We start from the raw sequence: 114,471 nt of genomic DNA, 5'->3' as shown, positions 1-114,471 counted from the left end.
CCGCGCCCGCGGCCGCGTGCGATCTCATCCCGTTGCTCGACGAGATGCGGCTCATCAAGGACGATCACGAACTGGCCATCATGCGCCGGGCCGGGCAGATTTCCGCCCAGGCGCATCGCCGCGCCATGGCCGCGTGCCATCCGGGCGTGCGCGAGTACGAACTCGAAGCCGAACTGCTCTACACATTCCGCAAGTTCGGCGCGCAGGCGCCGGCTTACACGTCGATCGTCGCGGCCGGCGCGAACGCCTGCGTGCTGCACTACCCAGCCGGCAACGCGATTGCTCAGGACGGCGACCTGATCCTGATCGACGCGGCCTGCGAACTCGACGGCTACGCCTCCGACATCACCCGCACCTTCCCCGCGAGCGGCCGCTTCACGCCAGCGCAGCGCGAGCTGTACGACATCGTGCTGGCCGCGCAGCAGGCCGCGATTGACGCCACCCGCGCCGGCGCCACCTTCGACGACCCGCACCAGGCCGCCGTGCGCGTGCTGTCGCAGGGCTTGCTCGACACCGGCATCATCGAGCGCGCGAAATTCGCCACGGTCGACGACGTAATCGCCGAACGTGCCTACGCGCCCTTCTATATGCACCGCACGGGCCACTGGCTCGGCATGGACGTGCACGACGTCGGCGACTACCGCGAACGCGGCGCGCCGCGCGACGAAGCGGGCGCGCTGCCGTGGCGCACGCTGCAGGCGTCGATGACGCTGACCATCGAGCCCGGCCTGTATATCCGGCCGACCGAAGGCGTGCCCGAGCGCTACTGGAACATCGGCATCCGCATCGAGGACGACGCGATTGTCACGCCGACCGGTTGCGAACTGATGACGCGCGACGTGCCGGTCGCCGCCGACGAGATCGAGGCGCTGATGCAGGAAGCCCGCGCGGCCCACGAAGCAGCGCAGTAACTCGCAAGGAAGTAACACGTAATGAACGACGTTTCCCAGTCGACGGTGATCCTGAAGCCCGCCAAGGCCGGCCAACCCTTCGATTTCGACGTGACGATTGTCGGCGCCGGTCCGGTCGGGCTGGCGCTGGCCGGCTGGCTGGCGCGCCGCAGCGCGACGCGGGCGCTGAAGATCGCGCTCGTCGACGCGCGCGAGCCGGAAGATTCGATCGCCGATCCGCGCGCCATCGCCGTGTCTCATGGCAGCCGGATGATCCTGGAACCGCTGCGCTGGCCTGCCGACGCCACCGCGATCCACCGCATTCACGTCTCGCAGCGCGGCCACTTCGGCCGCACGCTGATCGATCACGGCGAGCACGGATTGCCGGCACTCGGCTACGTGCTGCGCTACGGCTCGATCGTGCATGGCCTCGCCGAGGCGGTGCACGCGACTTCGGTGCACTGGTTCCGCTCCACCTCCGCCGCGGCGCCGACGCAGGAACTCGACGGCGTCACGCTGCCGATCGAAACCGCGGGCGTCACGCGTCAGTTGCGCACACGCATTCTGGTGAATGCCGAAGGCGGCTTGTTCGGTGATCAGAAGTCGTCAGGTCGAGTGGCGGGCAAACGCGCCGCCAAAGGCGCCAGCACGAGTGCGGACAGGCAAGTCGGCCATGGTGCCGACGATGACAACGTCCGCAGCCAAGCCGCCGACAGCGCGACGAAAAGCGCTGATCGGCAAGCCGGCCGGGACGGCGAGGCCGCACGGCGCGCCGGCGGAGGCGTCGCCGAAACCGGCACGCGCGACTATGGACAGACCGCACTCGTCGGCACGGTGACTGTATCCGCACCGCAACCGCACGTGGCGTGGGAGCGCTTCACGTCGCAAGGCCCGATCGCATTGCTGCCGATGGGCGGCGTGCGCGGCGCCGACTACGCGCTGGTCTGGTGCTGCGCGCCCGAGGAAGCCGCGCGCCGCGCGCAACTTTCCGACGAAGACTTCCTGCGCGAACTCGGCGCCGCGTTCGGCGACCGCATGGGCCGCTTTACGCACATCAAGGGACGCGCGTCGTTCCCGTTGGGACTGAACGCCGTGGAAACGCTGGTGAATGGCCACGTCGTCGCGATCGGCAACGCGGCGCAGACGCTGCATCCGGTGGCGGGTCAGGGCCTGAACCTGGGTCTGCGCGACGCCCACGCGCTCGCCGACGCCTTGTCGGCGGAAGGTCCGACCCCGCTCGCGCTAGCCACTTTCGCGCAACGCCGCGCGCTCGACCGGCGCATGACGATCGGCGCCACCGACACGCTCGCACGCCTTTTCACCATCGACTTCGCGCCGCTCGCGATCATGCGCGGCCTCGCCCTCACCGCGCTCGAATTCCTGCCGCCGGTGAAAACCGCGCTGGCACGGCAAATGATGTTCGGACAGCGCCGCTAGGCGCGCCGCCCGCTCGCGCCGCACGGACTTTTTGCCTCACGCGAAAGGTGCCTCGCGAGCAGCGCCGGTTCTATGAATCGGCGCACTTTCATAGAAGATTTAATGGGTTACGACAGGCACATGTCGGGTGCCGGCTATCCGTTAACGCTAAAATAGCGGTTTTCTCTCGCATTTCGCCAACGCTCCGATTGACAGAAATTGACCAATCGGCCGCGCGCGCGTCCACCGCGTCCCACGTTATGCCTACTCTCGGCTCCCACAATCTGCGTAATAACCTGTTCGTCGCGCCCATGGCCGGCGTGACCGACCGGCCGTTCCGGCAACTGTGCAAACGGCTGGGCGCGGGCTATGCGGTGTCGGAAATGGTCGCCTCGAACGCGCAGTTGTGGAAAAGCGAGAAGACCATGCGCCGCGCCAATCACGCGGGCGAGGTCGAGCCGATCGCCGTGCAGATCGCCGGCGCCGATCCGGCCATGATGGCCGAAGCGGCCCGCTACAACGTGGCGAACGGCGCGCAGATCATCGACATCAACATGGGCTGCCCGGCCAAGAAGGTGTGCAACGTGGCGGCGGGTTCAGCCCTGTTGCAGAACGAGCCGCTGGTGCAGCGCATCGTCGAGGCGGTGGTGGGCGCGGTCGGCGTCGGGCCCGACGCGGTGCCCGTCACGCTGAAGATCCGCACGGGCTGGGATCGCGAGAACAAGAATGCGCTGAACGTCGCGCGTCTGGCCGAATCGGCCGGCATTTCGATGCTGACCGTGCACGGCCGCACGCGCGCCGACCTGTATCACGGCGACGCCGAATACGAGACCATCGCCGCGGTGAAAGCGGCGGTGCGCATTCCGGTGGTCGCCAACGGCGACATTACGTCGCCGCAAAAAGCACGCGAGGTGTTGGCCGCCACCGGCGCCGACGCCATCATGATCGGCCGCGCGGCGCAGGGGCGCCCGTGGCTGTTCCGCGAGATCGAGCATTTCCTGCAAACGGGCGAGTTGCTGCCGCCGCCGCGCATCGACGAAATCCAGCAGGTGATGAACGAGCATCTGGAAGACCACTACGCTTTCTACGGCGAATTTACGGGTGTCCGCACTGCGCGTAAGCACATCGGCTGGTACACTCGCGGCCTTTCTGGCGCCAACGTGTTCCGGCATCGCATGAATACGCTGGACACCGCGCGCGAACAACTCCTCGCCGTCAACGAGTTCTTCGACGCACAAAAGGCGATCTCCGACCGCCTCGTCTACGTCGACGAAACGCTCAACAATAACGGCGAGCCGGACCATACCGACCGACTAGCAGCATGAGCAAGAACAATATCGAACAATCTGTCCGCGACAGCCTGGGGATGTATTTCCAGGATCTCGACGGCTCCAATCCGCACGACGTCTACGACATGGTGATTTCCTGCGTAGAAAAACCTCTGCTCGAAGTGGTGCTCGAGCAGGCCGGCGGCAATCAGTCGCTGGCCGCCGAGTATCTCGGCATCAACCGCAATACGCTGCGCAAGAAGCTGCAACAGCACGGTTTGCTGTAACCCGTTGTAATTCGTTGTAGTTTCAGGCGCCCTGCCACGTTTCCCTTCGGCTTTTCGTCTTCATCATGATCAAGCAAGCGCTCATCTCTGTTTCCGACAAGTCCGGCATCGTCGACTTCGCCAAGTCGCTGTCGGACCTCGGCGTCAAGATCCTGTCGACCGGCGGCACCGCGAAACTGCTCGCGGACGCGGGTCTCTCCGTCACCGAAGTCGCCGATTACACGGGCTTCCCGGAAATGCTGGACGGGCGCGTGAAAACGCTGCATCCGAAGGTGCACGGCGGCATTCTCGCGCGCCGCGACCTGCCGGAACACATGGCGGCGCTTGAAAAGCACGACATTCCGACCATCGATCTGCTGGTCGTGAATCTGTACCCGTTCGTGCAGACCGTGTCGAAGGAAGAATGCTCGCTGGAAGACGCGATCGAGAACATCGACATCGGCGGGCCGACCATGCTGCGTTCGGCCGCGAAGAATCATCGCGACGTGACGGTGGTGGTCGATCCGGCCGACTACGCGGTCGTACTCGACGAAATGCGCGCGAACAGCAATGCCGTGTCGTACAAGACGAACTTCCGCCTCGCCACCAAGGTGTTCGCGCACACCGCGCAATACGACGGCGCGATCACGAACTACCTGACGAGCCTGACCGACGAACTGCAGCACGCGTCGCGCAACGCTTATCCGGCGACGTTCAACCTGGCATTCGACAAGGTGCAGGATCTGCGCTACGGCGAAAACCCGCATCAGAGCGCCGCGTTCTACCGCGATCTGAGCGTGCCGGCCGGCGCACTGGCGAACTACAACCAGTTGCAAGGCAAGGAACTGTCGTACAACAACATCGCGGATTCCGATGCGGCGTGGGAATGCGTGAAAACCTTCGACGTGCCGGCCTGCGTGATCGTCAAGCACGCGAATCCGTGCGGCGTGGCAGTCGGGGCGGACGCCAACGAAGCGTACGCGAAGGCGTTCCAGACCGACCCGACCTCGGCGTTCGGCGGCATCATCGCGTTCAACCGCGAAGTGGACGAAGCAGCGGCGCAAGCCGTGGCCAAGCAGTTCGTTGAAGTGCTGATCGCGCCGTCGTTCAGCGCCGAAGCGCGCAAGGTGTTCGCGGCGAAGCAGAATGTGCGTCTGCTGGAAATCGCGCTGGGCGAAGGCCACAACGCGTTTGATCTGAAGCGCGTGGGCGGCGGCCTGCTGGTGCAGTCGCTCGACTCGAAGAACGTGCAGCCGCGCGAATTGCGCGTGGTCACGAAGCGTCATCCGACGCCGAAGGAAATGAACGATCTGCTGTTCGCGTGGCGCGTGGCGAAGTACGTGAAGTCGAACGCCATCGTGTTCTGCGGCAACGGCATGACGCTCGGCGTAGGCGCGGGTCAGATGAGTCGCGTGGACTCGGCGCGCATCGCCAGCATCAAGGCGCAGAATGCCGGTTTGACGCTGGCCGGTTCGGCGGTGGCGTCGGACGCGTTCTTCCCGTTCCGCGACGGCCTCGACGTGGTAGTGGCGGCAGGCGCGACTTGCGTGATTCAGCCGGGCGGTTCGATGCGCGATGATGAAGTGGTCAGCGCGGCGGATGAGCACAATATCGCGATGGTGCTGACTGGGGTGCGGCACTTCCGGCATTGATTTGGGGTTTAGGTTTCAATAGCGGCGTCGGTTTCCTGGTGAAACCGGGTTGCTGGTGAGATTTTGAGATTTACAGAAACGGCCTGGCGGAATTTTCCGTCGGGCCGTTTTCTTTGGTGCGGCGTGTGTTCCGCGTGTGCCGTTCGTGCCGTTCGTGCCGTTCGTGCCAGCTGTGCAGCTTGTGCCGGTCGTGCCGTGCCCACGCCACTCTTTACGCCCCGCTCAGTCGTCCGGTTCCTTTCTCGCGTAGCCACCGCTCACGTCCGCGTGCTGGCTGATATAAGTGCTGAGCCCCTGCCCACGTCGCGCAAGACGCTTGAGCGCGGCGACGTGTCGCGCGCCGACGCTCGCCTCGGTGTACCAGTACACCACGCCGTGCCTGAAGCGGACCGCGACGAAGTCGTCACCGATTTCATAAGCCTCGACGCCTGAGTCGCCGCTGAGATTCCGATAGCGCTCCATGTGCGTATGCCTCCTTGCAGCAAACTCAGCAGTTTTTATTCCGCTGACAGCGCCGCGCGCCGACCGCCACGCGGCGCGTGTGTTGTAGTATCGCAAGCACCTGGTTTTTACCGCATTTGCGGCACCTCATGAGAATTCTCGGCATCGACCCCGGCCTGCGCGTGACCGGCTTCGGCGTGATCGACCAAAGCGGCCACACGCTCAGCTATGTCGCGAGCGGCGTCATCAAAACCGCCGACGCCGATCTGCCGTCGCGCCTCGGCACCATCTTCGAAGGCATCTCCACGTTGATCCGCCAGCATTCGCCTGATCAGTCGGCGATTGAAAAAGTGTTCGTCAACGTCAACCCGCAATCCACCTTGCTGCTCGGCCAGGCACGCGGGGCGGCAATTTGCGGACTGGTCGCGGGCGGCGTGCCGGTCGCCGAATATACAGCCCTGCAATTGAAGCAAGCCGTGGTGGGTTACGGCCGCGCAACCAAGGAGCAGATGCAGCAGATGGTGGTGCGCCTGCTCAATCTCTCCGGCGTACCCAGCACCGACGCCGCCGACGCGCTCGGTATGGCGATCTGCCACGCGCACGGCGGCACGACGCTGAGTACGTTGGGCGGCATCGCGCCTTCGCTGGCGAAGAAGGGGCTGCGCGTGAGGCGCGGACGGTTGGTCGGATAGCGTGGCAAACGCGGCCCGCTGGCCGCCTTTGTGCCGCGCATGCGTGGCTCACGGCTCACGGCTCACGGCTCACGGCTCACGGCTCACGGCTCACGGCTCACGCAAGATGGTATGCAACGGCGCAGCCGCCTCAATCAATTCCGACTAGCCAGCGCAAGCCGGCAGGCCAATCCCGCGAACACCGTCCCCAGCAGATACTGCGGCAGCCGCGACGGCCGCTGCCCCGCCGATAGCTTGCGGCTCAGCTTGCTCGCCATCAGGATCACCGCGCCGTTCACGCAGAAGCCGATCAGGTTCAACACGGTGGCCAGCACCATGATCTGCAACGCGACCGACCCCGCTTCGGGCCGCACGAATTGCGGAAACAGCGCGAGCACGAACAGCGCGACTTTCGGATTCAGCAGATTGGTGAAGAGGCCCTGGCGGAAAATGCGGCCAACCGGATAACGGCTCATCGACGCATTCGGCGCGAGCACCGTGCCCTGCGCGCGGAATGTTTTCCAGGCGAGATAGAGCAGATACGCGGCGCCGGCGAAACGCACCACATCGTATGCCATGGGCACGGCCAGAAAGAGCTGCGACAACCCGAACGCCGCGGCCAACGCATGACAATACGTGCCGACCAGAATGCCCGCCAGCGACGCAAAGCCCGCGGAACGCCCCTGGCTCACACTGCGCGAGGCAATCAGCAACATGTCGGGGCCGGGCGTGGCGGTCAACGCGAGACACGCGCCGGCAAACAGCGCGAGAGTGGTCAGGCTCAGCATGAAAGCTCCTTCTGGGTGAGTGGGATGAGAACCCGCCAAAAGGGATCTCAGTCTATGGGGCGGCCTCGCGCGGGTCAACCGCGATTACGCGTAACTCGCGGGCCACTCGTCACTCATTTGCTGCGCTACACTCGCCCTTTCTCTCAGGATTGAATTCGCCATGATCGGTCGCATTGCCGGCGTTCTGCTGGAAAAAAACCCGCCGCATCTGCTCGTCGACTGCAACGGCGTCGGTTACGAAGTCGATGTGCCGATGAGCACGTTCTACAACCTGCCCTCCACCGGCGAACGCGTCGTGTTGCTCACGCAGATGATCGTGCGTGAAGACGCGCACCTGCTATACGGCTTCGGCACCGCCGAGGAACGCTCGACCTTCCGCGAACTGCTGAAAATTTCCGGCATCGGCGCGCGCATGGCGTTGGCGGTGCTGTCGGGCATGAGCGTGCACGAACTCGCGCAGACCGTCACGATGCAGGACGCGGCGCGTTTGACGCGCGTGCCGGGCATCGGCAAGAAGACGGCGGAGCGCCTGCTCCTCGAATTGAAGGGCAAGATCGGCGCCGATCTGGGCGCGATGGCGGGCGCGGCGTCGGCATCCGACCACGCCTCCGACATCCTGAACGCACTGCTCGCATTGGGTTACTCCGAAAAAGAAGCGTTGGCCGCCGTCAAAAACGTGCCGGCCGGAACCGGCGTTTCCGAGGGCATCAAGCTCGCGTTGAAGGCGCTGTCCAAGGGCTGACGCTCGCCCCTCGTTTCGACGTGCATGCGATGGCTGAAGCTTCGCACACGGCTGCGAGCCGCGCACCCTGGCCATTCGGCCGAGTTTCGCGGCGGGCGGCTCGCGGTACAATGAACGCATGATCGAAACCGACAAACTCGCCGCCGAGCGCATCATCGCGGCCACGCCCGTCTCGCCGAACGAAGAAGCGTTCGAGCGCGCGTTGCGTCCGCGCCAGCTCGAAGAATATGTCGGGCAGGAAAAAGTGCGCGGCCAGCTGGAAATCTTTATCGAGGCCGCCAAGCGCCGTTCCGAATCGCTCGACCATGTCTTGCTGTTCGGGCCGCCAGGCCTCGGCAAGACCACGCTCGCGCACATCATCGCGCGGGAAATGGGTGTCAATCTGCGGCAAACGTCCGGACCGGTGCTTGAGCGCGCCGGCGACCTCGCCGCGCTGCTCACCAATCTCGAAGCCAACGACGTGCTGTTCATCGACGAAATTCACCGGCTCTCGCCGGTCGTCGAAGAAATTCTGTACCCGGCGTTGGAGGATTATCAGATCGACATCATGATCGGCGAAGGTCCGGCCGCGCGTAGCGTGAAGCTGGACCTGCAACCGTTCACGCTGGTCGGCGCGACCACGCGCGCGGGCATGCTGACCAACCCGTTACGCGACCGCTTCGGCATCGTCGCGCGGCTCGAGTTTTATAACGCCGAGGAACTGGCGCGCATCGTCACGCGTTCGGCGTCGCTGCTCCATGCGCAGATCCATCCAGACGGCGCGTTCGAGATCGCCAAGCGCGCGCGCGGCACGCCGCGGATCGCGAACCGCTTGCTGCGGCGCGTGCGCGACTTCGCCGAAGTGAAGGCCGACGGCAACATCACCGCGCAAGTGGCCGACGCCGCGCTCAAGATGCTCGACGTGGATGCGGTCGGCTTCGACCTGATGGACCGCAAGCTGCTCGAGGCGATCCTGCACAAGTTCGACGGCGGCCCGGTCGGCGTCGACAATCTGGCCGCGGCGATCGGCGAAGAACGCGACACGATTGAAGACGTGCTCGAGCCTTATTTGATCCAGCAAGGCTTCCTGCAACGCACGCCGCGCGGCCGCGTCGCCACGATGCTGACGTACCGGCATTTCGGCCTCGCCGCGCCCGACTCGTCGAGCGGCCTGCCCGGTCTGTGGGATTCGGCCGCGACCTGATTCGAACCACGTCGCGCGAGACCGAATCAGGATGTCCGACCAAACCAGGCAACCCAACTCTTCCAGCAGTCTCTTGCAGCTTCTCACCCGCAGGCTTCGCTCAAAGCTGGCCGCCGGGGTCACGCATCTGACAAGCGGCAGCGGTCCCACGCTCGACTACTTGTCGCCTCCGGGCGACCCCGGCCTGTTCGGGCCGGACTCGGAGTGCTGGAAAGTCCACGCCGATTTCACGTCGATGATGACGGGCGGCATCAGCGCGCTATTGCTGCAAGCGTTGCATCCGCTGGCGCTCGCCGGCGTGTGGGACCATTCGACGTTTCGCACCGACATTCTCGGCCGCCTGCGCCGCACCGCGACTTTCATCGCGGGCACGACGTACGGCAGCCGGCACGACGCGCTTGCGCTGGTCGAACGTGTGAAGCGCATTCATCTCGGTGTCAGCGGCGTCGCGCCTGACGGCCAGCCCTATCGCGCGAGCGAACCCGCGCTGTTGACGTGGGTGCATGTCGCCGAAGTGTCGAGCTTCATGACCGCGCACTTGCGCTATGTGAATCCGTCGCTGCCCGTTGCCGCGCAGGATCAGTATTTCGCGGAGACCGCGCGCATTGCCGAGATGCTCGGCGCGTCGGACATTCCGCGCTCGCGAGCCGAGATCGACGCTTACCTGCTCGCGATGCAGCCCGGGCTTGTGGCCACCGAACGCACGCGCGAAGTCGTGAGGGTTCTGATGACAGCGCCCGCCCCGAGCGTTTCGATGCGACCGGCCGGCGTGTTGATGTTCAACGCCGGTGTCGATCTGCTGCCCGATTGGGCACAGGCGATGTTGGGATTTCACCGCTACGCGGCGCTTCGCCGTGCGATGGCGAGGCCGGGTGTGCGGTTGGTGGCGCCTGTCATTCGTTGGGCGCTGGTGAATGGTGTGTCGAAACGGGCGCGGCGCCGTGTGGCTGCAGGTGTACGCGAGCCGGAGTAACGCGAGCGACGGCGCTCGTACGCGCGCAAGCCGCCCAATCAAACGTCAGTTATTCGAGCCGCGCGAGTATGCGTGCAAACCGCCGCGTCAGTCGTCAGGTACGCGAACCGCTCAGGGCTCGTACGCAAACTGTCACGCCAAACGCCGGCGGCGCGAATGTGCGCGACCGTTCCGGGTCAGACGCGCAAACTCGTGCCGCCCTGTAGGCCCGCCAATCAACGCCCCGACTCCGGCACCTTCTTGAAACTATCATCCGCACTCGGCGCATCGAGATGCGAAACATCCGCCCACGACACGATCGTCGCCTTGCCATTGTCGAAATCCACCGTGTTCACGCTCGTGTTCAGGAGCGGATAGTCACGCGGCGCATCGAGCGGCAAGCCACAGGCAAAACGTCGCACGCAATCAAGCACGCCGCCGTGCGCGACGCAGGCAATCCGTCCACCGGGATGCGCGGCGACCAGCGGTTCGATCGCGTGCAGCACGCGATGGTAGAGCGTGCGTTGCGACTCGCCCTCCGGCGGCGCGAAGCCCGCGTCACGCGTTTGCCAGTGCGCGTATTCATCGGGGAAACGCAGGGCGATCTCGTCGCTGTCGTGGCCCTGGAACGCTCCGTAGGAACGCTCGCGCAGACCTTCGCGCAACTGCAGCGGCAAGCCGAGCGCATCGGCGATCGGCTGGGCGGTTTGCTGCGCGCGTTGCAGATCGCTCGAATAGATCGCGTCGAGCCGTGCGCCCTGCTTCGCCTCGTCGGCCATGCGGCGCGCAAGGCGCTGCGCCTGAGCCAGCCCTGTCGTGGCGAGCGGAATGTCGATGTGACCTTGAATGCGCTTGATGCGGTTCCAGTCGGTCTCGCCGTGTCGGATGAACAGAATCTGCGTCGTCATGGAATGAAAGTGGGCGCCATTAGCCGGTTATGCCGAGCCGCTATTGTCGCAAAAGCGGCTGGAGGATGGATGCGCGCGCGGTGACGCGCATTTTTAAGGCCAAGGTTCAGGCGTTCGTTTGCAGCCAGAACGTGACCGGCCCGTCGTTGACGAGCGACACCTGCATGTCCGCGCCGAACTCGCCGGTCTCGACGATCGAATGCTTCGCCCGCGCGGCCGCGACGAAGTAATCGAAGAGGCGCTTGCCTTCATCGGGCGGCGCGGCCGGCGTAAAGCTCGGACGCAGGCCGCTGTTGGTGTCCGCGGCCAGCGTGAACTGCGACACGAGCAGCAAACCGCCCGCGCGGCCGGCGCCATCGAGATTTTGCACGGAGAAATTCATCTTGCCGGCGGCATCGCTGAAGACGCGATAGCCGAGCACCTTGGCAAGCAACCGGTCGGCGGCCGCCTCGGTGTCGCCGCGTTCGGCGCAGACGAGCGCGAGCAGGCCCGCTTCGATCGCGCCGGCCACGCGGTCCGCCACGCGCACTTCCGCGCGCCGCACGCGCTGGATCAGCGCGATCATCGGCGTGACTCCGGTTGCGACGTGCGGCCCATCACGCCGTCAACGTGACGCGCGCAAAACGGCGCTTGCCGACCTGCACGACGTATTCGCCGGCTTCGACTTTCAGGCCCTTGTCGGCCACGGTCGCGCCATCGATCTTCACGCCACCCTGCTCGATGTTGCGCAGCGCTTCGCTGGTCGACGGCACGAGGTTAGCCTGCTTGAGCAACTGGCCGATCGCGAGCGGTGCACCCGCAAGCGTCACAGCCGGGATATCGTCCGGCACGCCGCCCTTCGCGCGATGGTTGAAGTCATCCAGCGCGCGCTCGGCATCGGCTTGCGAGTGGAAGCGCGCGACGATTTCCTGGCCGAGCATCACCTTGAAATCGCGCGGATTGCGGCCCGCTTCGATTTCCTTCTTGAAGCCGGCGATTTCGTCCATCGGACGGAACGACAGCAATTCGAAGTAACGCCACATCAGCACGTCGGAAATGCTCATCAGCTTGCCGAACATGTCGGTCGGCTTTTCGCTGATGCCGATGTAGTTGTTCTTCGACTTCGACATCTTCTCGACGCCGTCCAGCCCTTCGAGCAGCGGCATCGTCAAAATGCACTGCTGTTCCTGGCCGTATTGCTTCTGCAGCTCGCGGCCCACCAGCAGGTTGAACTTCTGGTCCGTACCGCCGAGTTCGAGGTCCGCGTTCAGTGCGACGGAGTCGTAGCCCTGCATCAGCGGATACAGGAACTCGTGAATCGAGATCGGCACGCCGCCCTGAAAACGCTTGGTGAAATCTTCGCGCTCGAGAATCCGCGCCACCGTGTAGCGCGACGCGAGCTTGATCATGCCGTCGGCGCCGAGCGGCATCGACCATTCGCTGTTGTAGCGGATCTCGGTCTTGTCGCGATCGAGCACGAGCGCGGCCTGCTCGAAATACGTCTTCGCGTTCGATTCGATCTGTTCGCGCGTGAGCGGTGGCCGGGTGGCGTTACGGCCCGACGGATCGCCGATCAGCGACGTGAAATCGCCGATCAAAAAGATCACGGTGTGGCCGAGATCCTGCAACTGGCGCATCTTGTTCAACACGACCGTATGGCCGATGTGGATGTCCGGTGCGGTCGGATCGAGCCCGAGCTTGATGCGCAGCGGCTTGCCAGTCGCCGCGCTCCTCGCGAGTTTTTGCGCGAATTCGTCTTCGATCAGCAGTTCGTCGACACCGCGTTTGGTGACCGCGAGGGCGTGACGGACTTCGTCGGTGATCGGGAAGGCGGGGCTGGGCTTAGTGGACTCGGTGCTCATGCTGGAAACGTGAAGTCGCGAAAAAAGGAGATTGTCCCATAGATGCGCGCCGCCGCGCCCACTGACGCAGCCGCAAGCGCCCCGCCGACGCGCGATTTCCGCGTTCGGCGGCCCGCCGCCGGCGTCGCGACGCTTTATATTCGACCGCGCTTCACCCGATAATCTGCTACAACGGATCGCAACGAACCATCGAGAGGAGCAGCAACGTGGCGCAAGACCCCGCAGACGGCGTCTACTTTGGATTGATGTCCGGCACCAGCATGGACGGCGTGGATGGCGTGGCCGTCAAGTTCGCGCAAGGGAAGCCACCGGTAGTGCTGGCCGAGGCGTTTGTCGGCTTTGCCGCGGGCCTGCGCGACGCGTTGTTCGCGCTCCAGCAGCCCGGTGACAACGAGATCGAGCGCGAGGCGCTGGCCGCCAACGCGCTCGCCACGCGTTACGCGGTGTGCTGCCACGAACTGCTGCACGGCAGCCGCGTGCCCGCCGCTGAAGTGCGTGCGATCGGCGTGCATGGGCAGACGGTGCGACATCGGCCGGAAAAGGGTTATACGCGGCAGATCAACAACCCGGCGCTGCTCGCGGAAATGATGCATATCGACGTGATTGCCGATTTCCGCAGCCGCGACGTCGCGGCCGGCGGCCAGGGCGCACCGCTCGTGCCGGCTTTTCACGGCACGGTGTTCGGCGCGAAGAACGAAACGCGGGTGGTCTGCAATCTCGGCGGGATCAGCAATATCACGATCCTGAACGCAACCGGCAGCGTGCGCGGCTTCGACTGCGGGCCGGCCAACGCGCTCCTCGACGAATGGGCGCAGCGCCATCTCAGCAAACCCTTCGACGAGAACGGCCATTTCGCGGCGCGCGGCCAGGTGGATCGCACGCTGCTGAACGCCTTGCTCGATGAGCCCTTTTTCGCCCAACAGCCGCCGAAGAGCACTGGCCGCGACCTGTTCAATGCGGAATGGCTCGACGCGAAGCTACAGCCGTTCGCCGGGCTCGACCCCGCCGACGTGCAAGCGACGCTGGTTGCGCTCACCGCAGTGACGGTCGCGCGCGAAATCGAGCGGCACGCGTCGGATGCGAGAGCGGTCTATGTCTGCGGCGGCGGCGCGCGTAATCCGGAGATTCTGAAGGCGCTGCAGCAGGCACTGGAGGAGAGCGGCGTCAGCGGCGTTCCCGTGATGACGACCGATGCGCTCGGCGTGCCGCCGAGCCAGGTCGAGCCGCTGGCGTTCGCCTGGCTTGCAATGCGCTGCGTGGCGCGCCTGCCGGGCAATCTGCCGGCCGTGACGGGCGCGTCGGCCGAACGCGTGCTCGGGGCGATCTATCCGCGCTGATCGCCTTAGGAGATCCAAGGCGCAGGCAATAAAAAACGGGGCCGAAGCCCCGTTTCTCACATGCTTTCGCTCAACCGGCCATCACACCGAGAACGACGAGCCGCAACCACAGGTGGTCGTAGCATTCGGGTTCTTGATGACGAACTGCGCGCCGTTGATGTCGTCCTTGTAATCGATCTCAGCGCCCACCAGATACTGGTAGCTCATCGAATCGATCAGCAGCTGGACGCCGCTTTTGTTCATGACGGTGTCGTCTTCGTTGACGGCTTCGTCGAAGGTAAAACCGTACTGAAAGCCCGAGCAGCCGCCGCCCTGCACGAAAACGCGCAGTTTGAGGTCCGCATTGCCTTCTTCTTCGATCAGTTGCTTGACCTTGTCAGCCGCTGCGTCGGTAAAAACGAAGGGGGCGGGCATCTCGGTCACGGGTGTATCGGTGACTGCGTTCATTCGAACTCTCCAAAAAGCTTCTAACCGCTATTGTAGGGCTGATCTCGATATCGTGCTGAAGCCCACAAAATCAATGGGTTCTTCCTGAAAATCGATGGACGGCGCGTTTTGCCGCCACCAGCCCGGCTGAGCGGGATATCTCGCCGCTTTGACGACGAGTTCGTTGCGGCAACACTGAACCGCACCGAGGCGCGAACCCATGAAAAAAGCCGCCTTCGCGAAAGCGTTGGCGGCTTTTGCAGCGCTCCGGCCCGAAAGCCGGTTCGCACCCGAAGCGATTAACGCTTCGAGAATTGCTTCCTGCGACGTGCCTTGTGGAAGCCGACCTTCTTACGTTCGACTTCACGAGCGTCACGCGTAACGAAGCCGGCCTTCGACAGTTCCGGCTTCAGCGTTGCGTCGTAGTCCATCAGCGCGCGGGTGATGCCGTGGCGAACCGCACCGGCTTGACCCGTTTCACCGCCACCCGTCACGTTGACTTTGATGTCGAACGTGACGCCGTGGTTCGTGAGTTCCAGCGGCTGACGCACGATCATCAGCGACGTTTCGCGCGAGAAGTAATCGGCGATAGGCTTGCCGTTCACAACGATATCGCCCTTGCCTGCCTTGATGAAGACGCGTGCGACGGCGCTCTTGCGGCGGCCCGTGCCGTAATTCCAGTTACCGATCATGTGGGCTCCCCTTAGATCTCGAGCGCTTTCGGCTGTTGCGCCGAATGCGGATGCGTTGCTTCAGCGTAGACCTTCAGCTTCTTGATCATCGCGTAGCCGAGCGGGCCCTTCGGCAGCATGCCCTTGACCGCTTTCTCGAGCGCACGGCCCGGGAAGCGTTCTTGCATCTTGCCGAACGTCGTTTCATAGATACCGCCCGGGTAGCCCGAGTGGCGATAGTACTTCTTGTCAGTAGCCTTGTTGCCCGTGACCTTCAGCTTGCCCGCGTTGATAACGATGATGAAATCACCGGTGTCGACGTGCGGAGTGAATTCAGGCTTGTGCTTGCCGCGAAGACGGTGTGCCACTTCGCTGGCGACACGCCCGAGAACCTTATCCGTCGCGTCAATCACGTACCATTCACGCGTAACCTCATGGGCTTTTGCGGAAAACGTCTTCATGATCGATCCAAAAAAATTGCTGCGCCCAATGTGTTTTTTCCTGCTTGTAGTGTGCGCATCGAGGCGCGTGCAGGCTCTCCCTGGTTCTTCCTCCGCGGGCGCGGATGCGGAAAAGCCCTGAATTATAAAGGAATTTGCTACGGCAAGTCAAAACGTACGGGAAGCTGCGCGAGATTTCGCGGCAATTCGGCAGTCGGGAGCGTGATCTGGCGGTCTTTCGCACGTGAATCCGCCGGGCGCCGACGGAGCGCGGGCGAAAAAAAACCCGAACGAGCGGTTCGGGTTTAATCCACCAAAGGAGGAGGTGGAGGAGACAAAACGGATTATATGAGTCCACCTTGTGCGACGCAAGAACATTTGCATTGCGAAATGCGATTTCACAATATGACATTCGCATTTTCCAGTTTGAGAATGACAAATCTTCTTTTTAATCAAAGAGTAAAGCTTGCAGTAGCGGCCGCACGCCAAGCCATCGCCTAGAGTAAAACCCCTAAATCCGTCAGGGCATTCCCGAATCGCCCGAACATGCCGCAGCGCAACACGCAAGCCGACATCACGCATAACTTGCGGCAAAAGTCGCGTCGGGCGGACACTCAAACACCGGGCTACAATGCCGTCTCGATATAGCGAAGCGCGGTGGAGCACAGCATGGAATGCAAAGTGAGCTGGATGGGGCAAGACGGGATGGCGTTCGCAGCCGAGACGGGCAGCGGCCATCTGGTGGCAATGGACGGCGCGCCTGAAGGCGGCGGCCGCAACCTCGCGCCGCGTCCGATGGAAATGGTTTTGCTCGGCACGGGCGGGTGCACCGCCTACGACGTCGTGATGATCCTGAAGAAAAGCCGTCAGGAAATCAGCGATTGCTCGGTGACGCTGAAGGCCGAACGCGCCAGCGAAGATCCGAAAGTGTTCACCAAGATCCACTTTCACTTCACCGTGACGGGCAAGAATCTGAACCCGGCCACCGTGGAACGCGCGATCAACCTGTCACACGACAAATACTGCTCGGCGTCGATCATGATCGCCAAGACGGCTGAGCTGACGCACTCGTTCGACATCGTCGCGGGCTGAACGCGGCCTTGCGCGTGCTGCGGCGCGAGCCCGGGTTCGCCACGGCGCGCGCCGTACGCACAAAAAGAAAATGCCGGCGTCCATCTGGACGCCGGCATTTTTTGTTGGGTGGCAAAGCAAGCCGATAAGCCGGATTCTGTGCACGCGCAACGTCCGAAGACGCGACGCGCGTGGCAGCCATTCCTCTAGGCGCGCCATTGCTGACGCGCTCAAGCTTCCTACCCGCAGACGTGACAGGGGCCCCGTCCTGCATCTCGAAGATGCTAGCCTGCCTACTTGGAATTGCTCCGGGTGGAGGTTACCGTGCCGGTCTGCCTTGCAGCAGCCGCGGTGCGCTCTTACCGCACCGTTTCACCCTTACCTGATCCCGGCTTGCGCCGGGCCATCGGCGGTTTGCTTTCTGTTGCCCTGTTCCGCGTGTTGCCACGGATGGCCGTTAGCCATCACCCTGCCCTGTGGAGTCCGGACTTTCCTCGCCCTCTTTGGCCGAAGCCGCAAAGGCCGCGACTGCCTGGCCCGCTTTGCTGGGGCGGATTTTAACACCTGCGGGCGCGGCAAGCCGGATCTACCGTTTAAATAGCCGAACGGCCAAGGAATCTTGCGACGCACCTCAGCGCGCTCAACGCGCGCGCCGTCCTGTGCGAAACACGGAAGTGTCGTCGTAAAACGCGGGCGAGTCGTTCTCCGGCCACCAACCCGGAATGCCCAGCACGGGCAAAGGCGCGAACATGCGGCTCGTCAGCACATCGGTGTTCAGCAGCGCGGCGGCGACGGATTCGTCCAGCCACGCATCCCGCTTCACAGCGTCCCACTCAAAATACGCGGCGGGCACATCGACGATCCACGCGTGCCCCGTGCAGGCCTTGAACGGCGCGATCAACTTTTCCATCAACGCATGACCGAAGCAGCGCACCTCACAACTCGCGCCCCATGCTTCGCGCCGGGCCACCAGCAGCGCGTGCCAGTCGAAGCCACGCAAAGCCGCGCTCAAAGCGGGATCCGCGCAAGGGAACAGCAGCGCGTTCTCGTCGAACAAGGTCAGCGTATCGCGCACGCCGCCGCGGGTCGGACCGACGCCCAACACATCGATGGCGGCCGACTGCCGCCCGTTCAACGCCGCCTTGATGCGCGGAAACGCAAACCACATCGATGCATTGAAGAAGTCGTGCAGATTGTGGCGTGTCGGCACGCAGCCGGTCGACGCGATATGCGCTTCGTACGCCGCGCCGGGCGGCAGATCGTCCTGCGCGATGAACGCAAGGCGCTGGCCGCGGCCGGTGATCTGCCGCATCCCGCCGGCGTCGGCGTTCATGGCGGCGAGCAACGCCTCATGGCTCGTCAGCGCAGCTTGCTGCCAGCGCTTGCCGCGTTGGGCGAACGGCGCGAACCACGGCTTCGACCAGTCGATTGCTGCGAAGCCCGACAACTCCGCCTCATACGCCTGCATCTTGCTGATGCCTTAAACCAGGCGCCAGCCGATCGACTCGCCGCCGCGCAACGGCACGACCGGCGTATCGCCGACCGGCAGTTCGGCCGGCAGCGTCCATTCCTCACGACGCAGCGTGACCTTGTCCGCGCTACGCGGCAGGCCATAAAAATCGGCGCCGAAAAAGCTCGCGAAGCCTTCGAGCTTGTCCAGTGCGTCGGCCTTGTCGAACGCTTCCGTATAGAGTTCCAAAGCGTGCAGCGCCGTGTAGCAACCCGCGCAGCCGCACGCGTGCTCTTTCAGCCCCTTCGGATGCGGCGCGCTGTCCGTGCCGAGGAAGAAGCGCGGATTGCCCGAGATCGCCGCCTCGACCAGCGCCACGCGATGCGTCTCGCGCTTCAACACCGGCAGGCAGTAGTAATGCGGCCGAATGCCACCCTGGAAAATCGCGTTGCGGTTGTACAGCAGGTGATGCGCCGTGATCGTCGCACCCAGCAGTTCCGGCGCCACGCCGGCCTCGCGGATATAGTCGACCGCATCTTTCGTGGTGATGTGCTCGAACACTACCTTCAGCGCCGGAAACGCGCGGCGCAGCGGCGTCATGACCCGGTCGATGAACACTTTCTCGCGATCGAACAGATCGATCGACGAATCCGTCACCTCGCCGTGGACGAGCAGCGGCATGCCCAACTCCTGCATCACCTCGAGCGTTTTGGCGCACTTCATGATGTCGGTGACGCCCGCGTCCGAGTTGGTCGTCGCGCCCGCCGGATACAGCTTCACACCATGCACGAAGCCGCTTTCTCGCGCGCGGCGGATTTCGTCGGGCGGCGTGTTGTCGGTCAGGTACAGCGTCATCAGCGGTTCGAATTTTGCGCCTGCGGGAATCGCGGCGACGATCCGCTCGCGATACGCCTGCGCCATCGCGGTGGTCGTGACCGGCGGCTTCAGGTTCGGCATGATGATCGCGCGGCCGAACTGGCGCGCGGTGTCCGGCAACACGGCGGCTAGCATCGCGCCGTCGCGGACGTGCAGGTGCCAGTCGTCCGGGCGGGCGAGCGTGATGGAGTCGAGAGAAGCGTTGGAAGCGGTCATGGCGGCGGGGGACGAGATTCGACGACAAAAGCCAATCTATGCGGTCAAACCGCAACGTTGCGGCATAAACACACGTCAATTTTGCTATTTGGCGTTTCTGGCTCGGTGATATGCTTGGAAAATCATCATTGTAACGGCTCGCCCCGTTCACAGGCTTACCCGCAACATGTGCCAACTCCTCGGAATGAACTGCGCCGCGCCAACGGACGTCACGTTCTCGTTCACCGGCTTTGCGGCGCGCGGCGGCGTCACCGATCACCACGCCGACGGCTGGGGCATCGCCTTCTTTGAAGACAAAGCCTGCCGCCTGTTCATCGACCATCAATCGTCGGCCACCTCGCCGATCGCCGAAATGGTCAAGCGCTACCCGATCAAATCGAAGAACACGATCGCGCATATCCGCAAGGCGACGCAAGGGCACATCCTGCTGGAAAACTGCCACCCGTTCATGCGCGAACTGTGGGGACGCCACTGGATCTTCGCGCACAACGGCGACCTCAAGGATTATTCGCCGGTACTTACGGGCGTATATCAGCCGGTCGGCACGACCGACAGCGAGCTCGCTTTCTGCGCGCTGCTCGAAGGCTTGCGCAAGGCTTTTCCCGGCGCGCAACAGCCGCCGCTCGACGAACTGTTTGCCGCGCTCGAAACCCTCACGCGCGAAATCACGCAGTTCGGCGTGTTCAATTTCCTGATGTCGAACGGCCAGGCGCTGTTCGCGCATTGCTCCACGCATCTGCATTACATCGTGCGGCGCTGGCCGTTTTCCACCGCGCATCTGGTCGACGCGGACGTGTCGATTGATTTCGCCAAATACACGACGCCTGAAGACCGCGTCGCGGTGATCGCCACCAAGCCGCTCACCGACAACGAAGTCTGGACCGCCTTCGAGCCGGGCGACCTGATGATGTTCCAGCATGGCGACGTGATCGGGCGCGTCAATGTGCCGGTGCCGGCTTCGGTGCTGGAAAAGTTGCGCAATCCGGCTTTGGATGCGTCGGCTTCGGCGACCACGATCGCGGCATCGATTGAAGCGTTGCCGGAGGCAGAAGCCGAGGTCGACCTCGAAGCGGCAGACGACGCCGCTGCGTTCGAATCCTGAGTCATTGAATCACGCGAGCATTCGCTCGAATCGAATCGAATCACCAGAAACGAAAAAGCCGCTTCTTCCGAAGCGGCTTTTTTCTGCCCGCGCGACGCCGTCTGAACGGCGCCGCCCTGGAACAAACTCAGTGCAGAATCTTCGCCAGAAAGTCCTTCGCGCGATCCGACTTCGGATTGGCGAAGAAGTCTTCCTTGCGGTCGTCTTCCACGATCAAGCCCTTGTCCATGAAGATCACGCGGTGCGCGACCTTCTTCGCGAAGCCCATTTCGTGCGTCACGCACATCATGGTCATGCCTTCCTGCGCGAGTTCGACCATCACGTCGAGCACTTCGTTGATCATTTCCGGATCGAGCGCCGAGGTCGGCTCGTCGAACAGCATGGCGATCGGGTCCATCGACAAGGCGCGCGCAATCGCCACGCGCTGCTGCTGACCGCCCGACAACTGGCCCGGAAACTTGTCCGCGTGCGCACGCAGGCCGACGCGATCGAGCAGCTTCAGCCCTTTCGCCGTGGCTTCGTCGTTCGAGCGGCCGAGCACCTTCACCTGGGCGAGCGTGAGGTTCTGCACGATCGACAGATGCGGGAACAGCTCGAAGTGCTGGAACACCATGCCGACCTTGGCACGCAGCTTCGACAGATTGGTTTTCTTGTCGGTGAGCGACTGCCCGTTGATGACGATCTCGCCCTTCTGGAACGGCTCGAGGCCGTTGACGGTTTTGATCAGCGTGGACTTGCCCGAGCCCGACGGCCCGCACACCACCACCACTTCACCCTTTTTGACTTCCGTCGTGCAGTCAGTCAGCACTTGAAACTGGCCGTACCACTTCGAAACATTCTTGATAGAGATCATCTTGCGACCTTTTTCTGAAGACCTTTGACGAGGCTCGACGCGACCACACAGATCACGAAATAACACGCGCCCGCGAACAGTACCATCTCGACATTCGTACCGTCACGGTCGCCAATATTCGTGGCCGTGCGGAAGAAGTCGGCGAGGCTGATCACGTAGACGAGCGACGTATCCTGAAACAGCACGATACCCTGCGTGAGCAGCAGCGGCACCATTGCGCGGAACGCCTGCGGCAGCACGATCAGACGCATGGCCTGCGAGTAGCTCATGCCGAGCGCGAACGCCGCGTTGACCTGCCCGCGCGGCACTGACTGAATGCCGGCGCGGATGATCTCCGAATAGTACGCCGCCTCGAACAGCGAGAAAGCGACCATGGCCGACGCGAGGCGAATGTCGATATCCGGCGACAAACCGAGCACGTTTTGCAGCACTTGCGGCACGATCAGGAAGAACCACAGCAGCACCATCACCAGCGGGATCGAACGGAAGATCGTCACATAGCCCTTCGCGAACCACTCGAAGGGTTTGAACGACGACAGCCGCAACATGGCGAGAACCGTGCCCCAGACGATGCCGAACACGATTGCGATCAGCGTGATCTTGAGGGTGACGATGGCGCCGGTCCACAGCGTAGGCAATGCGCCCGGAATACCGCTCCAGTCGAAATGGTGCATTACTTGCCTCCGATATAGCCGGGCAACCGGGTCTTGGCTTCGACCCAGCGCATCAGTTGCATCACGACCAGATTGATCAGCATGTACGCCAGCGTGACCGCAATGAACGACTCATACGTCTGCGACGTGTAGTCGACCAGTTGTCGCGCCTGAGCGGACAGATCGAGCAGACCGATTGTCGACGCCACCGCCGAGTTCTTGAAGATATTCAGAAACTCGGACGTAAGCGGCGGCACGATGATCCGATACGCGACCGGCAGCAGCACATAGCGATACGTCTGCCATTGCGTGAAGCCCATGGCCAGGCCCGCGGCGCGCTGGCCGCGCGGCAACGCGTTGATACCCGAGCGCACCTGCTCGCACACGCGCGCGGCCGTGAAAAGCCCGAGACAGATGATCGACGACGAGAAAAACTGCGCGCTCGGCGGCAGTTGCTTGAACCAGTTGCCCATTGAGGGAGGCAGCAACTCCGGTATCACGAGATACCAGATGAAGAACTGCACGATCAGCGGGATGTTACGGAAAATCGCGACATAGACCGTGCCGATACCCGAGGCCCATTTGTTCGGCACCGTGCGCAGCACGCCGAACAACGAACCGACGATCAGCGCGATCACCCACGCCGACAGCGATACCGTAATCGTCACCCAGAAGCCCGACAGCAGCCAGCCCAGATACGTGGTCGGCTCGCCGGTGGAGACGGGACTCAGCAGAATGCCCCAGTTCCAGTGATATGACATGACCAAGACTCCAGCAAAAAGAAACGGAAGAAGCGCGTGGCCCCTTCCGTTTCGTTCGGCGTTTCAAAAAAACAGCTAAGGTTTAATCGATTGCCTTGTCATTCGGGCTCTTGTAGAGCGCCTTGATGTCGTCGCTTTCCGGGAAGTTCAGGTTCAGGCCCTTCGGCGGAATCGGCGATTCGAACCACTTCTTGTAGATCTGATCGGCTTCGCCCGAAGTTTCGACCTTGGCGATCGCGTCGTCGACCACCTTCTTGAATTCCGGATCGTTCTTGCGAATCATGCAGCCGTAGGCTTCATGCGATTGCGGCGTGCCGACGATCACGAAATCGCCCGGGTTGTTCGACTTCGCGCGTTCGCCCGCGAGCAGTGCGTCGTCCATCATGAAGGCAGCGGCGCGGCCCGTGGAGAGCGTCAGGAACGACTCGCCGTGGTCCTTCGCGCTGATGATGTTCATGCCCATGCTCTTGTCCTGGTTCATCTTGCGAAGCAGGCGCTCGGACGTGGTGCCGGCGGTCGTGACGACCGTCTTGCCCTTCAGGTCCGCCCAGTCCTTGATGCCGGAGTCTTTCTTGGTCATCAGGCGCGTGCCGATCACGAAGATCGTGTTCGAGAAGGCAGCCTGTTGCTGACGTTCAGCATTGTTGGTGGTCGAGCCGCATTCCATGTCGACGGTGCCGTTTTGCACCAGCGGAATACGGTTTTGCGACGTGACCGGCGTGAGCTTCACCTTCAGGTTCGGCATGTTCAGCTTCTGCTTCACCGCCTCCACCACTTTCAGGGCGAATTCCTGTGAGTAACCGATGACGTTCTGCTTGTCGTCGTAATACGAAAACGGGATGGACGATTCGCGATGACCCAGCGAAATGACACCCGTGTCCTTGATCTTTTTCAGCGTACCAGCGTCTTGCGCATGCGCGCCAACCGTGAACAGTCCGAGAGTCGCGAGCAGCAGCGCAGCTTTTTTAACCTTCATTTGTGATCTCCTTGGCAAGAACCGGCGCCAGTTTAGCAAAGTAATTATTCTGAAAGTATCGCTATAAACCATGTTGTTGCGTGTGCGCCGCTACAGGTTTACGGCGCTTCGGGCCGGTCGGTCAACCTTTCCGCATATGCAAAGGCGGGCGGCATCGATACGATGCCGCACGCCGGGTCGAACACGCCGTCTTGTGGACCGCGTTGAAGCAAGGATTGGCGGCGGATCCGCGGGATAGCGAAACCGCCGTTTGAAACAGAAAGACGCGGAAAGATCAGGGATACAGGCCGCGCAGTTCGCGCGCTTCCAGGATCCGCTTACACGCGACGATAAACGCCGCGGTCCGCACGGACACCTTCTGCTCGCTCGACACCTGCCACACCGCGGCAAATGCTTCACGCATCACACGCTCGAGGCGCTGGTTGATCTCGTCTTCCGTCCAGAAGAAGCTCGAGAAGTCCTGCACCCATTCGAAGTACGACACCGTCACCCCGCCGGCATTCGCCACCACGTCCGGAATCACGAGGATGCCGCGATCGTGCAGGATGTCGTCCGCCGCCGTGGTGGTCGGGCCGTTCGCGCCTTCCACGACGATCTTCGTCTTGATCTTGCCGGCGTTCTTTTCGGTAATCTGGTTTTCCAGCGCCGCCGGAATCAGGATGTCCGATTCGACGGTCCAGAATTCATCGTTCGTGACCGCGTCCGCCTCAGGGAAACCACCCACGCCGCCCGTCTTGGCCACGTGTTCGAGCAGTGCGACGGCGTCGATACCGGTCGACTTGTACAGCGAGCCGGTGTGATCCTGCACCGCAACCAGCTTCGAACCCGCTTCCTGGAACAGACGCGCCGCGATGCCGCCCACGTTACCGAAGCCTTGAACCGCGATGCGCGCGCCTTCAATGTCGACGCCGATACGGCGCGCGGCTTCCGAAGCCACCACGAACACGCCACGGCCCGTCGCTTCGCGGCGGCCGAGCGAACCGCCCAGCGTGATCGGCTTGCCCGTCACGACGCCGGTGGCCGTTTGGCCCTGGTTCATCGAGTACGTGTCCATCATCCACGCCATGATCTGCTCGTTCGTGTTCACGTCCGGCGCGGGAATGTCGGTATTCGGTCCGATGATGATGCCGATTTCGCTCGTGTAGCGGCGCGTCACGCGCTCCAGCTCGCCACGCGACAAGGTGCGCGGGTCGACACGGATGCCGCCTTTCGCGCCGCCGTACGGCACGTTCACCGCAGCGTTCTTCACCGACATCCACGCCGACAAGGCCATCACTTCCGACAACGTCACGTCCTGGTGGTAACGCACACCGCCCTTGCCCGGACCGCGCGACACGTTGTGCTGCACGCGATAGCCTTCGAAGTGCGCGACCGTGCCGTTATCGAGTTCGATAGGCACGTCGACGACCAGAATGCGCTTCGGGCGCTTCAGGGTTTCGAGCCAGCGGGACAGTGAGCCGAGGTACGGCGCGACGCGATCGACCTGACGCAGGTAGTTGCCCCACGGGCCGAGATCGTCTTTATTCAGGTAGGAAGGAACCGACTGCAACGTTAATGCGGATTGTGCTGCTTGTTGCTGGGATGACATGAACGCTCCGGCGTTGATCGAGTAACAGCATTGTGGAAAAACGCCGTTTTGAAATCCAATGCCGTTTCCTTATCCGATTATGTTTTTTTTGCATAACCATCGAGAAGCCGCAAATTCGCGTCGTAGGGAAGCAGGATTTCAGGCCGTGCCTTGGGCCAGTTCCTCGGACACCACCTCCCACAACTGACGCACGAGTATCTGTCGCGCATCGTCGCTCTTCGCCGCGAGCTTGTCGCGATACAGACGAATCTCCATGGTCAGTGTGAGCTGCCCTTCCGGCGTGCCACGCGTGGCGCGGTCGAGGCGGATCAGCTTGCCGTCGGCGACCGCGTCTTCCACCGCGCTGTGCGGCAGGAAAGCGATGCCGTGCCCCGCCAGTGCCATCGCCTTGAGTCCTTCGGCCATATCGGTTTCGTAGAGCCGGTCGAGGTACAGGCGCTCCGGCGCGTTGGCGAGGATCACTTCGGTCATCCGTCCCAGATAGGCGTTCGGCGTGTAGGACAGGTAAGGCGTGGGTGCCTCGGCCGTGCCCGGCAAGGTGTGACGCGGCCGGCCGGCGCGGCCCGGCGCCGAGAACGGACTGATCGGCTCATTGCCGAGCGTCAGCATGTCGTAGCGGCCCGGATCGAGCGCGACCGGATGGCTGGGATGGTGATAGCCCATCATCAGATCGCAGCCGCCTTCCACCAGCGACAACGCCGCGTCGTGCACGTTCAGGGCCCGCAGGCGCGTGTGGATCGGGCCCAGATGGGCTTCGATCCGCTGCAGCCAGCGTGGGAAGTAAGTCAGCGACAGCGTATGCGGCACGGCGAACTCGATGGTCGCCTGCGGCGTCGCCGTATGGCCGCGCAGTAGCGCACGGGCTTCGTGGAACTGCGAGAGCATGGCGAGCGCCTGCTCGTTGAATACCTGGCCGGCCGCCGTGAGCCGCGTCGGATAGACCGAGCGATCGATCAGTTCCGTGCCGAGCCAGGCTTCTAGCGCCTGAATCCGCCGGGAGAACGCTGGCTGCGTGACGTGTCGCAATTCAGCCGAGCGGCTGAAACTACGCGTTTCCGCTAGCGAAACGAAGTCTTCGAGCCATTTCAGTTCCATGCGGGGCCTGCTGCCGACGGGAGAGAGGAAGTCAGCATTCTAGTGGGTGTCGAGAGCCGGGCTGTGGCGAGTGTGCGCGCGAACGCGCGATAGCCCGCCAATGCGAAATCGGATTGCGCCGATGGGCGGGCCGGCGGCGAGCCGCTATCTTGCTGCGCTCACGCCGCCGCGGCCGGTGCGCCGCGTCCTCCACCAAGCTTCGTCGACAACGCGCCTTACCATGCGCGCAAACCCGCCATGTCCCCACTCGTCTCCATCATCACCCCGACGGCCAATCGCGAGCGTTTGCTGCCGGCCATCGCCCGCTGCGTGCTTCGCCAGCAGATCGACTGGGAATGGCTGATCCTCGATGACAGCCCCGAGCCGAGCGCGTATTTGCAAGCGCTGGCGTCGCAGGACGTACGCGTTCGCTACTTTCATTCCGCCGCGCGTATGTCGATCGGCGCGAAGCGCAACGCGTTGATCGCCGAATCGCGCGGCTCGGTGATCGCCCATTTCGACGACGACGACCACTACGCGCCGCATTACCTCGCCCACATGGTCAGGACGATGCAGGAGAACCGCGCGGATCTCATCAAGCTATCGGGCTTCTTCATGTACGCGCCGCACACGCAATTCTTCGGCTACATGGACCTGAACGCCAAAGTGGGCCTGCACTACGAACTGAGCGGGCGTTCGGTCAGCCACATCGAGTTCCACGAGAAAATGCAGATCGGCGCGGATTTCATCCTGTTCTATGGTTTCTCATACGTGTACGACAAAGCGCTTGCCGCGGTCTCGGCCTTTGACGATATCAACCTGTGCGACGACGAGAGCTTCATCCGGCGCGTGGTCGAGGCAGGCCGCAACGTGATCGCCGTGGACGATCCGCGAGCCAGTTGCCTGCATCTGGTCCATCCCGCGTCCACCTCACGCTGCTTCTCGCGCTACTCGATGCCGGCCTTCACGCTGCCCACCCTGTTTCCCGGCTACGAAGGCTATCCGGACTAGCCGCCACACAGCCGCCATGCGGGCGCCGTGCGCGTCGCGGCGAAATCGGGGCAAGCGGCGTCCGGTGGTAAAATTCGCGGTTCCGGCAGTTTCCCCCGCGTTTTCACCCTTGCGTTTTGCCCTCACCCGGCCCCCATCATGTCCGACACTCGCCCCGACACCCTGTTCGCGCTGAACGCGCTCTCCCCGCTCGACGGCCGCTACGCCTCGAAAACCGAAGCCCTGCGCGACTGGCTCTCGGAAGCCGCTTTCATGCGCAATCGCGTAACGGTCGAAATCCACTGGTTGATCGCCTTGTCGCGCGCCGGTTTCGCCGAAGTGCCGCGCTTTTCCGAAGCGTCCGAACAATTCCTGCTGCAACTGGCCGAGCGCTTCACCGCGCACGATGCCGCGCGCATCAAGGAAATCGAACGTGTCACGAATCACGACGTGAAGGCGGTCGAGTACTGGCTGAAGGAATCGGTGAAGGGTCAGGCGGAACTGGAACGCGCGAGCGAGTTCATCCACTTCGCCTGCACTTCGGAAGACATCAATAACACGTCGCACGGCCTGATGCTGGCGGGCGCCCGAGAACACGTGATCCTGCCGGCGCTGCGCTCGGTGCATCAGCGCCTCGTCGCGCTGGCTCACGCGCACGCCGAACAGCCGATGCTGTCGCGCACGCACGGCCAGCCGGCCAGCCCGACCACGCTCGGCAAGGAACTCGCCAACGTCGCGGCCCGTTTGGAACGCGCGATCGATCGTATCGCCAGGGTCGAACTGCTCGGCAAGATGAACGGCGCGGTCGGCAACTTCAACGCGCACCTGTCCGCGTATCCGGAGTTCGACTGGGAAGCGTTCTCGCGCGAAGTGGTCGAACAGCGCCTGAAGCTCACGTTCAATCCGTACACGATCCAGATCGAGCCGCACGACTACATGGCCGAACTGTTCGACGCGGTCTCGCGCGCCAACACGATCCTGCTGGATCTGGACCGCGACGTGTGGGGCTACATCTCGGTCGGCTACTTCAAGCAGCGCACCAAGGCCGGCGAAATCGGTTCGTCGACCATGCCGCACAAGGTCAACCCGATCGACTTCGAAAACTCGGAAGGCAACCTCGGCCTCGCGAACGCCACGCTGCGCCATCTCGCCGACAAGCTGCCGGTCTCGCGCTGGCAGCGCGACCTGACCGATTCGACGGTGCTGCGCAATATCGGCGTCGCGTTCGGTTACTCGCTGCTCGCGTACGACTCGCTGATCCGCGGTCTGGACAAGCTCGAAGTGAATGCACAGCGTCTGAACGAAGACCTCGACAACTGCTGGGAAGTGCTGGCCGAGCCGGTGCAAACGGTGATGCGCCGTTACGGCATCGACAATCCGTACGAGCAGTTGAAGGAATTGACGCGCGGCAAGGGCATCACGCGCGAAGCGCTGCAAACGTTCGTCAACGGCCTCGCGATTCCGCAGGACGCGAAAGACCGTTTGCTCGCGATGACGCCGGCGTCGTACATCGGCAAGGCGGTCGAGCTGGCGAAGCGGATCGCTTGAACGGCTTGAGTCGTACATCGCCTCGTAGCCCGAGGCGTAAAAAAACCGCTCCTCGGAGCGGTTTTTTATTTGCAGCGACTAAGCACACTCACTGACGCGCTTCCACCTGCCTCAGCACTTCGACGACGATCTCTTCCGGCGACAGTTCGATGCTCACCGTGATCGCTTCGTCCGGGCCCGGCTCTTCGAGCGTGTCGAGCTGGCTTTGCAGCAGCGACGGATCGAAGAAATGGCCGGTGCGCGTGGTCAGACGCTGCTCCAGCACTTCACGCGAGCCCTTCAGATACACGAAGCACACGTCCCGGTCGCCGTCGCGCAAGACGTCGCGATACGAGCGTTTCAGCGATGAGCACGTGAATACCGCCGTCTCGCCCGCCTTCTGCTTCTCGACGATCGCCACGCGGATGGTTTGCAGCCACGGCCAACGGTCTTCGTCGGTGAGCGGAATGCCGTGGTGCATCTTCTCCTTGTTGGCGGCGCTGTGAAACGCGTCGCCATCGGTGAACGCGCAATGCAGGCGTTCCGCCAGCATTTCGCCAATTCTCGTCTTGCCGGCGCCCGACACGCCCATTGCGATCAGAATCATCAAAAACTCCTTACACGACCGTCGCGAGCGCGAAGGTCAAACCCAAGCCCATCAGTGAAATGATGGTTTCGAGGAGCGACCATGTCTTGAAGGTCTGCCCCACTGTCATACCGAAGTATTCCTTGATCAGCCAGAAACCGCCGTCGTTCACGTGCGAGAAGATCAGCGAGCCCGAGCCGGTGGCGAGCACCAGCAGTTCCGGCTCGACATGCACGCCGCTAGCCGAAGCGATCGGTGCGACGATGCCGCACGCCGTGGTCATGGCGACCGTGGCCGAACCCGTGGCCAGACGAATCAATGCGGCCACCAGCCAGCCGAACAACAGCGGCGACAGATGCATGGCGGTCGCCACATTGACGATTTCCTTCGAAATCCCGCTATCCATCAGCACGCGTCCAAAACCGCCGCCCGCGCCGACGATCAGCGTGATGCCCGCGATCGGCGCGAGACAGTCGCCGCAGAATTTCTGGATCTGCTCGCGATTGAAACCGCGGCTCGCACCGAAGGTCCAGAAGCTGACCAGCACCGCGATCAGCAACGCGACGTCCGAATTGCCGACGAAGTGCAGCAGGTCGTTCGGCAAGGTTTTCGGCGTGGTGAAGAGATCGGCCCAGCTTCCCACCAGCATCAGGATCACCGGCAGCAGGATCGTGAGCAGCGTGATGCCGAAGCTGGGCAGTTCGCGCTTCGGCGCGGCGTTTTGCGTGCCGTTTTTGGCTTCGTCATCGTGACCGAGAAATTGCGCGGCGAGCGCGTTGTCTTTTGGCAGCTTGATATAGCGGCTAATCAGCAACGCGAACAGCGGACCCGCGACGATCGCGGTCGGCACGCCGACGATCAGCCCATAGGCGATGGTCCTGCCGATATCCGCGTGATACGCCTGCACCGCGAGCATCGCGGCCGGATGCGGCGGAAGCAGCCCGTGCACGACGGACAGGCCCGCGACCATCGGCAAGCCGACCAGCAGCAGCGACTTGTTGGTGCGCTTCGCGACGTTGAAGGCGATCGGAATCAGCAGTACGAAACCGACTTCGAAGAACACCGGCAAGCCGACGATGATCGCCACGATCATCATCGCCCAGTGGATGTTCTTCTCGCCAAAGAAGTTGATCAACGTGGTGGCGACACGCTCGGCGCCGCCCGATTCGGCCATCATCTTGCCGAGCATCGTGCCCAGACCCACCACGACCGCTATGTGTCCGAGCGTATTGCCGTTACCCGTTTCGAACGATTTGACGATGGTGGCCATCGGCATGCCGGATGCAAGACCCAGCAGCAGCGACACGATGATCAGGACGAGGAACGGATAAACCTTGTAGCGCGTGATCAGCAGGATCAGCAATGCGATGGCGATCACCGCGAAGACCAGCAGCGTGCTGCCGTGGACAGCTTCCATGAAGCTCCTCCTTTTGCGTTATTGATTTGAGTGCATCCGACCTGGTGCTGCGCGCCAGCCCCCTGAGGGGGTCACAAGAAAACTTCGGGCGGACCGGCGTTTTCTTGTGCGTGCGGACACGGCAGCACTTCGTCTCACGGCGACCTGTGCGGCGCCTTGAAACCGGGCTGACCGCGCGGACGCTGAATTTTACTGTTTGTTGTCTGTAAACGTGCGCCAATTCCGCGCGCATATCGCAAAAGAGCCTCGCCAGGACAGCCTGAGCGGCTGTATCGACGAGGCTCCTTTGCGCGGGACCTTGATAACGCTTAGCGTGCGGACCGCTTCAACTCAATGGGCGGGCGCGGCCAACTGGCTCGCGGCCCGCGCGAGGCGCGTGACCTCGTCCCAGTTTTGCGCGGCGAGCGCGGCTTTCGGCGTGAGCCACGAGCCGCCCACGCAAACCACGTTCGGCAGCGACAGGAAATGCGTCGCCGTTTCCGCCGTGATACCGCCGGTCGGGCAGAACTTCAGATTCGGGAACGGACCGTGAAAAGCTTGCAGCATCGGCACGCCACCGGCTTGCTGCGCCGGGAAAAACTTCACGATTTCGTAGCCGAGTTCCAGCGCCGCGATGATGTCCGACGGCGTCATCACGCCCGGCAGCAGCGGCAAGCCCGCATCCTGCGCGGCCTTGTGCATGTCTCTCGTCAGGCCAGGAGAGACGCCGAACTGCGCGCCCGCCTTCTTGGCCTGAGCGCAATGCTCGGGCTTCGTAATCGTGCCGACACCGACCACGATATCTTCGGCCAACTGGCTCGCGCGTTCGATCGCTTCGAGGCCTGCTGCAGTGCGCAAGGTGATTTCCAGCACCTTCACGCCGCCCGCGTGCAGCGCGCGAGACACGTGTACACCCTGTTCGACCGAGTCGAACGCGAGCACCGGAATCACCGGGCCGAGGCGCACGATATCGCTTACTGTTTTCGAGGTCATAGTCAGACTCCTTGTTCTGCAGCACTCAGCTGGCGTGAGTGGTGCTTGTGTGTTTTGCGGTATGAGCTTTGGCTGCTTCGCCGTGATGCGCCGGACGCTCGCCCACCATCGCGCCGAATACCGACGCACCCTGCTCCGCCGGCGCCGCCGCCGCGCGGAATACCCCGAACAGTTCGCGGCCGAAACCGACTTCGTTTTCGGCCTGATGCTGCGGCACGGCGTTCGGCCGCGCCGCCCATTCGGCCGCGTCGATCTCGATGTCGAGCACACCGGCTTCGGCGTCGATCACCAGCATGTCGCCCGTGCGCACCTTGCCGATCGGCCCTTGCAGCAACGCTTCCGGCGACAGGTGAATCACCGCCGGCACTTTGCCCGACGCGCCGGACATGCGGCCATCTGTGACCAATGCAACATGGAAACCTTGATCCTGCAACACACCGAGCAGCGGCGTCAAACGATGCAGTTCAGGCATGCCGTTTGCCCGCGCGCCCTGGAAGCGCACCACGGCGATGAAGTCGCGCTTCAGTTCGTGCTTGTCGAACGCTTCCTGCACGGCTTCCTGCGAATCGAACACGATCGCCGGCGCCTTGACCTTGCGATGCTGCGCCGCGACCGCGGAAATCTTGATGACGCCGCGGCCGAGCTTGCCCTGCATCAGGCGCAAACCGCCGTCCGGCTGGAACGGTTCCTTGATGCCGCGCAACACCGCCGTGTCTTCGCTCGCTTGCGCGCCCGGCACCCATTGCAGCTTGCCGTCGATCAGCTTCGGCTCTTCCGTGTAGTGCTTCAGGCCCTTGCCCGCGACAGTGTTGACGTCTTCGTGCAGCAAGCCGCCTTCCAGCAGATTGCGCACCAGGAACGCGACGCCGCCTGCCGCGTGGAAGTGGTTCACGTCGGCCTTGCCGTTCGGGTAAATCTTCGCGAGCAGAGGCACCGCTTGCGACAGCGTGTCGAAGTCGTCCCAATCGATCACGATGCCCGCCGCGCGTGCAATCGCGACCAGATGCAGCGTGTGGTTGGTCGAGCCGCCCGTCGCCAGCAACGCGACGATGCCGTTGACGATCGCTTTTTCGTCGACCACGTGGCCGATCGGCATGTAATTGCCGCGTTCCACGGTCAGATCGAGCACACGGCGCGCGGCTTGTGCTGTCAACGCGTCGCGCAGCGGTGTATGCGGATGCACGAAAGCCGAACTCGGCAGATGCAGGCCCATCACTTCCATCAGCATCTGGTTGCTGTTCGCGGTGCCGTAGAACGTGCAGGTGCCGTGGCTGTGATACGCGGCGGCTTCCGCTTCGAGCAGCGCGCCGCGGTCGCACTGGCCGGTGGCGAAGAGCTGGCGGGTCTTGGCTTTGTCGTCGTTGGACAGGCCGCTGCCCATCGGGCCGGCCGGCACGAAGATGGTCGGGATATGGCCGAATTGCAGCGCGCCGATCAACAGGCCCGGCACGATCTTGTCGCAAATGCCGAGGCACAGTGCCGCGTCGAACATGTTGTGCGTGAGCGCGACCGCCGTGCTCATCGCAATGACTTCGCGCGAGAACAGCGACAGTTCCATGCCGGCATTGCCTTGCGTGACGCCGTCGCACATGGCCGGCACGCCGCCCGCGAATTGCGCGACGCCGCCGTTTTCACGCGCGGCCTGCTTGATGATGTCGGGGTAGTTTTTGTACGGCGCGTGGGCCGACAGCATTTCGTTGTACGCGGACACGATGCCGATGTTCGGCTCGCGAATCTGCTTGATGACGAGTTTGTCGTTGCCTTCGAGGCCCGCGAAACCGTGCGCGAGATTGGCGCAGGAGAGCGCGCCGCGCGCCGGAAACTTGCCCTGCGCATGGTGGATGCGGGCGAGATACGCCTCACGAGTGGGTTTGCTGCGCTCGACCACGCGTTGCGTGACCTTCAACAATTGCGAATGCGGGGAAACCATCGGAGCTCCTTCGTCGCTGGCGTGAGCGTGCGCGCCCTATGCCAGGTAGGTATCGCGGGGATGTCGAATCAGTTGACGACGCCATCTTAGTAGAAAAACTACATGATCGCAATGTGCTCTGGTGCTGCGCTGCGGCATGTTTTGATTGCCTGAAACGCCCAACCGGCTTAGCTTCTCGCCTCACGCCTAAAACTTAGGGATTACACCTACAGGCATAAATGTAGTTTTTGTACCTTCTCAGCAATCAGCTATAGTCCACGCATTCTTCAGCATAGTGCGAGTTTTCCAATGATGCTGTCTCAGGTGGAAGAGATGCGCGAGCAGTTGCGGCCGTCCGAGCGCAAACTCGCCGACTACGTGATCGAGGCGCCGCGCGAAGTGCTCGATCTGTCGATGACGGAAGTGGCCGCCCGCGCGGGCGTGAGCCAGCCGACCATCGCGCGGTTCTGTCATGCGCTCGGGTTTTCGGGGTTTCGTGAGTTCAAGATCCGGCTCGCGCAAGGGATTGCGTCGGGCGTGCCGACCGTCTATCGGGATGTGCGGCCGGATGAGGGCGCGCCCGGACTGATCGCCAAGGTATTCGACCGGACCATAGGCACGTTGATCGAGGTGCGTAACAGCCTGTCGCCGGATAGCATCGAAGCGGCTGTCGATCTGCTGGCGAACGCGGCGCGCATCGAGTTCTATGGAGCGGGCGGCTCAGGCATTGCCGCGCAGGATATCCAGCACAAGTTTTTCCGGCTCGGCATGCCGAGCGTCGCGTACTCCGATCCGCATACTTACTCGATGTCGGCGGCGCTGCTCGGACCCGGCGATGTCGTGGTCACGGTGTCGAATACCGGCCGAACCCGCGACATCATCGAAGCGGCGCGCTCAGCGCTCGCTCGCGGCGCGAAGGTGATCGCGATCACGCATGGCAGTTCGCCGCTTGCGCGCGTCGCGTCGATCTGCCTGTTCTCGAACGTGGTCGAGGAAAACGACGTGTTTTCGCCGATGACGTCGCGCATGTCGCATCTGGCGATCGGCGACATTCTGGCGGTCGGCGTCGCGCTCAAGCGCGGGCCTGAGTTGGTCGAGCGGGTTGGACAGGCGAAAGGGGTGATTGGCCGGTTGAGGATCGACGGCGAAGGTTGAAGAGCGTATCCCGATCTATATGAAACTCTCGACCCAGCCACCTATTTGCACCAGAGTCTTCGCGCACGCCGACAGCGCGCTTCACTCGGTCACCTGAGAGGGACGCAACCGCCGCACGGTCACCTGGAAATCGCAGGGGCAGGAAGGGCTGACGAGCCTGCGCTGTCCAGGTTCGATGCGATCAGCGTCAGCAGATGGCCGCAAATGCGCGCGACGACTTCGGGCCAGTTGCCGTCGAAGCGCCGGCGAAAGAGGCGCATCGTTGGATACCAAGGGCTGTCTTCCCGCGTGTAGTGCCAACGCCAGTCGCCGTACGAAGGCAACATCAGCCACGTTGGCTTGCCCATCGCGCCCGCGACGTGCGCAACCGACGTATCGACCGTCAGCACGAGATCCAGTGCCGCGATGGCACTGGCAGTCTCGTCCATGCTGCGAATGTCGGCGCCCAGATCATGAAAGTTCGACAATCGTTGCGCGTACTGCGCGGCCTCGTCGGCACCCGCGCCTTTTTGCAGACTGAAGAACTCGACGCCTTCGAGCTGGAACAGTTCGTCGAGCACGGACAATGACGGCAGCGAGCGCGCGTGGTCGTTTTCGTGCGTCGGCGCACCTTTGAATACCACGCCGACCTTCAGCGCATGCGACTCGGTCCGCAGTAAAGCAGGCGCCTCGTCGGACGGCGCGCGCAAGAAGGGCACCGATACGGGCAGTGCGTCTAGCTCCAACGGCAGATGCGCAGGAATGGCATGCGGGAACACCCAGCAATCGTGCGCCGGCAGTTGTGCGGCATGTTTCACGTCGATGACGGCGTCGGCTTCGCGGGAGACTTCGAAAAGCGACACGAGCGGCGTCTGGCACATTACTGTCACGCGCGCGGCGCCGCAGCGCTCGCGCAGCATGCGAGCGAAACGCAAGAAGAAAATCTCGTCGCCTAGCCCGAACTCGCTCCAGATCACGATCGACTTGCCCTCAAGCGATTCGCCCTTCCACTCGGGAAACGTGGCAGGCGGTTGCGCCGTCGTGCGGCGTTGCCAGCCGAACGACGCCATCGCCGCTTCGCGCAACCGGAAGCCGTGGTGTAGCTTACCGCGCGAAATTGCATGCAACGCGCGATATAAACGCGGCAGATGCTCATTGGGAAGACGCACGACACATTGTTCCAAAATACGATCGACCTCATCCTCCCGGTCCCAGCGGAGCCACTCCATCATTGACCGATGGTAGACCATAAACCGGTACGGATAAGTCTTCACCGCGTGTCGGCCAGCGTGGATGCTCGCCTCCGCGCTACGCGCCTTCACGATGGCGTCGAGCATGTTCTGCGCCGTCGGCACGGCACGCTTGCGCAACACGACTTCGATCGCGCATTCCGCGAGACCGCGTGCGGTCTGATCCGCGTCGTTGCGCGCTTCATCGTAGTGATCGCGCACGAGACTTACACGTTCGCAAGATGCGACGTGCGACAGCGTCTGTATCAGGTCCAGGATATTGATCGATTGCGCCAACTGCTTTTCGGGCTTACAGATCGTGAAGCTCGCCTTGTGCCGCTTGTTGAAGCGGTTCGGCCAAGCACCCTTTCCATACAGGTCCTCGTCGGGGAGAGTCAGGACCGCGTAGCCACCGGGCTTCAGCAGATCCAGCCACCTTGCCAGCGCCTTGCCCGGATTGGTGACTTCGGCGAGGACGTGACTGGCATGCACGAAGTCGAATGACCCGTCGTCTGCGCCCTTCATCTGCACCACGTCGCCTTGCTGCTCGCCCCACGACTGGATGCGGCGAGCCCGAGGAAAGAGATGCGTGTGCGCTGCCAGTGGATCCTCCCCGGCGCCGATGTCGAGGCCTTCGCCCACGAAGTAGTGTTGTATGAAGGCCGGATCGTGCGAGCGGCGCAGTGCCGATTTGCTCGTTTCGTTCATATTCGCCTCATGCAGCCGCTGCAGGCGTTGCTACGTCGATCTGTTCTTGCCACAGTGCCTGCATGCGCTCGCCGAGGATTTCCGGACGTCCCGCGAAGATCAGCTTTTCGATAGCCTGAGGACCCGCCAGCCTCGCCGACAGTTCGTTACGCTCTTCAGCGTTTTCGATCAGACGCAGTGCCGCTGCCTTGTACTCTTCGTTGGTCTTCGTGACCATCCACTCGGGGAAGCCGAGACGGCGGAACATGCCTTCGTCGATATGTTCGTGCACTTCGCGGCCGGTCTTGCACACGCCGACGAGGCCTGCCCACACCGTATCGACGATGCCATTCGTATTGCCGAACGGGAACGGATTCAGGAACAGATCGCAACCCGCGATCACCTTCATATAGCCCGCGTAGTTCTGATGCTTGTGCACGACAGCCGCATCGCCCATCAAACGGCGAATGAGATTGCGCACTTGCGGATAGATCAGTCCGTTCGCCTGGCCCATCAGGAAATGGAACTTCACCGGCACTTTCGATTCGCGCGCAATCTGGGCGCACGTATTGAGGAAGCCCGGGTTTTGCTTGATCGTCGTACCGGCGATGGCGATCTTCACGACGCCGTCCGAGGGCGCTTTCTCCGGCAGATTCAACTCGAGCAGCGCGGCCGGCGCACGATACGGCATGCCGTCCGAAGGCAGCTTCAGCAGCTTCTCACTGAAGCAGGCCTCGTCGCCGACGTAATCTTCTTCGACCACCACATAGTCCATTGCGTGACCGTGCGTCGTGGCGGGGTGACCCAGCGCCATCAATTGCGTTGGGGCGACGCGTAGGCAGGCAAGCACCATCGTGATCGGGAACATGCCAACGCTCGGCATGTACATCATCTGTGCCTGGCGTGCTTCGCTCGTCTCCCGCACCTGCCGGGCGGTTTCCCACAGGTTCGCGCCTTCGAGCGGAATGAATTCATGGAAGACGGCCTTGCCCGCATCGTCCACGCGACCGTTGTAGCCCATACCCACGAGGTGGAACTTGTCGCGCATCGCGACCATCGTTTGCGAGTGCGTGCGGTAGATCGAGTGGTTCTTCGAGAACCATTCCAGCACCACGATCACCACCGGCTTTTCGCCGGCGACAGCCGGAGCGGCGGCACGCTGTACGTCGTGGATGTCCAGGCTTGCGAGCTTGCGACGGATCAGCGTGTTGATCGGCTTCTTGATGTCGTGCTTGCCCGGCAGGTCCGCGTAGCTGCAGTGCATGTACATGTCGTGCAGCACGCCCATCGAAGCGCGTCAACGTTTTCGATTTCCGCAAGCCGCTCAGGCAACCAGCGCAGCAACATCTCGCGCTTCTGATGCGCGGACGGTGTGCCGAGGAAGCGCGAAGACATGATCGTCGTCGCCATGCTTGCGGCCATCACCTTGCTGGCTTTCCACAGAACGTCCCAGTCGACGCGAACCTCAGATTCCGGAAGATAGAACAACTGAAACTTGCGGAATTCGTTGTTGCGAAGCTCAATCGCATTGCGCGCTTCTTCGTCTACGCCCAGTGAACGCAGAATGTGGTCCGCATTGCGGAATGGGCTTGCCGAGAACATGGCGGCAAGCCAGCGCTGGAACAGCATGAGACGCCCGATCCCGACGTCCGAGATCGTAAATTTCGGATCCGTGGCCAGTGCGGTGATCGCAGACGTGATTCGTGCGAGCAGGTGTTCGTCCATAATGTTGTGCGCTTCGCCCGACTGGGCCCACGTATCGATGTCCATCAATACGCCATAGTTTTGATCGATCTTGTTGAGCAACTCCAGTAGCATGCGGCCCGCCTTCTCATGTTCACGGCGATAGCAGAGGTGTTCGAACTTGTTGATGCTGAATTTCATGATGTTCTCCGGATGATTGAATATCGTTAAAGCGTGAGCGAGTGATGGGCGGGACCGCGGCGGCCCCGTCTCATGCAATGCGTGTTAGTGATTCCAGGTGACCGACAGCCAGTACTGCAGCGGCTTTTTGCCGGGCTCGACCCAGGAAGCCGACGAGAAGCCAAAGGGTTTCGATACCGACGCCGAGACCGTCGCGCCGATCGGCGTGAGCCAGTCGACACTGGCGCCGTAGCCGGCGAGCGTGCGCGTGTTGGTGACGTCCGATACGCCCGGATAGCTCTGTTCCCAGCCGGCCCAAGGCGTGTGGTTGACGCGGCCGATAGCGAAATCCGAGAACACGCCGAGTTGGATCTGGTGACCTGTCGCGACAGGGAGACGCTGGTACAGGCCCGCGTTGATGACGACGCCGTCGTCAAACGAGATTTCATCGGAGCGGTACGAGCGCACCGCATTGGGGCCGCCTGCCGCCAGCTTTTCACTCGGGTCGAGGTTGCGGTTTGTCATCTGCCCGTTGATGCGACCCGACAGGAACAGATTGCCGCTGCGAGTCAGGGCGTACGTGCCGAAACTGCTGCCCGTGAACTTCGCGTAGTTGCCGGCGGGGTTGGCGACCGAGTCTCCGTATGGAAAGTCGTTGCTCTGATGGCCGAGCGTGATCGCGCCTTGACCGGTCAGGATGTTCGTACGCAGTTGCTGGGCGCGGTCGCCGTTGTCGGCCTGCACAGAGAAGCGAACGGAGTCGAGCTTGCTGTGCGTCGAGGTGTCGTACTCTTTCATGTCCGTCGAGGTCTGGCTGTGCAGCAGCGAGACACCACCCCAGACATTGGCGTCAAGCCCGCGGGTGAACGGATACAGTACGCCCGCGGAGGCCGTGGTGGCCACACCGGCCATCGGCGTAATGGTGTTCGTCGTGTATTGCTGGCGGCTGATACCACCGGTCAGACGTAATCCGTCGTTCAAGATCGGCACGCTGCCGTCCAGTTCGCCCGTCCACATCTTTTTGTCGGTGGCGAGCAGCGTGAATGCGTAGCTTTCGCCCGCGCCAAAAAAGTTGTTTCCGGAGACGGTGCCGCCCATGCGGTACGTGCCCGTCGTCGGCACGCCCTGGTTGTCGAAGATCAGATTGGCCGCGAGAGGCTTGCCCTTCTGCGCGACGCCGTACACGACCTTCACGTCGCCTGTACCGGCGCCGGGACCGAATTGCGGCGCATTGTCGAGTGCGACGCCCGGCACGTCTTGCAGAAGCTGCGTCGAACGTTCAAGACGCGACGTCTTCAGGTAGCAGGCGCCCGGGAGCGTATCGCTCCCGCACAGTGCGTGTGTGATCAGCTTGCGCAGACGGGAATCCGCGACGCGCGATTTGTTATGGATTTCGATCTCGCTGATGCGGCCAGGAAAGACGGAAAACATCGGCTGGCCGCCTTGTTGCAGCGCATGCCAGTCCGACTCGGTCATCAGCACCTGGCCAATCGGGAAACCGCCTTGACGCAACGCATCCGTCAGTCGATCCGACCAGCGGTTGACTTCGTCGAGCGAGTGGGGCGCGGCGCCCAGTTGCTGTGCTTGAGTGCGCAGCAACTGGATCACCGCTGCTTCGTCCTGGCCACCTGCGGGGAGAAGCTTGAAATCGACGATGGCTTTTTGCGCCGTCACCACCGCGCTCGCATCGGCGACGGGCTCGGCGTGGACTACGCCGGTCATCAACAACGGCAAGACCCACATTGCTTGAGTGATCTGCCGATTTACTGAGTTTCTACGCCACAACATGGAAGCAATCCTTGCTTTGATTAAAACAGGGTGGCGACACGCTCTTTGTGGGTTGTTTTTTATCCCAGTGATTCGTACCGCCGACACTGGAAAGAGTAAAAGTTTGATGTTCAGAAGCGAATAGGACTATTCCAAAAAAGCGCCCCGATTTTTAGGAGTCGGTGACGTGGCTGGGTCTTTCCAGCCCTGCGTTTCCGCCGGAAAAGCCGATCGACGGCATGCGACTGCCGTTTATGCGGCGATAGCGCGATGGGACAATTCCTAAAATTCTGTCTGAAATGACGATTTTTGTATTTTTATTAATGTTATTCGAATCCGTTTCAATTTTCTCGCATAGGATTAATCCTAGATTTTGCAGTTAAGAATAATCTCAAATAAGTACCAATCCTTAGCCCGAACAAAAAAAGGCGGTGCGTAGAGCACCGCCTTTCAATCAGCTAGATCAACGCGCGGGAGTAGATCGTGCTGTAGGTGACCGATTACCCCGCAGTCCCGCTGGTCGCACTACTGGCGCAGGGCGCCAGTAGTGCGGACGCAGGATCAGACGCCGGCTGCCGGGGCATGAACCGGGAACGCATGATCTACGCCGTGCTTCAACCAGCCATGCGAGTTGATGACGTACGGCTTGCCATCCTTAACGCCGCTCTCCGTGTAGAAGAACTCATGCGTCTGCGCATTGACCGACAGATCCGCCTTCATCTGCGACTGCTTGTCCTCGGACGTGAAATGCTTCACGCCGTCGGCGCCATCGCGCAAGACCAGATGACGGTCCACCGGCCCCGAGTGCGTGAGCAAACGCACATCGGCATAGTGCATCAGCATGTCGACGTTCACATGCTCGACTTCGGCGTCGGTCCAGAGCGCGGCATCACCTGCCGCCACCGTCAGCGGCTGCACCTGATCGAGGTACCAGTGCGCATCCACCTCGGCCCAGATGAATGCAGCCAGACCGCCTGCACCGACCGCGCCGATTGCTGCGCCAGCCGCACCGACCGAATCGCCGTGGCCGCTGCTGTCTGCGGTGACATCGCTGCCGCCGCCCGGGATGCCGGTCGAGCCGTTGTCGGTCCCGCCAGTCTGGCCGCCATTCGAGATGTTAGTCGAACCATTGTCGGTGCCGTTGGTGTCGCCTCCACCCGAGATGTTGGTTGAGCCATTGGTCGTACCGTTGGTGTCGCCTCCACCCGAGATGTTGGTTGAACCATTGGCCGTACCGTTGGTGTCGCCTCCACCCGAGATGTTGGTTGAACCATTGGTCGTACCGTTGGTGTCGCCTCCACCCGAGATGTTGGTTGAACCATTGGTCGTACCGTTGGTGTCGCCTCCACCCGAGATGTTGGTGATCACTGTCGTACCGTTATCGGCGATGTTGATCATGCCGTTGTCGATCACACCGGAGGCATTGGTCGAGTTACCCGAGATGTTCGTCGTGCCATTGTCCGTCGTGTTGATCGAACCATTCGGATCGACGACCACACCCGTGCCATTGGTCGAGTTACCGTTGATATCGGTCGTCCCGTTACCCGACGTGTTCACCGAGCCGTTGATGTCCGTGCCATCACCGTTGGTCGAATTGCCCGAGATGTTCGTCGTGCCGTTGTCCGTGGTGTTGATCGAACCGTTCGGATCGACGATCACACCCGAACCGTTGGTCGAGTTGCCGCTGATATCGGTCGTGCCGTTACCCGATGTGTTGACCGAGCCGTTGATGTCCGTGCCGTCACCGTTAATCGACCCGCCCGAGATGTTCGTCGTGCCATTGCCGGTGGTGTTGACCGAACCGTTCGGATCGACGATCACACCCGTACCATTGGTCGAGTTACCGCTGATATCGGTCGTGCCGTTGCCCGACGTGTTCACCGAGCCGTTGATGTCCGTGCCATCACCGTTGGTCGAATCACCGGAGATGTTGGTCGTGCCGTTGTCCGTGGTGTTGATCGAACCGTTCGGATCGACGATCACACCCGAACCGTTGGTCGAGTTGCCGCTGATATCGGTCGTGCCGTTGCCCGACGTGTTCACCGAGCCGTTGATGTCCGTGCCGTCACCGTTGGTCGAATCACCGGAGATGTTGGTCGTGCCATTGTCCGTCGTGTTGACCGAACCATTCGGATCGACGATCACACCCGTACCATTGGTCGAGTTACCGTTGATATCGGTCGTGCCGTTACCCGACGTGTTCACCGAGCCGTTGATGTCCGTGCCGTTACCGTTGGTCGAATTGCCCGAGATGTTCGTCGTGCCGTTGTCCGTGGTGTTGATCGAACCGTTCGGATCGACGATCACACCCGTACCATTGGTCGAGTTACCGCTGATATCGGTCGTGCCGTTACCGCTGGTGTTCACCGAGCCGTTGATGTCCGTGCCGTCACCGTTGGTCGAATTGCCCGAGATGTTCGTCGTGCCATTGTCCGTCGTGTTGATCGAACCGTTCGGGTCGACGACCACGCCCGAACCGTTGGTCGAGTTGCCGCTGATATCGGTCGTGCCGTTACCCGACGTGTTGATCGAGCCGTTGATGTCCGTGCCATCACCGTTGGTCGAATTGCCCGAGATGTTCGTCGTGCCATTGTCCGTCGTGTTGACCGAACCGTTCGGATCGACGATCACGCCCGAACCGTTGGTCGAGTTGCCGCTGATATCGGTCGTGCCGTTACCCGACGTGTTGATCGAGCCGTTGATGTCCGTGCCGTCACCGTTGGTCGAATTGCCCGAGATGTTGGTCGTGCCGTTATCGGTGGTGTTGATCGAACCGTTCGGATCGACGATCACGCCCGACCCGTTGGTCGAGTTGCCGCTGATATCGGTCGAACCGTTACCGCTGGTGTTCACCGAGCCGTTGATGTCCGTGCCGTTACCGTTGGTCGAATTGCCCGAGATGTTGGTCGTGCCATTGTCCGTCGTGTTGATCGAACCGTTCGGATCGACGATCACGCCCGACCCGTTGGTCGAGTTGCCGCTGATATCGGTCGAACCGTTACCGCTGGTGTTCACCGAGCCGTTGATGTCCGTGCCGTCACCGTTGGTCGAATTGCCCGAGATGTTGGTCGTGCCATTGTCCGTCGTGTTGATCGAACCGTTCGGATCGACGATCACGCCCGACCCGTTGGTCGAGTTGCCGCTGATATCGGTCGTGCCGTTACCCGACGTGTTGATCGAGCCGTTGTCCACCACACCCGAACCGTTGGTCGAATTGAGGTCCGCCGGAAAAAGTGGACGCCAACATTCCGTAAAATTGAGGAATGGAGGCATACATGAGTCGAATCCCCAAAGCCGTCTACACGAAGGAATTCCGTGAAGAGGCGGTGAAGCTTGCAATGACCGAGGGCGTTGGCGTATCGGAGGCTGCGCGTCGGCTGTCGATATCAATGAAGACGGTGGCAAACTGGGTGCGTGCTGCGAAGGCAGGCAAGCTGGAACGTGTAGGTCAGCATCAAAAGCCGCTGACGGAGATCGAAGCGGAACTCGGGCGAGTCAAGCGGGAGCTGGCGGAAGTTAAAATGGAGCGCGATTTATTAAAAAAATTCGCGACGTACTTTGCGAGGGAGTCGCGGTGAAGTACGGCGTGATTGAACAGATGCGACAGGACTATCCGGTGCCGCCGATGTGCCGGCTGCTGGGCGTTTCCGTGAGCGGCTATTACGCGTGGCGCAAGCGCTCGCCGTCGTTGCGGGCACAGCAGGAGCCGAGACTGGAGGCCGAAGTGCTGGCGGCGCATCAGCGCACGCGTGAGAGCTTCGGGCCCGAACGCTTGCAGAAGCACCTCGACGAGCACGGCGTGCGGCTCGGTGTTCACCGCATAAAAAGGCTACGCAAAAAGCTGGGACTACGCTGCAGGCAGAAACGCAAGTTCAAGGCGACGACCAATTCGAAGCACGACCTACCGGTGGCGCCGAACCTGCTGAACCAGGATTTCACTGCAACCTCGCCGAATCAGGCCTGGTGCGGCGACATCACGTATATCGCGACTGACGAGGGCTGGCTGTACCTCGCCGGCCTGAAGGATCTGTTTAGTGGGGAGCTCGTCGGCTACGCCATGAGCGAGCGCATGACGAAGCATCTGGTAATGCAGGCGCTGTTCCGTGCGGTTGCATCGCAGCGCCCGGCGCCCGGCCTGATCCATCACACGGACCGTGGGTCCCAATACTGCGCTCACGCCTATCAGGATCTCGTCGGCCAGTTCCGCATGCAGGCGTCGATGAGTCGACGAGGAAACTGCTTTGACAACGCGCCGATCGAATCGTTTTGGGGCACGCTAAAAAGCGAGCTGGTCTATCATCGACGCTTCGCCACGCGCGATGAAGCCAAGCGATCCATCAGCGAATACATCGAGATGTTTTATAACCGGCAGCGCACGCAGGCTCGTCTCAATTACCTGTCACCTGTAGCATTCACGCAGCGATACTATCTGAATCAGGTCGCTGCTTAACCCGTTGGCGTCCACGCGTCTCGACCGACCTCAATGTTCGTCGTGCCGTTATCGGTGGTGTTGATCGAACCATTCGGATCAACGATCACACCCGAGCCATTGGTCGAGTTACCGCTGATATCGGTCGTGCCGTTACCCGACGTGTTGATCGAGCCGTTGTCCACCACGCCCGAACCGTTGGTCGAATCACCGGAGATGTTCGTCGTGCCGTTATCGGTGGTGTTGATCGAACCATTCGGATCAACGATCACACCCGAGCCGTTGGTCGAGTTGCCGCTGATATCGGTCGTGCCGTTACCCGACGTGTTGATCGAGCCGTTGTCCACCACGCCCGAACCGTTGGTCGAATCACCGGAGATGTTCGTCGTGCCGTTATCGGTGGTGTTGATCGAACCATTCGGATCAACGATCACACCCGAGCCGTTGGTCGAGTTGCCGCTGATATCGGTCGTGCCGTTACCCGACGTGTTGATCGAGCCGTTGATGTCCGTGCCGTCACCGTTGGTCGAATTGCCCGAGATGTTGGTCGTGCCGTTATCGGTGGTGTTGATCGAACCGTTCGGATCGACGATCACGCCCGAGCCGTTGGTCGAGTTACCGTCGATGTTGGTCGAACCATTACCGCTCGTGTTGATCGAGCCGTTGTCCACCACACCCGAACCGTTGGTCGAATCACCGGAGATGTTGGTCGAACCATTCCCGCTCGTGTTCACCGAGCCGTTGATGTCCGTGCCGTCACCGTTGGTCGAATTGCCCGAGATGTTGGTCGTGCCGTTATCGGTGGTGTTGATCGAACCATTCGGATCGACGATCACACCCGAACCGTTGGTCGAGTTGCCGGAGATATCGGTCGTGCCGTTACCCGACGTGTTCACCGAGCCGTTGATGTCCGTGCCGTTACCGTTGGTCGAATTGCCCGAGATGTTCGTCGTGCCATTGTCCGTCGTGTTGATCGAACCGTTCGGATCGACGATCACGCCCGATCCGTTGGTCGAGTTGCCGCTGATATCGGTCGTGCCGTTACCCGACGTGTTGATCGAGCCGTTGTCCACCACGCCCGAACCGTTGGTCGAATCACCGGAGATGTTCGTCGTGCCGTTATCGGTGGTGTTGATCGAACCATTCGGATCGACGATCACACCCGAACCGTTGGTCGAGTTGCCGGAGATATCGGTCGTGCCGTTACCCGACGTGTTCACCGAGCCGTTGATGTCCGTGCCGTTACCGTTGGTCGAATTGCCCGAGATGTTCGTCGTGCCATTGTCCGTCGTGTTGACCGAACCGTTCGGATCGACGATCACGCCCGACCCGTTGGTCGAGTTGCCGCTGATATCGGTCGTGCCGTTACCGCTGGTGTTCACCGAGCCGTTGATGTCCGTGCCGTCACCGTTGGTCGAATTGCCCGAGATGTTCGTCGTGCCAATGTCCGTCGTGTTGATCGAACCGTTCGGGTCGACGACCACGCCCGTGCCATTGGTCGAGTTACCGCTGATATCGGTCGTGCCGTTACCGCTGGTGTTCACCGAGCCGTTGATGTCCGTGCCGTTACCATTGGTCGAATTGCCCGAGATGTTCGTCGTGCCATTGTCCATCGTGTTGACCGAACCGTTCGGATCGACGATCACACCCGACCCGTTGGTCGAGTTGCCGCTGATATCGGTCGTGCCGTTGCCCGACGTGTTGATCGAGCCGTTGTCCACCACGCCCGAACCGTTGGTGGAGGCACCGTTGATCTCGGTCGAACCCGAGCCGTTGGTGCTGATCACCGCGCCCTCAGCGACCTGGACGCCAGCACCGTTGGTCGACTGGCCGTTAATGGTCGTGGTGCCTTGGTCGGTGGTGGTCACATTGCCGAGGATCGAAGTGCCGGCGCCGCTGATGGACGTGCCATTAATGTCGGTCGTGCCGGTGGTGGACGTGTTGATGGCACCTTCGACGATCACGCCGGCACCGCTGTTCGATGTACCGCTGAGGACACTGGAGGCATTCCCTGCGACATTGACCGTGCCGTATACATCGACGGCGTCGCCGATGTTCGACGTACCCCGCACGTTGAGGCTGCCCTCATCCGCGAGATTGACGGCGCCTTGCACCATTACGCCAGAGGCACCGTCGCTGTTACCGATGAGCGAGACAGCGCCGTGCCCGGAGATGTTGAGGACGTTGGCCACACTGATGGCGTTGGTGTTTGCCTGGGTGCTCTTGATGTTCAGCTGACCATAGTCGCTGACGGTGTCGGTGCCCCACAGGGCGATGCCGGTCGTGTCCACATTGGCCACCGCGTTGCCGGAAACACTCAGCGTGGTGGCGCCCTGCCACTGGTACCACGCACGGCCCGACGATGCGGCGGTCGCGTTGAATAGGGCGTTGCCCGACAACGCGATGTTGCCGGCTTCCGACATGGCGTAATAGGTACTGGACGAGGCGTTGATGGTCGTCGTGCCACCGGACTGGTTGAAGTTGCCCCACAACCGTACGCCGGCGTTCGAAGTGGAAGCACCCGTGACCGAAAGCTGTCCGCCGGACATCGTAAAGTTGTTCGAGAAGTTCACGCCGGTGCCACCCTGGGACGTGCCGTTCACCGTCATCGTGCCGCTGGTCTGGGTGTAATTGCCGCCCCCGAACGTCACGCCGGCACCGCCCTTGGCAGCGCCGGTAATCGCTCCTGTCCCGACGTTCGTGACGTTACCGTCGAGCTCGACCGCATTGCCTGACCCGCCCGTGGTGTTGCCCGTGATCGTGAGGTTGCCGCCATGCAGATCGATCGTCGTGCCCCCATTCTGGAGAACCCCGTGTCCACTTCCACCGGCTGATTGGCCGCTGACGTTGAGCGTCGAACCCTGGCTCATCGACATGTTGCCGGACCAGAACTGAACGCCATCGCCGGTATTGGACGTGCCCGACACGGTCACCGGGCCGTTGCCGATCTCCGTGAACTTACTAACGAAGGCTACGCCTGCGCCCGTATTGGCCGCGCCCGTGATCGTGGCGCCGCCGACGTTCAACTGGTTACCGTACAGAGTGATGGCATTACCCGCGCCACCCGTCGTATTGCCCGAGATGGTCAGGTTGCCGCCGTTCAGATCGAGGGTCGTGCCGGCGTTCGTCTGCACCGAGCCGTTGGCCCGGCCCATGGCCGCCGTCAGGTTCAGGTTCAGCGCATTCGACGTCGACGTGATGTTGCCGTTCAGCGTGATGCTGCCGTTGGCTGCCAGCGTCAGGTTCGCCGCCACGCCTGCCGTCTTCGTGATGTCCGCGCCCGCCTGCTGCACGATGTTGCCCGTCGCCGTGCCTGCGCTAGCCGTCGTGATCGTCACGTCCGTGCCCGCGTTCAGCGCGCTGCTGATCGTCGCGTTCTTCACCGTCGCGCTGTTGCCCGTGCCGCTGAAGCCGCCCGTCACGTTGCCCGTATAGCCCGCGTCCGCACCCGTGCTGATCGTCACGTCCGTCGGGTCGATCAGCCACTGGCCGGCCTTGCCTTCCGCTGCCGCTGCGCTCACTGCGCCTTCCACGTCCAGGTTGTGACCCGACGTTTCGACGAAGCCACCATTGCCATGCGCGGAGTCCGCCTTGATCGTCGCGCCCGCATCCACCTGCGTGTAATTCGCGAAGTTCACGCCGTCCTGCAGCATCGTCTGCGCCTGCGTGCCCGCGAGCTGATGCAGGCTGTCGCCGCCCATGATCACCTTGCCGCCAGCCGCATCGCCGCTCACGTCCACCGATGCATTGCCGAACACGCCCACGCGGTCGCCCGACAGCACCACCGTGCCGCCCACGCCACCTGCCGCCTTGTTCGACGCATCGATCTTGCCCGTCACCGCCACGTCGCCCGTCGCGCCTGCATCGGCCACCACCGTGCCCGCACGCGTCACGCCCGAGAGGTTCACCACCGTGTTGAGCAGCGTGTCCTTGCCGCGTGCCGTCAGCAGCACGCTGCCGTTGTCGGCCTTGATCGTGCCGCTGTTCTCCACCAGAGCGCTGGCCGTCGCATTCGTCAGCATCAGTTGGATGCCCTGACCGTTGGCCAGCGCAACCGTCGCGCTATCGCCCGCGGCAAGTGCCACCTGGCCGCCCTTCGCCGTCGTGATCGTGCCCGTGTTACGCGCCTGGTCGCCCATCAGCACCACGAAGCCCTGCGCCTGGATCTGGCCGTCGTTCACCACGCTTGCGTTGGTGCCCGTCGAACCCAGTTGCAGCGGACCACCCGCCATGAACTGGTTCGTGTCGACCGATTTCGTCGTCGCCAGCAGCGAACCCACGTTCACCACCGCGCCCTTGCCGAACAGCACGCCGTTGGCGTTCTGGATCAGCACCTGCCCATTGGCCAGCAGCGTGCCCTGGATGTTCGACGGCGCGCCCGTCACCACGCGGTTCAGCGCCTGCGCCTGGGCGTTCGGCTGATTGAACTGCACCGTGTTGCCCTGGCCGACGTTGAACGTATCCCAGTTGATGACCGTGCGCTGGCTGCCCTGGTTGATGTTCATGTTCGCGCCGGACTGCGCGATGCTCGCCTGGCCCACGACCACCTGACCGTTGGTCGGCAGAGCTTGCGCATGACCGATCGACGGGTCCAGCACCAACAGCGCCAGCACCGCCGTCGCCGTCAACGACGACACGACCCCCAGCTCACCACCCGATGCGCCGGCTGCAGCGCTTTCACCCGCAGCCGCCTTGCCCTGGCTCACGACATTTTCTGCAACAGCGACCAGCATGCCGAGACGTTTGCTAAATACCCGGCGAAATCGATTCTTGTTCATGAATACTCACAGTAAAAATTAAAAACACGACAACCACGTTTGCGGCCCGACATCGAGCGAAGCGTGGCTAGGGCCGTCGTGCTTTGCTAATGTTCGATTTGCAGAATATGAGACGAGAGAAGCAGACGGAATCAGACAAGGACTAAAACGCCTCAGAGACGCGCGGGCATTTCAGACAAAGGAGACGAGAGATTTGAGTGCAGATTGTTTGTGCAACTGTCACGGCGACAGCGCTGTCGGCAGTCGAGAGATGAAGAGCTGTAGACGTCCATTACGCAAGACGCGCGGACAATAGGAATATGCTGAACTGTAGGCCGCGAAATGGCAGCGTTGACGCTTGCTAAGCAGCGGACATTTGTGGCAAAACTATTGCGCCATGCTTCGGAAAAGTCTTAATCGAAGCAGCGATAAATCGCGCCTTAAATTGAGCATCGGTGTGCGGGATGCAATCGGGAACTCAAGTCAAAACGGCGAATCTGCGTTGAGCGCCCAAACGCGGTGACGCAATGCACGCCGCGCATTCCTGCCATCCGGCGAGCGACGTCACATCAGCCGATCCGGATTCAGATAAATAGATGCGAACTCGCCTGAAGAGTGACCAGCGGGTTGCAAAGGATGAGCCGCCCGCTACGGGCAGCGCGTCACGATCGCGTCGACGAATTGAGTCATCGTGATCAGATTTTCTGACGGCCGCACGATCTGGTGCGGCCACCAGTTGCATAGGCGTTTTGCGGCAGGCCAGTCGCTTACCATCCTTCACCAATCAACTTCGCAAGCGCCGTGCTGCAGTCGAGCATTGTTGAGCCGCCGCGCAGGAGCGCCGTGTGGCCGACTTCAGCGCGGCGTGGAAACGTGCTGAAACGTGCTGAACGTGTTTGCAGTTCGTCTCAGTGTGCAGTCGCAGCAACGGCTACATCGGCCGCACGCCGTGCCGACTTACGCGTCGCGGTCACGCTTCGTGCAACGCTCGCATCGTCCTTCTTGGTTTCCTTCCCCGCTTTCGCAAGAAGTTTCGCCGCAGCACTTGCCGTAATTCGGCGATGAGCGATGCCACGCGCATCGAGCGCAATCACCTGGTACAGTTCGCGGTCGCATTCCACTTCTCGCTCATACTCCTCGCATGTCTCGACCAGCAACTCGAGTAGCACTTGCCGGCTACGCCGCTCGTGATTCGTCAATGCAGGATTCCTATATATCGAGGTCGCAAGTGTAGCCAGTCTGTTGAGTTGAGTCAGTTGCCGTTCGCACGAACCGAATGCCGACAGAGCGAGTTTTTCGTACTGCAAGGCATCGACTGGCGGGCGTGAGGCAGGTTGATTTTTGATGGACTTGCTCATGGTGCGATCTCCCTAAGACTTACTTGGATCGCCCGACACTCGCTTGCAAGGAGGGTGAGCGGGCACGTAGCGGGTTAGCAGACCGGGCCAAAAACAAACCGGCGAGCCTTTCGGCTCCCCACCACGGCCCGCCCATTGAAATAAGGCGTGTAGAGGCAGACGCACGCCCCGCCTAGGCGGGTGTGCGGTTTTTGGCGCAGGCTGCTAAACCTGACCACCGGTTGATGCCGGTGGTTCGGAAATTATAAATCAGGCCGCACGCGCATTGGCCGTCCCAATATAGCCGAACAACCGAGCTAGCCATTCGGCCTAAGACGATGCGTCCCGCGCCAGCGCGGACAACAAAAAAGGCAGTTTGCCGAATCCGGCAAACTGCCTTTTTCCAAATCGAAGCCTAAAACAACCTGCACTCAACCAACGCACGCGAACATTTTAAAACGGCTTAATCACCACCAACGCCACCGCCGCCAGCATCCCTAACACCGGCAGCTCATTAAACATCCGATACCACTTATCCGACCGCCGATTCTCACCACGCTCGAAGGTCCGCAGCAACACGCCGCAATAAACGTGATAGATGATCAGCAGCACCACCACGCCAACCTTCGCGTGAATCCAACCCTGTCCGCGCCCGATGCCGATCACCAGCCACAACCACAACCCGCACGCCAGCGCCGGCACCGCGATGAACGTCATGAAGCGAAACAGCTTGCGCGCCATCGTCAGGAGACGCGCCGTCGCCGCGGGTTCCGTTTCCATCGCCAGATTGACGAAGATGCGCGGCAAATAGAACAGGCCGGCGAACCATGAAGCAATCAGAACGATGTGAAACGTCTTTACCCAAAGCATCAGCGGTCCTCTCGTTTATTGCCGGCCTTCACCGTGGCCCAGCACGACGTACTTGAGCGACGTCAGCCCTTCCAGACCCACCGGCCCGCGCGCGTGCAGCTTGTCATTCGAAATGCCGATTTCCGCGCCGAGGCCGAATTCGAAACCATCCGCGAAACGCGTCGATGCGTTGACCATCACGCTCGCCGAATCCACTTCGCGCAGGAAGCGCATGGCGCGATCGTGGTCTTCCGTGACGATCGCGTCGGTGTGCTGCGAACTGTACGTGTTGATGTGGTCGATCGCCGCATCGAGGCCGTCGACCACTTTGATCGCCAGCACCGGCGCGAGGTATTCGGTGCGCCAGTCTTCTTCGGTGGCATCGACGAGCGGTCCCACACCCGCATCCGCCAGCACAGCGCGCGCCGCCGCGTCCACTCGCAGCTCGACTTGCTTATCGCGATACAGCTTGCCCAACGGCGGCAACACTTCGGCCGCTATGCCTCGCGCGACCAGCAGCGTTTCCATCGTGTTGCAGGTGCCGTAGCGGTGCGTCTTGGCGTTGTCGCAGACAGTCAGCGCCTTGGCCAGATCCGCGCGGTCGTCCACGTAGACGTGGCAAATGCCGTCGAGGTGCTTGATCATCGGCACGCGCGCTTCGTTCATCAGGCGCTCGATCAGGCTCTTGCCGCCGCGCGGCACGATCACGTCGACGAATTCGGTCATCGTGATCAGCTTGCCGACAGCCGCACGGTCCGAAGTGGCCACCACTTGCACGGCATCTTGCGGCAAACCGGCCGCTTCCAGCCCTTCACCGATCAGCTTCGCCAACGCCGTATTGCATTCGAGCGCTTCCGAACCGCCGCGCAGAATCGTCGCGTTGCCCGACTTCAGGCACAGCGCGGCGGCGTCGATCGTCACGTTCGGACGCGATTCGTAGATGATGCCAATCACGCCCAGCGGCACGCGCATCTGGCCGACCTGAATGCCGCTCGGCCGGTACTTCAGATTGCTGATCTCGCCGATCGGATCGGCCAGCGCAGCGACTTGCCGCAAACCTTCGACCATCGTCTTCAGCGCTTTGTCCGACAGCGTCAAACGATCGATGAACGCGGCATCGTGACCCTTCTCGCGAGCCCGCGCGACGTCGCGCGCGTTGGCTTCTTTCAGCAGCGCGGCATCGCGTTCGATTGCCTGCGCAACGGCCGCGAGCGCGGAATTTTTCGCCGCCGTCGACGCCCGTGCCATCGCCCGCGAAGCTTGGCGGGCGCGGCGGCCGAGGTCGGTCATGTACTGGTCGATATCCATGGTGATTCTCGTGGTGCCGCGCACGTCGACGTGCGGCGGACAGGCAGAATTGGCGAAAGATGAAGCGATTGTAAGTCGGGTGAAGGCGCTTTGCTTGCGGCGCCGGCCAGTGCAATCCAAGTAGCCTAGCCGCCACATGCCGAACGTCGCACGCTTGAGCGCTACTCGAAGCGCTAGCGGCAGCGGCTAGGCGCTCGCCCGGCAGGCTTGCCGTTGCGGCTCAGGCCGGCCTTCGAGCAGGCGCCGCTGCCGCGCTTCGAGGTCGTGGCGGTGGCACCGGCGCCGTTTTCGGCGAAGCCACCGTCATGGCCAACTCGAACAGGCCATCCCACGGATCGGGCGGCGGATCGTTGCGATGATTGCCAGGCGTGCCGCCCGACAAACCCTTCACCTGCCGATCGAGCCGCGCCGCCAGCGCCAGCGCTTTTTCCAGCGCGCCTTCGCTCACGCGCGACAACGCCGGTCCAATCAGCCGCTCGCGCGGCCCCCACACGCGGTTTTCGCGCACCAGCATCGCCAGCGGCTTGCCGGCCGCGACGCCGCGCTTGATCCGCAGCAGCGTGCGCAGTTCTTCGACCACGGCCCACAGCACCAGCACCGCGGCCTCGCCTTCGCCGCGCAGTCCGTCGAGCATGCGCGACAAGCGGCCGACGTCGCCGGCCAGCATCGCTTCGTTCAGCTTGAAAACGTCGTAACGCGCGACATTGAGCACAGCGTCCTGAACCTGTTCGAAGCTGAGCGGCCCAGACGGATACAGCAAGCCGAGCTTCTGAATTTCCTGATGCGCCGCGAGCAGATTGCCTTCCACGCGCTCGGCGATGAACGCCAGCGCGCGCCGCCCTTCTTCGCCGGCGGCAACTCGCTGGCCCTGCGCGGCGAGCCGTTGGCCGACCCAATTCGGCAACTGCGCGCGCTCGACCGGATCGATCTTCAACGCGACGCCCGCGTCGGACAAAGCCGTGAACCACGCCGACTTCTGCGTGGCCGCGTCGAGCCGCGGCAGCGTGATCATGGTGAGCACGTCGTCATTGACGGCAGCAGCGAGCGCTTTCAGCGCGTCCGCGCCTTCCTTGCCGGGCTTGCCTGACGGAATACGCAACTCGACCAGTTGACGGTCGCCGAACAGCGACATCGACTGGCTCGCGCCCAGCAGCGAACTCCAGTCGAACCCGCGTTCGACCGTGAACACCGAGCGGTCGGTGAAGCCGGCCGCGCGCGCCGCGGCGCGAATGCGGTCGCATGCTTCCTGCGCGAGCAGGTGCTCGTCGCCGTACACGACGTACAGTCCGGCGAGTCCCTTGGCGAGATGCGCTTCGAGCGCGTCAAGTCGCAGTTGCATGGCTACCGATCGGCGAGGTTGAACAGGTGCGGCACATTGAACAAAGTGAACGGAATACGACGCTCACAGCGGCGGCGGCGGCAACGGCGCGCGCGGCGCAACCGACGGCACTTCCTGGCCCGGCGCCGGATGCATCGAGCGCACGACGCCCAGACGGCGCGTGAGCTGGTCGATCGCGTCGTTTTCCATATCGGCGAAGAGAATCTCGCTTTCGGCTGATTTCGCTTGCGAGAACTGGTCGCTATAGGTCATCGCGCGGTTCAATGCGATCACGCTCGGCGGAATCAGCAGCGTGCCGTCCTTGGCGATCAGCGAATAGTTCATGTTGAGATTCAATTGATACTCTTCGACTTGGCCCAGCGAGTTCAGCGTCAGCGTGCTGGTGCCGCGGCCTTCCGTGATCTGCAACGTGGCGTCGGCATTCGCGACCGAAGTGACCACGACCGTGTCGCTGCCGCCTTGCACGATACGCGTCAAGCGCGCGGCCGCCGCCGGCGAACCGCCGGCGATAAAGAGGCGTTTGAATGCGTAGTCCTGCTGGCCGCGCAGCTGGAAGCCGCAGGCGGACAACATCAGCACGCTGCAAGCCAGCGTCAAAAACGATCTGCGAGTCACATTGGCTCCTGGTTCGCAGTAGATTCCCCAGCACGGACAAGCGCCGCCGCGCGCGGCGGCGTCCTGCCTGCTGTCATGTCTTCGTCGAAACTCACACGACCACGTTCACGAGACGGCCCGGCACCACGACGACCTTTTTCGGCGCCTTGCCTTCGCTGAACTTCGCGACCATCTCGTGCGCGGCGGCGAGCTGCTCGATCGCTTCACGCGAGGCGTCTTTCGCCACCGTGAGCGCGCCGCGCACCTTGCCGTTCACCTGCAGCACGAGTTCGATCTCGGACTGCTCCAGCGCCTTCTCGTCGACCTTCGGCCACGGCGCGTCGAGCAGCGAGCCGAGTTCGTCGGCGTAACCGAGTTCCTGCCACAGCTGGAACGTGAGGTGCGGCACGACCGGATACAGCACGCGCAGCATCACGCTATACGTTTCGCGCAGCACGGCCGGGCGGGCGCCCTTCGCGCTGTCGAGCGCGTTGAGCATCTTCATGGCGGCCGACACCACCGTGTTGTACTGCAAACGCTGGTAGTCGAAGTCGGCCTGCTTCAGCACGCTGTAGATCTCGCGGCGCAGCGCCTTTTCGACGTCGTTGAGTTGAGCGGCGTCGAACGTGCCGCCCTGGCGTAACGCAGCTTCGTTCGTCTGACTGAAGTTCCACACGCGGCGCAGGAAGCGGCTCGCGCCTTCCACGCCCGAGCCGGACCATTCGAGCGACTGCTCGGGCGGCGCGGCGAACATCACGAACAGACGCGCGGTGTCCGCGCCGTGCTGATCGATCAGCAATTGCGGATCGACGCCGTTGTTCTTCGACTTCGACATTTTCTCGACGCCGCCGAGCACCACCGGCTGGCCGTCCGCATTCAGGAGGGCGCCGACCGGGCGGCCCTTGTCGTCGAACGAAACGGTCACGTCGGCCGGGTTGTACCAGGTCTTCTTGCCCGCTTCGTTTTCACGGTAGTAGGTTTCGTTGAGCACCATGCCCTGCGTCAGCAGATTTTTGGCCGGCTCGCCGAACTTGACCAGACCGAGATCGCGCATCACCTTCGCCCAGAACCGCGAGTACAAGAGGTGCAGAATCGCGTGCTCGATGCCGCCGATGTACTGGTCCATCGGCGCCCAGTAGTCGGTGCGCTCGTCGACCATGGTCTTCGCATCCGGCGACGCGTAGCGGTAGAAGTACCACGACGAATCGACGAAGGTGTCCATGGTGTCGGTTTCGCGCTTGGCGGCGCCGCCGCAGGTCGGGCAGGTGCAGTTCACGAACGCTTCGGACTTGGCGAGCGGATTGCCCGTGCCGTCCGGCACGAGGTCTTCCGGCAGCACCACCGGCAGATCTTTTTCCGGCACCGGCACGTCGCCGCACGTCGGGCAATGGATGATCGGAATCGGCGTGCCCCAATAGCGCTGACGCGACACGCCCCAGTCACGCAGACGCCACGTGATCTGCTTGTCGCCGAGACCGAGTTCCTTCAAATCCGCGGCGATCTGGTCCACCGCTGCCTCATAGCCGAGGCCGTCGTACTTGCCGCTGTTGATCAGCGTGCCCGTTTTGTCGCCATACCATTCTTGCCAGGCGTCGGTCGAGTATTCCTTGCCTTGAACGGCGACCACCTGCTTGATCGGCAGATCGTATTTCTTCACGAAGGCGAAGTCGCGCTCGTCGTGCGCCGGCACGCCCATCACGGCGCCTTCGCCGTAGCTCATCAGCACGTAGTTGCCGATCCACACTTCGACCTGTTCCTGCGTCAGCGGATGCGTGACGTAGAAGCCGGTGGCCATGCCCTTCTTTTCCATGGTCGCGACGTCGGCTTCAGCAACGCCGCCGCGCTTGCATTCCTCGATGAAAGCCTGCAACTCCGGCTTGTCTTTCGCGAGGCGCGTGGCGAGCGGATGCTCAGCGGCGATCGCGCAGAAGGTGACGCCCATGATCGTGTCGGCGCGCGTGGTGAACACGCGCAGCAGCTTCTGTTCGCCGTCGATCTCGTACGGGAAGCCGAAGTTCACGCCGAAACTCTTGCCGATCCAGTTCTGCTGCATGATCTTGACGCGCTCGGGCCAGCCGAGGCCTTCGAGGTCGTTCAGCAGTTCGTCCGCGTACTGCGTGATGCGCATGTAGTACATCGGGATTTCGCGCTTTTCGACCAGCGCGCCCGAACGCCAGCCGCGGCCGTCGATCACCTGCTCGTTGGCGAGCACGGTCTGATCGACCGGATCCCAGTTGACTGTGCCGGTTTTCTTGTACGCGATGCCCTTTTCAAGCATCTTCAGGAACAGCCACTGGTTCCACTTGTAGTAGTCCGGGCTGCAGGTGGCGACTTCACGCGACCAGTCGATTGCGAGGCCCATCGACTGCATCTGCTTCTTCATGTAAGCGATGTTGTCGTAGGTCCACTTGGCCGGCGGCACGTTGTTGGCCATCGCGGCGTTTTCCGCCGGCATGCCGAACGCGTCCCAACCCATCGGCATCAGCACGTTGTAGCCGTTCATCCGCAGATAGCGGTACATCACGTCGTTGATCGTGTAGTTGCGCACGTGACCCATGTGCAGCTTGCCCGACGGGTACGGCAGCATCGAGACGCAATAGAACTTGGGCTTGTCGGTGACTTCCGTCGACTTGTACGCGTCGATGGCGCGCCATTGCCCTTGCGCGGCGGATTCGACGTCGGAGGGAACGTATTTTTCGTGCATGGTGTGATGGGATCGCTGGGTCGGTGCTTTCGCACCGGCCGCTTTGGTGCTCTGCTGGATGAAATGGCGTCGTTTCCCCTTCGGCGGGGGAAAGGGCTGATTATACCGTCCGCGGACGGGTACGCCGCGCGGCGTGCCGCATGGGTTTGACCGCGTCGCGCGGGAGCGAGCCCGCGGATTCGCAGTCCCGGCGAGATGGCGTGTCGAACTGCCCCTCCTCGCGGACCGCGGCAACGGCGCTATGGCGCCTTTGAAGTCGCGGCTGCCGGCGGCGGCGGGTCCGTCACGAAACCGATCCGCTCGAGCCCGCTCTGCTGCGCCGCGCCCATGACCTGCGCGATCACCTCGTAGCGCGTGGAGCGCTCGGCGCGTAGCTGGATCTCCGGCTGGCCGCTCTGCTTGCCCGCTTGCGCGAAGCGCGCGCGCATCTGCTCGAGCGTGATCACACTGCCGTCCCAGTACAGCTTGCCGGCGGCGTCGATGGAAAGGGAAATGGTTTGCGGCGTCTGGCGCGCGGGCGCGGCCGCGACTCTCGGCAAATCGAGCCGGATCGCGTGCGTGAATAAAGGCGCGGTAATGATAAAAATCACCAGCAGCACCAGCATCACGTCGATCAGCGGCGTCATGTTGATCTCGGCCATGGGCGCGGCCGTCTGCTTTTTCTCGAGTCCGCCGAATGCCATATCGCCTCCTTCTGTCCGAGCGGCGCGCTTAGTGAGTCGAGGCCTGCTGAGCCCGCGCCGGCGCCTGTGTGTGACCCTGCTCCGCCGGCGCGCAGACGTAGGCGTGCAGGTCGTGCGCGAAGCCGTCGAGGTCTTCCGTCAACTGCCGCACCATCCGCCCGAGCACGTTGTAGGCGAGCACGGCCGGAATCGCGACCACGAGGCCGAATGCGGTCATGATGAGCGCCTCGCCGACCGGCCCGGCGACGTTTTCAATCTGCGCCTGACCGCTCGCCGCAATGCTGCCGAGCGCGTGATAGATGCCCCACACGGTGCCGAGCAGGCCGACGAATGGCGCCGTGCTGCCCACCGAGGCCAGCAGCACCTGACCGAATTCGAGCCGTCGCTGCGACGCGTTGAGCGCCTGACGCAGCGCCCGCAACACCCGCTCGCCGCGTTCGACGCGCGCGAGCAGCGCGCCCGGAATATCCACTTCAGACGCATGCAGCGCCGCTTCCGCCAGCGGCGTGAAGACGCGCTCGCGGTCCGCGCGCTTTAACGCCGCGACGCCTTCGGCCAGCGTCGGCGCCTGCCAGAACTGGGCAAGCGCGCGCGGCGCCTGACGTTTGGCGCGCGTGAGGATCCAGCTTTTGACGATCAGAAAGCACCAGCTCGCAATCGACATGGCCAGCAGCATATACGCGACGCCATGCGTGATCGCATCGCTGGTTTGCAGGTAATGGATGATGCCGCTGCTGCCTGCCATCTGACCTCGCCGTGGAGTAGTGATTTCAGGGGCGCGAACACGTGGAGCGATGCCCCTTCGGTTCGCTCAGGACGAGCTCAACGCAGACCGAGCACGTCCTGCATGTCGAAGAAGCCGGTTGCGTGGCCTTCGAGGAAACGCACAGCACGAAGCGCGCCTTGCGCGTACGACAGACGGCTCGCCGATTTGTGCGTGATTTCGATGCGCTCGCCGATGCCCGCGAACAGCACCGTATGGTCCCCGACGATATCGCCGCCGCGAATCGCCGAAAAACCTATCGTGGACGGGTCGCGCTCGCCGTTCACGCCTTCGCGGCTGTACACCGCGCAGTCGTCGAGATTGCGGCCGAGCGCATTGGCGATCACTTCGCCCATGGTCAACGCCGTGCCGGACGGCGCGTCGACCTTGTGACGATGATGCGCCTCGATGATTTCTATGTCGTAGCCGGTCGCGAAATGCTTGGCCGCGAATTCGAGCAGCTTCAGCGTGACGTTCACGCCCACGCTCATGTTCGACGAGAACATGATGGCGATCTTGTCCGCCGCGGCGCGCAGTTGCGCCTTCTGCTCGTTGTCGAAGCCGGTCGTGCCGATCACCATTTTCACGTTGTGACGCTGCGCCGCTTCGAGATGCATCAGCGTGCCTTCGGGGCGCGTGAAGTCGATCAGGTAGTCCGATTCGGCGAACACGCGCTCGACGTCGTCGGTCAGCACGACGCCTGTCTGTTTGCCCAGAAACGCGCCGGCGTCCTGACCGAGTTTCGGGGAGCCCGCGCGGTCGAGCGCGCCGGACAGCGTGGCGCCGGAATCGTTAAGGACTGTTTCGATGAGCATGCGGCCCATACGGCCCGATGCGCCAGCAATGGCAATTTTCATGGCTACGAGGGTTCGAAAGGCAAAACCCGGCAAAGGCGGGTAAAAGCGGCGGCGGGCAGCACACCCAGGCGCCGCGCATGACTGAAAAAACGAAGAACCGGACGAACGCTTTGCACGGTGCGGTTGCCCGCGCGCAGCGCCCGTCTTAAGACACGGACAGCGCGATTAGCCGCCCGTTCCCGAAGCCGGAGAAGAGGTCAGCGGCGCGTTGTGCGCCGGGCTGCTGTTGCTGCTCTGCGGGCCCGTCGGTCCAACCGGATTGCTGTTGTCCGTACCCGGATTTTGCGGCGGCGGCGGACGGTGGAACTGGAACTGCGGCTGACCCGCGGCCGTCGGGCCTTGCTGCGGGATGCCGCCGCCGTTGGCGGTCGGCGCGCTCGGCACGCTCGGACGCGCATTGGGCGACAACTGCACTGCATTGGTCGCACGATTGGCGGCTTGCGCGGCTTCCGCGTTGGCGTCCGTGGACGGGACACCCGCTGCGGCAGCGCCGGCCACGGACGGCGAAAGCACGGTGTCCGGCGTGGTCGGCACAGCTGCAGCCGCCGGCGCGCTCGCGCCGCTGGCACCGCTCGCCACGGCCGCTGCCGCCTTCTTCTTGCCGGACTTGTCGCCGTCGATTTCAGCCAGCAACTCGAGGTTGGACGGCAGATCGTCGCCGCCCGACCAGCTGGCGACGCGGTCGCCCGCGAATATGACCACGAAGTCGCGCTGCTGCACGACGTTAGTCGAGCCGCGCTTGAAATAGAACACGTAGTCCCAGCGATCGGCGTGGAACATGTCGGTCAGGAGCGGCGTGCCGAGCAGTTGCTTGACCTGCGCGCGGGACAAACCGACCTGCATCTGTGCTGCCGCTTCTTTCGAGACGAAATTGCCTTGCACCACTGTAATCCGGTACGGCGTGATGCTTTGGGCAACACGCTGCGTCAGGCTGTCGTAAGTGGAACATCCGGCAAGAACCGCGACAGTCGCAACAGCGATCAAGGTACCCCGCATGCGGCTCCCCCGGTAGATCAATTGAGATTTTGAAATCATTTCACTCACCGTGCGGGCCCGCTGACGGGCCGCGCGAGTTTCATTCCATCGAAGATGACCAGAACGGCAAAAACACATTACTATGAGAGCCCAGCATTGTACTCTAGGGATCCCTTGTCATGACCAATCCAACCGATCTCAAGAATATCGGGCTCAAGGCGACCCTTCCGCGCCTCAAAATCCTTGAGATTTTTCAGCACAGCCCGGTGCGCCACCTGACGGCCGAAGACGTGTACCGCAACCTGCTGCACGAAGAACTCGATATCGGTCTTGCAACCGTGTATCGCGTCCTAACGCAATTCGAGCAGGCGGGCCTGCTCTCGCGCAGCAATTTCGAGTCGGGTAAGGCGGTGTTCGAACTGAACGAAGGGTCACACCACGACCACCTCGTGTGCCTCGATTGCGGGCTCGTCGAAGAATTTTTCGACTCCGAAATCGAGAGCCGCCAGCAGTCCATCGCGAAAGAACGCGGCTTCAAGCTGCAAGAACACGCTTTGGCGCTGTACGGCGCCTGCACGAAGGAGAATTGCCCGCATCGCAAGCATTGATGCGGTGCCGGCCGCGCTGGGGTGCGCGGTCAGGTGGCCAAAAAAAGACCCGGCCGATGCCAATCGGCCGGGTCTTTTTTCGTCTGCGGCGTTGCTTTTGCGGGAAACGTTACGACCCTATTCCACCAGCTCGGCGCGGGCTTCGAACGTCAGCCGCCACGGCTCCGCCAATGGCAATTCGTCGCAATTAGGCTGCTCGCCGCCACGATCGACCACCACGAAATCGCTCACCCGATCGAGCGCGAGCAACGGGTGGTGCCAGACGGCTTTCGCGTAGTTCACGCCCTGCCACGCGTCGGTCCAGAAGGCGCGCATCTGCGCCGGATCGAACTCGCCAGCCGGCGCGACGACCACCAGGTAGCGGCCGGCGGTCAAGGGAATGAAAGCCTGGCTGCCGAGCGGATGCCGCTCCATCATCGTGATCTCGACCGGCAGCGCGCGCGGCTGCGCGCGAAACAGGTTGATCAGCGGCCGGCCGCCGTTCTCCGTCACATCGACACTGGCCAGGTCGTGATAGCGCTCGGTCGTGCCGCCGTTGATGGCGAAATGACGCGCGCCGTCCAACTCGATGACGTCGCCGAACGGCGCGAAAGCCGCGCGCGTGAGCCGTTCCATCTGCAATGTCTTCATCGACGACTCCGTTATGCGATTTCGCCCCACAGGCGCAGGCGCGACACGCCGCCGTCCGGAAAGATATTGAAACGAACATGCGTGACCGGGCCGAGCGACGCGAGGTCATCCGCGAAGGTGTGGACGTAGTCCATCTGCAGTTTCTGTTCGCCGAGCAGCACCGGCCAGAACATCGCCTGCGTGACGAGCGAATCGTCCGTGCCGCCCGTCACCGACGCGGCTTGCAGCGAGCAGCGGTCCGGGAAGTTGCCCTTGAAGTGCGCCGTATCCACTTCGATCTTGCGAATCACGCCCGGCCGCGCCAACGCGACGATCGCCCAATCGTTGCCCGGCTCGCGGCGGCGCCGGGTTTCCCAGCCGTCGCCCATGTTGACGCCGCGGCCGGGCATCAGCATCTGCGAAGCCGGCCCGAAGTGCTGGTTGTTCGCCGCGACCAGATAGGCGCCGTTTTCGATCGCCGCCAGATCCAGCAGCGTGCCGCGCTCCACGCGCTCCCAATCGCGCTTCGGCTGGCCGTACACGCGCAAACGCGCGAGGCCGCCGTCCGGGTACAGATTCACACGCAGATGGGTGAACGCGCGCGCGTCGTTCACGTCGACGTAGTGGTGCTGATTGCCCTGCAGCGTGGTGGCCGGTACGAGCGTTTGCCAGTCGGCGCTATCGGGCGGCACTTCGCCATCCACGTAGCAGGCGTCGATCGACGCCGCCGGCGGGAAGTTGCCGGTGAAGTGGCTCGTGTCCAGATCCACGCCGTGCACGACGCCCGGATGCGCGAGGCGGATCACGCAGGAGTCGTGGCCGGTGGTGCGCTTGCGGCGGGTTTCCCAGCCGTCCATCCACTTGCCGTGGTCGTCGTATTTGCCGGGGATGAACACCGCCGGCTGCGGCTCCAGCATGCGTTCTTTCGGCGCGAAGAATTCGTCGCTGGCGAAGAGCGCCTTCGCGCCCAGGCGCGGGTCGGCGAGATTCATGTAGCGACGGGTGAAAGCGGGAGCGTTGGGGTCGAGGATCGGATTGGCCATAGTCTCTAGTCTCGGTCAGGCAGCGAAAAAGTGAAGGAGGGCCGGCGTTCTTGGAATCTGCCGGCGCTGGAAGCGCGCTGCATTGGCGCGCGGATCTGGATACGGTTTCTCAGGTTCAGACGGCGTGAGCGTGTTCGCCGGCGGCAGGCTCGGCGTCGTCACCGGCCGGCACGAAGCGCAACGCCGCATCGCGGTTCAGTACGCGGTGGGCGCGCGCCCGGTCGATATCGTTTTCCCACACGGCGACCACCACCGTCGCCACGCAATTGCCGATCAGGTTGGTCAGCGCGCGGGCAATGCCGACGAACCAGTCGACCGGCAGGATCAGCACGAGGCCGAGCACGGGGATCGCCGGAATCGCGGACAGCGTGGCGGCCAGAATCACGATGGCCGAGCCGGGAATGCCGTGCGCGCCCTTCGACGTCACCAGCGACACCAGCACCACCACGATCAGGTCATGCATGGACAGCGGCGTGTTGGTGGCCTGCGCGATGAAGATAACCGCGAGAGTGAGATAGATGGAGAACCCGTCGAGATTGAACGAATAGCCGGTCGGAATGACGAGGCCGACGGTCGAATCTTTGACGCCCATCCATTCGAGCTTGCGCATGATCTGCGGCAGCACGGCGTCCGATGAAGCGGTGCCGAGCACGATCGACAGTTCTTCGCGCAGATAGCGAATCAGCTTGAAGATGCTGAAGCCGGCCAGACGCATGACGACGCCCAGCACGACGGCCACGAACACGAAGCAGCTCACGTAGAACACGAGCACCAGCATGCCGAGCTGCTTGAGCGATTCGACGCCGTACGTGCCGGTGGTAAACGCGATCGCCCCGAGCACGCCGAGCGGCGCGAGCTTGATGATGAAACCCATCACGCGGAAAAAACACTTGCGAGAGTTCGTCGATCAGGTTGCTCACCCGCTGCGCCTTATTGCCGAGCAGCGACAGCGCCGAGCCGAACAGCACCGAAAACACGAGAATCTGCAGGATGTCGCCGGTGGCGAACGCATTGATCGCCGTGTCGGGGATGATCTTCAGCAGAAAGCCGGCGGTGTCCTTGAGGCTCTTCGCATGCTCGGTGTAGGTCGAGAGCGAGGCGGGATCCAGCGAGTGCAGATCGATGTTCATGCCGACACCGGGGCGCGTGACATACGCCAGGATCGCGCCGATCACGAGCGCGATCGTCGTCATCACCTCGAAGTAGATCACGGCCTTCAGGCCGACCCGCCCCACTTTGCGCAAGTCGCCGGCATGCGCCATGCCACTGACCACAACACAAAAGACGATGGGCCCGATCACCATCTTGATCAGCTTGAGAAAGCCGTCGCCGAGCGGGCGTAGCGATTGGGCGAAATGCGGGAAGACGGCACCGATTACGATGCCCGCCACCAGCGCTATGACGACCCGGCCAAACAGCGAATTGAAAAATTTCAACACGGCTTCCTCCTGGTTGCGATTCACATCTGTTCAGACTGGTCCGACCAGTACTGTTATCTCGAATAGTAGGAAGCCGATATACTGACGTCAAGGATTCATAGAACAGTGTTTACCCGCTGTTTTTCAAGCGGTTTCGGGTCGGATCGGCAGCGGCGAGCGGCAAGCCGTACGAGCGTTCAGACCGCGTATTACAATACTGGTCAGACCGCGCTTTCAAGTGAGCCAACGATGAAAAACGTGCCGCATACCGTTACCGATGCCGCCATCGCGACCATCCGCGAACGGATCGAAGCGGGCGCCTATCCCGTGGGCAGTTTGCTGCCGGCCCAGCGTCAACTCTCCGAAGAACTCGCGATCAGCCGGGCGTCGTTGCGCGAAGCGCTCTCCACGCTCGAGGCGCTCGGTCTGCTGGTGATCAGGCCCGGCAAGGGTGTGTACGTGGAAAGCGCGCAGGCCTCGGCCGCGCAAGCGTGGCGCTTCGCGGAGCAGTCGTCGCTACCGGACACCTATCAGATGCGCTTCGCGCTGGAAGGTTTTATCGCGCGCATGGCGGCGCTGGCGGTCAGCGATTCCGACCTTGCCTGGTTCGAAGAGAACATCACAGCCATGCAAACGGCGCTCGCCTGCGACGAACTCGACGAAGCCGCTCGCCTCGACTACGACTTCCACATGCGGATCGTGAACATTGCCGGCAACGCGGCGATCGAATCGATTCTGAGCAGCAGTGCGGAGATCATGAAGGAAAGCCAGCGCATGCCGTTCTATCGGCGCGAACTGGTGCTGTCCACCTACAACGAGCATCGCGTGATTCTGGACGCGCTCAAGGCGCGCGATTCCGCCGCGGCCGGCAAAGCCATCGAGACGCATATCTCTAACGCCGCGCAGCGCGCCGGCGTCTATTTCCCGACGCCGCACGCGTAAAAAAAGCCGCTCCGAAGAGCGGCTTTTTTAATCCTGCCGCCGGCTCGAAGCCGGCATTGCAGGTCGAGGCACGAAGACTTACTTCGCGTTGGCGAGCGCCACAGCCGTGTCCAGCATGCGGTTCGAGAAGCCCCACTCGTTGTCGTACCAGCTCGACACCTTCACCAGACGGCCCGACACCTTGGTCAGCGTGGCGTCGAACGTCGACGAAGCCGGGTTGTGGTTGAAGTCGATCGACACCAGCGGTGCGTCGTTGTAGCCGAGGATGCCCTTCAGCGAACCTTCCGACGCTTCCTTCATGATCGCGTTGACTTCTTCGACCGTCGTGTCGCGTGCAGCGATGAACGACAGGTCGACGACCGACACGTTGATCGTCGGAACACGAATCGCGTAGCCGTCCAGCTTGCCGTTCAGTTCCGGCAGCACCAGACCGACCGCCGAAGCCGCGCCGGTCTTGGTCGGGATCTGGCTGTGCGTGGCCGAGCGCGCGCGGCGCAGGTCTTCGTGGTACACGTCCGTCAGAACCTGGTCGTTCGTGTACGCGTGGATCGTGGTCATCAGACCGTTCACCAGACCGATCTTGTCGTTCAGCGGCTTGACGAGCGGCGCGAGGCAGTTCGTCGTGCACGATGCGTTCGAAATCACCGTGTCCGAGGCCTTCAGCACGTTGTGGTTCACGCCGTAGACGATCGTGGCGTCGACGTCTTTACCGCCCGGCGCCGAGATGATCACCTTCTTCGCGCCGCCCTTGATGTGCGCGCTGGCCTTTTCCTTGGTCGTGAAAAAGCCCGTGCATTCCAGCACGACGTCGACGTTCAGCTCGCCCCACGGCAGTTCAGCCGGGTTGCGGTTGGCCAGTACGCGGATCTTGTCGCCGTTGACAATCAGGTAGTCGCCGTCCACCGACACTTCGCCCGGGAATTTGCCGTGCGCCGTGTCGTATTGCGTCAGGTGAGCGTTCGTCTTGGCATCGCCAAGATCGTTGATGGCGACGATTTCGATATCGTGCTTCTTGCCGTTTTCATAGAAGGCGCGCAGCGTGTTGCGGCCGATCCGGCCGTAGCCGTTGATTGCGACGCGAATCGTCATGGTCTATCTCCTGAGGGCTGAAAAAATACGTCCAGGTTCGTCTGACTGACCGCGTTGCCGCGCGTTCGCACGCAAGCGGCAACGCTTGATCGAAAATCAGCCGAGTGCGGCTTTTGCCGTCTCTACCACGTGCTCGACAGTGAAGCCGAAATGCTTGAACAGCACGCCCGCCGGGGCCGACTCGCCGAACGTGTCGATGCCGACCACGCCGCCTTCCAGACCCACGTACTTGCGCCAGAAATCCGTCACACCCGCTTCGATCGCGACACGGCGCACGCCATGCGGCAGCACGCGTTCGCGGTACTCGGCGTCCTGCTTGTCGAACACGGTGGTCGACGGCATGGACACGACGCGCGCCGCGATGCCTTCGCGCGCCAGCGGCTCGATCGCGTTCAGTGCCAGTTCGACTTCCGAGCCGGTGGCGATCAGGATGATCTTGCGCGCGACGATTTCGTCGTTCCAGTCGCGCAGCACGTAGCCGCCCTTCTCGATGTTCGCGATCTGCGCGTCGGTACGCTCCGAGAACGGCAGGTTCTGACGGCTGAAGATCAGGCACGACGGGCCGTGGTGTTCGACTGCGTGGGTCCAGGCCACCGCAGTCTCAACGGTATCAGCCGGGCGCCACACTTGCAGGTGCGGAATCAGACGCAAGCTTGCAACGTGTTCGATCGACTGGTGGGTCGGGCCGTCTTCGCCGAGACCGATCGAGTCGTGCGTGAACACGAAGATCGACGGCGCTTTCATCAGCGCGGCGACGCGCAGCGCGTTGCGGCTGTAATCCGAGAACGTCAGGAACGTGCCGCCGAACGCCTTGAAGCCGCCATGCAGCGCCATGCCATTAATCGCGGCGCTCATGCCGAATTCGCGCACGCCGTAGTTGACGTAGTTGCCGGCGGCGTGGCCTTCCGCGTTCACACGCACGGGCTTGGCAGCCTTCCAGTTGGTCAGGTTCGAGCCGGTCAGGTCGGCGGAGCCGCCGAGCAGTTCCGGCAGCACGGCCGACAAAGCTTCGATAGCCTGCTGCGATGCCTTGCGTGTCGCGACGGTTTCCGCGCGCTCGTTCGCGCCGGCGATGATCGCCTTGGCCTTTTCCTTCCAGTCGGCGGGCAATTGCTTCGCGTCGCGACGCTTGAATTCAGCGGCTTCCTGCGGGTATTTGGCTGCGTACGCGGCGAACGCCTTGTCCCACTCGGATTCGTTGCGTGCGCCGGCTTCTTTCGCGTCCCATGCTGCGTAGACTTCTTGCGGGATCACGAACGGTTCCCACTTCCAGCCGATCTTTTCGCGCGTGGCCGCGACTTCCTTGTCGCCGAGCGCCGCGCCGTGCGAATCGTGGCTGCCGGCCTTGTTCGGCGAGCCTTCGCCAATCACCGTCTTGCAGCAGATCAGCGTGGGCTTGTCGGATTGCTTGGCTTGCTTGATCGCCGCGTCCACTGCCTCGACGTCGTGGCCGACCACGTTCGGGATCACGTTCCAGCCATACGCTTCAAAGCGCTTCGGCGTGTCGTCGTGGAACCAGTGCACCACTTCGCCGTCGATCGAGATGCCGTTGTCGTCGTAGAACGCAATCAGCTTGTTCAGCTTCAGCACGCCCGCCAGCGAGCAGGCTTCGTGCGAGATGCCTTCCATCAGGCAGCCGTCGCCGACGAACACATACGTGTGGTGGTCGACGATCTTTGCGTCAGGCTTGTTGAATTCGGTCGCGAGCAGCGATTCCGCGAGCGCCATGCCGACCGCATTCGCCAGACCCTGGCCGAGCGGGCCGGTGGTCGTCTCGACGCCCGGCGTGATGCCGTATTCCGGGTGGCCCGGCGTCTTCGAATGCATCTGACGGAAGTTCTTCAGCTCGTCGATGGGCAGATCGTAGCCGGTGAGGTGCAGCAGCGAGTACAGCAGCATCGAGCCGTGACCGTTCGACAGCACGAAGCGGTCGCGATCGGCCCATTGCGGGTTTTTCGGGTTGTGACGCAGATGACGCGACCACAAAGCCACGCCGATTTCGGCCATGCCCATCGGCATGCCGGGGTGGCCGGAATTCGCTTTTTGGACGGCGTCCATGGACAACGCGCGGATTGCGTTGGCCATCAAGGAGGTGTGTGCGGGAGACGGGGTCGTCATGTCGAGTCCGGAGACAGAGTCAGAAAGCGGTGCGCGCTTGAGGCCCGGATGCTCGAATGCCGGTTCACTTCGGCGCACGATGCGGCGCCGGTAGACGCGAAACGGGCAGAGCAAACGGACAAGGCTGAAAGCGTGACATTCTAACAGATCGTTGCCCGCGCCCCGCTCCGAAAGCCGTCTGGCCGTGTGGCTCGACGCGCCCGCCGCGGCCACGCCGCGCTCCGGCCTTTACAATTGCACAACCAGAACCTACCGCGCTCCGGACGGAGCCCGCCATCCGTGAGCGCTCCGCTGCTGTTCCAACCGAGTCCCGACGCCGTCTACGGATTTCCGCACGCGAAACGGCTGGCGCGCGTCGATTCGCCATATCAGCGGATCGAGGTCTGGGACACGCCACAGCTCGGCCGGCTCTTCACACTCGACGGCCGTCCGATGACGTCCACCGGCGACGAGTTCATCTATCACGAATGCATGGTGCATCCGGCCGCGCTGGCGCATCCGGCGCCGCGCGCAGCGCTGGTGCTGGGCGGCGGCGACGGCGGCGCGGCGCGGCAATTGCTGAAGCACGCGGGCATCAAACGGATTGTGGTGGCGGAGCTGGACGCGCAAGTCGTACGTCTGACGCGCGAGTATTTGCCCGAGGTGCACGGCGGCGCATTCGACGATCCGCGCGTCGAACTGGTGATCGGCGACGCTGCGCAGTACGTCGAGGCCGCCGCGCGGGCACAGTTCGATCTCGTGGTGTTCGACCTGACTCCGCCGGATTCACCCGCCGCCGGTCTTTACACGCAAGCGTTCTATCAGCAGCTCAAGCGGGTCATGAGCCCGACTGCCGCACTCTCCGTGCACCTCGGCTCGCCGTATTTCCATGCCGAACGCGTCGCGCGCCTGCTCGATGATCTGCGCGCGACATTCGTGGTCGTCCGCACCATGAGCACTTTCGTACCGCTGTACGGCTCGCTCTGGATGATGGCGACCGCCAGCGACAAGCTCGACCCCGCCGCACTCACCGTCGATACGCTCACTGAACGCCTCGCCGCGCGCGGAATCGACACCCTGATGCATTACAACGCGGTCATGCACGCCGGACTGTTCTCGGCATCCAGTTCAGTGCGCGATAAACTAAGTCAATTCTTAAAGCCAGCAAGCTAACGCGTGGGCAAAATGCACGACTCCGTCGGATTGCGCTATGGGCGCATCGATATGCAAACTTCCGCCTGGACTCGCAGCATGTGCCCCGCCAACCTCATGATCCGGAGAATCCCATGACCGCCTCCCGCCCAGCCGGTGTGCCCTGGTTGACCCCCTATCTGACGGTGCGCGACGCAAGTGCCGCGTCCGCGTTCTTCTCAGCGGCGTTCGGCTTCGAAGTGCGTGACAGTGTCCAGGACGACGGTGTCGTCATGCATGTCGAGATGACCTATCAAGGCCAGTTAATCGTAATGTTCGCTCCGGAAGGCGCGTTCGGCTCGGCGGCGAAAACACCCAAAAGCGCGGGCGCGATCGCACCGCAATCGTTCTATGTCTATGTCGACGATGTCGACGCGATTTACGCGCGGGCGCTGGCCGCCGGTGCAAAATCGCTGAGCGAGCCACAGGATCAGTTCTGGGGCGACCGCTTCGCCCAGGTCGAAGATCTGGACGGCTACCGCTGGGCGCTCGCTCGCCACCTTTCGTGAACCAATGAGTATTTTTCTGATGCCACGCTTTTTCGTCGATAAGCCTCTCCAGCCCGACGACGTCATGCCGCTTCCCGATGACGTCGTTCGGCATGTGCTCGTGCTGCGTCTGCAGCCAGGCGATTCGATCGTCCTTTTCAACGGCGAAGGCGGCGAATACAGCGCTGAACTCGTCGAAGTCGAAAGGCGCTCGGCCATGGTAAAAATCCGCGAATTCCGCAATATCGAAGTCGAGGCGCCGTATCGGCTCACGCTCGCGCAGGGCATTGCCGGTGGCGACAAGATGGACTGGCTGATCGAGAAAGCCGTCGAACTGGGCGCGTCCAGCTTCGTGCCGTTGACCACTACGCGCAGCGTCGTGCGTCTGACCGGCGAACGCGCGCAGCGGCGGCATGCGCACTGGCAGGGCATCGTGCGGGCGTCGTGCGAGCAGTGCGGGCGCAATCGCCTGCCGGAAGTGATGCCGGTGCGCGAAATCGCCACGTGGCTCGGTACCATGCCGCGTACGCCCGAGGAAGGCGACTTGCGCATTCTGCTTTCTCCGCGCGCCAGCATCAGCTTTTCCGCCCTGCCCGCCGAGCCGCCGAAAGGACGCGTGACGGTGCTGGTGGGCCCGGAAGGCGGGTTTTCCGCTACCGAGGAAGCGGCCGCTACCGATTACGGTTTCACCGCCGTCGGCCTCGGCCCGCGCGTGATGCGCACAGAAACTGCCGGCATCGCCGTTCTCTCGGCGCTGGCGGCCGGCTGGGGCGGCTGGTAAGCCGCTTGCATGGCGCGCCGATCGCCTTGGATCGCCTTGGTGAAGGGCGGCAAGTCACGTCGACCGCAGCATCAAAAGCAAAAGGCCCGCCGATTGGCGGGCCTTTCTTCTGCTTAGCCTAAACAGGCAACGTTCAAGCAAAAGCTTAAGCAAACGAGTAAAACACCCGGAACGCCACCTTCCGCTCGGCCCAGAACTCCGCGGCCTCGCGGAACACGTCCAGCAGTGTCTCGCGGCCTTCCTTGTCGAACTTCTGCGCGACCGGCAACTGCTCGAGCACGATCACAAAGCCCGGCTGCGCACCCGCCTTCTGAACCAGATCGGTCAGGCAGTCGTACAGCGCGTCGTAATTCTTACCGAAATGTTTCGGAAACAGGAACGACGTCGCGATGGTTTCGAGCACTTCCTGTTTGGACTGCGCATTGGCGCAATACGCATAGAGAAAATGCTGGCCGAGCTGGTTGGCCTCGTCGGCGAGATCCTGCACGCGGAACGCGCGGATCGACTGTACGATGTTCGGTCGTACGGTCTTGAAAAGACTCATGGGCTCCTCGTTCGATGAAACCACAGTGCCTGCTTCGCTCTGGTTCTCGCGGCCCTGATCGCCGGCGCGCATCTGCATGACGCGTTGGAACAAATTGCCGTCGCCGGCCGCGAAAAGATCCGTCGCGACTCCGGAGTCGTGCGCGTAGACGTTGTCGCTCATGCCGTTCATCCCGATGTCATTCAACAATACGATTAAAACTGGTGTAGTGGTCGTCCGAGTAGTAACAATTGTCGGTTCGCTTCAGCGGACCTCCGCAGACGATGCGACGCGCCCCGCGATTACGTGAACGAGGCGTGGGAACGGTGTATTCGTGGTAATAGCCGCGCCGATGGGCCGGCAGCAACCGTTCGCGATTGCCGAATACGATGCCGTCCTTCTCATACGGGTAAGGCCCGCCCGCGGCAATCAAGTTCAATGTATTGACCGCTTCATGTGGCAACTGCGCTAGTGCGACGGTGCCCTGCAACTGCGCGTCCGCCTCGGCGGGTGCCGTGGAATCGCGCGCGAACGCGCCAGGCACGGGGCCGGATAAAGCGCACAGCGTAACAGCACCGATCAGCACGCCTTTCATGCGTTGCCACTTGCGTGCCATGTATCAAGGTTCCCCGCTGTTAGCTCACGAGTTTGACGACCATGAAAGTCGTAAGGGTATCGCTAATGGCCCCCGGAATCAACGTTCGCCGGGCGGCCGACATCCTCCGATCAGGCGCGAAAGGGCCACCGGCGCGGCTTTGACGACTTTTGACAGAATGTTTAGCTTAGTCAAGCTAAACTTAGCTCAACGGTGCGAATCGAGGGAAGGCAGGCAAGTGGGGAGCGGACGGCAGGCCGCTTTGCATGAGTCAGCAGACCTTGATTCCCCGTGGCAAGGGTCTTGAGCCCTTGAACGCTCTTGAAGGCGGAATCTTGTATGACTTGCCGTTTTTTGGGTGGCATTCCCCTGTGCACCCTGAGGCGTGCCCGTTGCGGGCGCGCCTTTTTTTTGCATGGCGCGCGGTCTTCAAACCGGCGCCATGCTTCGACCGGATCGCGGATTAACGGGCCGCGATCACATCCGCCACCAGCAGCGCCGTCATGTTGACGATCCGGCGCACCGTCGCCGACGCCGTCAGCACGTGCACCGGCCTGGCCGCGCCCAGCAGCATCGGACCAATCGCGATGTTGTTGCCCGCGGCCGTCTTCAGCAGGTTGTACGAGATGTTGGCCGCGTCGATGTTCGGCAGCACCAGCAGGTTCGCGTCGCCTTCGAGCGTCGAGTCGGGCATCACCTCGCGGCGCAGATTCGCGTCGAGCGCGATGTCGCCGTGCATTTCGCCGTCCACGTGCAGGTCCGGTGCGCGCTCGCGCAGGATCGCCAGCGTGTCGCGCATCTTCTGCGCGGTCGGCGCGTTGCTCGTGCCGAAGTTCGAATGCGACAGCAGCGCGATCTTCGGTTCGATACCGAAACGGCGCACTTCTTCAGCCGCCATGATCGTGATTTCCGCCAGTTGCTCCGGCGTCGGATCGACGTTCACGTGCGTATCCACCAGGAAAATCTGCCGGTTCGGCAGCACCAGCGCATTCATCGCCGCGTAGACCTTCGCGCCTTCCTTCTTGCCGATCACCTGATCGATGAAGTGCAGGTGACGATGCGTGGTCGACACCGTGCCGCAGATCATGCCGTCCGCTTCGCCCTTTTCCACCAGCATCGCGCCGATCAGCGTGGTGCGGCGGCGCATTTCGAGCTTCGCCATCTGCGCGCTGATGCCCTTGCGCGACATCATCTTGTGATATTCCTGCCAGAAGTCGCGATAGCGCTCGTCGTGGTCGGTGTTCACGACCGTGTAGTCCTGCCCCGCGACCAGACGCAGCCCGTAGCGCGCAATGCGCTGCTCGATCACCGCCGGCCGGCCGATCAGGATCGGCCTGGCGAGCTTCTCGTCGACGATGATCTGCATCGCGCGCAGCACGCGCTCTTCTTCGCCTTCCGCGAACACGATGCGCTTCTTCTCCGGCTCGACGCCACGCGCGAGCTGGAAGATCGGCTTCATGGTCGTGCCGCTGTGATACACGAACTGCTGCAGATGCTGTTCGTAGGCTTCCATGTCCTCGATCGGACGCTCGGCGACGCCCGAATCCATCGCGGCCTTCGCCACGGCCGGCGCGACCTTGACGATCAGACGCGGATCGAACGGCTTCGGAATCAGGTATTCCGGGCCGAACGAGAGATCCTGAATGCCATACGCCGTCGCGACGATGTCGCTCTGCTCCTGGCGCGCGAGTTCGGCGATCGCGTTGACCGCCGCGATTTCCATTTCCCGCGTGACCGTGGTCGCGCCCGCATCCAGCGCGCCGCGGAACAGGAACGGGAACACCAGCACGTTGTTCACCTGGTTCGGGTAGTCGGTGCGGCCGGTGCACAGCACGGCGTCCGGACGCACTTCCAGCGCCAGTTCCGGCAGGATTTCCGGCGTCGGATTGGCCAGCGCCAGAATCAGCGGCTTGTCCGCCATCTGCCTGACCATGTCCTGCTTGAGCACGCCGCCCGCCGAGAGCCCCAGGAAAACGTCCGCGCCGCCGATGGCTTCGGCCAGCGTGCGGGCATCGGTTTCACGCGCGAAGCGCTCCTTGTCCGGGTCCATCAGTTCGACGCGGCCCTTGTAGACCACGCCGGCCAGATCGGTGACGGTGATGTTCTCGAGCGGCAGGCCGATGTCGACCAGCAGGTCCAGACAGGCCAGCGCTGCGGCGCCCGCGCCCGAGGACACCAGCTTGACCTCCCTGATGTCCTTGCCGACCACCTTCAGACCGTTGGTGATGGCCGCCGCGACGACGATGGCCGTACCGTGCTGGTCGTCGTGGAAGACCGGAATCTTCATGCGCTTGCGGCATTCGCGTTCGACGATGAAGCAGTCCGGCGCCTTGATGTCCTCGAGGTTGATGCCGCCGAAGGTCGGCTCCAGCGCCGCGATCACGTCGACCAGCTTGTGCGGGTCGGACTCGTTCAGCTCGATATCGAACACGTCGATGCCGGCGAACTTCTTGAACAGCACGGCCTTGCCTTCCATGACCGGTTTCGAGGCGAGCGGGCCGATGTTGCCCAGACCCAGCACCGCGGTGCCGTTCGTGACGACGCCGACCAGGTTGCTGCGCGCGGTGAAGCGCGCGGCGTTCAACGGGTTCTCGACGATTTCCTCGCACGCGAACGCGACGCCAGGCGAGTACGCCAGCGCGAGGTCGCGCTGGTTGATCATCTGCTTGGTCGGGGCGATCGCGATCTTCCCCGGGGTGGGGAACTCGTGGTAATCGAGGGCGGCTTCGCGGAGTTTGCTATTGACGGGAGTCGACATAAGGCGGGCTTCGAAGGGCGGATTAGAATAGACGTTCGACGGCATTGTAGCCCCAATTGGCGGCCCAATTCCTTCAATACGGGTACAACTGCCGCGACAGAAACATAGCGAAAGGCTGACGTGGCACGCTGTGGCCGCAACGCGACCCGAATCGGAGTTGCCGGGCGATCGAATGTTTACCCGATGACCACTCCATACAATGCGCGCCGTTAGCCGCAATTCGCAACAATTAATCGTTCACCCTTCGCCACCATGCTCTCCGAGTTTTCGCTGATCGATCGTTTCTTTGCCCGCCGCGCCGCTGCCCGGCCCGCCGACGCCGCGAGCGGCACGCTCGGCATCGGCGACGACTGTGCGCTGCTCGCCCCGCGCGCGGGCGAAATGCTGGCGATATCGACGGACATGCTGGTGGAAGGCCGCCACTTTTTCGCCGATGTCGATCCCGAGGCGCTGGGTCACAAAGCCCTTGCCGTGAACTTGTCGGACCTCGCCGCGATGGGCGCGCAACCGCAGGCGTTCACGCTGGCGTTCTCCTTGCCGAAGGCCGAAGAAGCCTGGCTTGCCGCGTTCAGCGAAGGGCTTTTCGCGCTGGCCGAACGCTACGGGTGCGAGCTGATCGGCGGCGACACGACCGGCGGTCCGCTGAATCTGTGCATCACGGTATTCGGCAGCGTGCCGCCGCGCGCGGCGCTGCGCCGCGACGCCGCGCAACCGGGCGATGACATCTGGATTTCCGGCACGCTTGGCGACGCGCGCGCCGGCCTCGGCGTGCGGCGCGGCGAATGGTCTGCCGAGGCCAGCGACACTGCGACGTTTAGTCGCGCCCTCGACCGCCCGGAGCCGCGCGTCGCGCTCGGGCTCGCGCTGCGCGGCATCGCCCACGCGGCGCTCGACCTCTCGGACGGTCTCGCGGGCGATCTGCTGCACATTCTGGAACGCTCGAACTTGCGTGCCACGGTCGACGTCGACGCCGTGCCCCGTTCCGCCGCGCTGCGCCGCCTCGCGCCCGAGATCCAGCGACGCTGCACGCTCGCCGGCGGCGACGACTACGAGCTGTGCTTCACCGCGCCGCCCGCGGTGCGTGCCGCAGTCGAAAAGGCCGGCCAGGAGGTGGGCATTCAGCTCACCCGCATCGGTACAATAAGCGCTCTCGAATCGGCGGCCGACCGTCCGGCGATCGGCTGGCGCGATGCCGCCGGCGCGCCGCTTACTCTGACGTTGCAAGGCTTCGACCACTTTCATGCAGACTGATCCCCCGCTCGGCCCGGCCGACAAACTCATCAGCGTCGAGCCGCCGCAGGCGCCGCGCGCGCCCGATCCGCGCCCGCCCGGCCGTCAGCCGCGCCGCGCCACCGCGCGCTTCATGCTGTCGCATCCGCTGCACATTCTGTCGCTGGGGTTCGGCAGTGGCCTGTCGCCGGTCGCGCCGGGCACGATCGGCACGCTGTTCGCGTGGGCGTCGTTCGCCGTTCTGAGCCGTTATCTGACCGTAATCGAGTGGGGCCTGCTGATCGTCGCCGGCTTCTTCGGCGGCATTGCGATTTGCGGATTCACCGCGAAGAAGCTCGGCATCGACGATCCTTCGCCGGTCGTGTGGGACGAAATCATCGCGTTCTGGCTGGTGCTGCTAATGGTCACACCGGTCACGCTGACCGGGCAGTTGTGGGCGTTCCTCGTGTTCCGCTTCTTCGACATGGTGAAGCCGCCACCCATCGGCTATTTCGATCGTCGTCTGAAAGGTGGCTTTGGCATCATGTTCGATGACCTGGTCGCCGCGTTTTTCACGCTGCTCGTGATTGCACTCTGGCGCATGTCCGTTTGACTGCTGCCCGGCGGCTGCCGCGCCGCCGGGCATTCACCGCCAGCCCCCGTTTTTCCGGATTGACGCCATGCCTACCGATTCCGTCGTTCACCAGCTCGCCATTCGCGTGAGCAACCGTCTGCGCGACGAGCGCCTCATGCTCGTCACGGCCGAGTCCTGCACGGGCGGCATGGTAGCGACCGCGATCACCGACATTTCCGGCAGCAGCGGCTGGTTCGAGCGCGGCTTCGTCACGTATTCGAATCAGGCGAAGAGCGAGATGATCGGCGTGCCCGCCGAGCTGATCGACAAGCACGGCGCGGTCAGCGAGCAAGTGGCACGCGCCATGGCCGAAGGCGCGCTGCGCAATAGCCGCGCGCAGGTCTCGCTGTCCATTACTGGCGTCGCCGGACCGGGCGGCGGCACCGAAACCAAACCGGTCGGCATGGTCTCGTTCGGTTGGAGCAACCGGCTGCATACGTCGGTGGAAACGAAGATCTTCAAGGGCGACCGCGAGAAGATCCGCGTGCAGGCTGCCGCGCATGCATTGCGCGGCGTCCTCGCCTTGCTCGACGAACGCGAGCACTAACCCTTGTTCGAAGCGGAGAGCCGATGCCTGATTCGCACGCAGTCAAAGACGAACTGATCCGCCGCCTCGATCTCAAACCGCATCCCGAAGGCGGATTTTTCAGCGAGACGTACCGCTCGGCGGAGCGCGTGATCCGCGACAGCGACCACAGCGCAGCGGAAACGCGCTCTGCGTCCACGGCGATCTATTACCTGCTCTGCGACGGCGCGCATTCGGCGTGGCACCGGATCAAGTCCGACGAGGTTTGGCATTTCTATGCGGGCGAACCATTGAACGTCCATGTGCTCGACGAGACGGGCGCATTGGTGACACATAAGCTCGGCGACGCGCTGACGCACGCGGATGCCGTGTTTCAGGCCGTGGTGCCTGCAGGTCTGTGGTTCGCGGCGGAATGCGCCGATCCGGCGACCTTCGCGCTGGTGGGCTGCACGGTGGCGCCGGGTTTTGAATTCAGCGAATTCGAACTGGCGGATGTCCGCGCGTTGAAAGCGCGGCATCCGCGGCATGCGGCGTTGATCGAGCGGCTGGGGCCAAGCTGAATCCCATGCGTTCATAGGCCGCCTTCAATGAAGGTTGCCCGCGCTTTTATGCCGATCTCGCGGATATCGACGTGTTGAAAGCGCGGCATGCCGCGTTGATCGACCGGCTGAGGCCAAACTGAACTCCACGCGCGCCCGAGCAACGACCGCCTGCGATTACCGGAACGCGTTGATCCGATCCCGCGTTTCCATCGCGGCCTTCGCCGCGGCTTCGGCGAAATCGTCGCCCTTGCCCGCGTAGATGATCGCCCGCGACGAGTTGATCAGCATGCCCATGCCGTTCGCGGTGCGGCCGGCGTTGACCGTCGCTTCCACATCGCCGCCTTGCGCGCCGATGCCCGGAATCAGCAGCGGCATATCGCCGACGATCCCCCGCACCACTTCAATCTCTTTCGGGAAAGTCGCGCCAACCACCAGACTCAGCTGGCCGCTCGCATTCCATTTCTCCGCCGCCAATTGCGCAACGACCTGATACAGCGGACGGCCGCCCGTCTCCAGGAATTGCAGGTCGGAGCCGCCCGGGTTCGACGTGCGGCACAGCACGATCACGCCTTTGCCTGCGTGCTCCAGATATGGCTGGATCGAGTCGAAACCCATGTAGGGATTCACCGTCACGGCGTCCGCCTGATAACGCTCGAACGCCTCGCGCGCATATTGCTCGGCGGTGCTGCCGATGTCGCCGCGCTTCGCGTCCAGAATCACCGGCAGGCCCGGATGGTTCGCATGAATGTGGGCGATCAGCTGCTCAAGCTGGTTTTCCGCGCGATGTGCCGCGAAGTAGGCAATCTGCGGTTTGAAAGACGACGCATACGGCGCGGTTGCGTCGACGATCGTGCGGCAGAAGTCGAAGATCGCCTCGGGACGGCCCGCGAGCGCGCCCGGGAATTTGCTCGGCTCGGGATCGAGGCCGACGCACAGCAGCGAGTTGGTGCGCCGCCAGGCGTCGTTGAGTGTCTGGATGAAGTTGGACATGGTGGGTCTCGCGGCGAGCTGGAAAACGAAAGAGGCGCGTATTTTACCCGTCCTGCGCGGCGGGCCGCGCCACCTTCGCCCGCTACTGCCGCCGCTTCGAGCCGCGCGCGCCCGGCATCGAGCGCAAACCCGTGCGTTCGACGGTGAAGCGGAACGTGCGCGTCAGTCGTTCGCCGCGTCCTAGCAAGGTCATGCCGTTTTCGCTCGCGCCGCCGGCCAGGTTCATCGCGTTGATCGGATGATCCACCGGTTCGAAGCAGAAAAAGTCTTCGCCGGGCGGCGTGTACAGCACGTAGTAGTCGGTATCGGCGGCAATGTTCAGCGACAGGCGGCGCTTCGGCCACACTACCGCCGCTTGCCCACTCCAGCCGGTAAAGGCGTGATTGACGATGGTTTCCGGCAGCGGATACGCCACGCCGAATTGCCAGGCAGGCGGCGCCTGCACATGCCGCACCGGCAACCAGTCGTCGCCGGAGAGCCACAGGCCGCCGGCCGCGGCGGACAACTCGGTGTCCGCGTCGCGCACGAAGAAGGGATGCACGCCCAGCCCGAAAGGCAGCGCCTCGCGGCCGGTATTTTCGATTTCGAGCGTGACGACCAGCGTCGGGCCGTCCAGCGTATAGGTTTGCGTCGCGCGGTACGTGTACGGCTTGCCGTCGCGGCGATCGAGCGTGAGGCGGACATTTTCGCGATCCGACTCCGCGACCTGCCAGGCCGATTGCCAACCGTCGCCGTGAATCGGCAAGGGTTCGTCGGCGCGATTGCGCGGCACCTCGACGCGCCGTCCCGCCACATTGAACTCCCCGCCGCCGATGCGATTTGAATACGGCAGGAGCGGATAACAGGACAACTGGTTCGGTTGCGTATCGGCGCCGACGTGGCGGCAGCGGCGGAAGATCGGCGTGAGCGCGCCGTCGTTGCGCCAGTCGAAACGGGTGACGCCGCCGCCGAGCGTCGGCGCGACGTCGAGACGCAAATGCGCGTTGGCGAGCGTGATGCACGCGACATCGCCGGCGCTGGCTTCGCCGACGGCAACCGCCGACGTGCTGGGACCCGGCAACACCGGATTGGCCGCCGCGGCGAGTCGCGAGCGTCGACTCTGTGAGGTCTGAGGGGAGGAAGAAACAAGATTCGCAACAGTCATATCTGGCTCCATCGAGAGGCTTGGGACGTTGCCGTCATTGCTGACGGATGCTGTTGGGCGATTTTCTTAAACTGGTCGCCTCTGGGTCCGAACTGCATGCTGCCGATTTGCTGCCACTGGGATTGCACCATCAACTTGCGATTCACTTTCAGGCTCACTGCCCGACCGCGCTTTATCGTTTCATTACTTCATTGCTGCCTCGAGAGCGAGGCAGCGTCATTCTGCGCTAAGCTGGCGCGCCTTGGAACACCGGCTCCGGCAAACCTTGCCGTCCGGGCGTGGCGACGAACACGCCGCCGGCGTGCGTATCGTCCGCAAGCGCCGCTGCATCGAGGTCACAGCGTGCGCTCGTGATGTACAGCGTGCCGAGTTGCGCGCCGCCTAGCGCGACGCAACTGGGCTGCGCGGTCGGCACGTCGACACGTTCCGTTTCCACGCCGTCCGGGCCGTAGCGCACCACTCGCCGGCCGCCCCATTGCGCGTTCCACAGGCCGCCGTCGCGGTCGACGGTCGAGCCGTCGGGTTCGCCGGTGGCGTCGGTGAGCTGGGTGAACAGGCGGTCGTTGGCGATGCCGCCGTCAGCGCGGTAGTCGCACGCGCGGATTTCGCGCGTGGGCGAATCGCAGTAGTACATCGTCGTGCCGTCGGGACTGAACGCGATGCTGTTCGAGATCGCGGGCGCGGGCAACGGCAAACGCTCGAGCGACAGATCGTGATCGAGCCGGTAGAAGCCGCCGATTGCCTGCAGCGGCGCGCCTTCATCTTTGGTGCCGAACACGAAGCGCCCCTGACGGTCGCAGCGGCCGTCGTTCACGCGCGTATTCAAACCGGGTTCGACGTCGATGATGCGCCGCGTCTCGCCGGTGGCCAGCTCGAAAAAGGCAAGATGCGTGGCCAGGCCGAGCAGCAGGTAACGCGGATCCGCGCACAGCGCGAACGTGGCGAGGCGCTCGGGCATACGCCAGGACATGGTGCTACCGTCCCTCGGGTCATAGCGCCACAGGCGCGCGCCTTCGATATCCGTCCAGTAGAAACGGCCGCTTTGCGCGCACCATGTCGCCCCTTCGCCGAGCGTGCATTTCGTATCGAGCAGCAGCGCGGCCGTACCGGATGAACCGCTCGCACTCACGCCCAGCCTCCGTCGACGATGATGTCCTGCGCGGTGATCATCCGGCTGTCGTCGGCGGCAAGGAAGAGCGCCATGCGCGCGAGGTCGGCCGGTTCCAGCTCGGCGTCGATGCACTGCCCTTCCTTGATCGAACGACGGCCCGCGTCGTCGAGCCACAAGCGCTTCTGCTTCTCGGTCATCACCCACCCCGGCGCCAGCGTATTGACGCGGATATTGAAATGGCCGAGGTCGCGCGCAAGACCGCGCGTCAAACCCTGCACCGCGGATTTCGACATCACATAGACCGGATAGCCGCCGTTCTTCAGCATCCAGCTGATCGAACCGAGGTTGATGATCGAGCCGCTGTTGGCGGCTTTCATGTCCTCCATCACCGCTTGCGCAGCAAAGAACTGGTGCCGAATGTTCACCGCGATGCCCGCGTCGAACGACTCGCGCGTGACTTCGCCGATTGTGTGGCGCTTGTCGTTCGCGGCGTTGTTCACCAGCACCTGGATCGGGCCGAGCGCGGTCTTCACGTCGGCGATCGCTTTTTGCAGCGCGTCGATGTCGGTCAGATCGCACGGCAGGAACAGCGGTTTGTGCTTCGAATCGCCGAGTTCGTCGGCGAGCGCTTCGCCGGCGCTCACGTCGATGTCGAAGAACGCGACGCGAGCGCCTTGCGCCGCGAAGTGCTCGACGAAGGATGCGCCGATGCCGGTCGCGCCACCCGTGATCAACACCGTGCGGTCGACGAGGCTCGGATAGCGCGCGAAGACGTTGTCCGCGAGACGGACGTTTGCATTGGCCGGAGACGACATCGTTCGATTCCTTTTAGAGCAAGTGGGTTAGTCCCGCGATCCGCGGTTCTTCAACTGGTCGAGCAGCACGGCGGCGAGCAGGATCGCGCCACGCACGAGGTACTGGTAGAACGCGTCGATGTTCATCAGGTTCATCACGTTCTCGACCGTGCCCATGATCAGCACGCCGATCACGACGCCGGAAATCGTCGCGCGGCCGCCGAGCAGCGAGACGCCGCCCAGCACGCACGCCGAGATCACGTTCAGCTCGAAGCCTTCCGCCGCATTCGGCTGCCCCGACGTGATACGCGAGGCCAGAATCACACCGGCCAGCGCGGTCACCGCGCCCTGAATCAGGAAGATGTAGACGCGCGTGCGTTCCACATTGATACCGGCCAGACGCGACGCTTCCGGATTGCCGCCGATCGCGAGCGTATTGCGGCCGTACACGGTCTGGTTGAGCATCACGCCGAACACGATGAAGCACAGCAGCGTGACCCAGATCGGCAGCGACACGCCGAAGAAGCTCAAACCGCCGAGCGCGATAAACGTATCCGACGACACGCCCACCGCCTGACCGTGCGAGACGATAAAGCCGAGGCCGCGAACGATTTCCATCGTGGCGAGCGTCGTGATCAGCGCGTTGATGCGCAGATACGCAATCACCGCGCCGTTGACGAAGCCGATCACGCCGCCCGCCGCCACCGCCGCGATGATCGCGATGAAGGTATTACCGGTGGCGTTGAGCACCATCGCGCACAAGACGCCGGCGAACGCGACGGTCGAACCGACCGACAAGTCGAAGTCGCGCGAGGCGAGACAGAACATCATCGTGCACGAGACCATGCCGATCTGCGAGATCGACAGCGCGAGGCCGAGCATATTCTCGATCGAGAAGAAGTGATCGACGGTCAGCGACATCGTGACGAACATCACGATGAAGATCACGATCAGGCTGTACTCGGTGATCTGTTGCCACCATTTCGCCTTGTCGTTGGACTGCGGAATCAGCGCTTCGGCGGCGCTCTTGGCGGCCTGTTGCGCGAGGTTTTCTCTGGCTTGCATGTTGAAGACTCCTCCCGTTCCCCACGGGTTGCCGGACTTTCGTCCGAATGATGTTCAGGCTGCCTGTTGGGCAGCCGATGCGGTTCCGGTGCCGGTTCCAGGTAAGGCGGTCGAGCTTTGCGGCAAGGCGAGGCTCAAGACCGATTGTTCCGTTGCATCCTGGCGCGCCAGCTCGCCGGAAATCCGGCCCTGACGCATCACGACGATCCGGTCTGACACGCCGAGCACTTCCGGCAGTTCCGACGAAATCATCACGATCGCGCAGCCGCGTTCGGCAAGCTGATAGATCACGTTGTAGATTTCATGCTTCGCGCCGACGTCGATACCGCGAGTCGGCTCATCGAGAATCACGACTTTCAGATCGGGCTCAGCCAACCAGCGCGACAGAATCGCCTTCTGCTGATTGCCGCCCGACAGGAAACGAATCTTCTGGCGGCGGCTCGGCGTCTTGATCTTCAGCAGCTTGATGAAACGGTCCGCGGTTTCCGCTTCCTTCTTGCGATCGAGGAACATCCCCGCGCGCAGGTAGTGACGGCGGCAACTAATATTGATGTTCTCCGACACCGTCGCCATCGCGACGATGCCCTCTTCCTTGCGGTCTTCCGGGCACAGCACGATGCCGTGCCTGATCGCTTCACCCGCGCTGCGCACCTTGATCGGCTTGCCGTCGAGCATCAACTCGCCGCCCTTCTTGTGATCGGCGCCGTACACCAGATGCATCAGTTCGCTACGGCCCGCGCCCACCAGCCCGAAAAAGCCGACGATCTCGCCGCGCCGCACTTCGAAGCTGGCTGGCTGCGCGAGCGCGTGGCCCTCAATCGCTTTCGCCGCGAAGCGCACTTCGCCGAGCGGCCGCGCCGAGTAGTTATAGATGTCCGAAATTTCCCGCCCCACCATTTCGCTGACGATGGTGTCGCGCGACACGCCTTCGAGCGTCGGATGCGAGGCGATCTTGCGGCCGTCGCGGAAGATCGTGCAGGCGTCGCACAGTTCGTAGATCTCGTCCATGCGGTGCGAGATGTAGATCATCGCGCGGTTGTCGGCACGCAGATCGCGCACCAGCTTGAACAGCACCTCGGTCTCACGATGCGACAGCGAGCTGGTCGGCTCATCCAATGCGATCACGCGCGCGTTACGCAGCAGCGCCTTGCAGATTTCCACCATCTGGCGCTGCGCGATCGAGAGCTTGCGCAGCTTCGCGTTCGGGTCGAGCGCCACGCCCATCGCTTCGAGGCGTTCGCGCACGAAGCGTTTGGCTTCGCGCTTGTTGACCCAGCCGAGCGAGTTCGGCAACTGGCCGAGCAGCAGGTTTTCCGCGACCGTCAGATCGGGCACGTATTGCAGTTCCTGGTGAATCACCGCAATGCCCGCCGCGATCGACGCCGCCGCGCTGGAGAAGCGCACCTCGTTGCCGTCGATCATCACACGGCCCGAGTCGGGCTGATATTCACCGCCGAGAATCTTCAGCAGGGTCGATTTCCCTGCGCCGTTTTCGCCCATCAGGCCGTGCACCTGGCCGACGTTGACGTCGAAGGACACACCGTCGAGCGCGCGCACGCCTGGAAAGACTTTGCCGATATTGTCAAAACGTAGCGTCGCTGACACTTCGCCTCCTAATGCTTCGTGTGAACCTTTGCTTTGTGGCGCCTGCATGATTACGTCATGGGCAGGTGCAAAGCAGAGCATGTCTCAACTACTCATCTTGTATTGCTGCTGCCGGCGCGTGCCCTCTTTCGCGAAAGAGAAACACGCGCCGGCAGTTCACTTCATGTCACCACTTGCTGAATCAAACCGCTCAATTTGCCGCGAGGCCCATCTTCTGGCGCACATCGGCGACGTTGTCACGCGTGGCCAGCATGCCGGTCGTCAGGGTCAGCGCCGGCGGTGCCTTGCCTTGCGTGATCCAGTCGTACATCAGCGTCGAGGTTTCTTCGCCGTGGCGCTTCGGGCTGATGATGACCGTGCCGTAGAAGCCGGTCGGCGACGGCTTCTTGAACTCGTTGAGTGCCGAGTCCGATCCGCCGATGCCGATACCGATCATGTTGTCCGCCTTGAAGCCGCGGCCTTCCGCTGCACGCACGGCGCCGAGCACGGCTTCGTCGTTCAGGCCGTAAGCGACCCAGTGCTTGAAGTTCGGATTCTTCGTCAGCGCGATGTTGGCGGCGTTGAACGCGTTTTCCGTGTCGGTCTTCGCTTGCGGCGCGGCGATGATGTTCGCCTTCGGGAAGCCGGCGGCGATCAGTGCATCGGTTGCGCCGCTGGTGCGGTCATGCGCGGTCGGCAGTTGTTCGTAGGTCACGTCGATCGCGCCCACGTCCTTCATGTCCCAGCCGCGTTTCTTGATTTCCGCGGCCAGACCGTCGCCGACCTGCTTGCCGATGTTGTACGCCGAGATGCCCATATGCGGCACCGATGCGATCGGCTTGCCCGAGCCGTCGACCAGACGATCGTCCACCGTCATCATCTTCAGGCCGTCGGCTTTCGCTTTCGCGACGATGCCCGGTCCGAGCTTGACGTCAGGCGTGCAGATCACGAAGCCTTGCGCCTTTTGCGCCGACAGGTTGTCGATTGCGCTCATCACCTTCTCGCCCGACGGCGCGCCGATCTTCACCAGCGTGAAGCCCTTTTCCTTGGCGGCGATTTCGGCGAACTTCCACTCGTCCTGGAACCACGGTTCTTCCGGCTGCTTCACGAGGAAGCCGATCTTCACCGGATCGGCAGCTTGCGCGACCGGTGCGTTGAAGAGCACACCCGTCGCCGCTGCTGCCAGCGTGAGGAAAATTCTACGTTTCATGATGCGTGTCTCCTGACTAATTGATAACGAGAAGGTATCGGCCGCGTCTTCTTGTACCGGTTGTGACACACGCGGCCAGCGCGTCGTCCGGTGTACTCCATGCGCCCCTGCGCAATTCGGGTCCTGCAAAAATCAGTCGTGATACAGCGCCGAGCGGCCACCATCCACGGTGATGCAGGTGGCGTTGATGAACGGCGCTTCGTCCGAGGCGAGAAACACCGCGGTCATCGCCACTTCTTCCGGGCGGCCAATGCGTTTCATCGGCTGGAGAGCGAGCGTCGCCTGCTGCGCGGCGGCCGGATCGGCCTGCTCGTTCCACCAGTCATGCGTCAATTGGGTTTCGATGTAACCCGGCGCGATCGCGTTGACCCGCACATTGCGCGGCGCGTATTCGATGCCGAGCGCGCGCGTCAGGCCGATCACACCGTGCTTCGCCACCGGGTACGGAAAGCAGCCCGGAATGATCTTGAACGAATGCGTCGAGGCGATATTCACGATGCTGCCCGCGCCACGTTCGACCATGCCCGGCAACGCGGCGCGGCAACCGTTCCACACGCCGTCGAGATCGACCGCGAAGCAGCGGCGCCAGTCTTCGTCGGTCATGGTGAGCGGGTCGCAGAACACGTTGATGCCGGCGTTGTTCACCAGCACGTCGAGCGCGCCGAATGCGCGTTCGGCTTCGCTCACCGCGTGCTGAACCGACGCGGATTGCGTCACGTCCGTATGCACCGCGAGCACGCGCGCGCCGGTCTGCGCCTTGATATGCTCCGCCGTCTGCTGCGCGGTGTCGATATCCAGTTCGGCCAGCACGACCGCCGCGCCCTCGCGTGCGAACGCGTGCGCGATCGCCGCGCCGATGCCGCGACCGGCGCCGGTGACGAGAGCGACTTTACCGGCGAGCCGTTTCATTTCTTCGCACCCGCACGGGCGATGCGCAAACCGTTGATGAACGCCTTCGCGTGCGATGCCGTCACGGTCGCGCTCTGACCCGGCTTGTACAGCGCCGAGCCAAGACCGAAGCCGTTCGCGCCCGCGCTGAGGAACGGGCCCATGTTGTCAGGCGTGATGCCGCCGACCGGGACCAGCGGCACTTCCGCCGCGATCACCGCGCGCCATGCTTTCACGACCTGACAGCCGAGCTGTTCGGCGGGGAACATCTTCAGCACGTCCGCGCCGTTCTTCAGCGCGATGAACGCTTCGTTCGGTGTCGCGACGCCTGGCGCGCAGGCCATGCCTTGCGCCTTCGCGGCACTGACGACTTCCGGATCGCTATGCGGCATGACGATCAGTTCGCCGCCCGCCGACTTCACGTCGTTGACGAAACTCGGATGCAGCACCGTGCCCGCGCCGACGATCGCGTCGGCCGGCAACACCTTGCGGATCGCGGCGATGCTGTCGAACGGTTGCGGCGAATTCAGCGGCACTTCGACGATCCGGAAGCCGGCTTCATACAGCGCCTGACCGTGCTCGGCGGCATCGGCGGGCGTCACGCCGCGCATGATCGCGATCAGCGGACACGCCTCGAACGCTGCGATCAAACCCGCGTGCGGCATGTACGGAGCGGGCAGATTGATGTGAGGTTGCATGTCGGTTCCTTGTTTCGTGGGCGGCGGCGCTGCCGGTCAGGCGCGCGCCGTCTTGGCGGCCGGTTGGACGAGCCCCGCCTGCGACGCGACGCGCCACAGGCCGCGCTCGGTAGCGTGCTTGACCAGTTCCGCCTGGGTACAGCCGAATTGCGCCAGCGCGAGCCGATAGCGCTCGCACAGCGCTTCGTTGCCGATCAGGCGCAGGCTCTGCCCGGCAAGCGCGCTTTGTTGTTGCGCGAGCACGGCATCGAGGCCAGCCAATTCATGCCCGATCAGCAATCCCGACAGATAGTCGGGTTGCTGTTCGCGCGAAAGTTGTCCGGTGAGGCCGAGCGTGCGCGAACTGAATACGGTCGCGAGCACACCCGCCTGGCCTTTTTCCCGGGCGATGTTCACGCCATGCAGGAACGCGCCGGTGTCCGGAAGATCCGGCGTGAGCATCGTGCGGCCGAGAATCGTGTGTTCGCGCAATGCCGCGAACACTTCGCCGGTCATGAAAGTGTGAAAACGTTCGATGCGGTCCGCCTGCACCACCGCCCATTTCGCGTGCGTGCCGGGCAGGCCGATCAGGGCACGCTTGCCGCTGTCGGCGGTGTTCGTTTCCTCGCCGAGTGCGCCGAAGATTTGCGTTTCTTCGCCGCGCATCACGTTGGGCAGTTCGCCGCGTTGCAGGACGCCCGGCACGATGTGCAGCGTCACGCCGCACGCCGCCTTGACGCGGACGATGCCGGCCACCAGCGCATCGGCGCTCGCCGGCGTGTCCACATACGGCGCTTCCAGCCAGCCTTGCGCGCTGCCGACCATGCCGGCCGCGATCACTGGCGCGGCGGGCGCGTGTTCGAGCCAGGCACCGCAGGCGTCGTCGAAGGCCGCGTCGAAGCCGCCCTGCTCGGCGCTGCGCGGCAGATTCATGATGCCCGCCGTCGATGCGCGCGTCGCCAGCACGTTGCCGGACGCGTCGTACAGATAGGCGCGCAGCGAGGTCGTGCCCCAGTCGAGCGCGATCAGCGCGGCATCCGCGTGGCTGGCGTCCACCGCAACTGCTGCGGCGTGGCTGACTGCCTGGGTGGGAGAACCCGCTCGCTTCATCGCTTGATCCTGCGGGTTGCCGGTTGCGGGGCGCGCCAGCCGAGTTCTTCCGAGATCGCGCGCGCTTCGCGCTGCACGACCGGAATCAGTTCGTCCATGCGTTCGAGCGACATGTACGGAATCGTGCTTGCCACCGATAGCGCCGCCACCACCGCGCCCGACGCATCGCGCACCGGAGCCGCGACGCAACGGATCGACGCTTCGTTTTCTTCGAGGTCGAAGGTGTAGCCGCCGGCGGCGTAGTTGGTCATGCGCTGCATGAAGGTCTGCGCGTCAGGGCGGTTATCGGGCTTGAAGCTGACGCCGGCGAGCGCGCGGCGCGATGCGTCGAAGAGCGATTGCCAGACGTCCGGCGTGAGGTCGAGCATCATGGCTTTGCCGATCCCCGTCGACGCCAGCGGCATGCGGTGGCCGACGCGTGAGCGCATTTCGAGGCCACGGGTGCCGGGGATTTTGTCGATGTACAGGACGTCGTCGCCGTCGCGCACGCCGAGGTGGATCGTGTCGAGCGTCTGTTCCGCGAGCGATTCCAGATGCTGGCGTGCGACCGCGGTGAGCGGCATCTGTTCGAGTGCGATGGTGCCGAGTTCGATCAGCTTCGGGCCGAGCAGGTAGCCGCCTTGCACCTGGCGCAGGTAGCGCGCTTGCACGAGGCTGCTCACCAGCCGATGCGTGGTGCTGCGGGTCGTGCCGAGCGCGGCGCCGAAGGTGCGCAGGTCGCGGACGCCGGCTGCTGCCGCTTCGAGGATCGCCAGGCCGCGCAGGAGGGTTTGCGTGCCGGCTTGCTGCGGGGTGATGTCGAGCAGCGTGCTGGGCAGCGCGATTCCGTCTACCGGGGCTGGGTGGATGCTGGGTCGGGGCGGTTTCGTGGCCGTGGCCGCGGCCGGGCGCGGGATGGCGCTGGGCACGTGATCGGCTGATGGCGACAGATCGGCGTCGGACTCGCTCGCGGCGTGAGTAGGCATCGCTTTGTTCATGGCGATTCGCTTTTCGGTGGTTTTTTGCGCTTACAGCGCGGGGCCGGAGATTTGGCCTGGGTTGCTCGCGGTGTCGCGGGCGTGGTGGTGCTGCCTTTGCGTTTTAGGCATGGTTGGGTTTTGTCTCCGGTTTTTTTGCTGTTGCTTTTGGCGCTGCGCGGGGGTGGCTTTGTTTGCCTTTCGCTGCGGCGCTTTGCGTGTTGCGTTGGATTGTAGGGCGGTTTTTGTGAAAGCTCCAATATGTGAGTGTTGGATTCAGATAATGGGATTTGGCGTTGTTAGGTTTTTTGGCTGTGTTCTGTAGGGTGTTGGCCTTTCCTTGAATTCATGTCGGTCTGTTGGCGTCGCCCCTGTGCGGGGCGGCACCTACTTTCTTTGCCGCGGCAAAGAAAGTAGGCAAAGAAAGCCGCTTCACACCGCAAATTCTTAAGTGAGTTCCCCGGCTCGGAGGGGGTAGTGGTGCATCTGGAATCCGTCACCTCGCACATTCAGCGCTCGTGACACAGCAGTCATACTTCCCGCCTCGCGCTACGCGCTCGCCGGAAGGGTTTGCTTGAAACCGATGGGTTTCTCGTGCGCAGCGGGGGCCGTCGGCTTCGCCTCGGCGTGGTGCCGAAATGCGGGCGTTGAAATGGGCAGCCGTCTAGAAATATCTCGCTGCGGCATATCGCGGCCAATTCGGATGAAGTACCGCCGCGCTGTTCCTGAAGAAACTGCTCAGTGTCGTAGCGGCGAAATCCGAATGAGTTGCTGCGAATTTTCGGGAACGGTGACGGCGCGCGCGTTTTAGCTTGGGCGGGTGATCACTTCTCGGTAGTTAGGAGCCCGGCTGTGACGCAGGAAATCGGCGCGATAGCGATGTCGCAGAACAGACAGATCCGCTTCAGAACAAATGCGCGACCAACTGCAACGGCACATTGACAGGCTTCGCGGAACTGCGCCGACTCGCAGAAAGCGGCGGCGGTAAACCTACGACACGCTGAAAGAGGCTGCGAAAACGCAGTGACACACTGACTGTGCTTTGCAGAACCGCGGCGACACACTGAAAGAGGCTTGCGATAACGCGTCGCAACCGCGTTCAACCCGTGCGCCTTTGTTGCGAGGAGGGAAGTGCGGCACGACTCGACGCGCGGACCGCCTACGCCCCCGTGAGCGCCCTTTTGAACGCCACCGCTTTCCGCATTTCCGCACTAAGGCGCTCTAGAGACCAAAGGCCTGAGGGCACCTCGCCGAGGCGAAGCCGACGGCCCCCGCTGCGCACGAGAAACCCATCGTTTCAAGCAGCCCCTTCCGGCGAGCGCGTAGCGCGAGGCGGGAAGTATGACTGCTGTGTCACGAGCGCTGAATGTGCGAGGTGACAGATTCCAGATGCACCACTCCCCCCTCCGAGCCGGGGGACTCACTTAAGAATTTGCGGTGTGAAGCGGCTTTCTTTGCCTACTTTCTTTGCCGCGGCAAAGAAAGTAGGTGCCGCCCCGCACAGCAATGCTCTCAACTTAAGCCCCATTCCATCAAGCGACCTTGTACGCGAGATGGAGATGGGGTTTGGCTTTTCTGGGCGGTCGTGGGTAAGAGCGCGAGGGCTGGATACGACATCGGGCTCCGTGGATGGCGGGCATGAGATCGGCGAGCCGGTTCAGGCAGCGCTCAATCCGTAGCAGGCACGCGCCGAGGATCGGCTTGAGTGCGCCCAGCGCGTACAGACGGTTTGGATGACTGGTGTGGTCGTCTTTGGCTGGATCGTCCAGGTCATTGAGTAGCGTACACAGGTTATCAGCGACGGTTTTCGCACCGAAGTCCTGCTGCAGCGCCAGGTAATCCAGGCCGGTGACAGCCTCAAGCCGCAGTCGGTGCTTCAGACGTTTGAACGCTTCCTCAATACGCCAGCGTTGATGATAGAGCGCGCCGAAAGCGCTGGCCGGATAACGTTCGCGCTCCAGCAGCGAGGTCATCAGCACACGCACGCGGCCGCTGGGCGTGACGTCCCGGATCAGGCGCACGGTGGTAGGCGTGCGCGCCAGTTCATAGTCGCGGGCATCCTCTTCGTTGGGCGCGCCCAGTGTCACGACCTGCTCGGCCTGGCCGCTGCGCGCAAACGCGCTTACACATTTCCATCCTCGGGTATCCACGCGCAGGCAGAAGTGGATCTCGCGCTGCGCCAGCGCAGCCACCATCATGTTGCCGATATAGCCGCGATCAAGCAGCAGCAGATCGGTGTGCGGCTGAAGCACATCCAGCGCTTCGAACAGCATCTGCCGCTCGGCGCCGTCGGCCGGATGGAGCGCGGCATGCAACGTCAGTTCGGGCCCCGGCAGGAACAGCGCGAACGCGTAGTGATCGGCGCGCAACGCATGGCCCTGGCGGGTCGCCACCCGCAGCCGGGTGCCGTCGGCTGCGACCGGCCTCAGGCCGTTCCAGCGCATCGAGTCAATATGGGGTTGGGCAAGCTCAATCAGACGTGCGCGGGCCCGTTCGAACAGCTCGGCCGACAGCCCCCGGCGCGCCTTGCTGAAGGCCTGTGCACTGACGCCGCGGGTACGCACGCCGCATTCGCCGAGCTCACCAAACAGGCCATCGAGCTCGGCCTGCACGCTCGCGCACATGCCCGACATCATCAGCGCGGCCATGCGCGGCAATGTCAGTGTGCGATTGCGGGTGAATGCAGTGGGAGAAAGACGCACGCGCTCAGCGAGCGCCGGATCGAACAGGAAATCGGAGAACTCAGCCAGGAGTTGGGAGGACGCTGGTATTTGAGTTCATATCGTCGATTTATCAATCAGTTATGCGATGAAGTTTACAGATCGAACGCCCCGTATACAAGCCCTTTCGGGCTTAAGTTGAGAGCATTGCCCCGCACAGGGGCGACGCTAATAAACCGACATGAACTCAAGGAAAGGCCAACGCCATAAAAAAAAACACAGACCCAGCGCCGAGCACGCAAAGACCCCCATTAATCAGGCAACTCAGCCGCCCCCATCCTCCTGGCAATAACCCGCGAGCGCTGAGCCAAATACTGCGACCCTCGATGCTCATCAAAATACTTAGGCTGCGGCAGCATAACGGCCAATCGAGCCGACTGCGCAGCAGTCAACTTACTCGCCGAAGTCTTGTAGTAATAATGAGCCGCCGCCTCAGCCCCATAAACCCCATTCCCCCACTCAACGGAGTTGAGATAAATCTCAAAGATCCGCTCCTTATCCATCAAGGTCTCGAGCATCCAGGTAATGATGAGCTCCTGCCCCTTCCGGATATAGCTTTTCTCCCGAGACAAAAACAGATTCCGCGCCAACTGCTGAGTAATGGTCGACCCACCGCGAACAATCTTGCCCTTAGCCTTATTCCGCTCCCAGGCCTGCAAAATAGCGTCGGCCTCATACCCATTGTTGTTAACAAAATTCGCATCCTCAGAAGCAATAATCGCCCGCTTCAGATTGCGCGAAATCTGGTCATACGACACCCACGTATGCTGCACCGAAAGATCCGGCCGATCCTGCGACAACCGCCACGCGTCCGACCGCATAAACGCTGTACTGCGCGGATTGACGTAATTCCAAACCGCGATCTGCGCGAAGTAAAACGCCTGCGTCGCGAGCCACGCAATCGCCACCACGGCGCACAGATAGAACACCCATCGCGCCGGACCTGGCCGGCTCACGCGCCGCGTTGCTGTCATCGTGCTCTCAATCCTCGTGCGGGAATGTGCCTTAACCTGATACGCCAGCGTTAAGCGTGCGACGGCGCCGTCAACAGCGCACGCAATTCGGCCAGCACCGGCGCACCGTCAGGCCGCACGCCGCGCCACACGAAAAACGATTCGGCCGCCTGCTCGACCAGCATCCCGAGACCATCCGCGCCGCGCGCGCCCAGCTTCCGCGCGTGCTCCATGAACACGGTCGGATGAGCGCCGTACATCATGTCGTAGGCGAGTGTGCCGCTGCCGAACGCGCGGTCGTCGCACTCGGGCAGCGACGCATCGAGACTTCCCGCCGTCGCGTTGACGATCACGTCGTAAGCGCCCGCTTCGATCGCCCGCGCGCTGCCGCCGCTCAGATGACATGCCGCATCACGCGCGGCCTGCGCAAACTGGCCGACCAGCGCCTCGGCTTTCTCCGCCGTGCGATTGACGATGGTCAGCGTATGCGGCGCGCGGTCCAACATCGGCAGCACCACGCCGCGTGCGGCACCGCCCGCGCCCAGCAGCAGAATGCGCGCGCCCTTCAGCGACACGCCGAGATTCACCTCGATGTCGCGCACGAGACCGAAACCATCGGTGTTGTCGCCGTAGATACCATTCGCGTCGATACGCAACGTGTTCACCGCCCCCGCCGCCGCCGCACGCGGCGACAACGTGTCAGCGAACGCATGCGCGTCGAGTTTGAACGGCACGGTCACGTTCAGCCCGCGCCCGCCTGCGTCGATGAAAGCCCGCACGTGCGGCACGAACGCATCCACCGGCGCGAGCAGGTGGCCATATTCCACAGGCTCGCCGGTCTGCGCGGCAAACCGTCCATGAATGAACGGCGACTTGCTATGACCGACCGGGTTGCCGATGACCGCATAGCGGTCGCGTGAATCCTGGGTGCTCATCGTCCCGGCTCCGCAATGTGCTGATGGGTAGCGGCACCGTCCGCGCCATCGCTGCTCTCGGCGTCGTCCTTCACAGCAGCCGCGTCGTTGCCGTCGAGTTCGGCTTCGGCCTGCGCCTCGGCTTCGCCTTCGGCGCTCTCGTCCGGGGCGTCGATGATTTCCTCTTCGCCCTCGTCCGCTTCTTCAGCCTCGCTGCCGCTCGTAACGGTGGGCGCGTCGAGCACATGCAGAAGACGCACGGAGGCTTCCACGGTCAACTCATCGATCGACATCACTTCCATCTGCAAACGCGTGCCGCGCGCGTGCACGCCGAGGCCCGGCACATGCAGCAGCAGCGGAATCTCTTCGAGGCGAACCAGATCGCCCTTCACCACCGACGCCACCACCTGCTTCCTGTTCTCCTGCTTCAGCCAGCGCAGGCACCAGAAGTACTCCATGCGACGCTGATGATCGGCGTACGCGGTGTACGTGTCGTCGAAACCTTGCACGACGGCGAACAGATCGGCATCTTTCGGCTTGAACGGCGCGGCCAGTTTCGCGGTCACGCCATGCTGCACGCAGGCGATCAACTGCCACTGGTTCACCAGGTCGACGTAACGGCGCAGCGGCGATGTACTCCACGCGTACTGCGTGACACCGAGGCCTTCGTGCGGCGCGGCGTTGGTCTGCATGCGCGTGCGCTTGGGACCGGTCGGCGCGCCAAAAGCGCGCTGCGTGCGATAGATGCCCGGCACGCCGTGGTCGTGCAGGAACGCGCCCCACGACGAGTTCGCGAGAATCGCCAGTTCGGCGACGATCGTATCGAGCGGCGAACCGCGCCGGCGCGGCGTGATCGTGATGTGCTCGCCTTCCACGTAGAAGTTGAAGTCGGTATTGCGCTGCACTTCGCGACGCAGACCGTAACCGGCGCGCGCGGCCTGGCGCTTTTCGAATAGCGCCTGCGCAAACGGCCACAGCACGGCGATGTCGTCCTTGTGCGGATAGTCGCCGGTGCCGGCGGCGAGCGCCTCTTCGGTGACGAGTTCGTCGAGCGTGTTGTGGCGCAGGTTGTTCTTCACGAACACGCGCTCGGCGCGCGTTTCGCTCGCGACGATCTCCTGCGTCTCGCGATTGACGATCACATACAGCGAAAGCGCCGGACGCAAGCCGCCTTCGGCCAGCGTGAACGCTTCGACGACGCTGTCCGGCAGCATGGTGATCTTGTCGCCGGGCATGTACACGGTCGACAAACGCGTGCGCGCGATCGCATCGACCTCGTCGCCACGCTGAATGCCGAGCGCCGGCGCGGCGATATGCACGCCGATCCGCACGCGGCCGTCCGCCAGGTGCTCGACGGAGAAGGCATCGTCGATTTCAGTGGTGGTGATGTCGTCGATCGAGAACGCCTGCACGTCCGCTTCCGGCAGATCTTCCGGCAAGGTGCCGACGGTAACCGGCGGAAAGCCGGTGCCGTGCGGGAAGAACTCGGAGAGGAATTTCGCTTCGTGCAACGCGCGCGCCGACGGAATGGCGCCGTTTTCCAGCATCAGACGCGCCTGCGAAATACCGCGCGCCGCCGCGGCGCTTTCTAGCGCCTTGTACTCGATCGTGTTCTTGTCCGGCTTGGTCAACAGCCCCAGCGCCTTGCTGCCCGTGAAGGCTTCCGGCAGACGGCCGGCTTTCAGTTCATCTTCGTAGCCGGCCTGCACCAGCGCCTGCTGACGCTTGCGCTCGAGCCCGGCGAGCGCCATCTTCAGTTGCTCCTGCGGCGCGCGTTGGTACATGCCGCGGCCCTTGCGGCGGAAGTACACCGGCGAGCCATGCATGCGCAGCACCAGCGCGGCGCGCTCGATCGACCCGAAGCGGTCGCCGAAATACTCTGCGCCGAGCGTGGCGAACGGGAATTCGTCGTCAGGCGCGCATTCCCACAGGAAGTCCAGATCGATCTCCTGCGCGGCGGCGTCGGCTTGCTGCATCAGATCGGCCGCACTCGGCTTTTCGAATTCGATCAGCACATCTTTCGCGCGCACCTTGGCGCGCCGGCCGCCCGGCAACTCGACCTGAAAAGCATCGCCCTGGCGCGACAGCACGCTGCCCGCCTTGAAACTGCCCGATTCCTCGAAGAAAACGTTCACTCAATACTCTCGTTCTGTCTTGCATCTGCCGGCGCGCCCGATCCTGCTTTGCGATCGGTCACTGCGTGCGCGGCACGGCAACGTGTTCGTGGTAGTGGATCCGCGGCGCGATACGCGCGCGCCGGCGGCATGAATCATGATGCGCGGCAATCGCCCCGCTGCTGGAACGCCCGGCTTGACGCGCCTTTACGCGGCTTCGCGCGGCGCCGGCGGCTCGACGTCTTCCGCGTCGCAGAAGGCCAGCACGTCGTCGACGTATTGCGCGAACTCGCTGATCGCGTGGTCACTCCCTTCGATCAGCGTAGTGCGTGCGCCGGGATAGTGCGCGAGCATTTCGCGGTAGTCGAGCACTTCGTCGCCGGTGGCGGCCATCAAATAATAGCGTTCGGGCCGCGTGATCGACGCGACGCCGAGCGCGCGCAACTCATCCAGATGATGCGGCTCGACGACGATGCTGCCGCCGCCGTGCCACAACGGCTGCTCGCCGAGATAAGCGCTCAGATCGCGCTGCGGCACCACCGCCGGATTCAGCAGCACCGCCGGCCAGCCGCGCTTCTCTGCCAGATAGGTGGCGAAATAGCCGCCGAGCGAACTACCGATCAGCGTGACGTTTTGCGGCCGGGCGGCGGCCACCAGCGATTCGGCGAGCGCCACGGTCTCGAACGGCGAAACCGGCAACATTGGGCAGCACCATTCGTCGCTACGGCCGAGTTCGACGAGCCGCGCCGCCAGCACGCGCGCCTTGAACGAATTGGGCGACGAGCGGAAACCGTGCAGATAAAGGATCACGAAGCGCCTCGCGCGGAAAGGGCGTCGAGCAGTTTCTGATGCACGCCGCCGAAGCCGCCGTTGCTCATCACCAGAATCTGATCGCCGGGGCGCGCTGCGTGGACTACTGCTTTGACCAGCGCGTCGAGATTGTCGAAAGCCTGCGCTTTGCCGCCGAGCGGCGCGAGCGCCTCGCCGAGATTCCAGCCGAGCGCGTCGCGGCCGGCCGGCGCGCCGTAGCCGAACACCAGATCGGCGTTGGCGAGACTGCCCGGCAATTGCGCCTTCATCACGCCGAGCTTCATGGTGTTCGAGCGCGGTTCCAGCACGGCGAGAATCCGCGTGTTGTCACGGCCCACACGGGCGCGCAGCCCGGCCACGGTCGTGCCGATAGCGGTCGGATGGTGCGCGAAGTCGTCGTAGACGGTCACGCCGTCGACGCTGCCGCGCACTTCCATGCGCCGCTTGACGTTGCGAAAGCTCGCCAGCGAGCGGGCGGCCTGCGCCGGCGGCACGCCGACATGGCGCGCGGCGGCGATCGCGGCCAGCGCGTTCATGCGGTTGTGCTCGCCTTGCACCTGCCACTCGACCACCCCGACACGCTCACTGTTGTGATAGACGGCGAAACGCTCGTCGACCGGCACGCCGTCTTCCGCCGGCAGGGTTTGCCAGCCGCCCTGCACGCCAAAACGCTCCACTTCGCTCCAGCAACCGCGCGTCAACACGCGTTCGAGCGCGTCTTCGCGGCCGTTCGTGACCACGCGGCCGATGCCCGGCACGGTGCGGATCAGATGATGGAACTGCGTTTCGATCGCGGCCAGATCCGGGAAAATGTCGGCGTGATCGAATTCGAGGTTGTTCAGCACCGCGGTCTTGGGACGGTAATGGACGAACTTCGAGCGCTTGTCGAAGAAGGCCGTGTCGTACTCGTCGGCTTCGATCACGAAGAAGCTGGAATCGGTCAGCCGCGCGGACACGCCGAAATTCAGCGGCACGCCGCCGATCAGGAAGCCCGGATTGAGGCCGGCATCTTCGAGCAGCCAGGTCAGCATCGAGCTGGTGGTCGTTTTGCCGTGCGTGCCGGCCACCGCCAGCACCCATTTGCCGTTCAGCACATGCTCGCCGAGCCATTGCGGGCCGGAGGTATACGGCAGGCCGCGGTCGAGAATGGCTTCCATCAGCGGGTTGCCGCGCGAGACCACGTTGCCGATCACGAACAGATCCGCGTTCAGGCCGTTCAACTGGTCCGCGTCGTAACCTTCTATCAGACCAATGCCTTGCGCCTCGAGCTGCGTGCTCATGGGCGGATAGACGCCGGCGTCGCAACCCGTCACGGTGTGGCCCGCGCCGCGCGCGAGGACCGCGAGACCGCCCATGAACGTGCCGCAGATACCGAGGATGTGGATGTGCATAAGCCTGTCGTGCCGCGCGGGCGTTTTTCCTGGAAGGGCCCCCTAACCTGTCGCCTCGCGCCAGGCCCCCTGAGGGGGCAAGAAAACGGGGCGCGGCCCGGCGCTTTCCTGAGAGGGATGGGAGCGCAGAAGAGCGGCCGAAACGACCGTCTGCAAAGGACGCTATTGTAACCGACGCCTTTCGATCACCCTATGCGCGCTCGCCTGCGCCGTCTCGTCCGGCGCGCGGTGCGACCCGCCAGGAAAGGCCGTCACCAATCTCTAGTATGATCGAGGGATGGTCCGCAAATCTCATTTCGATCCGCAGCGCGTGCGCGAGGAAATCGCCATCGCGGCTGCCCGCATGATCGCCGAAGACGGTCTGGATTACGCCACGGCGAAGCGCAAAGCCGCCCGGCAAGTGGTCGGCGAGAGCCGTGTTGCCGGCGAATGGCTGCCGGATAACGACCAGATCGAAGAAGAAATCCGCGAATATCAGTCGCTGTTCCAAGGCGACAGCCAGCCTGTGTTGCTGCGGCGGCTGCGCCGCATCGCGGTCGAATGGATGGAGCGGCTCGCGCCGTTCAATCCTTATCTGACCGGTGCGGTGCTCGGCGGCACCGCCGGCGAACACTCGGATATCCACCTTCAGGTGTTCTGCGACAACCCGAAGGAAGTCGCCATCTACTTTCTGAACGCCAACATTCAGTACGACGTCTCGGAAACGCGGCATTTCGCCGGCCGCGGCTATGTCGAAACGCTCAGCTTTCTGTGGCGCCCCACGAATGAAGGGCGCGAGGCTGAACCGGTCGGCCTGCACGTGGCGCTCTACGAAACCGACGATCTGCGTGGCGCAGTGCGCGCCGACGCGCGCGGGCGCACGGCACGCGCGAATTTGCAGGCCGTTCAGACGCTACTCGACGGCAGCGACGTCGCTCCTTCAACCAACTAGACTGACCAAGATGAATACGAGACGGATTCTGGCAGGCGTACTTGTCGCCGCTGTCGCCGCGGGCGGCGGCGTTCTGGCGAACCACTTGCTGAACGGCGGCGTCGAAGAAGTCGCGCATGCCGCGCAACCGGCCTCTCCGCAAAACGCGGTCGCGCAACTCTGGACCGCGCCGGTGACGACAGTCGACGGCAAGCCGCAAACGCTAAGTTTGCTTAAAGGCCACCCAATCGTCGTCAACTTCTGGGCCTCGTGGTGCGGCCCCTGCGTCGAAGAAATGCCCGCTCTGTCGCAACTTCAGCGCGATTACGCGAAAAAAGGCATACAGTTCGTCGGACTTGGCGTGGATTCGGAAAAAAACGTTCAGACGTTCCTGCAGAAAGTGAAAGTGGCGTACCCGGTCTACGTGACCGGCTTCGGCGGCGCAGACCTCGCGCGCGCCTTCGGCAATACTGCGGGCGCACTGCCGTTTACCGTCGTAATTGACGCAAAAGGCAACATTCGCTCGACAAAATTAGGACAAATCGACCCGCAGGCGCTGAAACAGACGCTCGACGCCCTTTAAATTTCACATTCTTTTGGCGCTCGATTACCCGCGGAAGGCGCGAAAATAGGAGCAAATCGGACGGATTTGAGAGAAGATGGGCGCCCGCCGCAGCGGCGAAACGCCGCCGCCATCGATGCGTACGCGCGCGAAACTAGACAAGTTTCTCTAATCAGCGCTAAAGTGCGCCCAATTCCACGGAAAAAGAAGCGACCATGACGCGACTGCTGGTACTGCACGGACCCAACCTCAACCTTCTCGGCACCCGGGAACCCGAGGTCTACGGTCACGTGACCTTGCCGCAGATCGATCAGGCGCTGGCGGACCGCGCAGCGGACGCAGGCGTCGAACTCGCGTCGTTCCAGAGCAATCACGAAGGCGCTCTGGTGGACCGCATCCAATCCGCGCGGACTGAAAAAACCGATTTCATACTGATCAATCCCGCCGCGTACACGCACACCAGCGTGGCCATTCGGGACGCACTGGCGGGGGTCGGCATCCCGTTCGTCGAGATTCATCTGTCGAACGTGCATCGTCGCGAACCGTTCCGGCATCACTCGTATTTCTCCGACCAGGCTGAGGGCGTGATTTGCGGCCTCGGCTGGAAGGGATATCTGTACGCGCTCGAATTCGCGCTCGACCGGCTGTCCGCCGGCTCGTCGCGCGGCTGATTCCAAACACGTCTAATTTGCGCCGGCTGCGTACGCGCCGGCACTTTACGCATTAAAGGGGCTGCCTGATGGACCTACGTAAACTGAAAACACTGATCGACCTCGTCTCGGAGTCCGGTATTTCCGAACTCGAAGTGACCGAGGGCGAAGGCAAGGTCCGCATCGTCAAGAATGCGCCGCCGGTTTACGTACAACCGTCCGCGTCGTACGCGCCGCAATACGCGCAGCCGGCACCGGCACTCGGTGGCGAAGCGCCGGCGGCGGCTGCAGCAGCCGCACCGGCTACGCCGGCGGCCGCCGCGCCGCAAGGCCATGTGGTGACCTCGCCGATGGTCGGCACCTTCTACCGCGCGCCGTCACCGGGCGCCGATCCGTTCGTCCAGGTGGGCGACACGGTCAAGGAAGGCCAGACGATCTGCATCATCGAAGCGATGAAGCTGCTCAACGAAATCGAGTCGGACAAGTCCGGCGTGGTGAAGGAAATCCTCGTCGAAAACGGTCAGGCGGTCGAGTACGGCCAACCGCTGTTCGTGGTCGGCTGACGCGGCACGCTTTGCGCATGCCGCCCGCGCGCCGTTGCTCCCAGGCGCGCGACCGATCCTCTGAGGCAGCCGGCGTTGTGATCAACCCGGCGCCCATTGATGAGTCGAAAACCCGCTATGTTTGAAAAAATCCTCATTGCCAATCGCGGCGAGATCGCGCTTCGTATCCAGCGCGCCTGCCGCGAACTCGGCGTCAAGACCGTCGTCGTTTATTCTGAAGCCGACAAGGAAGCCAAGTACGTGAAGCTCGCCGACGAGGCCGTCTGTATCGGCCCGGCGCCTTCGAATCTGAGCTACCTGAACATGCCCGCGCTGATCAGCGCGGCGGAAGTCACCGACGCCGAAGCGATTCACCCCGGCTACGGCTTCCTCTCGGAAAACGCCGACTTCGCCGAACGTGTCGAACAGTCCGGCTTCACCTTCATCGGCCCGCGCCCGGAAACGATCCGGATGATGGGCGACAAGGTCACGGCCAAGCAGACCATGATCAAGACCGGCGTGCCTTGCGTGCCGGGTTCGGAAGGCGCGTTGCCGGAAGATCCGAAAGAGATCGTGAAGATTGCCCGCCAGGTCGGCTATCCGGTCATCATCAAGGCCGCCGGCGGCGGCGGTGGCCGCGGGATGCGTGTGGTCCACACGGAAGCGGCGCTGGTCAACGCGGTCAACATGACGCGCGAAGAAGCCGGCCGTGCGTTCGGCAACCCGCAGGTCTACATGGAGAAATTCCTGGAGAACCCGCGGCACATCGAAATACAGGTGCTGGCCGATTCGCTCAAGAACGCCGTCTGGCTGGGCGAGCGTGATTGCTCGATGCAGCGCCGTCACCAGAAAGTGATCGAAGAGGCGCCGGCGCCGGGTATCGCGCGCCGCCTGATCGACCGCATCGGCGATCGTTGCGCGGACGCCTGCAAGAAGATGGGCTATCTCGGCGCGGGCACCTTCGAGTTCCTCTACGAAAACGGCGAGTTCTACTTCATCGAAATGAACACGCGCGTACAGGTCGAGCATCCGGTGACGGAGCTGATCACGGGCGTCGACATCGTGCAGGAACAGATCCGCATTGCGGCCGGCGAAAAGCTCGCCTTCCGTCAGCGCGACATCGTGTTCAAGGGTCACGCGATCGAATGCCGGATCAACGCGGAAGATCCGTTCAAGTTCATTCCGTCGCCGGGACGCCTGACGTCGTGGCACATGCCGGGCGGCCCCGGCATCCGCGTCGACTCGCACGCCTACAATGGCTATTTCGTGCCGCCGAACTATGATTCGATGATCGGCAAGCTGATCGCTTACGGCGCGACGCGCGAACAGGCGATCAAGCGCATGCGCATTGCGTTGTCGGAGATGGTGGTGGAAGGCATTCAGACCAACATCCCGCTGCACCGCGAGCTGATGCTGGACGCGAAATTCGTCGAAGGCGGCACCAGCATTCACTACCTCGAAAACCGCCTGGCCGCGAAGCTGCAGGCCGCGCCGGAAGAAGCGTAACTCATGAGCTACCGGGAACTGATCGCCGAGCTGGCACGCGAGCACGCGGAGGAATTCTCCGACGCGCTGCTCGAGTTGGGCGCGTTGTCCGTGTCGGTCGAAGATGCGGACGCCGACACGCCCGACGAGCAGCCGCTGTTCGGCGAGCCCGGTCTCACGCCGGATCGCACGGCGTGGCAGCGTTCGCGCGTGATCGCGCTGCTCGCGCCGGAACACGAGCCGGCGGTGCTGCTCACCGCGGCAGCCAACGAAATCGGGTTGGCGGCGACGCCGTCGTTCACTGTGCGTGAAGTCGAAGATCAGGATTGGGTGCGGCTCACGCAGTCGCAGTTCGATCCGATCAAGATCGGCGAGCGCATCTGGGTCGTGCCGTCGTGGCACGACGCGCCGGACCCCGAAGCACTGGTGCTGGAACTGGATCCGGGGCTCGCCTTCGGCACCGGCAGCCATCCCACTACGCGGCTTTGCATGGAATGGCTGGAGCAGTCGGTCGAACCCGAGCAATCGGTCCTCGACTACGGCTGCGGCTCCGGCATTCTCGCGATCCTCGCGAAAAAGTGCGGCGCCAATCCCGTGTACGGCATCGACATCGATCCGCAAGCGGTCGAATCGGCGCGCCACAACAGCGAGCGCAATCGTGCGGAAGTCACGTACGGTTTGCCCGACGAATGCCCTACCGGCGAGTTCGATATCGTGGTCGCCAATATCCTGTCCAACCCGCTCAAGCTGATGGCCTCGATGCTCTCGTCGAAGGTCAAACCGGCTGGCAAGATCGCGCTGTCCGGCATTCTGGCGCGGCAAGCGGACGAGGTCGCACAGGTCTACTCACGGTGGATCGACATCAGCGTATGGCGCGAACACGAAGGTTGGGTATGTCTGGCGGGAACGCGTCGCGAAAGCCATTAGAATAAGGCGTATTGTCCAACCAACGGCCTTCCGGCTTATCGGCTCAATATGCTCCTGGCAACACGTTGCCCCTTCTGCGAAACCGTCTTCCGCCTGCAAACGGAACAACTTGCGCTGCGCCGCGGCCTGGTGCGCTGCGGGCATTGCCAGGAAGTATTCGACGCGTCGAGCAGCCTGTTCGACATCAGCGAAGGCGGTGACTTCTCGACCGCCAAACCGGTTGCCGCAGCCGCGGCGATCGAAGCGCTTTCGGGCGTGCGTCCCAATGGCCCCGACTTCAGCGCCGAAGCATGGGATCCGTGGGCGCCGTCACCCGACGCCGCCATCGACAGCCGTCTGCGTCACAACGCCAGCAATGTGCCGCTCTCACCGGTTTCCACCGGCGCAGGCGTCGCGGTCACACCGCGTCACGCTACGGAACCCGAGCTCCCGCCCGGCGCATCCTCCGCACCGCTTCCGCCCGACGAGGAACCACTGATCGCGGACGCGCCGCTCGACCCCTTCGCTTATCACCTCGATCCACCCGAGGAAGCAGCGCCGCGCGTCTGGCACAAGACCGAGCGCGCTTCCGACGCGCCGCTGGATGTGCCGCTCGAAGAGCCGGTTCTGGACGAGCCGGCTACCTTGTATGGCATTCCTGACAATGAGCCGCGTTTCGGTGCGGCCGGCGTAGGTGCGGCCGGCGTAGGCGCTGCCGGCGTAGGTGCTGCGGGCGCAGGCGCAGCCGGCTTTGCTGCCGCCGGCCCGGCCGCCGCCACTGGCCCGGTCTCCCCCAGCGGTGAGCCCTTCTCCGTGCAGCCCGTCAACGACGGCGCCGATCCCTTCCCCGTGGTGCGCGAAACCCGCCCGGCTGAACCGCGGCGCATGGGCTGGATCATCGCCGGCTCGGTGGTGGCGGCGCTATTGATCATCGCGCTGCTCGCGCAGCTCGCCTGGTGGCAACGCGAAACGGTGATGGTGTATTTCCCGCGCTCGCAGACGCTCTACGCGAAGGCCTGCTTGACGCTCGGCTGCCAGGTCACGCCGCCGCACGACATTGACGGTTTGCAGGTCGAGCCGTCCGATCTGCGGCAAATCGACGGCCCGCACAAGCTCGAACTGAAGATGCCGCTGCGCAACCGCTTCAATATTGCGCTCGCGTATCCGGCCATCGAACTCACGCTGCTCGACGACCAGAACAACGTCGCAGTACGCCGCGTGCTGTGGCCGCAAGACTACGTCCCGCCCGGCACGCAGATCGCGGCCGGCCTGCCCGCGCATACGACTCAGACCATGATCGTGCATCTCGACACGGGCAATGCGGTCGCTTCCAATTTCCGCGTACAGATTTTTTATCCGTAACGCATCCTCGCGCGCCTGGCGCTGACCGGGCGCGTTCACCGTCAATCCTGACGATTTTTCGGAGCACGACAACATGAGTCAAGTCACGCTGGGTGGCAACCCGATCGAATTAGCTGGCACGTTCCCGTCGGTAGGCCAGGCCGCTCCCGCTTTCTCGCTGGTCGGCAAGGATCTGAAGACGCTGTCGCTCGCCGATTTCGCCGGCAAGCGCAAAGTGCTGAACATTGTCCCGAGCCTCGACACGCCGACTTGCGCCACCTCGACCCGCAAGTTCAACGAAGCCGCGGCCAAGCTGACCAACACGGCTGTGATCGTCGTGTCGGGCGACCTGCCGTTCGCCGCGTCGCGCTTCTGCACGACCGAAGGCATCGAGAACGTCGTCACGGCGTCCACCTTCCGCGGCCATGAGTTCGCGCAAGCCTACGGTGTCGACGTGACGAGCGGCCCGCTGACCGGCCTGACGGCACGCGCCGTGGTGGTGGTCGACGAGAACGACAAGGTCGTTCACGCGGAACTGGTCGGCGAAATCAAGAACGAACCGAACTACGACGCAGCCCTCGCCGCGCTGAAGTAACACCTTCGCGCACGAACCCGGCGCCGCGCTTCATGCGCGGCGCTGTCACGTCGTCGCGCCCATTCTCTTTATCGTTTTTACAGGAACGCTCGCCTTGGCTACGCTGATTTGCGGCTCGCTCGCCTACGACAACATCATGACCTTCGAAGGCCGGTTCCGGGAGCACATCCTGCCGGAGCAGGTCCACATCCTGAACGTCAGCTTTCTCGTGCCGACCATGCGCCGCGAGTTCGGCGGCTGCGCGGGCAACATCGCCTACTCGCTGCATCTGCTGGGCGGCGACGCGCGCATCATGGGCACGCTCGGCTCGGTCGACGCGCAGCTCTATATGGACCGGTTCAAGCAGCTCGGCCTGTCGACGGAGAGCGTGCTGGTCGTGCCGGACGCCTATACGGCGCAGGCAATGATCACCACGGATCTGGAAAACAATCAGATCACCGCGTTCCACCCGGGCGCGATGATGCAGTCGCATCTGAATCGCGCCGACGAGGCCAAGGGCATCACGCTCGGCATCGTCGGGCCGGACGGTTACGACGGCATGATCCAGCACGCCGAGCATCTGGCGGCCGCAGGCGTGCCGTTCATCTTCGATCCGGGCCAGGGCCTGCCGCTCTTCGACGGCGCGTCGCTGCGGCGCATGATTGAACTCGCTACCTATGTAGCGGTCAATGATTACGAAGCCAAACTGGTGAGCAATAAAACGGGTTGGTCGATCGAAGAGATCGCCGGCAAGGTGGAGGCGCTGATCGTCACGCTCGGCGAGCAAGGCGCGCAGATCCATCATGCGGGTGGCATCGAAGAGATTCCGGCGGTCAAGGCACAGCAAGTGCTCGATCCGACAGGTTGCGGCGACGCGTTCCGCGGCGGCTTGCTGTACGGCATCGAAAACAAGCTCGGCTGGGCCACCACCGGCCGTCTGGCGAGCCTGATGGGCGCGCTGAAGATCGAACATCAGGGCCCGCAAAACTATGCGCCCGGCCGGGCCGAGATCAACGAGCGGTTCAAGCAGGCGTTCGGGTACGACCTGCCGTAATACCGAGAGCTATTGGAGTTCAGGGAATGAGAACAATGAGTCGCCTGGTCGTGGCCGCCTTGATTGCCGGTTCGCTGGCCATGTCGGGGTGCGCGTACAACAGCAGTTCTGCGGACGTGTACACGGCGTCGCAGGCACAGCGTGAAGAAACGGTTCGCATGGGCACGGTCGACAGCGTGCGCGCAGTGAAGATCAGTTCGAACAACGGCCAGCCGAGCGGAATCGGCGCGATCGGCGGCGGCGCCTTGGGCGCGGTAGCCGGCAGCACGATCGGCGGTGGCACCGGCTCGATCATCACGGGCATCATCGGCGGTCTGGCGGGCGCGGTGGCCGGCAACTCGATCGAAAACGGCGTCGCCGTGCGCGACGGTCTCGAGGTCACCGTGCGGCTCGATAACGGCGACATGCGCGCCATCACGCAAAGCGCCACCGGCGAGATCTTCCGCGCCGGCGAGCGCGTGCGGCTACTCTCCAGCGGCGGCGTCACGCGCGTCACGCACTAAGTTTCCCCTCTCGCGCGGCGAGGCTTTCTGCCGCCGCGACGACCTCACACGCATGCCCTCCCCTGTGCATGCGTTTTTTTTCGCCTGCAAGTTTCTCGCCGGGCAAAAAAAATCCCGTCGCCGGAAACTGGCAACGGGACCCTGACCGAGTAGCGCTCGCCACGCTACTCAAGCGCTACTCGATCATCAGACACATCATGCGACGTGCCGAAGTGCTTCTACCGCTTGTCGTCCAGCTTACGGACGGCTGCCCGTCGGGAACGGCCATGCCGCTGCCGGGTTCAGCGCGGTCTTCACCGTCGCCGCCGGTGCGCTCGAGACGGAAGTCGCTGCGGGTGCGGGAGCCGCCTTCTTGGCGACAGCCTTCTTCGCAGGGGCAGCCTTCTTGGCAGGAGCAGCGGCCTTCTTCGCGGCAGCCTTCTTGGCAGGCGCAGCCTTTTTAGCGGCAGCCTTTTTCGCGGGCGCAGCCTTTTTAGCAGCAGCCTTTTTCGCAGGCGCAGCTTTCTTGGCAGCAGCCTTCTTAGCCGGCGCAGCCTTCTTCGCTGCAGCCTTCTTGGCCGGTGCTGCCTTCTTTGCTGCAACCTTCTTCACAGCGGCTTTCTTAGCCGGTGCTGCCTTCTTCGCCGCAACCTTCTTCACTGCGACTTTCTTGGCTGCAACCTTCTTGGCCGGAGCAGCTTTCTTCGCTGCAGCCTTCTTGGCCGGTGCTGCCTTCTTCGCTGCAACCTTCTTCACTGCCACTTTCTTGGCAGCGACTTTCTTTGCCGGAGCAGCTTTCTTAGCCGGAGCAGCCTTCTTTGCTGCGACCTTCTTGGCTGCGGGTTTCTTAGCGGCGGCTTTTTTTGCAGTTGCCATCATTTTCTCCTTCAGGTTTTCAGATGAGAGTCAGTTCAAACTACACCCTTCGTCAAAACCCGCTTCCCGCGGACGCTTCTCAGGGCGCGCGCTACGAAGCGGGCTATTCATCGGCGTACGCAGGTGCTGCGCGCTTACGCTAATGAATGCGGTAAGGCGCGCCGTGCCGAAAGGCACCGCGCGCCAGATCTGTTCGGCGTGAAAACTCAACGCCGGCAATTGCTTGATCGAGCCGCCGGCAATGACGCCAGCGGCTTTTTCCGGGGGGAAGTTTGCCCATCCCACTGAAGGGTTCGCAAAGTGCCTGTCATAGTTGTGGGCCGCGAAGGCACGCGGCGCACCGGGCATGCTTTGCATCAGGCGATTCTGCTCCTAACCAAAATTGCCGCGGCCCAAGCCGACGGCATCCCCATCGATGAATGCATCTGCAGCACGAACCCGGATCACTCCCAGGTCAGCGCGCCGCCAGTCTGATATTCGATCACTCGCGTCTCGAAGAAGTTGCGTTCCTTCTTCAGGTCGATCATCTCGCTCATCCACGGGAACGGGTTTTCCTCGTTCGGGTACAGCGGATCGAGACCGATCTGCTGGCAACGGCGGTTGCAGATGAAGCGCAGATAGCTCTTGAACATCGACGCATTGAGGCCGAGCACCCCGCGCGGCATCGTGTCTTCTGCGTAACGATATTCAAGTTCGACCGCTTGCTGGAAGATCTCGCGGATTTCCGCGCGGAACTCAGCCGTCCAGAGCTGCGGGTTTTCGAGTTTGATCTGGTTGATCAGGTCGATGCCGAAGTTGCAGTGCATCGACTCGTCGCGCAGGATGTACTGGTACTGTTCCGCCGCGCCGGTCATCTTGTTCTGACGACCCAGCGCCAGGATTTGGGTAAAGCCGACGTAGAAGAACAGGCCTTCCATCACACAGGCGAACACGATCAGCGAGCGCAGCAGCGTCTGGTCTGCCTCGAGCGTGCCGGTCTTGAAGGCCGGGTCGGTCAGCGTGTGGATGAACGGAATCAGGAATTCGTCTTTCGCGCGGATCGAGGAAACCTCGTGATACGCGTTGAAGATTTCGCCTTCGTCGAGGCCCAGGGACTCGACGATGTACTGGTAGGCGTGCGTGTGGATCGCCTCTTCGAACGCCTGGCGCAGCAGGAACTGGCGGCATTCGGGCGCCGTGATGTGGCGGTAGGTGCCCAGCACGATATTGTTGGCGGCGAGGGAATCGGCCGTCACGAAGAAGCCCAGGTTGCGCTTGACGATGCGGCGCTCGTCTTCGGTCAGACCGTTCGGGTCTTTCCAGAGGGCGATGTCGCGCGACATGTTCACTTCTTGCGGCATCCAGTGGTTGGCACAACCAGCCAGATACTTTTCCCAGGCCCACTTGTATTTGAACGGCACCAACTGATTGACGTCGGTCTGGCCGTTGATGATGCGCTTGTCGGCGACGTTGACCCGCGCTTCCGAAACGGCAGCCGTTCCGGCAGCAGCGTTGGTCACATGAGCGACGGGAGCGACAGCAATGTCGTTCGCGAAGACGTCTTGAGCCGAGGGAGCATGAGGAGCGGAACGCGTTCCGACTTGCGAACCGACAGCCGATCCCGCAGCGTTGCGCAACACATTCTGTTGCGTAGCGCTCGAGGGAGTTACGGCAGTGATCTCGTCATCCCAGTTGAGCATAAATGTCACCATCAATTTAGAACGGTTTGTACCATCTTTTCACGAGCGATAAAAGAGTTCGCTGATGAAAAATCCTGTTTTCGATTCGCGTTGCTACGTTCATACAACACTTTGTTCAACAGAGTGTGTGCATCACCTCATGTGAAGCGTGTTGAACGTGTGTCGTCGAAGTGCTTCGCGAGCTCGAAGAGCAACGTGTCGATGCGACGTTTCGCTGCTCTATCTATCTGTATTGCGGAGCGTGCTTGTAGCGTCTTGCGACTGCTGACTGCTGCCTCGCGTTGCTCGTCGCGGTGGTCCGCGCTTGCTTCGCGCTTGCCCTGCGTGCCTCGCGCTTGCCTCGCGTTTGCCTCGCGTTTGCCTGTTCGTCAGTGCTGGCGAGGTGAAGTTCAATGCAATGTCGAGCGATGCATCGGGCCGGCTGCGTTGATCGACCCATCGATCGAAGCGTTTGCTGCGCGCACTGTGTCGCGCGCTTCGTCTGGTGCTGCCGACTGCTGACTGCTGATTGACCGGGTCACGATGACCGCGTTACGGCTTCAGTGACCTGCCCTGCTTCGCTGCGTTGCGATGAACGGCGCGCTTCGTATTCCACTCGCCGCGCCGCTCACCGACTTCACTTCTACTTCACTTCCTTCGCTTCGCTACTCGCTGCATGCGGGTCATTACCTACGACCCGTCAGCAAGCAGCGATCCTGCTGCCTGCCGCGCACTTGCCAACTACTTACTGGCAAGCCTCGCACTCGTCGAAGCCTGGATCGCCCGGACGCATCATGCACACCGGACCATCCGCTTCCGGCGCTGCTTCAACCGCGACTGCCGGAGCGGCCGCCGCTGCCTGAATGCCACCCGAAGCCGCGCCGCCGCTCACGCCGAAGCCACCCGCCGCGCCGCCGGCAGCACCGCCCGAACCTTCGCCGCCACCCGAGCTCACCGCGTTCAGCGCGCCGTGCGCCACCGTCGACTTCTCGACGTGGGTCGCCGCCATCGTGCGGAGGTAGTAGGTCGTCTTCAGGCCGCGCACCCATGCGAGCTTGTAGATCTCGTCGAGCTTCTTACCCGATGCGCCGCCCATGTAAATGTTCAGCGACTGCGCCTGGTCGATCCACTTCTGACGACGCGAGGCCGCTTCGACCAGCCACTTCGGATCGACTTCGAACGCGGTGGCGTAGATCGCGCGCAGGTCGGCCGGGATCCGGTCGATGCGCGAGAGCGTGCCGTCGAAGTACTTCAGGTCGGCGACCATCACTTCGTCCCACAGGCCGCGCGCCTTCAGGTCGCGCACCAGGTAGTCGTTGACCACCGTGAATTCGCCCGACAGATTCGACTTCACATACAGGTTCTGGAAGGTCGGTTCGATACAAGCCGACACGCCGATGATGTTCGAGATCGTCGCCGTCGGCGCGATCGCGACGCAGTTCGAGTTACGCATGCCGTAAGTGGCGATGCGCGAACGCAGTTCGGTCCAGTCCATCGACTCGCTCGAATCGACTTCCACGTAACCGCCGCGCGCTTGCTCCAGCAGCTTCACCGAGTCTTGCGGCAGGATGCCGCGATCCCACAGCGAACCACGGTAGCTCGAGTAGCGGCCGCGTTCCTGCGCCAGTTCCGTCGACGCGTAGTAAGCGTAGTAGCAGACCGCTTCCATCGACGTGTCGGCGAACTTGACCGCTTCTTCCGACGCGTAGGGCGTGCGCAGCAGGTGCAGGCAGTCCTGGAAGCCCATGATGCCCATGCCGACCGGACGGTGCTTCAGGTTCGAGTTACGCGCCTTGGCGACCGCGTAGTAGTTGATGTCGATCACGTTGTCGAGCATGCGCATGGCCACGCTGACGGTGCGCTTCAACTTGTCGTGGTCGAGCACCAGGGTGCCGTCGGCCTGTTCCTTCAGGTGAGCGACGAGGTTCACGGAGCCCAGGTTGCAGACGGCGATTTCGGCGTCGCTGGTGTTCAGCGTGATTTCCGTGCACAGGTTCGACGAGTGGACGACGCCGACGTGCTGTTGCGGCGAGCGCACATTGCACGGATCCTTGAACGTGATCCACGGGTGGCCGGTTTCGAACAGCATGCCCAGCATCTTGCGCCACAGTTGCGCCGCCGGGATCTTCTTGAACAGCTTGATCTCACCGCGCGCGACCTTGTCTTCGTAAGCCGTGTAAGCCGTTTCGAACTCGGCGCCGAACTTGTCGTGCAGGTCCGGGCAGGTGGACGGCGAGAACAGCGTCCAGTCGCCGCCTTCCATCACGCGCTTCATGAACAGGTCGGGAATCCAGTTCGCCGTGTTCATGTCGTGGGTACGGCGGCGGTCGTCGCCGGTGTTCTTGCGCAGCTCGAGAAATTCCTCGATGTCCAGGTGCCACGATTCCAGGTACGCGCACACCGCGCCCTTGCGCTTGCCGCCCTGGTTCACGGCGACCGCCGTGTCGTTGACGACCTTCAGGAACGGCACGACGCCTTGCGACTTGCCATTGGTGCCCTTGATGTGCGAACCGAGCGCACGCACGCGCGTCCAGTCGTTGCCGAGGCCACCGGCGAACTTCGACAGCAGCGCGTTTTCCTTCAGCGCTTCGTAGATGCCGTCGAGGTCGTCGTCCACCGTCGTCAGGTAGCACGACGACAGTTGCGAACGGCGCGTGCCCGAGTTGAACAAAGTGGGCGTGGACGACATGAAGTCGAAGCTCGACAGCACGTTGTAAAACTCGATCGCGCGCGCTTCACGGTCGATCTCGTTCAGCGACAGACCCATCGCGACACGCATAAAGAATGCCTGCGGCATTTCGATGCGCACACCGTCGTGATGCAGGAAGTAGCGGTCGTACAGCGTCTGCAGACCGAGGTAGCCGAATTGCAGGTCGCGGTTGTTGTCGAGCGCGGCGCCGAGGCGCTTCAGGTCGAACTGCAGCAGCTTGTCGTCGAGCAGCTCGGCTTGCACGCCGCGCTTGATGAACTGCGGGAAGTACTCGGCGTAGCGCTCGCCCATTTCCGTTTGCGTGACTTCCTCTTCGAGGATTTCGCGGCGGATCGTGTGCAGCAGAATGCGAGCGGTGACCTGGCTGTACGCCGGGTCCTTTTCGATCATCGTGCGGGCAGCCAGGATGGCCGAGTCGTAGACCTGGCTCATCGGCACGCCGTCGTACAGATTCTTGACCGTCTCCGCGATGATCGGATCAGCGCTCACGGCGTCGCCGAGATTCGAGCAAGCGAGTTCGATGATGCCGCGCAGGGCAGCCATATCCAGCGGACGCGTGACGCCGTTGTCCGTCACGTTCAGACCCGGCGTGTTCGCCACGATGTGGTCGTCATGACCGCGGGCTTGCGTGCGCTTCTCGCGATACAGCACGTACGCACGTGCGACGTTGTGCTCGCCGCCGCGCATCAGCGCGAGTTCGACCTGATCCTGAATGTCTTCGATATGGAACGTGCCGCCGTTCGGGCGGCTGCGCACGAGGGCGCGCACCACGTTCTGCGTGAGTTGCTCGACCAGTTCGCGCACCCGCGCCGAGGCGGCGCCTTGACCACCGTTCACGGCCAGAAATGCCTTCGTCACGGCGATGGCGATTTTCGACGGTTCGAACGACACGACGCTGCCATTACGGCGGATCACCTTGTAGTCGGCGAAGGTCGCTTGCGGCGCGAGCGCTTGTGCGCCTTGTGCCTGGCCAAAGGCCTGGCCAGTCGGTGAGCCCTCGTACCGGGTCGTCACGTTGTCGGTGGTTTGCATGTGCAAAGCTCCTGGTCCTGGAAATGTTGCGGGAAAATCCGCGGATTAAAACGAACGCTGCGCCGCCGCGTGCGCAAGCGATGGGGTGCAGGAAGGGGACCGGCTGAGCCGGTTGGCGGGCTGCGACTGCGATGAAGCCTGGTTCGAATTGATAACGGTCTTCATCGTGTGTGTCGCGATCACTTGCCAAGCCCCTTTCCTGAATGCTTCTGAATGCCGCCGGTGGTCTCTCCGGCCGCGCCACAGGAATATTTTTTTCGCTGCCTGAAATGCTTGCGGCGCCATGCTCGGAGAGCGGACGCCGCTGACTTATTCACCCAGTTGTGCACTTGGTTATTCACATGGTTATGCACAGCACAACACAAGATATAGTGCAAAACTGGATTTGTGGCACCAAGTATAGTGGAGAATCGAGACAGGTCAAATCGTTTTATTTGCTTTCGAAGTCTTGACTTTTGCTTGGCGCGGCGCGCAGCCGACTCCCCGGAGAACAAGGCGGCGCCTTGTTCTCCTCGCATCACGCGAAGTTGCGCGAAGGGTCGTTACGGCGTTTTGGAAAACTTGAGATAGGGGAAATACTGAGCGTCGAGCGACGTGTCGCGCTGCAGACGCGACCACTCGAAATGCGGCCCCGGATCGGTCTTGCGACCGGGGGCGATGTCAGAGTGACCGGCGAGCGCCGCGACCGGATAGCGGGCCTTGAGCGCGCTCACGAGGGCGCCGAGCGTGCGGTATTGAGCTGCTTCGAAAGGCGTAGTGTCGCTCCCCTCCAGCTCGATGCCGATCGAGAAATCATTGCAGCGCTCGCGACCAAAAAAATTCGACGGCCCGGCGTGCCACGCGCGCTCGTTGCACGACACGAACTGCTCGAGCGCGCCGTCGCGATGAATCACGAAATGCGCCGACACCCGCACGCCGCGCAGGTGCGAATCGTAGTACGGGTGAGCGTCGCAATCGAGCGTATTGAGGAACAAGTCGGCGATCGCGGTGCCGCCGAATTCGTTGGGCGGCAGGCTG

The 114,471-nt window shown here is 63.0% G+C and carries 100 protein-coding genes, 1 other RNA gene and 2 pseudogenes (2 of these 103 running past the window's edge); 35 read left to right on the top strand and 68 right to left on the bottom strand.

The window, feature by feature from the left end; translation table 11 throughout:
* The 5 genes from B0G74_RS00785 to purH form a co-directional block, all read left to right on the top strand.
* Window positions 1-911: the 3' portion of an aminopeptidase P N-terminal domain-containing protein gene (locus B0G74_RS00785; RefSeq protein WP_132373147.1), read on the top strand. The gene continues 496 nt to the left of window position 1, outside the view; 911 of the gene's 1,407 nt are visible here — the last part of the coding sequence; its start codon lies off the left edge, out of view; the stop codon is at window positions 909-911.
* Between the two features lie 21 nt (window positions 912-932).
* Entirely contained in the window at window positions 933-2,327 is a 1,395-nt protein-coding gene (locus B0G74_RS00780; RefSeq protein WP_132373145.1) for a UbiH/UbiF/VisC/COQ6 family ubiquinone biosynthesis hydroxylase, read from the top strand.
* Between the two features lie 239 nt (window positions 2,328-2,566).
* Window positions 2,567-3,631 carry a tRNA dihydrouridine synthase DusB gene (dusB, locus tag B0G74_RS00775; protein ID WP_132373143.1) on the top strand — a complete coding sequence of 355 codons (1,065 nt, stop codon included), beginning with the start codon at window positions 2,567-2,569 and terminating at the stop codon, window positions 3,629-3,631.
* Window positions 3,628-3,861, top strand: coding sequence for a Fis family transcriptional regulator (locus B0G74_RS00770; RefSeq protein WP_007180440.1), 234 nt, complete (start codon window positions 3,628-3,630; stop codon window positions 3,859-3,861). The genes dusB and B0G74_RS00770 overlap by 4 nt, the downstream gene beginning before the upstream one ends.
* Before the next feature lie 65 nt (window positions 3,862-3,926).
* Complete coding sequence (gene purH / locus B0G74_RS00765) at window positions 3,927-5,492, top strand: bifunctional phosphoribosylaminoimidazolecarboxamide formyltransferase/IMP cyclohydrolase (protein ID WP_132373141.1); 1,566 nt, start codon at window positions 3,927-3,929, stop codon at window positions 5,490-5,492.
* A gap of 222 nt (window positions 5,493-5,714) precedes the next feature.
* Here the strand turns inward: purH and B0G74_RS00760 are convergent, their stop codons facing one another.
* A complete protein-coding gene (locus B0G74_RS00760) occupies window positions 5,715-5,954 on the bottom strand; it encodes a hypothetical protein (RefSeq protein WP_132373139.1) in 240 nt (79 codons plus the stop codon).
* 128 nt (window positions 5,955-6,082) lie between these two features.
* Here B0G74_RS00760 and ruvC point away from each other — a divergent pair, with 128 nt between their 5' ends.
* On the top strand, window positions 6,083-6,625 hold the full coding sequence (ruvC, locus tag B0G74_RS00755; RefSeq protein WP_132373137.1) for a crossover junction endodeoxyribonuclease RuvC: 543 nt from the start codon (window positions 6,083-6,085) through the stop codon (window positions 6,623-6,625).
* Between the two features lie 134 nt (window positions 6,626-6,759).
* Here the strand turns inward: ruvC and B0G74_RS00750 are convergent, their stop codons facing one another.
* Window positions 6,760-7,392 carry a LysE family translocator gene (locus B0G74_RS00750; RefSeq protein ID WP_132373135.1) on the bottom strand — a complete coding sequence of 211 codons (633 nt, stop codon included), beginning with the start codon at window positions 7,390-7,392 and terminating at the stop codon, window positions 6,760-6,762.
* A 160-nt stretch (window positions 7,393-7,552) separates the two neighbouring features.
* On the opposite strand from B0G74_RS00750, the gene ruvA reads away from it, so the two are divergent.
* From ruvA to B0G74_RS00735, 3 genes are all read left to right on the top strand, one after another.
* Entirely contained in the window at window positions 7,553-8,134 is a 582-nt protein-coding gene (ruvA, locus tag B0G74_RS00745; RefSeq protein ID WP_007180436.1) for a Holliday junction branch migration protein RuvA, read from the top strand.
* A gap of 118 nt (window positions 8,135-8,252) precedes the next feature.
* Window positions 8,253-9,317, top strand: a complete 1,065-nt coding sequence (ruvB, locus tag B0G74_RS00740) for a Holliday junction branch migration DNA helicase RuvB (RefSeq protein ID WP_132373133.1) — start codon at window positions 8,253-8,255, stop codon at window positions 9,315-9,317.
* Between the two features lie 31 nt (window positions 9,318-9,348).
* Window positions 9,349-10,290 (top strand): oxygenase MpaB family protein, encoded by a 942-nt coding sequence (locus B0G74_RS00735; RefSeq protein WP_132373131.1) that lies wholly within the window; start codon window positions 9,349-9,351, stop codon window positions 10,288-10,290.
* A 215-nt stretch (window positions 10,291-10,505) separates the two neighbouring features.
* Here B0G74_RS00735 and B0G74_RS00730 read toward each other — a convergent pair whose 3' ends face one another.
* The 3 genes from B0G74_RS00730 to tyrS form a co-directional block, all read right to left on the bottom strand.
* On the bottom strand, window positions 10,506-11,177 hold the full coding sequence (locus tag B0G74_RS00730) for a histidine phosphatase family protein (protein ID WP_132373129.1): 672 nt from the start codon (window positions 11,175-11,177) through the stop codon (window positions 10,506-10,508).
* A gap of 106 nt (window positions 11,178-11,283) precedes the next feature.
* Window positions 11,284-11,742 (bottom strand): D-aminoacyl-tRNA deacylase, encoded by a 459-nt coding sequence (dtd, locus tag B0G74_RS00725; protein ID WP_132373127.1) that lies wholly within the window; start codon window positions 11,740-11,742, stop codon window positions 11,284-11,286.
* Between the two features lie 31 nt (window positions 11,743-11,773).
* Window positions 11,774-13,018 (bottom strand): tyrosine--tRNA ligase, encoded by a 1,245-nt coding sequence (tyrS, locus tag B0G74_RS00720; RefSeq protein WP_132373125.1) that lies wholly within the window; start codon window positions 13,016-13,018, stop codon window positions 11,774-11,776.
* 206 nt (window positions 13,019-13,224) lie between these two features.
* Between tyrS and B0G74_RS00715 the strand changes: the two genes are divergently transcribed.
* Window positions 13,225-14,355, top strand: coding sequence for an anhydro-N-acetylmuramic acid kinase (locus tag B0G74_RS00715; protein WP_132373123.1), 1,131 nt, complete (start codon window positions 13,225-13,227; stop codon window positions 14,353-14,355).
* Between the two features lie 81 nt (window positions 14,356-14,436).
* Here B0G74_RS00715 and erpA read toward each other — a convergent pair whose 3' ends face one another.
* From erpA to rplM, 3 genes are all read right to left on the bottom strand, one after another.
* Window positions 14,437-14,802 (bottom strand): iron-sulfur cluster insertion protein ErpA, encoded by a 366-nt coding sequence (gene erpA / locus B0G74_RS00710; protein WP_007180424.1) that lies wholly within the window; start codon window positions 14,800-14,802, stop codon window positions 14,437-14,439.
* Between the two features lie 278 nt (window positions 14,803-15,080).
* Window positions 15,081-15,473, bottom strand: a complete 393-nt coding sequence (gene rpsI, locus B0G74_RS00705; RefSeq protein WP_011489810.1) for a 30S ribosomal protein S9 — start codon at window positions 15,471-15,473, stop codon at window positions 15,081-15,083.
* Between the two features lie 11 nt (window positions 15,474-15,484).
* Window positions 15,485-15,913, bottom strand: a complete 429-nt coding sequence (rplM, locus tag B0G74_RS00700; protein ID WP_020069304.1) for a 50S ribosomal protein L13 — start codon at window positions 15,911-15,913, stop codon at window positions 15,485-15,487.
* A 648-nt stretch (window positions 15,914-16,561) separates the two neighbouring features.
* Between rplM and B0G74_RS00695 the strand changes: the two genes are divergently transcribed.
* Complete coding sequence (locus B0G74_RS00695) at window positions 16,562-16,984, top strand: OsmC family protein (protein WP_064268831.1); 423 nt, start codon at window positions 16,562-16,564, stop codon at window positions 16,982-16,984.
* A gap of 109 nt (window positions 16,985-17,093) precedes the next feature.
* Here B0G74_RS00695 and rnpB read toward each other — a convergent pair.
* From rnpB to pyrC, 3 genes are all read right to left on the bottom strand, one after another.
* An RNA gene (rnpB, locus tag B0G74_RS00690) (RNase P RNA component class A) lies at window positions 17,094-17,507 on the bottom strand.
* A gap of 96 nt (window positions 17,508-17,603) precedes the next feature.
* A complete protein-coding gene (locus B0G74_RS00685) occupies window positions 17,604-18,431 on the bottom strand; it encodes a DUF3025 domain-containing protein (protein WP_132373121.1) in 828 nt (275 codons plus the stop codon).
* A 12-nt stretch (window positions 18,432-18,443) separates the two neighbouring features.
* The gene (gene pyrC, locus B0G74_RS00680; protein WP_132373119.1) at window positions 18,444-19,505 is read right to left on the bottom strand and encodes a dihydroorotase; all 1,062 of its coding nucleotides are present in this window, start codon (window positions 19,503-19,505) and stop codon (window positions 18,444-18,446) included.
* 166 nt (window positions 19,506-19,671) lie between these two features.
* Here pyrC and B0G74_RS00675 point away from each other — a divergent pair, with 166 nt between their 5' ends.
* Entirely contained in the window at window positions 19,672-20,607 is a 936-nt protein-coding gene (locus tag B0G74_RS00675) for a class II glutamine amidotransferase (protein ID WP_132373117.1), read from the top strand.
* A 127-nt stretch (window positions 20,608-20,734) separates the two neighbouring features.
* Here B0G74_RS00675 and B0G74_RS00670 read toward each other — a convergent pair whose 3' ends face one another.
* The 6 genes from B0G74_RS00670 to B0G74_RS00645 all read right to left on the bottom strand — a co-directional run bounded on the left by B0G74_RS00670 (window position 20,735) and on the right by B0G74_RS00645 (window position 26,533).
* Window positions 20,735-21,460, bottom strand: a complete 726-nt coding sequence (locus B0G74_RS00670) for an amino acid ABC transporter ATP-binding protein (protein ID WP_012434314.1) — start codon at window positions 21,458-21,460, stop codon at window positions 20,735-20,737.
* A complete protein-coding gene (gene gltK / locus B0G74_RS00665; protein ID WP_132373115.1) occupies window positions 21,457-22,134 on the bottom strand; it encodes a glutamate/aspartate ABC transporter permease GltK in 678 nt (225 codons plus the stop codon). Before gltK ends, B0G74_RS00670 begins: the two co-directional genes overlap by 4 nt.
* Window positions 22,134-22,874, bottom strand: a complete 741-nt coding sequence (locus tag B0G74_RS00660) for an amino acid ABC transporter permease (protein ID WP_132373113.1) — start codon at window positions 22,872-22,874, stop codon at window positions 22,134-22,136. Before B0G74_RS00660 ends, gltK begins: the two co-directional genes overlap by 1 nt.
* Window positions 22,875-22,956: 82 nt before the next feature.
* On the bottom strand, window positions 22,957-23,850 hold the full coding sequence (locus tag B0G74_RS00655) for a glutamate/aspartate ABC transporter substrate-binding protein (protein ID WP_132373111.1): 894 nt from the start codon (window positions 23,848-23,850) through the stop codon (window positions 22,957-22,959).
* A 274-nt stretch (window positions 23,851-24,124) separates the two neighbouring features.
* Window positions 24,125-25,438, bottom strand: coding sequence for a Glu/Leu/Phe/Val dehydrogenase (locus B0G74_RS00650; protein WP_132373109.1), 1,314 nt, complete (start codon window positions 25,436-25,438; stop codon window positions 24,125-24,127).
* Between the two features lie 138 nt (window positions 25,439-25,576).
* Window positions 25,577-26,533, bottom strand: coding sequence for a LysR family transcriptional regulator (locus B0G74_RS00645; protein WP_132373107.1), 957 nt, complete (start codon window positions 26,531-26,533; stop codon window positions 25,577-25,579).
* Between the two features lie 237 nt (window positions 26,534-26,770).
* On the opposite strand from B0G74_RS00645, the gene B0G74_RS00640 reads away from it, so the two are divergent.
* A complete protein-coding gene (locus B0G74_RS00640) occupies window positions 26,771-27,523 on the top strand; it encodes a glycosyltransferase family A protein (protein WP_132373105.1) in 753 nt (250 codons plus the stop codon).
* A 138-nt stretch (window positions 27,524-27,661) separates the two neighbouring features.
* The gene (gene purB / locus B0G74_RS00635) at window positions 27,662-29,050 is read left to right on the top strand and encodes an adenylosuccinate lyase (protein ID WP_132373103.1); all 1,389 of its coding nucleotides are present in this window, start codon (window positions 27,662-27,664) and stop codon (window positions 29,048-29,050) included.
* A gap of 88 nt (window positions 29,051-29,138) precedes the next feature.
* Here purB and B0G74_RS00630 read toward each other — a convergent pair whose 3' ends face one another.
* The 4 genes from B0G74_RS00630 to edd form a co-directional block, all read right to left on the bottom strand.
* Window positions 29,139-29,636, bottom strand: coding sequence for a gluconokinase (locus tag B0G74_RS00630; RefSeq protein ID WP_132373101.1), 498 nt, complete (start codon window positions 29,634-29,636; stop codon window positions 29,139-29,141).
* A gap of 10 nt (window positions 29,637-29,646) precedes the next feature.
* Window positions 29,647-31,032: a GntP family permease gene (locus B0G74_RS00625; protein ID WP_132373099.1), complete on the bottom strand. Its 1,386-nt coding sequence runs from the start codon at window positions 31,030-31,032 to the stop codon at window positions 29,647-29,649.
* Between the two features lie 330 nt (window positions 31,033-31,362).
* Complete coding sequence (gene eda / locus B0G74_RS00620; RefSeq protein ID WP_132373097.1) at window positions 31,363-32,004, bottom strand: bifunctional 4-hydroxy-2-oxoglutarate aldolase/2-dehydro-3-deoxy-phosphogluconate aldolase; 642 nt, start codon at window positions 32,002-32,004, stop codon at window positions 31,363-31,365.
* Between the two features lie 25 nt (window positions 32,005-32,029).
* The gene (gene edd / locus B0G74_RS00615; RefSeq protein WP_132373095.1) at window positions 32,030-33,934 is read right to left on the bottom strand and encodes a phosphogluconate dehydratase; all 1,905 of its coding nucleotides are present in this window, start codon (window positions 33,932-33,934) and stop codon (window positions 32,030-32,032) included.
* Between the two features lie 288 nt (window positions 33,935-34,222).
* On the opposite strand from edd, the gene B0G74_RS00610 reads away from it, so the two are divergent.
* The gene (locus B0G74_RS00610) at window positions 34,223-35,068 is read left to right on the top strand and encodes a MurR/RpiR family transcriptional regulator (protein WP_132373093.1); all 846 of its coding nucleotides are present in this window, start codon (window positions 34,223-34,225) and stop codon (window positions 35,066-35,068) included.
* 119 nt (window positions 35,069-35,187) lie between these two features.
* Here the strand turns inward: B0G74_RS00610 and B0G74_RS00605 are convergent, their stop codons facing one another.
* From B0G74_RS00605 to B0G74_RS00590, 5 genes are all read right to left on the bottom strand, one after another.
* Entirely contained in the window at window positions 35,188-36,984 is a 1,797-nt protein-coding gene (locus tag B0G74_RS00605) for a methyltransferase domain-containing protein (RefSeq protein WP_132373091.1), read from the bottom strand.
* Window positions 36,985-36,991: 7 nt separating this feature from the next.
* Window positions 36,992-38,227 carry a hypothetical protein gene (locus B0G74_RS00600; RefSeq protein ID WP_347814508.1) on the bottom strand — a complete coding sequence of 412 codons (1,236 nt, stop codon included), beginning with the start codon at window positions 38,225-38,227 and terminating at the stop codon, window positions 36,992-36,994.
* Window positions 38,164-38,847: a hypothetical protein gene (locus B0G74_RS47635; RefSeq protein WP_347814507.1), complete on the bottom strand. Its 684-nt coding sequence runs from the start codon at window positions 38,845-38,847 to the stop codon at window positions 38,164-38,166. The genes B0G74_RS00600 and B0G74_RS47635 overlap by 64 nt, the downstream gene beginning before the upstream one ends.
* 84 nt (window positions 38,848-38,931) lie before the next feature.
* A complete protein-coding gene (locus tag B0G74_RS00595) occupies window positions 38,932-40,548 on the bottom strand; it encodes a ShlB/FhaC/HecB family hemolysin secretion/activation protein (protein WP_243658093.1) in 1,617 nt (538 codons plus the stop codon).
* 606 nt (window positions 40,549-41,154) lie between these two features.
* Window positions 41,155-43,866, bottom strand: a complete 2,712-nt coding sequence (locus B0G74_RS00590) for an S-layer family protein (RefSeq protein WP_132373087.1) — start codon at window positions 43,864-43,866, stop codon at window positions 41,155-41,157.
* Between the two features lie 2 nt (window positions 43,867-43,868).
* On the opposite strand from B0G74_RS00590, the gene B0G74_RS00585 reads away from it, so the two are divergent.
* Window positions 43,869-45,043 (top strand): IS3 family transposase gene (locus B0G74_RS00585; RefSeq protein ID WP_132373085.1). Its coding sequence is split into 2 segments (ribosomal slippage): window positions 43,869-44,139 and window positions 44,139-45,043, totalling 1,176 coding nucleotides; the frame shifts between segments, so codons are not numbered across the junction.
* Here B0G74_RS00585 and B0G74_RS00580 read toward each other — a convergent pair.
* From B0G74_RS00580 to bamE, 12 genes and pseudogenes are all read right to left on the bottom strand, one after another.
* Window positions 45,040-49,800, bottom strand: coding sequence for a filamentous hemagglutinin N-terminal domain-containing protein (locus tag B0G74_RS00580; RefSeq protein ID WP_132376808.1), 4,761 nt, complete (start codon window positions 49,798-49,800; stop codon window positions 45,040-45,042). The two genes, B0G74_RS00585 and B0G74_RS00580, sit on opposite strands and share 4 nt — an antisense overlap.
* Window positions 49,801-50,436: 636 nt before the next feature.
* A pseudogene (locus B0G74_RS46405) lies at window positions 50,437-50,630 on the bottom strand (gamma-glutamyl-phosphate reductase); the annotation flags it as partial.
* A gap of 57 nt (window positions 50,631-50,687) precedes the next feature.
* The gene (locus tag B0G74_RS00575; RefSeq protein WP_132373083.1) at window positions 50,688-51,137 is read right to left on the bottom strand and encodes a hypothetical protein; all 450 of its coding nucleotides are present in this window, start codon (window positions 51,135-51,137) and stop codon (window positions 50,688-50,690) included.
* Window positions 51,138-51,569: 432 nt separating this feature from the next.
* Window positions 51,570-51,986, bottom strand: a complete 417-nt coding sequence (locus tag B0G74_RS00570; RefSeq protein WP_132373081.1) for a CopD family protein — start codon at window positions 51,984-51,986, stop codon at window positions 51,570-51,572.
* 15 nt (window positions 51,987-52,001) lie between these two features.
* Window positions 52,002-53,273, bottom strand: coding sequence for a glutamate-5-semialdehyde dehydrogenase (locus tag B0G74_RS00565; RefSeq protein WP_132373079.1), 1,272 nt, complete (start codon window positions 53,271-53,273; stop codon window positions 52,002-52,004).
* Window positions 53,274-53,493: 220 nt separating this feature from the next.
* Window positions 53,494-54,612 (bottom strand): DNA polymerase III subunit delta, encoded by a 1,119-nt coding sequence (gene holA / locus B0G74_RS00560; protein ID WP_132373077.1) that lies wholly within the window; start codon window positions 54,610-54,612, stop codon window positions 53,494-53,496.
* A gap of 63 nt (window positions 54,613-54,675) precedes the next feature.
* Window positions 54,676-55,227, bottom strand: coding sequence for an LPS assembly lipoprotein LptE (gene lptE, locus B0G74_RS00555; RefSeq protein ID WP_132373075.1), 552 nt, complete (start codon window positions 55,225-55,227; stop codon window positions 54,676-54,678).
* Window positions 55,228-55,318: 91 nt separating this feature from the next.
* Window positions 55,319-57,910 carry a leucine--tRNA ligase gene (gene leuS / locus B0G74_RS00550; protein WP_132373073.1) on the bottom strand — a complete coding sequence of 864 codons (2,592 nt, stop codon included), beginning with the start codon at window positions 57,908-57,910 and terminating at the stop codon, window positions 55,319-55,321.
* A gap of 239 nt (window positions 57,911-58,149) precedes the next feature.
* Window positions 58,150-58,593 (bottom strand): biopolymer transporter ExbD, encoded by a 444-nt coding sequence (locus B0G74_RS00545; protein WP_132373071.1) that lies wholly within the window; start codon window positions 58,591-58,593, stop codon window positions 58,150-58,152.
* Window positions 58,594-58,621: 28 nt separating this feature from the next.
* Window positions 58,622-59,338, bottom strand: coding sequence for a MotA/TolQ/ExbB proton channel family protein (locus B0G74_RS00540; protein ID WP_132373069.1), 717 nt, complete (start codon window positions 59,336-59,338; stop codon window positions 58,622-58,624).
* Between the two features lie 77 nt (window positions 59,339-59,415).
* Window positions 59,416-60,213: a 4-hydroxy-tetrahydrodipicolinate reductase gene (gene dapB, locus B0G74_RS00535; RefSeq protein ID WP_132373067.1), complete on the bottom strand. Its 798-nt coding sequence runs from the start codon at window positions 60,211-60,213 to the stop codon at window positions 59,416-59,418.
* A 165-nt stretch (window positions 60,214-60,378) separates the two neighbouring features.
* On the bottom strand, window positions 60,379-61,209 hold the full coding sequence (bamE, locus tag B0G74_RS00530) for an outer membrane protein assembly factor BamE (RefSeq protein WP_132376807.1): 831 nt from the start codon (window positions 61,207-61,209) through the stop codon (window positions 60,379-60,381).
* Window positions 61,210-61,367: 158 nt separating this feature from the next.
* Here bamE and fur point away from each other — a divergent pair, with 158 nt between their 5' ends.
* On the top strand, window positions 61,368-61,796 hold the full coding sequence (fur, locus tag B0G74_RS00525) for a ferric iron uptake transcriptional regulator (RefSeq protein ID WP_012434340.1): 429 nt from the start codon (window positions 61,368-61,370) through the stop codon (window positions 61,794-61,796).
* 117 nt (window positions 61,797-61,913) lie between these two features.
* Here fur and B0G74_RS00520 read toward each other — a convergent pair whose 3' ends face one another.
* From B0G74_RS00520 to B0G74_RS00510, 3 genes and pseudogenes are all read right to left on the bottom strand, one after another.
* The gene (locus B0G74_RS00520; protein WP_132373065.1) at window positions 61,914-62,426 is read right to left on the bottom strand and encodes an ureidoglycolate lyase; all 513 of its coding nucleotides are present in this window, start codon (window positions 62,424-62,426) and stop codon (window positions 61,914-61,916) included.
* An 11-nt stretch (window positions 62,427-62,437) separates the two neighbouring features.
* On the bottom strand, window positions 62,438-63,448 hold the full coding sequence (alc, locus tag B0G74_RS00515; RefSeq protein WP_132373063.1) for an allantoicase: 1,011 nt from the start codon (window positions 63,446-63,448) through the stop codon (window positions 62,438-62,440).
* A gap of 115 nt (window positions 63,449-63,563) precedes the next feature.
* Window positions 63,564-64,887: pseudogene (locus B0G74_RS00510) on the bottom strand (C4-dicarboxylate transporter DctA).
* A 228-nt stretch (window positions 64,888-65,115) separates the two neighbouring features.
* Between B0G74_RS00510 and B0G74_RS00505 the strand changes: the two are divergent.
* Window positions 65,116-65,808, top strand: coding sequence for a FadR/GntR family transcriptional regulator (locus B0G74_RS00505; RefSeq protein WP_132373061.1), 693 nt, complete (start codon window positions 65,116-65,118; stop codon window positions 65,806-65,808).
* A 78-nt stretch (window positions 65,809-65,886) separates the two neighbouring features.
* Here B0G74_RS00505 and gap read toward each other — a convergent pair whose 3' ends face one another.
* Both gap and tkt read right to left on the bottom strand, forming a co-directional pair.
* Window positions 65,887-66,897, bottom strand: coding sequence for a type I glyceraldehyde-3-phosphate dehydrogenase (gene gap / locus B0G74_RS00500; RefSeq protein WP_132373059.1), 1,011 nt, complete (start codon window positions 66,895-66,897; stop codon window positions 65,887-65,889).
* A 96-nt stretch (window positions 66,898-66,993) separates the two neighbouring features.
* Entirely contained in the window at window positions 66,994-69,015 is a 2,022-nt protein-coding gene (gene tkt, locus B0G74_RS00495) for a transketolase (protein WP_132373057.1), read from the bottom strand.
* Between the two features lie 279 nt (window positions 69,016-69,294).
* Here tkt and speE point away from each other — a divergent pair, with 279 nt between their 5' ends.
* The 3 genes from speE (at window position 69,295) to B0G74_RS00480 (ending at window position 71,454) form a co-directional block, all read left to right on the top strand.
* Window positions 69,295-70,167 (top strand): polyamine aminopropyltransferase, encoded by an 873-nt coding sequence (gene speE, locus B0G74_RS00490; protein WP_132373055.1) that lies wholly within the window; start codon window positions 69,295-69,297, stop codon window positions 70,165-70,167.
* A 113-nt stretch (window positions 70,168-70,280) separates the two neighbouring features.
* Window positions 70,281-70,694 carry a VOC family protein gene (locus B0G74_RS00485; protein ID WP_132373053.1) on the top strand — a complete coding sequence of 138 codons (414 nt, stop codon included), beginning with the start codon at window positions 70,281-70,283 and terminating at the stop codon, window positions 70,692-70,694.
* 19 nt (window positions 70,695-70,713) lie between these two features.
* Window positions 70,714-71,454 (top strand): 16S rRNA (uracil(1498)-N(3))-methyltransferase, encoded by a 741-nt coding sequence (locus B0G74_RS00480; protein WP_132376806.1) that lies wholly within the window; start codon window positions 70,714-70,716, stop codon window positions 71,452-71,454.
* A gap of 145 nt (window positions 71,455-71,599) precedes the next feature.
* Here B0G74_RS00480 and B0G74_RS00475 read toward each other — a convergent pair whose 3' ends face one another.
* The 3 genes from B0G74_RS00475 to B0G74_RS00465 form a co-directional block, all read right to left on the bottom strand.
* Window positions 71,600-72,160, bottom strand: coding sequence for a barstar family protein (locus B0G74_RS00475; RefSeq protein WP_132373051.1), 561 nt, complete (start codon window positions 72,158-72,160; stop codon window positions 71,600-71,602).
* A gap of 16 nt (window positions 72,161-72,176) precedes the next feature.
* Window positions 72,177-72,593 (bottom strand): ribonuclease, encoded by a 417-nt coding sequence (locus B0G74_RS00470; RefSeq protein ID WP_132373049.1) that lies wholly within the window; start codon window positions 72,591-72,593, stop codon window positions 72,177-72,179.
* A gap of 442 nt (window positions 72,594-73,035) precedes the next feature.
* Window positions 73,036-75,375: an NADP-dependent malic enzyme gene (locus B0G74_RS00465; RefSeq protein ID WP_132373047.1), complete on the bottom strand. Its 2,340-nt coding sequence runs from the start codon at window positions 75,373-75,375 to the stop codon at window positions 73,036-73,038.
* A 207-nt stretch (window positions 75,376-75,582) separates the two neighbouring features.
* On the opposite strand from B0G74_RS00465, the gene thiL reads away from it, so the two are divergent.
* The 4 genes from thiL to B0G74_RS00445 all read left to right on the top strand — a co-directional run bounded on the left by thiL (window position 75,583) and on the right by B0G74_RS00445 (window position 78,259).
* The gene (thiL, locus tag B0G74_RS00460; protein WP_132373045.1) at window positions 75,583-76,581 is read left to right on the top strand and encodes a thiamine-phosphate kinase; all 999 of its coding nucleotides are present in this window, start codon (window positions 75,583-75,585) and stop codon (window positions 76,579-76,581) included.
* Window positions 76,571-77,152, top strand: a complete 582-nt coding sequence (locus tag B0G74_RS00455; RefSeq protein ID WP_207915607.1) for a phosphatidylglycerophosphatase A — start codon at window positions 76,571-76,573, stop codon at window positions 77,150-77,152. Before thiL ends, B0G74_RS00455 begins: the two co-directional genes overlap by 11 nt.
* A gap of 67 nt (window positions 77,153-77,219) precedes the next feature.
* The gene (locus tag B0G74_RS00450) at window positions 77,220-77,720 is read left to right on the top strand and encodes a CinA family protein (RefSeq protein WP_106285221.1); all 501 of its coding nucleotides are present in this window, start codon (window positions 77,220-77,222) and stop codon (window positions 77,718-77,720) included.
* Between the two features lie 23 nt (window positions 77,721-77,743).
* Complete coding sequence (locus B0G74_RS00445; RefSeq protein WP_132373043.1) at window positions 77,744-78,259, top strand: cupin domain-containing protein; 516 nt, start codon at window positions 77,744-77,746, stop codon at window positions 78,257-78,259.
* A gap of 156 nt (window positions 78,260-78,415) precedes the next feature.
* Here the strand turns inward: B0G74_RS00445 and pyrF are convergent, their stop codons facing one another.
* The 17 genes from pyrF to mpl form a co-directional block, all read right to left on the bottom strand.
* Window positions 78,416-79,231, bottom strand: a complete 816-nt coding sequence (pyrF, locus tag B0G74_RS00440; protein WP_132373041.1) for an orotidine-5'-phosphate decarboxylase — start codon at window positions 79,229-79,231, stop codon at window positions 78,416-78,418.
* Between the two features lie 82 nt (window positions 79,232-79,313).
* Entirely contained in the window at window positions 79,314-80,375 is a 1,062-nt protein-coding gene (locus B0G74_RS00435; protein ID WP_132373039.1) for an aldose 1-epimerase, read from the bottom strand.
* Window positions 80,376-80,601: 226 nt separating this feature from the next.
* The gene (locus B0G74_RS00430) at window positions 80,602-81,504 is read right to left on the bottom strand and encodes an SMP-30/gluconolactonase/LRE family protein (RefSeq protein ID WP_132373037.1); all 903 of its coding nucleotides are present in this window, start codon (window positions 81,502-81,504) and stop codon (window positions 80,602-80,604) included.
* On the bottom strand, window positions 81,501-82,301 hold the full coding sequence (locus tag B0G74_RS00425) for an SDR family oxidoreductase (protein WP_132373035.1): 801 nt from the start codon (window positions 82,299-82,301) through the stop codon (window positions 81,501-81,503). The genes B0G74_RS00430 and B0G74_RS00425 overlap by 4 nt, the downstream gene beginning before the upstream one ends.
* 27 nt (window positions 82,302-82,328) lie before the next feature.
* On the bottom strand, window positions 82,329-83,345 hold the full coding sequence (gene araH / locus B0G74_RS00420; RefSeq protein WP_132373033.1) for an L-arabinose ABC transporter permease AraH: 1,017 nt from the start codon (window positions 83,343-83,345) through the stop codon (window positions 82,329-82,331).
* Between the two features lie 54 nt (window positions 83,346-83,399).
* Window positions 83,400-84,950, bottom strand: a complete 1,551-nt coding sequence (araG, locus tag B0G74_RS00415) for an L-arabinose ABC transporter ATP-binding protein AraG (RefSeq protein ID WP_132373031.1) — start codon at window positions 84,948-84,950, stop codon at window positions 83,400-83,402.
* 190 nt (window positions 84,951-85,140) lie between these two features.
* Window positions 85,141-86,139, bottom strand: a complete 999-nt coding sequence (locus B0G74_RS00410; RefSeq protein ID WP_132373029.1) for an arabinose ABC transporter substrate-binding protein — start codon at window positions 86,137-86,139, stop codon at window positions 85,141-85,143.
* A gap of 132 nt (window positions 86,140-86,271) precedes the next feature.
* On the bottom strand, window positions 86,272-87,048 hold the full coding sequence (locus B0G74_RS00405) for an SDR family oxidoreductase (protein ID WP_132373027.1): 777 nt from the start codon (window positions 87,046-87,048) through the stop codon (window positions 86,272-86,274).
* Window positions 87,045-87,725: a 2-dehydro-3-deoxy-6-phosphogalactonate aldolase gene (locus B0G74_RS00400; RefSeq protein ID WP_132373025.1), complete on the bottom strand. Its 681-nt coding sequence runs from the start codon at window positions 87,723-87,725 to the stop codon at window positions 87,045-87,047. Before B0G74_RS00400 ends, B0G74_RS00405 begins: the two co-directional genes overlap by 4 nt.
* Window positions 87,726-87,761: 36 nt before the next feature.
* On the bottom strand, window positions 87,762-88,814 hold the full coding sequence (locus tag B0G74_RS00395; protein WP_132373023.1) for a 2-dehydro-3-deoxygalactonokinase: 1,053 nt from the start codon (window positions 88,812-88,814) through the stop codon (window positions 87,762-87,764).
* Complete coding sequence (locus B0G74_RS00390; protein ID WP_132373021.1) at window positions 88,811-89,791, bottom strand: IclR family transcriptional regulator; 981 nt, start codon at window positions 89,789-89,791, stop codon at window positions 88,811-88,813. Before B0G74_RS00390 ends, B0G74_RS00395 begins: the two co-directional genes overlap by 4 nt.
* A gap of 1,511 nt (window positions 89,792-91,302) precedes the next feature.
* Complete coding sequence (locus tag B0G74_RS00375; RefSeq protein WP_132373019.1) at window positions 91,303-92,499, bottom strand: IS4 family transposase; 1,197 nt, start codon at window positions 92,497-92,499, stop codon at window positions 91,303-91,305.
* Window positions 92,500-92,741: 242 nt separating this feature from the next.
* Window positions 92,742-93,464 (bottom strand): monofunctional biosynthetic peptidoglycan transglycosylase, encoded by a 723-nt coding sequence (mtgA, locus tag B0G74_RS00370; protein ID WP_132373017.1) that lies wholly within the window; start codon window positions 93,462-93,464, stop codon window positions 92,742-92,744.
* 50 nt (window positions 93,465-93,514) lie between these two features.
* Window positions 93,515-94,378, bottom strand: coding sequence for a shikimate dehydrogenase (gene aroE / locus B0G74_RS00365; protein WP_132373015.1), 864 nt, complete (start codon window positions 94,376-94,378; stop codon window positions 93,515-93,517).
* A complete protein-coding gene (locus B0G74_RS00360; RefSeq protein ID WP_132373013.1) occupies window positions 94,375-96,492 on the bottom strand; it encodes an RNB domain-containing ribonuclease in 2,118 nt (705 codons plus the stop codon). The genes aroE and B0G74_RS00360 overlap by 4 nt, the downstream gene beginning before the upstream one ends.
* Before the next feature lie 186 nt (window positions 96,493-96,678).
* Window positions 96,679-97,281: a YqiA/YcfP family alpha/beta fold hydrolase gene (locus B0G74_RS00355; RefSeq protein ID WP_132373011.1), complete on the bottom strand. Its 603-nt coding sequence runs from the start codon at window positions 97,279-97,281 to the stop codon at window positions 96,679-96,681.
* Entirely contained in the window at window positions 97,278-98,672 is a 1,395-nt protein-coding gene (gene mpl, locus B0G74_RS00350; RefSeq protein WP_132373010.1) for a UDP-N-acetylmuramate:L-alanyl-gamma-D-glutamyl-meso-diaminopimelate ligase, read from the bottom strand. Before mpl ends, B0G74_RS00355 begins: the two co-directional genes overlap by 4 nt.
* Before the next feature lie 277 nt (window positions 98,673-98,949).
* On the opposite strand from mpl, the gene B0G74_RS00345 reads away from it, so the two are divergent.
* The 10 genes from B0G74_RS00345 to B0G74_RS47405 all read left to right on the top strand — a co-directional run bounded on the left by B0G74_RS00345 (window position 98,950) and on the right by B0G74_RS47405 (window position 107,199).
* Complete coding sequence (locus tag B0G74_RS00345; RefSeq protein ID WP_132373008.1) at window positions 98,950-99,603, top strand: UDP-N-acetylmuramate--alanine ligase; 654 nt, start codon at window positions 98,950-98,952, stop codon at window positions 99,601-99,603.
* Window positions 99,604-99,613: 10 nt separating this feature from the next.
* Entirely contained in the window at window positions 99,614-100,165 is a 552-nt protein-coding gene (locus tag B0G74_RS00340) for a TlpA disulfide reductase family protein (RefSeq protein WP_132373006.1), read from the top strand.
* Window positions 100,166-100,359: 194 nt separating this feature from the next.
* Window positions 100,360-100,815: a type II 3-dehydroquinate dehydratase gene (aroQ, locus tag B0G74_RS00335; protein WP_132373004.1), complete on the top strand. Its 456-nt coding sequence runs from the start codon at window positions 100,360-100,362 to the stop codon at window positions 100,813-100,815.
* Window positions 100,816-100,883: 68 nt separating this feature from the next.
* Window positions 100,884-101,357: an acetyl-CoA carboxylase biotin carboxyl carrier protein gene (accB, locus tag B0G74_RS00330; protein ID WP_132373002.1), complete on the top strand. Its 474-nt coding sequence runs from the start codon at window positions 100,884-100,886 to the stop codon at window positions 101,355-101,357.
* 117 nt (window positions 101,358-101,474) lie between these two features.
* On the top strand, window positions 101,475-102,842 hold the full coding sequence (gene accC / locus B0G74_RS00325; RefSeq protein ID WP_132373000.1) for an acetyl-CoA carboxylase biotin carboxylase subunit: 1,368 nt from the start codon (window positions 101,475-101,477) through the stop codon (window positions 102,840-102,842).
* 3 nt (window positions 102,843-102,845) lie between these two features.
* The gene (gene prmA, locus B0G74_RS00320; protein WP_132372998.1) at window positions 102,846-103,748 is read left to right on the top strand and encodes a 50S ribosomal protein L11 methyltransferase; all 903 of its coding nucleotides are present in this window, start codon (window positions 102,846-102,848) and stop codon (window positions 103,746-103,748) included.
* A 48-nt stretch (window positions 103,749-103,796) separates the two neighbouring features.
* Window positions 103,797-105,089, top strand: coding sequence for a zinc-ribbon and DUF3426 domain-containing protein (locus tag B0G74_RS00315; protein ID WP_132372996.1), 1,293 nt, complete (start codon window positions 103,797-103,799; stop codon window positions 105,087-105,089).
* Window positions 105,090-105,162: 73 nt separating this feature from the next.
* Window positions 105,163-105,663 (top strand): thiol peroxidase, encoded by a 501-nt coding sequence (tpx, locus tag B0G74_RS00310; protein ID WP_132372994.1) that lies wholly within the window; start codon window positions 105,163-105,165, stop codon window positions 105,661-105,663.
* Between the two features lie 94 nt (window positions 105,664-105,757).
* Entirely contained in the window at window positions 105,758-106,696 is a 939-nt protein-coding gene (locus B0G74_RS00305) for a carbohydrate kinase family protein (protein ID WP_132372992.1), read from the top strand.
* Between the two features lie 26 nt (window positions 106,697-106,722).
* Window positions 106,723-107,199, top strand: coding sequence for a glycine zipper 2TM domain-containing protein (locus tag B0G74_RS47405; RefSeq protein WP_132372990.1), 477 nt, complete (start codon window positions 106,723-106,725; stop codon window positions 107,197-107,199).
* 237 nt (window positions 107,200-107,436) lie between these two features.
* Here B0G74_RS47405 and B0G74_RS00295 read toward each other — a convergent pair whose 3' ends face one another.
* The 5 genes from B0G74_RS00295 to ampD all read right to left on the bottom strand — a co-directional run.
* Window positions 107,437-108,054, bottom strand: coding sequence for a histone H1-like DNA-binding protein (locus B0G74_RS00295; protein ID WP_132372988.1), 618 nt, complete (start codon window positions 108,052-108,054; stop codon window positions 107,437-107,439).
* 30 nt (window positions 108,055-108,084) lie between these two features.
* On the bottom strand, window positions 108,085-108,411 hold the full coding sequence (locus B0G74_RS00290; protein WP_132372986.1) for a hypothetical protein: 327 nt from the start codon (window positions 108,409-108,411) through the stop codon (window positions 108,085-108,087).
* A gap of 86 nt (window positions 108,412-108,497) precedes the next feature.
* The gene (locus B0G74_RS00285; RefSeq protein ID WP_132372984.1) at window positions 108,498-109,733 is read right to left on the bottom strand and encodes a ribonucleotide-diphosphate reductase subunit beta; all 1,236 of its coding nucleotides are present in this window, start codon (window positions 109,731-109,733) and stop codon (window positions 108,498-108,500) included.
* Between the two features lie 724 nt (window positions 109,734-110,457).
* Window positions 110,458-113,454: a ribonucleoside-diphosphate reductase subunit alpha gene (locus B0G74_RS00280; RefSeq protein WP_132372982.1), complete on the bottom strand. Its 2,997-nt coding sequence runs from the start codon at window positions 113,452-113,454 to the stop codon at window positions 110,458-110,460.
* Between the two features lie 542 nt (window positions 113,455-113,996).
* On the bottom strand, window positions 113,997-114,471 hold the 3' portion of the coding sequence (gene ampD / locus B0G74_RS00275) for a 1,6-anhydro-N-acetylmuramyl-L-alanine amidase AmpD (RefSeq protein WP_132372980.1). 122 nt of this gene lie beyond the right edge of the window; 475 of the gene's 597 nt are visible here — the last part of the coding sequence; the start codon falls outside the window, past its right edge; it ends in the stop codon at window positions 113,997-113,999.

It is taken from the genome of Paraburkholderia sp. BL9I2N2 (assembly GCF_004339745.1).
GTDB lineage: Bacteria > Pseudomonadota > Gammaproteobacteria > Burkholderiales > Burkholderiaceae > Paraburkholderia.
The sequence above is the reverse complement of the archived record's forward strand: the minus strand, read 5'-3'. Positions and strand labels throughout refer to the sequence as shown.

Excerpts from the sequence above, each read along its gene's own strand:
- B0G74_RS00760 (WP_132373139.1), bottom strand. The coding sequence starts at position 5,954 with ATGGAGCGCTATCGGAATCTCAGCGGCGACTCAGGCGTCGAGGCTTAT.
- fur (WP_012434340.1), top strand. The coding sequence starts at position 61,368 with ATGACCAATCCAACCGATCTCAAGAATATCGGGCTCAAGGCGACCCTT.
- B0G74_RS00735 (WP_132373131.1), top strand. The coding sequence starts at position 9,349 with ATGTCCGACCAAACCAGGCAACCCAACTCTTCCAGCAGTCTCTTGCAG.
- B0G74_RS00695 (WP_064268831.1), top strand. The coding sequence starts at position 16,562 with ATGGAATGCAAAGTGAGCTGGATGGGGCAAGACGGGATGGCGTTCGCA.
- ruvC (WP_132373137.1), top strand. The coding sequence starts at position 6,083 with ATGAGAATTCTCGGCATCGACCCCGGCCTGCGCGTGACCGGCTTCGGC.
- B0G74_RS00505 (WP_132373061.1), top strand. The coding sequence starts at position 65,116 with ATGAAAAACGTGCCGCATACCGTTACCGATGCCGCCATCGCGACCATC.
- tkt (WP_132373057.1), bottom strand. The coding sequence starts at position 69,015 with ATGACGACCCCGTCTCCCGCACACACCTCCTTGATGGCCAACGCAATC.
- B0G74_RS00575 (WP_132373083.1), bottom strand. The coding sequence starts at position 51,137 with ATGAGCAAGTCCATCAAAAATCAACCTGCCTCACGCCCGCCAGTCGAT.
- pyrC (WP_132373119.1), bottom strand. The coding sequence starts at position 19,505 with ATGACCGCTTCCAACGCTTCTCTCGACTCCATCACGCTCGCCCGCCCG.
- B0G74_RS00655 (WP_132373111.1), bottom strand. The coding sequence starts at position 23,850 with ATGAAGGTTAAAAAAGCTGCGCTGCTGCTCGCGACTCTCGGACTGTTC.
- B0G74_RS00465 (WP_132373047.1), bottom strand. The coding sequence starts at position 75,375 with ATGCCGTCGAACGTCTATTCTAATCCGCCCTTCGAAGCCCGCCTTATG.
- B0G74_RS00545 (WP_132373071.1), bottom strand. The coding sequence starts at position 58,593 with ATGGCATTCGGCGGACTCGAGAAAAAGCAGACGGCCGCGCCCATGGCC.
- B0G74_RS00390 (WP_132373021.1), bottom strand. The coding sequence starts at position 89,791 with ATGAACAAAGCGATGCCTACTCACGCCGCGAGCGAGTCCGACGCCGAT.
- B0G74_RS00685 (WP_132373121.1), bottom strand. The coding sequence starts at position 18,431 with ATGCAGGCGTATGAGGCGGAGTTGTCGGGCTTCGCAGCAATCGACTGG.
- tyrS (WP_132373125.1), bottom strand. The coding sequence starts at position 13,018 with ATGAGCACCGAGTCCACTAAGCCCAGCCCCGCCTTCCCGATCACCGAC.
- B0G74_RS00565 (WP_132373079.1), bottom strand. The coding sequence starts at position 53,273 with ATGGATATCGACCAGTACATGACCGACCTCGGCCGCCGCGCCCGCCAA.
- B0G74_RS00660 (WP_132373113.1), bottom strand. The coding sequence starts at position 22,874 with ATGTCATATCACTGGAACTGGGGCATTCTGCTGAGTCCCGTCTCCACC.
- B0G74_RS00590 (WP_132373087.1), bottom strand. The coding sequence starts at position 43,866 with ATGCCTCCATTCCTCAATTTTACGGAATGTTGGCGTCCACTTTTTCCG.
- pyrF (WP_132373041.1), bottom strand. The coding sequence starts at position 79,231 with ATGTCCAACTTCATCCAGACACTCAACGACGCCTGGCGGCGCACCAAC.
- erpA (WP_007180424.1), bottom strand. The coding sequence starts at position 14,802 with ATGAACGCAGTCACCGATACACCCGTGACCGAGATGCCCGCCCCCTTC.
- purH (WP_132373141.1), top strand. The coding sequence starts at position 3,927 with ATGATCAAGCAAGCGCTCATCTCTGTTTCCGACAAGTCCGGCATCGTC.
- B0G74_RS00770 (WP_007180440.1), top strand. The coding sequence starts at position 3,628 with ATGAGCAAGAACAATATCGAACAATCTGTCCGCGACAGCCTGGGGATG.
- mtgA (WP_132373017.1), bottom strand. The coding sequence starts at position 93,464 with ATGACAGCAACGCGGCGCGTGAGCCGGCCAGGTCCGGCGCGATGGGTG.
- accB (WP_132373002.1), top strand. The coding sequence starts at position 100,884 with ATGGACCTACGTAAACTGAAAACACTGATCGACCTCGTCTCGGAGTCC.
- B0G74_RS00455 (WP_207915607.1), top strand. The coding sequence starts at position 76,571 with ATGCAGACTGATCCCCCGCTCGGCCCGGCCGACAAACTCATCAGCGTC.
- eda (WP_132373097.1), bottom strand. The coding sequence starts at position 32,004 with ATGACCTCGAAAACAGTAAGCGATATCGTGCGCCTCGGCCCGGTGATT.
- B0G74_RS00595 (WP_243658093.1), bottom strand. The coding sequence starts at position 40,548 with ATGACCGGCGTAGTCCACGCCGAGCCCGTCGCCGATGCGAGCGCGGTG.
- B0G74_RS00405 (WP_132373027.1), bottom strand. The coding sequence starts at position 87,048 with ATGAAACGGCTCGCCGGTAAAGTCGCTCTCGTCACCGGCGCCGGTCGC.
- alc (WP_132373063.1), bottom strand. The coding sequence starts at position 63,448 with ATGGCCAATCCGATCCTCGACCCCAACGCTCCCGCTTTCACCCGTCGC.
- prmA (WP_132372998.1), top strand. The coding sequence starts at position 102,846 with ATGAGCTACCGGGAACTGATCGCCGAGCTGGCACGCGAGCACGCGGAG.
- araH (WP_132373033.1), bottom strand. The coding sequence starts at position 83,345 with ATGCAAGCCAGAGAAAACCTCGCGCAACAGGCCGCCAAGAGCGCCGCC.
- gap (WP_132373059.1), bottom strand. The coding sequence starts at position 66,897 with ATGACGATTCGCGTCGCAATCAACGGCTACGGCCGGATCGGCCGCAAC.
- B0G74_RS00475 (WP_132373051.1), bottom strand. The coding sequence starts at position 72,160 with ATGAGCGACAACGTCTACGCGCACGACTCCGGAGTCGCGACGGATCTT.
- mpl (WP_132373010.1), bottom strand. The coding sequence starts at position 98,672 with ATGCACATCCACATCCTCGGTATCTGCGGCACGTTCATGGGCGGTCTC.
- B0G74_RS00485 (WP_132373053.1), top strand. The coding sequence starts at position 70,281 with ATGACCGCCTCCCGCCCAGCCGGTGTGCCCTGGTTGACCCCCTATCTG.
- B0G74_RS00445 (WP_132373043.1), top strand. The coding sequence starts at position 77,744 with ATGCCTGATTCGCACGCAGTCAAAGACGAACTGATCCGCCGCCTCGAT.
- purB (WP_132373103.1), top strand. The coding sequence starts at position 27,662 with ATGTCCGACACTCGCCCCGACACCCTGTTCGCGCTGAACGCGCTCTCC.
- B0G74_RS00285 (WP_132372984.1), bottom strand. The coding sequence starts at position 109,733 with ATGCTCAACTGGGATGACGAGATCACTGCCGTAACTCCCTCGAGCGCT.
- B0G74_RS00345 (WP_132373008.1), top strand. The coding sequence starts at position 98,950 with ATGGTCCGCAAATCTCATTTCGATCCGCAGCGCGTGCGCGAGGAAATC.
- B0G74_RS00435 (WP_132373039.1), bottom strand. The coding sequence starts at position 80,375 with ATGACTGTTGCGAATCTTGTTTCTTCCTCCCCTCAGACCTCACAGAGT.
- B0G74_RS00280 (WP_132372982.1), bottom strand. The coding sequence starts at position 113,454 with ATGCAAACCACCGACAACGTGACGACCCGGTACGAGGGCTCACCGACT.
- aroQ (WP_132373004.1), top strand. The coding sequence starts at position 100,360 with ATGACGCGACTGCTGGTACTGCACGGACCCAACCTCAACCTTCTCGGC.
- B0G74_RS00400 (WP_132373025.1), bottom strand. The coding sequence starts at position 87,725 with ATGCAACCTCACATCAATCTGCCCGCTCCGTACATGCCGCACGCGGGT.
- B0G74_RS00605 (WP_132373091.1), bottom strand. The coding sequence starts at position 36,984 with ATGAACGAAACGAGCAAATCGGCACTGCGCCGCTCGCACGATCCGGCC.
- B0G74_RS00480 (WP_132376806.1), top strand. The coding sequence starts at position 70,714 with ATGCCACGCTTTTTCGTCGATAAGCCTCTCCAGCCCGACGACGTCATG.
- B0G74_RS00290 (WP_132372986.1), bottom strand. The coding sequence starts at position 108,411 with ATGCAAAGCATGCCCGGTGCGCCGCGTGCCTTCGCGGCCCACAACTAT.
- B0G74_RS00410 (WP_132373029.1), bottom strand. The coding sequence starts at position 86,139 with ATGAAACGTAGAATTTTCCTCACGCTGGCAGCAGCGGCGACGGGTGTG.
- B0G74_RS00675 (WP_132373117.1), top strand. The coding sequence starts at position 19,672 with ATGTGCCAACTCCTCGGAATGAACTGCGCCGCGCCAACGGACGTCACG.
- aroE (WP_132373015.1), bottom strand. The coding sequence starts at position 94,378 with ATGAGCACCCAGGATTCACGCGACCGCTATGCGGTCATCGGCAACCCG.
- B0G74_RS00625 (WP_132373099.1), bottom strand. The coding sequence starts at position 31,032 with ATGGAAGCTGTCCACGGCAGCACGCTGCTGGTCTTCGCGGTGATCGCC.
- B0G74_RS00450 (WP_106285221.1), top strand. The coding sequence starts at position 77,220 with ATGCCTACCGATTCCGTCGTTCACCAGCTCGCCATTCGCGTGAGCAAC.
- B0G74_RS47405 (WP_132372990.1), top strand. The coding sequence starts at position 106,723 with ATGAGAACAATGAGTCGCCTGGTCGTGGCCGCCTTGATTGCCGGTTCG.
- B0G74_RS00315 (WP_132372996.1), top strand. The coding sequence starts at position 103,797 with ATGCTCCTGGCAACACGTTGCCCCTTCTGCGAAACCGTCTTCCGCCTG.
- B0G74_RS47635 (WP_347814507.1), bottom strand. The coding sequence starts at position 38,847 with ATGAAATTCAGCATCAACAAGTTCGAACACCTCTGCTATCGCCGTGAA.
- leuS (WP_132373073.1), bottom strand. The coding sequence starts at position 57,910 with ATGCACGAAAAATACGTTCCCTCCGACGTCGAATCCGCCGCGCAAGGG.
- B0G74_RS00425 (WP_132373035.1), bottom strand. The coding sequence starts at position 82,301 with ATGTCGTCTCCGGCCAATGCAAACGTCCGTCTCGCGGACAACGTCTTC.
- dtd (WP_132373127.1), bottom strand. The coding sequence starts at position 11,742 with ATGATCGCGCTGATCCAGCGCGTGCGGCGCGCGGAAGTGCGCGTGGCG.
- B0G74_RS00780 (WP_132373145.1), top strand. The coding sequence starts at position 933 with ATGAACGACGTTTCCCAGTCGACGGTGATCCTGAAGCCCGCCAAGGCC.
- B0G74_RS00650 (WP_132373109.1), bottom strand. The coding sequence starts at position 25,438 with ATGTCATCCCAGCAACAAGCAGCACAATCCGCATTAACGTTGCAGTCG.
- B0G74_RS00730 (WP_132373129.1), bottom strand. The coding sequence starts at position 11,177 with ATGACGACGCAGATTCTGTTCATCCGACACGGCGAGACCGACTGGAAC.
- gltK (WP_132373115.1), bottom strand. The coding sequence starts at position 22,134 with ATGCACCATTTCGACTGGAGCGGTATTCCGGGCGCATTGCCTACGCTG.
- B0G74_RS00520 (WP_132373065.1), bottom strand. The coding sequence starts at position 62,426 with ATGAAGACATTGCAGATGGAACGGCTCACGCGCGCGGCTTTCGCGCCG.
- dapB (WP_132373067.1), bottom strand. The coding sequence starts at position 60,213 with ATGAAAATTGCCATTGCTGGCGCATCGGGCCGTATGGGCCGCATGCTC.
- ruvA (WP_007180436.1), top strand. The coding sequence starts at position 7,553 with ATGATCGGTCGCATTGCCGGCGTTCTGCTGGAAAAAAACCCGCCGCAT.
- bamE (WP_132376807.1), bottom strand. The coding sequence starts at position 61,209 with ATGCGGGGTACCTTGATCGCTGTTGCGACTGTCGCGGTTCTTGCCGGA.
- thiL (WP_132373045.1), top strand. The coding sequence starts at position 75,583 with ATGCTCTCCGAGTTTTCGCTGATCGATCGTTTCTTTGCCCGCCGCGCC.
- B0G74_RS00540 (WP_132373069.1), bottom strand. The coding sequence starts at position 59,338 with ATGGCAGGCAGCAGCGGCATCATCCATTACCTGCAAACCAGCGATGCG.
- B0G74_RS00470 (WP_132373049.1), bottom strand. The coding sequence starts at position 72,593 with ATGGCACGCAAGTGGCAACGCATGAAAGGCGTGCTGATCGGTGCTGTT.
- B0G74_RS00610 (WP_132373093.1), top strand. The coding sequence starts at position 34,223 with ATGATGCTGTCTCAGGTGGAAGAGATGCGCGAGCAGTTGCGGCCGTCC.
- B0G74_RS00570 (WP_132373081.1), bottom strand. The coding sequence starts at position 51,986 with ATGCTTTGGGTAAAGACGTTTCACATCGTTCTGATTGCTTCATGGTTC.
- B0G74_RS00295 (WP_132372988.1), bottom strand. The coding sequence starts at position 108,054 with ATGGCAACTGCAAAAAAAGCCGCCGCTAAGAAACCCGCAGCCAAGAAG.
- B0G74_RS00395 (WP_132373023.1), bottom strand. The coding sequence starts at position 88,814 with ATGAAGCGAGCGGGTTCTCCCACCCAGGCAGTCAGCCACGCCGCAGCA.
- B0G74_RS00340 (WP_132373006.1), top strand. The coding sequence starts at position 99,614 with ATGAATACGAGACGGATTCTGGCAGGCGTACTTGTCGCCGCTGTCGCC.
- B0G74_RS00580 (WP_132376808.1), bottom strand. The coding sequence starts at position 49,800 with ATGAACAAGAATCGATTTCGCCGGGTATTTAGCAAACGTCTCGGCATG.
- holA (WP_132373077.1), bottom strand. The coding sequence starts at position 54,612 with ATGCAACTGCGACTTGACGCGCTCGAAGCGCATCTCGCCAAGGGACTC.
- ruvB (WP_132373133.1), top strand. The coding sequence starts at position 8,253 with ATGATCGAAACCGACAAACTCGCCGCCGAGCGCATCATCGCGGCCACG.
- B0G74_RS00600 (WP_347814508.1), bottom strand. The coding sequence starts at position 38,227 with ATGCACTGCAGCTACGCGGACCTGCCGGGCAAGCACGACATCAAGAAG.
- B0G74_RS00670 (WP_012434314.1), bottom strand. The coding sequence starts at position 21,460 with ATGATCTCTATCAAGAATGTTTCGAAGTGGTACGGCCAGTTTCAAGTG.
- rplM (WP_020069304.1), bottom strand. The coding sequence starts at position 15,913 with ATGAAGACGTTTTCCGCAAAAGCCCATGAGGTTACGCGTGAATGGTAC.
- B0G74_RS00630 (WP_132373101.1), bottom strand. The coding sequence starts at position 29,636 with ATGATTCTGATCGCAATGGGCGTGTCGGGCGCCGGCAAGACGAGAATT.
- B0G74_RS00645 (WP_132373107.1), bottom strand. The coding sequence starts at position 26,533 with ATGGAACTGAAATGGCTCGAAGACTTCGTTTCGCTAGCGGAAACGCGT.
- dusB (WP_132373143.1), top strand. The coding sequence starts at position 2,567 with ATGCCTACTCTCGGCTCCCACAATCTGCGTAATAACCTGTTCGTCGCG.
- edd (WP_132373095.1), bottom strand. The coding sequence starts at position 33,934 with ATGGTTTCCCCGCATTCGCAATTGTTGAAGGTCACGCAACGCGTGGTC.
- B0G74_RS00640 (WP_132373105.1), top strand. The coding sequence starts at position 26,771 with ATGTCCCCACTCGTCTCCATCATCACCCCGACGGCCAATCGCGAGCGT.
- accC (WP_132373000.1), top strand. The coding sequence starts at position 101,475 with ATGTTTGAAAAAATCCTCATTGCCAATCGCGGCGAGATCGCGCTTCGT.
- B0G74_RS00750 (WP_132373135.1), bottom strand. The coding sequence starts at position 7,392 with ATGCTGAGCCTGACCACTCTCGCGCTGTTTGCCGGCGCGTGTCTCGCG.
- rpsI (WP_011489810.1), bottom strand. The coding sequence starts at position 15,473 with ATGATCGGTAACTGGAATTACGGCACGGGCCGCCGCAAGAGCGCCGTC.
- tpx (WP_132372994.1), top strand. The coding sequence starts at position 105,163 with ATGAGTCAAGTCACGCTGGGTGGCAACCCGATCGAATTAGCTGGCACG.